The sequence below is a fragment of the Bacillus sp. MT94 genome (assembly GCF_058792475.1).
Genome location: NZ_JBXAEZ010000007.1, coordinates 1 through 115,343 on the forward strand (window position 1 = coordinate 1; position 115,343 = coordinate 115,343).

The following is a 115,343-nucleotide window of genomic DNA, read 5'->3' on the forward strand; positions in this document are numbered from 1 at the left end:
GGATCAAACTCTCCAATAAAGTTAGTTTGTCTAGCATCTAAAAATAAAAATTGACGTTTCACGTTGTTTGTTTCGTTCAGTTTTCAAAGAACTTGTCCGCCGCTTCAGAAGCGACTTCATCATATTAACATCTTCATTTTTCGATGTCAACTAAGTTTATAAATTTCTTTTTTGTCGTTTTCTGCGTTTCCGCATCAGCGACGTTTATTAATATACCATCATGATTTTTAAATAACAAGTGTTTTTTATAAAAAACACAAAAAAATTATCTATCCTACTTTCTTCTATAGAAAGAATTATTATCCTTCCTACTAAAAATAGTTATTCTGATTGTATACTACTACACTTCATTCAACCAAATTGCATTTCACAATACCTTCCCAGGTTTTCATTCTCTTCTATATTAAAGTTTATAATAATTATCCTTCTATAGAATAACGATATAACTTAGCCGTAAGAAAAAATCCCATCCACATTAAACAATTCCAATGCAAATATAAACTTAAGAATATTATTAGAATTTTTTTACATTTAATTAATGAAAAATATCCATTTTTTGTTATATAGTAAGAAAGGATGTACTCAACTATAAATAAACCAATGGAGGAATTATTTTATGGATAGGTTAACAAAGTTTTCATTAAAAAACCGAGCTGCCATTATCATCATGATTTTTCTCATTTCCATACTCGGTGTTTATTCCGGCTCTAAATTACCTATGGAATTTTTACCAAGTATCGACAATCCAGCAATTACCGTCACAACCTTATCTCAAGGACTCGACGCTGAAACGATGACAAAGGATGTAACTGATCCTCTCGAAAAACAATTTCGCAATTTAGAACACATCGACACCATTACTTCTTCTACATACGAGGGATTATCACGTATCGACATTGCGTATACATCAAAAGCAAACATGAAAGATGCAGCACGCGAAGTCGAAAAAGCCGTCAATACAATTAAATTACCTAAAGATGTAACCAAGCCCGTAGTTAGTCAACTAAACACTTCTATGATTCCACTCGCCCAAATTACTATCCAGAAACAAAACGGGTTTTCAAAAGCAGATGAAAAACAAATTGAAAAAGAAATCGTACCACAACTCGAAAACATTGATGGTGTTGCTAATGTTATGTTTTTCGGAAAATCCACCTCTGAATTATCTATCGTACTTGATCCGAACCAATTAAAAAACAAAAACGTAACATCACAGCAGGTACTCACTGTTTTACAAGGAAAAGAAACTTCTACTCCAGCTGGGGCAATTACTGTTAATCAGGAAGAATACAACCTCCGCGTCATTGGGGACATAAAAAATGTAAATGACATTAAAAACATCACTGTGGCACCCCAAGTGAAATTGCAAGACATTGCTCAAATTGAAATTAAACAACACTACGATACAATCTCACATATAAACGGAGAAGAAGGCACAGGATTAATCATCATGAAAGAACCAAGTAAAAATGCAGTTGCCATTGGAAAAGAGATTGATAAAAAAGTTAAAGAGATAGATAAGGAATATAAAGATCAATTTTCTATTAAACTTTTGGCTTCAACCCATGAACAAGTTGAAAATGCTGTTACTAGCATGGGAAAAGAAGTAATACTTGGAGCAATCGCTGCAACTCTAATTATCTTAATCTTTTTACGTAACTTCCGAACAACACTCATCGCTGTTGTCAGTATTCCATTATCTATTTTATTAACACTCTTTTTACTACATCAATCTAACATCACACTTAACATTTTAACCCTTGGTGGTTTAGCTGTTGCGGTTGGACGTCTCGTCGATGATAGTATCGTTGTCATCGAGAATATTTTCCGCCGTTTACAAAAAGATTCTTTCTCTAAAAATATTATTCTTGATGCAACGAAAGAAGTCGCCGTCGCAATTACTTCTTCTACTTTAACAACGGTCGCTGTTTTTTTACCTATCGGCCTCGTATCAGGAGCAATCGGAAAATTAATGTTACCTATGGTATTAGCAGTTGTATATTCTATTCTATCATCCTTAATCGTTGCACTCACAGTCGTTCCACTTATGGCTTTTTTACTACTCAAAAAAACAAAGCATCGAAAGTCAAGTTCTTCATCACGATATGTCGCTACGTTAAAGTGGTCTCTTTCTCATAAATTCATTATTCTACTTACTGCATTTTTATTATTTGCAGGATCGATTGCAGTCTATATATTACTACCGAAAGCAAACATAAAATCTGAGGATGACACAATGTTATCTATTAACATGACATTTCCAGCCGATTATAATGCTGAAGCTCAAAAACAAAAAGCATTCGATTTCGAAAAGAAATTACTTTCTAATTCATATGTAACAGACGTTATTTTACGAATGGGATCTAGCGCAGAAGATGCACAATGGGGGCAAACAACTAAAAATAACCTTGCTAGTATATTTGTAGTCTTTAAAAAAGGTTCTGATATTGATCAATATATTAAAGAGCTAAAAAAGGAAAATAAAACTTTTGAGCCTGCTGAACTTGATTATATAAAAACAAGTTATTCAAGCTCTGGCGGCGGCAACAACTTACAATTTAACGTAACAGCTACTAACGAAGCGGATTTAAAAGAGGCGGCTACTATCGTCGAAACAAAACTAAAAAGCATGGATGATCTTTCTAAAGTAAAAACGAATTTAGAAGACTCTAAGAAAGAATGGCAAATTCATATTGATCAAACAAAGGCTGAACAACTAGGTTTAACACCAGAAATAGCTGCGCAACAAGTAGCATTCCTTATGAAGAAGTCACCTATTGGCGAAATTACAATTAATAATGAAAAAACTACTATTATGATAGAACATAAAAAGGAAAACATTACTAAACAAGAAGATATTTTAAATACAAACATACTATCACCTACTAATGGACCAATTCCTTTAAAAGACATCGCAGCTATTTCAGAAAAACAAACGCAAACAGAAATTTTCCATAAAGACGGAAAAGAAACAATTCAAATTACCGCCGAAGCTTCAAATGAAGATTTGAGTAAAGTAAACACAGCAGTAAATAAAGCGATAACTGACTTAGATTTACCTAGCGGTTCAAAAGTAAATATCGCAGGAGCTACTGAATCTATGCAAGAGAATTTTACAGATTTATTCAAAATTATGGGGATTGCAATCGGGATTGTATATTTAATTATGGTTATCACCTTCGGGCAAGCACGCGCTCCTTTTGCAATCCTATTCTCCTTACCGTTAGCTGCTGTCGGTGGTATTTTAGGATTAATCATTTCACGAACACCTGTTGATGTAAATTCCTTGATTGGCGCATTAATGTTAATCGGGATTGTCGTTACAAACGCTATTGTATTAATAGAAAGAGTCCAACAAAATCGGGAACACGGAATGGAAACTAGAGAAGCCTTACTTGAAGCAGGTTCTACTAGACTACGCCCAATTATTATGACAGCTATTACAACAATCGTTGCTATGCTCCCGCTCCTATTTGGCCAATCCCAAGCAGGAAGTATGGTATCAAAAAGTTTAGCCGTCGTTGTCATCGGCGGTTTGGCAGTCTCGACTGTTCTTACATTAGTAGTCGTTCCAGTTATGTATGAACTATTAGATAAAATCGGGAGAAAAAGACGCTCCCGTAGGAAAATAAGCACTTCTACAGAAACACCTGATATTTAAAAACAAAAGACGTTATCTTCACAAATGAAGATAACGTCTTTTCTCTACTTAGTCATATAATCCATCATTTTTTCCACATATTGCTCTATAGGCTTACTAGAATCCACAATAAGGTATTCATTATTTAAAGGTCTTTGACTACCATTTAACCACTTTTCAAAACCTACTTCCGACTCCACCTTTTCAATTTGACTGATCATACGCTTACGTGTTTGCAGTCTCCTATTAATCTCTTCCATATCATTAAGATAACACTCAATATATTTATATTTCACACCATGTTTAGTTGATAATTTAATTCCTTTTTCAACCATTCCCTCATATAAACACGGACTATCCAATATAACACTATGCCCTTGTTCTAAATAAGAATCAATCAATACCCATTCGGCATCATACGCAAGCCCACCAACAATCGTTGATTCAATTCCTTTTACTTTTAATGATTTTAACAACGCGGATTTCAAAACATCATGATCTATAATTACAGCACCTGTTAATTTCGCTATATACTTAGAAACTGTCGATTTTCCTGACCCAGGAAAACCTGACATTTGCAGAAAAAACAAATTAAAACTCCTCTCTAAATTACATCTGTTCTTCTTTATAATTAATCACAAATTCAACAATCATTACATCCATTCCTTCTATATTAAAATACAAAAGAACCCCCTACTTATAAAATAGCGAGTTCTTCTTTATAATTTATGCCGCTTTTACCTTTTTCGTTGCTTTACTTTTTCTTTTCGTTCCTGTAAAGCGCTTGTGTAATATAGATGCTATCAAGCGTGAAATAACATTGAATAGTAATACCATAATAATTAATACAGCTGCAGATTTTGTCGCAATCAACTTCGCATCTGGAATAACTCCTTCAGAATTTAATTTCCAAATGTGAACCGCTAATGTTTCAGCTGGTCTAAACGGATTTAAAGGATGCGCAGGACTTGAGAAATCCGCTGCTGAATTTAAAATCGGGGATGTTAAACCCGCTGTGTAAATTAATGCTGCCGCTTCTCCAAATATACGACCCGCCGCTAAAATAATCCCTGTAATAATTTGTGGTAATGACGATGGGATAATAATACGAGCGATTGTTTGCCACTTCGTTGCACCTAATCCAAGACTTGCCTCTTTTACATTATGAGGAACTTCTGAAATCGCATTTTCACAAACACGCGTTAAACCTGGTAAATTTAAAATAGTTAAAGCAAGAGCACCACCCATTACTGTGTATCCCCAACCTGTCATTGTAACGAACACTAACAAACCAAATAAACCAACAACAATAGAAGGTAAAGACGCCATCGTCTCTATACATAGACGAACAAAATTTAAAAAACGTCCTTGTTTTGCGTACTCTGCTAAATATATTCCAGCACCTAATCCAAGAGGAATAGATATAATAAGCGTTATAACAAGCATGTAGAAGGAATTGAATAACTGCGGACCAATCCCACCACCAGCTCTTGTATTGCTTGGTTCTCCAAACAAGAAATTAGGATCCCAAAATCCCCATCCCTTTTGTAAAATCTCAAATACTAAGAACACTAGCAAAGCTACAACTAAAGCCGCAACCGCATAAAAGATACCTGTCCAAACTTTATTTACCGTTCTTGCATTCATTATTATCGCTCACCTCTTTGCCCAATCGCTCGAATTACTAAAATAAACAGGAATGAAATAACAAGTAAAATCATCGCTAAAGTCCATAGCGCATTGTTCCAAGCAGTTCCGTTCAATGTATTCGTCATATCCATTGTTAAAATACCAGTTAACGTCGCTGTCGGACTATATATTCCTTCTGGTAATTTAATCGTATTCCCGATTACCATTTGAACCGCTAACGCTTCACCGAAAGCACGCGCTAAGCCTAAAACAACACCTGTTAAAATCCCTTTTTTCGCAGCAGGAACAATCACTCGGCTAATCGCTTGCCATTTCGTTGATCCTAGACCATAAGAAGCTTCTAAATAATCAAATGGAACAGAACGTATTGCATCAGAAGCGATACTAGCAATAGTAGGTAAAATCATAATACTTAATACAACAATACCTGCAATTAAACTAAAGCCTACTCCCCCAAACGAATCACGTAATAGTGGTACTAAAATCGTAACACCTAATAATCCGTATACAACCGAAGGAATACCAACTAACAATTCTAGAACAGGCTTCAACACTTTATTTCCAAACTTTGGCGAAATTAAATTCATGAATATAGCAAGAGCTATAGCAATTGGTGCACTAATAATAACCGCACCTAACGAAACCACCGTTGAACCTACAATGAAAATTAAAGCCCCGAAGGATCCTTGATCAGCATTTGGATTCCATTTTGTCGATGTTAACATCTCAGTAAATGAGATACCACTTTGTGTAAAAGATTGAATACCTTTACCACAAATAAACGCAATAATAGCTAATGTAATTAAAACAATAAAAATACCACAAAACGTAACAAGTGATCTTCCTATATATTCACTTTTCACGTAATTAATTTGTTTTTTCCCCTTCATCACAGGACAGACCCCACTTCACAGATTGAAATGAACAGGACTGGCCTTGCAGCCAGCCCCATAAAACTTTATTACTTATTTAATTTAGACATTGGAATGTAGCCCATATCTTCTACTTGCTTTTCAAAGTCTTTACCTTTTACATAATCGATGTAAGCTTTTGTTGCTTCTTTCGCTTCACCTTTTGTTACCATATACTCGTAAGACCAGAATGGATATTTACCAGACGCAATGTTTTCAACTTTCGGTTCAGCACCATCAATTTTCACTGTTTGTAGTGCACCTTTTTTATCTCCAACCATGTAAGACATCGCTAAATAGCTTACTGAACCTGGAGTAGAATTGATAGCTTGCTCTACTGCACCGTTAGAATCTTGTGTTGTACCAGTTCCATCATTAATTTTCGCGTCTTTCATAATCGTTTTTTCAAATGTAGCACGTGTACCAGATGAAGCCGGACGATTAATTACGTTGATTTTTTCATCTTTTCCGCCTACTTCTTTCCAGTTTGTTACTTTTCCAGTGAAGATATCTTGTACTTGTTGCACTGTTAAGTTATCAACTTTTACATCTTTATTTACGACAAGAGCGAATGCAATCCCCGCTACCTTGTTATCTACTAATTCTTTCGCCTTTTCAGCATCTTTTATTTTATCTCCAGACGGAACATCTGAATTACCAATTTGTACTGCACCAGATGCTACTTGGTTAATCCCAGTTCCACTACCGCCACCTTGAACTTGAATAGAAACTTTTGAATTTTTCTCCATGAATTTCTTTCCAGCTTCCTCCGCAAGAGGTAGAAGAGCTGTAGAACCAGCTGCTGCAATCGTACCTGATAATTCTTGTTTTGTATTATCGCTTCCTTTAGCAGTTTCTTTACTAGTTGTATCTTCTGCTTTCCCACACCCAACTAATGCTCCTGCTACCACTAAAGCTGCTAAAGAAAATTTAATACCTTTTTTCATAACCATGTCTTGTACCCCCATTTGGATTATCACTTTTCGAATTCATTTTCTTTCGAACACAAATTCATTGTAGGACAACAATATTATGTGAGTGTTAAGCAATTTTTAATTTTAAGTAAATGACGATAATCATCCTCAAAAGCTAGGAATCCCAACATTTGTAGTTAAAGAAGCAAACAAAAACCACACTAACTATGCTGTAATGTAAATTTATTCTTAACAATGTAAATTCAATGTAAATGTTTTTCTCTCTTTTTCCCTTTTAGTTAAAGTTACATTTACAATTCCGCTGTATTTTGTAACTTTTTCACGCCTAATTTATGCACATTAAAAAGAATTTCAGTAATATTTTTTAGTACAACTAAATAAATTGGAACAATTCTAAAATTAAATGAATATTTTTAAAGTACTAATTGACAGCATCATCCAATGTAGTCTACTATATTACTAACAAAAAGTTTACCTAAGGAAACTTTTTAAACTAACACTAAAAATATAGAGAAGAGGTAACTTTTATGGTATCGGCTAATACTAAACCCCTTTCCGAGTTTAAAACAGGGGAGTTTGTACAAATTGAGAAGATACAATTAGAAGGAACTATGAAACGACGTTTATTAGATTTGGGATTTATCCCAGGGGCAACGATTAAAGTATTGCAACGCAGTCCACTTGGAGATCCGGTCGCTTATCAAGTGAGCAACACAACTATTGCACTGCGCAAAGAAGAAAGCTCCCTTATTTTCGGGGTATTAATAGGAGATGATTTCAGATGAGCAAACATCGTATTGCTTTAGCTGGTAACCCGAATACCGGGAAAAGTACATTATTTAATACTTTAACAGGTTTAAAACAACATACTGGAAACTGGACGGGAAAAACTGTTTTAAAAGCTGAAGGAGAATATGAACATAACGGAAGTAATTATACATTAATAGATTTACCTGGAACTTACTCACTATACTCAAATTCCGCAGACGAAGAAGTAGCGAGGGATTATATTATATTCGAAAAACCAGAAGTAACTGTAGTTGTCATAGACGCAACTGCTATGGAAAGAAATTTAAATTTAGCACTCCAGGTGATGGAGATGACAAATAATGTAGTCATTTGCATTAACTTAATTGATGAAGCTGAGAAAAAAGGGATTGTTATCGATGAAAAGAAATTAGCAAAATCACTTGGTGTACCTGTCGTTAAAATTTCAGCACGTAACCGAGTAGGTATTGGTCATTTGCTAAATGTTATTGCAAAAGTAGCAAATAAAAAACTAATTCCAACACCAATTAAAATTACTTACAGCGAAAAAATCGAAAATATGATTCAGGAATTAGAACCACAAATTTATAAAGTGTTCGGTGATACGTATCCAGCACGTTGGATTGCGTTACGTATATTAGATGGAGATAAAAATTTCTTAACTACACTTCAAAAACACCATAATGAACCACTTGTAAGGGAGGTCGTAATTAATGGAATCTCACTCAGCCAGTAAAGCTCTTCCATTAGACTATATTATTCAACATGCACAAACACTTTCAAAAGAAGATATACGAGATGATATAGTCGGAGATATTTACCGAACATCTGCAAGCATATGTAAAGAATCTGTCCAATATACAAATACTGATAAATTATATCGTTCCGAAAAACTAGATAAAATTTTCACCTCTCCAATCTGGGGATTCCCAATTATGCTCGGTATTTTATCTATTATTTTTTATCTTACAATTGCAGGCGCTAACGTACCATCTGATATGATTGCCGAATTCTTCGGATGGGCCGAAGGATATTTAACATCTTGGTTCCAAGCAGCGCATGCACCTGAATGGTTACATGGCATTTTAATACTTGGTTTGTTCCGTGGTATCGGTGCTGTTATTAGCGTTATGTTACCACCTATGGCAATCTTTTTCCCTATGTTCGCGCTATTAGAAAACTACGGATACTTACCACGTGTCGCGTTTAATATGGACCGCTTATTCAAACGATCCGGCGCACACGGGAAACAATCTTTAACAATGGCAATGGGATTTGGTTGTAATGCAGCAGCCATTATGTCAACACGTATCATTGAATCACCACGTGAACGTATGCTAGCAATTTTAACGAACAACTTCGTTCCTTGTAACGGTCGCTGGCCTATGTTAATTTTAATGGCTTCACTATTTATGGCTGCTGGTTATACAGGCAGTATGCAAACATTGGTTACTGCTGGCGTTGTAGTTGGAATGGTTGTAATTGGTGTTATTATGACATTAACTGTTTCTTGGGTACTATCAAAAACAGCCTTAAAAGGAGTTCCAACTCACTACACACTGGAGTTACCTCCGTACCGCAAGCCAAAAGTTTGGAATACAATTGTTCGCGCAACACTCGATAAATCAATCTACGTTTTAAAACGAGCTATAGTTGTTGCTGCCCCTGCAGCTGCATTAACTTGGTTACTTGCTAATATTTTTATCGGTGACACAAGCTTACTTATGTATTTTGTAAATTTCCTAGATCCATTTGCTAAAATGTTAGGACTTGACGGGTTTATTCTAGCTGCATTCATTCTTGGACTACCCGCTAATGAAATTGTAATCCCAATTTTATTAATGTCTTACTTATCAACTGGGGCTTTAACTGAAATAGATGATTTTAATCAAATTAAAAATCTATTCCTAGAAAATGGTTGGACTTGGTTAACAGCGTTAAACACAATGTTGTTCTCACTTCTTCATTTCCCGTGTGGAACAACACTGGTTAACATATACAAAGAAACAAAAAGTGCAAAATGGACATTCTTATCGTTTGCAATCCCTACCGTTATCGCCATTGTTGTTACATTCCTCTCTACACAATTGGTACATTGGTTAGGGCTTGTATAAAACAAAGCATACATAGAAGGCATCCCCCTTCACATATGCTTTGCCCGAAAGAAACCTGAAAATCATTCAGGTTTCTTTTTTTGTACATCAGTATTCCACGGCTGCGCTCCATACGTTGTGAGTTTTTTATGAATGAAATAAATAGCCCCCGGCAGCACCGCCATTAATATCGTGCAACTAATTCCTAATCCAGTAAACAACTTTCATCACCTTATTTCACTCTTTTCGGTAAAGCTGAACCTGAATGTTCAATTGTTGGATGAACGTGAACAGTAATTTCAGCATTACTAAAGTAATTTTCGCCTTGATCCCAATTCTTACTTATTTTTGTCCATTCTTTATAATTATGTCTCTTATACACTTCCCCTAACTCTAATACATCTACCTTATATTTTTTTTGAACAAGCTTAATCGATTTTTGAATACGCTCCTCCATTTCTTCCGATATATCCTTCTCTAAACGCTTTTCATTCAAAACCTTTTTATGATCACTAAAGTGCAACTCAGCTATTGTACCTTCCAGAAATAAATGAATATTAAATTTCGGTTTTGTAGCATTCGTTGTGGATACTTTAATTTTTCGACGTAACTTATGAATTTCATATGTAATAAGTTGATTCTTTTTACGGATGGTAAAAAAACCTCCAATTTTTTTACCTATTATATAATTCATCCCTAATGTTTCTTCCCCACTCAAATTGCCTACACACTTATTATCCTTTCCACGAAACAATGCTGCACCGTTCATTTGTACTCCTTGCTTTGTTAGTTCCAGAATAGGCAATACAAAACTTCGGTTAGAGATCATCTTTTCCTGCACCTCACCAATTCTTGCAGCCTCAATCATTTGGGCATTTTTCGGAGGGTGTTCAGCTAACATATCAATATACTGCGCCGGTAAATTTTCAGGCTTGGCACTTTGTTTTAAAATAGCTTCGGCATTTTTATTAGAAACGAACAAACGAATATTTCTTCTCATCTCATGATCGCGAATATATACATCTAACGTATTTTGTAAAATGTATGGATGTGAAAGTAATTCTTCAGAGAAAATAATCACCTGTATATGAGGGAAAAATAATGTACGACTAATTTTTTTGGCGATTATTCTTATTTGTTCAAATACACTATCTGCTTTTGCACTAACATTAATATAATTTTCGCTATCCCCACCCCCTTGTCCGCCCTGTTGAGACAATTTACTAGGGAGTACCATCTGATAGGTCCCTTTCATAATTGGATTCGCTTTCTTCTCCTTCACGATATCGTAAGCCGCTCCTACTACAAATCCTCTTTCTTCTATCTCTTCTAACTCAGAACACCCACTCATAAATCCAGTTAAAGCCATAACCATTATAATTTTAAGAAGGTGTTTCATTTCCACCATTCCTTCTTTTTATTTTATATATAATTAAAACGAGCAAAGGAGCTAACACAACAAACCCCATATCTATCCAAGCTAAATAAGTCCCATAACTTGATAAAGTATTCAAACTACTAGGTATCATATTCACCATAAAAATAATAGGGGCACTTACGAAAATAAAAATATGTTTCTTCACTTTCGGAAACATAGCACAAAACAATAAAGATGCGACGTCATAATACATTGCTGTAGTGTTATAAATTGTAATAATCCAAGTCGTAAAAAAAATCGCATCAAACCTTTCTAAAAATCCTCCCCCAATTTCAATTTCTTTCCCTAATTCAATTGTTGGATATGTCAATCCACGTGTTGTCATATAAGTAAAAACGCTAATACAAGTTACATAAATTAAAATGTATGACAGTACGTTTACCATCACCGCTTTCGCGACTGCCATTGGCGCTTTTTTCGCTGTCTTATCATTTAGCAACACCGCATAAAATAAAGCTACTTCAAATCCAATAAACGTAAAAATAGAATTTTTAACTCCAACAGCATATTGACTTACTTTCGTTTGAAAAGCTGGTAGTAAATTATTTATTTCCATTAAATTTATATTCAATAAAGAAAGAAGTACTATTGCAATTAAAACAATAGGTAAGAATAAAACATTTAACCTTAATAAGGCTGCTCGTGATCCTGCTATTCCATAAATAACAACTAATAAGAAGAAGAAAGACAGTAGTTGTATCGGTGTATCACTAAATAAATACGTTTGAGAAATAACTGAAATCATTCGCGATTCATATGCTGTCAAAGCAGCAAACGTTAATACTAAAATACTACTAATTGTGTATGCAACAGGCTTCGTCAAATGCGCACTCGTATATTGAACAAAATTTTGTTTCGGAAATAAGATAGCTACTCTCGTCACAAACCAACCTAAAACTGCGCAGATCAATCCACCCAAAAGTAAGATAATCCAACCGTCCGAAAATAAAGTTTGGTTAGCGATATCTCTTGGCATAGACAATGCCCCTATACCAATAATGGTCGATGATACCGCAAACCCAATTTCCCGAGATCCAATCTCTTCATCGCCATACTCAAATGGTTTCACTTATTTTCGCTCCTTTGGACGTATTGTAGAATCTTTTGTTTGTAAGTACTCTGGTCTATCTTTCAACATCGATTTTGGCATGCGAATAAATTCTTCTTTCCAATCTTTATAAAATGCAGGAGCAATTGGGGTTGTATACGGTATACCAACACTTGTTAAATTTGTAATATGAATAGCAAGTGCAATCAGAGCTAGAATGATCCCATACAACCCAAAAGCCGTTGCAGCTAATACAAAGACGAAAAGTAAAATTCGGAACGTAATCGTAATACTATATACAGGAAGCGAAAACGTAGCAATCGCAGTAACCGCAATAATAATAACTAAAAACGGATTTACAATCCCTGCATTTACCGCAGCTTCTCCAATTACAAGACCTCCTACAATCCCTATCGTTTGTCCCATTGGTTTGGGCAATCGGATTCCAGCTTCTCGTATTAATTCCATAGTCAAGGCCATCATTAACGTTTCAATATATGCTGGAAACGGAACACCTTCCCTCGCACCCGCAATTGAATAAGCCAGTTTAGAAGGAATAAGTCCTTGATGGTAAGATACAAGCGCTACATACATAGCTGGTAACAAAACCGCAATTATACCTGATCCCATACGTAAAAATCTTAATAACGTTCCAATCACCCAGCGCTCGTAATGATCTTCTACAGATTGAAAAATATCAACAAATACGAGTGGCGCGATAAGAGCAAACGGGGATCCATCTACTAAAATGGCCGCCTTCCCTTTCGCTAATGAGGCTATAATATTATCAGGCCTCTCCGTATTCAAAAATTGTGGAAATGGAGATAAATTATTATCCTGAATTAATTGTTCAATCGTACCTGTTTCCAAAACGACATCTGTCACTATTGATTGAAGACGGCGATCTAACTCTTTTACAATGTGAGGATTTATAATATCTTCTATATATACTAGGGTTACTTCTTTCTGCGATCGCTTCCCCATAATATAAGATTGGAACCTCAACTTTGGATCGCGTAAACTGCGTCGGATTAACATTTTATTCACATTAATATCTTCATTTAATCCAACTCTCGGTCCGCGTATTAAATCTTCTGTCACTGGTGGCTCTAAACTTCTCTTCTCCCAAGCCCTACTATTAATAACGATAGCAGTTTGAATATTATCAATTAATATAACTGTATCTCCCGCTAAAATCGCATTCATAATATCTGGAAACTTCGTCTTTACACCCACTTCTGCGATAGAAATAAAACGATCCAATAACGTTTGAACAACAGCTTCCTCATTTTGAATTTCTTCGTATTGCAGTGTGCGAATGACATATTTATAAACATTATCCTTATCTGTTAATCCACATAAAAACACAACCGCACAACGTGTAAAACTCCCAGCAAGAGCAACTTCTCTAATTGTTAAATCATTAGGTGAACCTAACTCATCCCTAATTTCTTTCATAACTTCAAATAAGTTACCTTCAAGCTCTAACAATTTCCCCACCTAACTTCCTTTTCAACAAGTTTTTAGTTAGATTCCGCTAATAGAAGAAAATATATACAAAAAAGAGCTATCTCTTTGCAAAGATAGCTCCAATAAACGAATTACTTTTCTACTATTGTAGTGTTTTTCTTTATAAATACACCTTTTGTAAATCCACTAACTACAAACATCACAATCATATTAATTAACAATGCGACTATGCCCACATTCAAATCTTTTATATACTGCGGAAAACTCGGAAACATCGTAGCTATAGTTGAGCCAGATAAGGTAATATATGCGACCACTAACAGCCCAACTCCCATTCCTGCAATCGCTCCTTGCTTCGTAACAATTTGGCGTGGAAACACGCTACATACAAGTGCAGGGAAAAGTTGCGTAACGATACTGTACCCCATTAAGAGAAGCGCTCCTATTGTTTCCCCTCCTTTAAATGTAAATAAAACTGCCACGAGCGTTACTACAGGCACAAATAATTTTGCCATCTTAGCAACTTGTCTATCTGAAGCAGATGGAACAATCGTTCGATAAATATTTTTTGCTAACAGTGTAGAAGCCGCCATAACAAGCATCGAACCTGGAACCAATGCCGTTAATACTCCCGCACTACCAATAATTCCAATAAACCAAGGGTCAAACGTTTGAAGAGCAAGTCTGAACAATGAAAGGTCTACATCCGCTCCTTTTAATCCCGGAACCTGTAATATAGCAGCAAATCCTGCAAAAAATACGAAAAGTAAAACTAAAGAATACAATGGCATAATTGCTGCATTTTTACGAAATACTTTTTCATTTTTTGCAGAAAAAGCAGAAGCAAATGTATGAGGCCACATATAGAAACCGAGGGCCGTTAATATAATAGTAGAAACAAACCAAGAAATACTCATTCCTTCTTCAGGTAAAGATAAAAATCCTGGTTTCGCTGCTTCTACAGCTTCAAACATCGGCTGAAATCCTCCATAATAATGATACGGTAAATATATACCTAAAAACATAACGATAAACAGTATCATAATATCCTTCAAAGCAGCCGTCCAAGCTGAACCGTGTATACCAGAAACCATTACATATATAGTTATAACAATAGCACCAATCCAAACTGCAACAACAGGTGATACCCTTCCGTAAGACGCTTCTGAAACGATAATTCCCAGTCCCTTTAACTGTAAAACAAGATATGGGATGATGGAAACAACACCAACAATGGAAACAATAAGTCCAAGCGCCTTACTTCTGTATTTCTTCGCAAAAAAATCCGACTGCGAAACAAGGTTATGCTCTTTTGCATACTTCCAAATCGGTGGCAATAAAAAATACGATAAAAGATAAGCTAAAGCACCATAGCCTAAAATATAAAAGGTAGGTGCGCCTTTACTATATGCCCAGCCGCTTCCTCCTAAAAATGTAAACGTCGTATAAATTTCACCTGCCATAAGGAGAAAAACAAAAATAGTGCCAAACCCTCTTCCTCCAACTGACCATTGTTCTAAATTCATATCTTTTCCATGTTGTGCCCGAATCCCTAAAAATAGTGCGAGAAACAAAAATAAAATAATGATAAGTAATGCAGTCATTTTACATCCTCCTTATTAGCAGGATCAAACACGTACACAAGCCCCATACAAAGAGAAGTAATAAACACTGATAATAATACCCAAAATAATAAAAAGGGCATCCCTAATACGTAAGGAGTAACTGAATTCGCAAATATTGGCCCAACTACTAAACAAAGAACTGGAATAAGCGCTAGGATGTGTATTTTCTTCATCTCATTCTCCTTTACTTATAAAGTTCATAATGGCTGATACAAAGACTTCCACTCCAATCGGTAATGCATCTTCGTCAATCGTAAAACGAGGGTGATGGTGAGGATATATAATACCTTTCTCTTTATTTCCTGCTCCGATAAAAAAGAATGTCCCCGGTGCCTTTTGTAAAAACGCTGAAAAATCTTCTCCAGCCATCGTTGGCTGTAAACGAACAACTCTATCCCTTCCATAAAGTTGTAATGCCGTTTGTTCAATAAGCTCTGTAGCTTCATAGTCATTTACAACTGGTCGATATCCATATTCATATGAAAATGTATATTTCGCTCCGTAAGATTCCGTAATATACTTCACAATCCGCTCAATCTTCTTCTCTGTTTCACCTCGTAATTCATGTCTTAAACTTCTCACTGTCCCTTCAATCTCGGCTTGCTCTGGTATTACATTATGAGTTGTCCCCGCATGAAATTGCGTAACAGATATTACGAGCGAATCTAATGGATTCGTGAGGCGAGATACAATTTGCTGAAGTTGCGAAACGACTTGTGTTCCGATTGCGATACTATCCACCGTTTCATGAGGGATTCCAGCATGTCCACCTTTTCCCTCTATCTTAATTTTAAAAACATCCGGTGCAGCCATTGCAGGACCATAAATAACACCTATTTTCCCAACCTCTAACGACGCCCAAAGGTGAGCACCAATAATATAATCCACACCTTCCATTACACCTGCAGCAACCATCTCCTCTGCACCACCAGGAAAATTTTCTTCAGCATGTTGGAATAGAAAACGAATCTCCCCTTTAATCTTCTCTCTTTCTTCTACTAACTTATGTACAACCCCAAGTAATATCGCTATATGTCCATCATGACCACATGCATGCATTACACCTTTGTATGTAGAAATAAAATCAAACTCATTTTCTTCATGAATAGGAAGAGCATCCATATCAGCTCGAACCGCAACTGTTTTGCCCGGATGTTTACCTACTAACTTTGCCATCACACTATATTTAGTCGGCCGTGACACTTCTAAATATGGGAATTTCCGAAGTATATCGAACACAAACTGCGATGTTTTTTCTTCTTGAAAAGATAACTCTGGATACTTATGAAAATGCCTTCTCCACTCAACTAACTGATTTTTTGACAAAACAAATTCTTTTGCAACATCCATACCCCTTCACTCCTTCTTCACCAAGTTAAATGTTATTATAACGTGAATTGTTAACTTTTAAAAGAATCTTCTGAATTTTCCGTAATAATAACTCAAAAAGAAAAAGCCACCCAAAAGATGACTTTTTCATTATTATAAAATAGTAATTGCTTGTTTTCCCATTTGCTCCCAAGCTTTCTCAAATTCTGCTCGCGGAACAGCCAAACGCGGATTATTTTTAAGAGGATCATTTACATATACAAAGTTTTGATCATATCCAATTACTACTGCACTATGCTCATAATATGTAATTTTCACTTCACCTGAACTCGTATTCCATGTTTCAAAACTACTTTCAGCTAGCGGCTTAAACGTCGTATTAATAATGACCCATACTGGAGAACCAGAACTAATTACTTTATATATATCTTGCATGTCTCTACCTGTTAAATTAATTACTTTTTCAGGAACATATTTTTCTGCCAAATTAAAAATCGGTTGATTATATACACCATATCCAGGCTCTGCCTTTGTATAAATATTTCCAACAAACCCTTCGTAAGGATTTCCCCGTACGCCATTTTGTTCAAATGGAACGCGATGAATTTCGCTAGCAAGTTGCATCTTATCTACTTGTACACCTTTATATTGCAACAACATAGCTAAACTTGTCACTTCACATCCTCGGGGTAATTCTGGTAATTGTTTAATAAACGGAACATCCTCAATCATAGCTGCTTCTTTCATTTCAGATAGAAACTCTAAGCGTAGAACTTGCGCCTTTTGCATGATTTTATCTTTCCCTATAAAAAATGCAGCAGCAAGTATAATCCCAAAAACAAAAAGATATTTTAACTTTTTCATTATAAACAAAACTCCATTAATTATTATTTTACAGACACAACTCTTATCATTGTACCCTTCTTCTTACTAGTTTGCTAGAAAGATCATGTGAATTATCGCTCATAGAATTAATTATAAAAATTCTAATTATTTTTAATAAAAAGAAAAATAAATATACATTTCCAGAATATTTTGCTAAAATCAAAATTGTTAACATAGTGAAGATATCACCATGTTAACAAACATTCTTAGAGTATTTAGTCATAGTTCGTTTATTTACATACTCCATTCATTTCATAGTAAATAAACCGAGTGTGTTGCATCCCCCACTAATGATTAAAAACTCAGAATAAAACGAAGTTCACACATTCAAGAAAATACGGGGTGAGGGGCATATGAATCAACAAATTGAACAAACAGATTTAAAACGAACAATGAAAAGTAGACACCTATTTATGATTGCACTCGGCGGTGTTATCGGAACCGGGCTATTTATGGGATCTGGTCAAATTGTCCATAATGCCGGACCTGGTGGTGCTATTCTTGCATTTTTAGTCGGTGGATTTGTTATGTATTTAACGATGTTATGTCTTGGTGAATTATCCGTTGCTATGCCAGAAGCAGGTTCATTCCAAAGCTATGCAAGCAAATTCATTTCACCTGGTTTTGGATTTGTTGTCGGTTGGATGTATTGGCTAAATTGGGCTGTTACAGTTGGCGTAGAGTTAACAACTGTAAGTATTTTAATGAAACGCTGGTTTCCAGACGTTTCTTCATGGATTTGGTGCGTTACATTTGCAGCAGCGCTCTTTCTCGTAAACGCTTTATCAGCAAAAGCATATGCAGAAGCAGAGTTTTGGTTCGCAAGTGTAAAAGTCGCAACAATTGTTATTTTCATCGTACTTGGTGGCGCTGTTATGTTCGGTCTACTAGACTTTAATGGAAAGCCAGCTCCAATGCTTCATAATTTCACTGAAAATGGCGGGCTATTTCCAAACGGTGCATTAGCTGTTCTTCTTACGATGATTACGGTAAATTACTCCTTCCAAGGAACAGAATTAATCGGAATCGCTTCAGGAGAAAGTGAAAATCCTGAAAAAACAATTCCAAAAGCAATCAAAAATACAATTTGGCGAACTCTCTTCTTCTTCGTCTTAGCGATATCAGTTGTTGTAGGTTTACTCCCGTGGCAAGAGGCTAATCTAGTCGAAAGTCCCTTTGTACTTGTATTTGATGTAGCCGGTGTCCCATATGCAGCAGACATTATGAACTTTGTTATTATTACAGCTGTATTATCCGTTGCTAACTCTGGTCTATACGCAAATTCTCGTATGCTGTGGGCGATGGCAAAACAAGGAATGGCAAGTCCAGCATTTACGAAATTAACTAAAAAAGGTGTACCGCTAAATGCATTAATTTTCAGCCTAATTTTCGCTAGCCTTTCCTTATTAACAAGTGTATTTGCGGCAGATACTGTCTTTCTAGTTTTAACATCTATTGCAGCAATGGCTGCTGTTGTCGTGTGGATGTCAATCGCCGCTTCACAGTTTTTCTTCCGTAGAAATTTCGTGAAAAATGGTGGCGACATAAATGATTTAAAATATCGTACACCGCTCTATCCACTAGTTCCAATCGTAGCGTTCTCGCTCAATTTCATTACATTTGTTAGTTTGGCTTTCATTCCAGATCAAAGAATTGCTCTTTATTGTGGCATTCCATTCATGATTATTTGTTACATTTTATACCAAGTTAAATATAAAAAAATTGTCAAACTTGAACAGCCACGAACTGTCACACAAGAAATAAACTAAATATACAAAATATTCAGCTATCTTTCTTATCATAAGATAGCTTTTTTCTATTTCTTGGATATCCTGGTATAACTTTATTTATCTTAAAATTTTCACAATCACGTTTTTCTCTGGAAAATAGTTTACAATGTAATCAAGTTACAAATGATATTCACCTTAAAAAGTGTGCATTTGTGTCTATTTTTTAACAATATATCAAAAACTATTGCCTTCTATAAATTAATAGGTTTATATTGTTTTATTGGCATAGTTTCAATCCAAGGAGAAAGGAGATTTTCAATCGTGCAACTAAAGAAAGCGTTTTGGAAGTTGGCTTCGCTTCTTCCGTTATCATTACTTCTGTTCCTCGGTGGCTGTGATAAAAAACTCGCAGTATTAAATCCGCAAGGACCTGTTGCAAAAGCACAGTATGATTTAATTGTTTGGTCATTCTTGCTTATGTCATTAATTATCGCAATTGTATTCATTCTGTTTACAGTCATCTTGATTCGTTATCGTGAAAAACCAGAGAATATGGACTATGAGCCACCTGAACAACACGGTAACACATTACTAGAAATTATTTGGACGCTTGTTCCTGTTATTATCGTTATCGCATTATCGATTCCAACAGTAAAAGCAACTTATGCTTCGGAAGAGGTTCCGAAAGAGTCCAAACATATTAAACCAGTTGAAATTTATGTTACATCTGCAAACTGGAAATGGTTATTCAGTTACCCAGAGGAAAAAATTGAAACCGTTAACTATTTAAACATCCCAGCTGGTGTACCAATTCAATTCAAACTGACTTCTGTCGGCCCAATGAATGCTTTCTGGGTACCAGAACTTGGTGGTATGAAGTACACAATGGATGGCATGATTATGGATCTTTATTTACAAGCTGATAAACCAGGTTCTTACCTAGGCCGTAGTGCGAACTTCTCTGGTGAAGGATTCACTCACATGGAGTTCGAAGTTGAAGCGAAAACTAAAGAGAAATATGACAAGTGGGTTAAAGAAGTACAACAAACTGCTGATAAGTTAACAGAACAGAAATACAACGAAATTATTAAACCTGGTGTAGTTGGACGCATGACGTTCTCTAGTCACCACTTAAGTTATGTAGATCCAAAATCACTTGAATATTGTGATTACAACTACTACAAAAACAAAAAATAATAGCTATTATTCCAACAGATTGGAGTGAACACAGTGAAGCTTGATGAATTCTTTGTCACAGGTGACCCGATTATTTACGGTGCAGACGCTTCTATCGTTCTTGTGACATTAGCAATCATTTTCGTACTAACAAAGTATAAAAAATGGAAATGGCTTTGGGACGAATGGTTGACAACTGTTGACCATAAAAAAATCGGAGCCATGTATATTATTTCTGCGGTTATCATGTTATTCCGTGGTGGTATGGATGGTTTAATGATCCGTGCACAGTTAACATTCCCAGAAACAACTTATTTAAACGCTGAACACTATAACGGAATCTTTACAACGCATGGTACAGTAATGATTCTTTTCATGGCAATGCCATTCGTTATGGGATTAATGAACCTTGTAGTACCATTACAAATTGGTGCTCGTGATGTTGCATATCCGTTCTTAAATGCTTTAAGTTTCTGGTTATTCTTTGTCGGAGCAATGTTATTCAACATCGCTTTCGTAATCGGTGGTTCTCCAGACGCTGGGTGGACTTCTTACTTCCCAATGGCAGGTACAGAGTTTACTTCAGGCGTAGGAAATAACTACTACGCAATTGCATTACAGATTTCAGGTCTCGGTACGCTAATGACCGGTATTAACTTCCTTGTTACTATCTTAAAAATGCGTACACCTGGTATGACTTTAATGAGAATGCCAATGTTTACTTGGTCAATCTTAATTACAACAATTATCATTATTTTCGCTTTCCCAGTATTAACAGTTGCTCTTGCATTAATGACATTTGACCGTCTATTCGATGCTCACTTCTTTACGATGGCGAGCGGCGGTATGCCGATGTTATGGGCCAACCTGTTCTGGGTATGGGGTCACCCTGAAGTATATATCGTTATTTTACCGGCATTCGGTATTTTCTCTGAAATCATTAGTACATTCTCACGTAAGCGTCTATTCGGTTACAGTGCGATGGTATACTCAATGGTTGCAATTTCTTTACTAAGTTTCGTCGTATGGCTTCACCACTTCTTCACGATGGGTGCAGGTCCAGCGGTTAACTCATTCTTCTCGATTTCGACAATGGCGATTTCGATTCCAACCGGTGTTAAGATCTTTAACTGGTTGTTTACACTGTATAAAGGACGTATCCGTTTTACAGTTCCAATGCTTTGGTCATTGGCATTTATTCCAAACTTCGTAGTCGGTGGGGTTACAGGGGTTATGCTTGGAATGGCAGCAGCTGATTATCAATACCATAACAGCTACTTCCTAATCGCTCACTTCCACTACGTATTAATTGCAGGTACAGTATTCGCTATGCTTGCTGGATTCACATTCTGGTATCCAAAAATGACTGGTCATATGTTAAATGAACGCCTAGGTAAATGGACATTCTGGATCTTTATGAGCGGATTCAACATCTGTTTCTTCCCAATGTACTTCTTAGGTTTAGACGGTATGACTCGTCGTATGTACACTTACTCTGAAAGTCTTGGATGGGGATGGCTAAACCAAATCGCATCTGTTGGTGCGGTAATGATGGGTATTGGCTTCCTACTTCTTTGCTACAACGTAATTTGGAGTGCACGTCACGGTGAACGTGACACAACTGGAGATCCATGGGATGGCCGTACACTTGAATGGGCAACTCAATCTCCTGTACAACATTACAACTTCGCGAAACTTCCAGAAATCAAAGAAGCTGATGCTTTCTGGTACATGAAAAAACGCGGAGAAACAGTTACACCAGCAGCAGAAGATATCAAACCAATTCACATGCCAAGTAACTCTGGTGTGCCTATTATTGCGTCTTTATTCTTCGGTCTTGCAGGTTTCGCATTAGTATTTAGCTGGTTCTGGCTTGCAGCAATCGGCGGCGTTGGTATTTTAGCTTGCTTAATCTATCGTTCATTCGATTATGATGATGGCTACTACGTAAGTGTTGATGAAATTAAAGAAACAGAACATATAGCATGAGAGGTGAAATGACATGGCGGCTTTAGATAAAAGCTTACCTTTGGAATATCAATCCGAACAAAGCAGATTGAATATCCTAGGATTCTGGATTTTTCTTGGGGCTGAAATTATGCTGTTCGCAACACTTTTCGCCTCTTATCTAGTCCTTGCTGGTCGTACGGCAGATGGCCCAACTCCAGCGCAACTGTTTGAACTTAAAACGCTTTTAATTCAAACATTACTACTTTTAACAAGTAGTTTCACATGTGGTATCGTAATTCACGAAATGCGTAAGCACAACCAAAAAGCAATGCTTGGATGGTTCATCCTTACATTACTTTTAGGTGCAGGTTTCCTATTCTTTGAAATCGAAGAGTTCATTATGTACATCGGTGAAGGCGCAACAATTCAAACAAGTGCTTTCCTATCTGCATTCTTCGTTCTTCTTGGAACGCATGGAGCCCACGTAACAGGCGGTATCATTTGGGCAATTTGTGTTATTATCCAAATTTTAAAACGAGGTTTAACACCAGTTACAGCTCGTAAAGTATTCATTATCAGCTTATACTGGCATTTCCTTGATCTTGTTTGGGTCTTTATTTACACACTAGTTTACTTGAACGGGATGGTGGCGTAGATGGCTCAAAACAACAATCAAGCAAACGGGCATGCGCATAGCGGATTCCCTTGGTCACACGTTTTCGGATTTATTTTATCGCTTGCATTAACGTTTCTAGCGTTATACGTGGCACTTTACACAACATTGCCACTTTCAACAGTCTTAACAACTATTATCATAATGGCTGTTGCGCAAGCATTGTTACAATTAATTATGTTCATGCATTTAAAAGAAGGAGAAGGAAGAGTTCAAATTCTTACAATGATATACAGTTTCTTCGTTGCAACTGCAACAGTTGGTTTAACTGTATGGATTTTCTTCTCAATGTAATGTACATGAAAAAGACTGCTGAGGAATCTCAGCAGTCTTTTTTTATTCTCCTCCCCCATTACATCCACATTACGGAATTAACAACAGAATCATGAAAAATATACTTATTATGACAAATGTTAAGAAAAGTCTTTCTTTATGAAATCGAATCCATATGCGTTGCTTTTCTACCTATTATATGGCTAAATAGGTACTATATTTATTTGAAGGGAGAGAACGCAATGGAACATCATACTTCTGTTCTATCACTTATGGTTGTCGTTGCAATCGCGTTTTTCGTTCCCCTTTTGTTACAACGCTTTAAATTAAAAGCACTTCCTGTTGTCGTTGCAGAAATTATTGCAGGAATCTTTGTAGGTAAAAGTGGGTTTAATATTATTGAGCCAGATATATGGCTTCAAGTTTTATCAACATTAGGATTTATCTTCCTCATGTTCTTAAGCGGTTTAGAAATTGATTTTTCTATCTTTAAACAAAAAGGGAAAAAAAATACGACAAACGAGCCAAATACATTTCAAGCAGCAAGCATTATCTTCTTATTTATTTTCATCTTATCTTATGCCCTATCATTACTATTCGTATGGCTAGGATTTGTAGATAATGCAATGTTCATGACTTTAATTATTTCAACTATTTCTTTAGGTGTTGTTGTACCAACATTAAAAGAGAACAACCTAGGAAAAACTGCGATCGGACAAATCATTTTATTAGTTGCTGTTATTGCAGACTTAGTTACAATGATTTTACTCGCCGTTTTCGTCGGATTAAATTCCGAAAGCGGCCAAAGTATGTGGCTCTTACTTCTTCTATTCGGTGCCGGTATTGTCATTTACTTTATTGCAAAACGCTTTAAAAACATTCCATACTTAGATAGTTTAAAAGCTGGTAGTGTACAAATTGATACACGGGCTGTTTTTGCACTCATTTTAATCTTAGTTGGGTTATCGGAATCTGTTGGAGCAGAAAATATTTTAGGTGCCTTCTTAGCAGGTGTACTTGTATCGTTATTATCACCCAATGAAGATATGGTGGAAAAACTTGATTCTATCGGCTATGGTTTCTTCATCCCTATTTTCTTCGTAATGGTTGGTGTAAATCTAGAGGTATGGTCTATTTTTAAAGAACCTTCTAGCATGCTAATGATCCCAATCTTAATTGTAGGACTCTTTATTTCAAAACTCTTACCATCACTCGTCTTACGAAAATGGTATCCACGTAATATCGTACTTGGAAGTGCAATCTTATTAACATCGACACTTTCTTTAGTTATTGCGGCTGCACAAATTGGTGAAAAACTAGGGATCATCAGTCCAAGTTTATCTGCCTCTCTTATTTTAAGCGCAGTTATTACTTGTATTTTTGCACCTATATTGTTTAAAAAAATGTTCCCAAAAGTAGAAACACCAAAACCAAAAGTAGCTATTATTGGCGCGAGCAGAATTACCCTTCCGTTATCACTAGATTTAAAACGAGAAGATTATGACGTAACGCTATATATGATGCGTCAAAACAAAATAAATGATGAGGAAGCGAAATCGCATGACTTCCCTATCGTGAAATTAGATGACATCACAATCGCATCATTAACTGAACAAACAGCATTTGATGCAGATCGCGTCGTTATTGCAACAAGCGATGATGAACAAAACTTATTATTAGCAGAACATGCAAAAGAGCTAGGTGTTGAACATGTTATTGCAAGTGTAGAAGATCCACTTCTACAAGAAAAAGCAACGCAAGAACATATCGCTGTATTCTCAACAATTAACTCTACACGTATTTTATTACGTGCACTTATTGATAAACCTAGTCTCGTTCGCTTAATTACAACAGCAAACGAAACAGTACGCGAAGTTGAACTACGCAGCAATAAATATAACGGCATTGCGCTTCGCCGCCTTCCGTTTTTAGGTGATGTACTTGTCATTCAAATCTACCGCGGTAATAAAGCATTAATACCACATGGTGATACAAGACTACAACACGGCGATACATTACTTGTAACAGGCTCAAAAGAGCATATCGATACACTAAAAAACATATTAGAGTAAAAAGATGCCCCTCACATAATTAAGGGGCATCTTTTTAATTTCATATGGTAAAATGTTACTATCACATATTATGAGGATGGATTACATTATGTCTATTGTAACTTTAGCTCTCTTATTATTAGCGGAAGTACTCGTCGCCATTATTCTCATCGGTGTTAGCATTGAAATTTGCAGCTATGGTTGGAAAAAATCAAATGGAGTTAAATACTCATGCCTTTTACTTTCACTCCTTCTCGGAGTCGCTAGTATACTCGGCCTTCTCGCTGCACCTGCATACTTCTTTATACAACTTATAGAAAAGGGTTTATAAGAAAGGATGATAATATGATTACTGTGCAGTATATTGAAGCATCCGAGACACACTTATTACGCCAAGCGGTGTTGCGTCCCAATCAGTCCCTAGCAGACTGTAAATACTCTTCTGACTACGAAAAAGACACATTCCACTTAGGTGCCTTTATAAATGATGAGTTGATTAGCATCGCTTCCTTCTCAAAAGAAATATATCCTGGTTTACAAAATGGCATCCATTATAGACTACGAGGAATGGCAACATTACCTAACTTTAGAAACAAAAGAGCTGGAAGCTCCTTAATTCAGAAGGCAGAACAAATTTTAAAAGAACGGAAAGCAAACATCCTATGGTGTAATGGCCGTATTACTGTAACTGACTATTACAAGCGATTAGACTTTCAGGAGCATGGTGAAATCTTTGAAATTGAACCGATTGGCCTTCATAAAGTACTGTATAAAAAGATATAAGAAAGGCTTTCCTCAATACGGGAAAGCCTTTCTTATATTTCAATCTTCACTTTTTATCTTTTTCATATATATGTAGATAAATAAACTAGGAACTAAAAAACAAGCAAACATAATAAATGCTGTTATACTGATTGCTTTTATCGAAATATCCGGTGTTACAATAATACAAATAGCTAACAGTCCAATAACAATACCTACCGGAATGAATAATAGTTTCATGAAATAGCTACGTGATACCCCACCTGTATGCTCATATGCCTCTACAGAATGTTTTAAATTTAAGAAGTTAATGGCTACGATCCCGCCCATAAATACCATTAATAGATCCGAAACACTTTCATATCCTGCTCCTTGCAAAACATAACGGTAAAAAACAATGCCTAGTATGATGATATTTTGTAAGATGAAAACTAACCTAATGTGTTTTAACCCCTCAATCATTAAACGTTCATCTTTCACGATTTTCACCCTATCACTCCTTTTCCTCCCAAAACAACTCATTCAACGTTTTATCTACTGCATAACAAATTTTCAAACATAAATCTAAAGATGGATTGTATTTCCCCTTCTCAATTAAACTAATCGTTTGCCTTGTAACGCCTACTTTTTCTGCTAATTGTTGCTGTGTTAAATCTAACTGAACACGCGCGACTTTTATTTTACTTACAGCCATTCATGTTCCTCCTCTACCTTTATTGTAACATATATATTCCATTAGGTAATTTATATTTTACGAAATTAATTTAATTTCGACATTATCCCGATTGATGCGGGCTAATACACAGTGGGGATAAATCCCCACTACTGCCTATAGTTTCACTTTATTATACACAAAAAAGGAGCCTCTCATAAGAAGCTCCCTCTCCTATATCTATATTATAAGAATAAATGACATCCAAATAAAATTGTAAATAAGTATAGTAATGGATGTACTTCCTTTCCTTTACCCTTCACAATTTTCAAAACTGGATATACTAAAAATCCAATTGCAATTCCATTTGCAATACTAGACGTTAACGGAATACCTATAAAAATCAAAAATGCTGGTAACGCATCTTCAAATTCATTCCAATTAATATCTCGAATGCTTTGTGCCATTAAACTACCTACTATAATTAATGAAGGAGCTGTAATAGCGGCTACACTTGATAAAGAAGCAATAACAGGACTGAAAAATGCCGTTATAATTGTTAGACCAACAACTACAATCCCTGTTAATCCAGTTTTCCCACCTGCAGCAATACCTGCTGACGATTCAATCGTCGCTGCTGTTGGGCTTGTTCCAAAGATAGAACCTGTAGTCCCGCCAATTGCATCTGCAATAAACGCTTTACCAAAACGCTTCTCTGTATTGTCTGTAATTAAACCTGCTTGTTTAATTAAACCAAGTAATGCACCTGTTGTATCGAATAAAAGTACAAGTAAAAATGAAAATACAACACCATATAATCCGTATTCAATTACATCTGAAAATGCATTGATTGGGTTTGAAACGATAATACCCTCTGGCAAATGAGGCATCTCCACAATTTTATCAGCAAACTTCAATTGCCCTGTAAAGAAGGCGATAACTCCTGTCACAATCATACTAATAAATAATGCACCACTCACACGTAATGCCATTAATACCGCCGCTAATATTAAACCAATTAAAGTTAAAATAACAGCTGGAGAATGAAAATCACCAATCGTAACTAAATTAGAAGGATGATCCACGATAATTCCAGAAAGGCGCAATCCAATAAAAGCAATAAATAGTCCAATTCCACCTGCAATTGCATGCTTTAAACTATCAGGAATTGCTAAAATTAACTTTTGCCTAAACGAAGTAAAAGATAATAAAAGAAAAATAATCCCCGTTACAAATACAGCTGAAAAGGCAACTACATATGTAATCCCTTCTGCCTTCTGTACAACAGAATAAGCAAAATATGCATTCATTCCCATAGCTGGAGCAATAACAATCGGGTAATTCGCGAAAATCGCCATACCTACTGTTCCAACAACGGTTGCAATAATTGTTGCTGTAAACGCTTGGTCAAATGGTACACCTGCATCAGATAATATTTTTGGATTGATGACAAGAATATACGCAAATGTAAAAAAAGTTGTGATGCCAGCTAAAAACTCTTGCTTCACAGAAGTGTTATATTTTTGTAATTGAAACATGCTTATGTACCCTTCCTACACCTGAATTATTATCACACATTCTTTTCTTACTAGTATGTGAGAAAATATAATACTTAATCTTAACAATCAATAAAAAGAAGAGTCAATATATTCCCTAATAGTTCGAATTTTAAGTTTAAGTCTGACAAGTACAGATGTAGTACAGTTCATTATGATTATTTTTGTAGCATAACAGATAGAAATGTTTTATAATTTGAAATAGTTAAATATTTAGTAAACGCATTCAAATATTGTTCACTCTACAAGGGGGATTCTTCTTATGCAGCACACAAACAAATCTGGAACTTTAAATCGTGGTTTAAAAGAACGACATATTACTTTAATGTCACTTGGCTCAGCTATTGGCGTTGGGCTATTTTTAGGATCTGCTTCCGCTATTAAACTAGCCGGTCCTTCTATTTTACTAGGCTATATGATTGCCGGACTCGTTATTTTTTTCATCATGCGAGCTCTCGGGGAAATGGCAATTGAACAACCTGTTGCCGGTTCTTTTAGTAAATATGCATATGATTATATCGGCCCACTCGCTGGTTATATTACTGGCTGGAATTACTGGTTCTTATGGGTTGTTACTTGTATGGCTGAAATTACAGCAGCTGGCATTTACATGCAGTACTGGTTTCCAGATATCCCGCGCTGGACTTGGGCGTTACTTGCTCTATTGTTAATGAGCGCTTTTAACTTCTTATCGGTAAAAGTATTTGGAGAACTTGAGTTTTGGTTTGCTCTCATTAAAATTGTCACAATTATCTGTATGATAGTTGTCGGCGCTGGTATTATTTTATTCGGATTCGGAAACGGTGGTATCGCTACTGGTATTTCAAATCTTTGGTCACATGGTGGCTGGTTCCCAAATGGTTTTTCTGGATTACTACTCTCCATGCAGATGGTACTATTCGCTTATTTAGGCGTTGAATTAATCGGTGTTACAGCTGGTGAAGCTCAAAATCCGAAGAAAACACTCGCAAAAGCAATTGATAACGTGTTTTGGAGAATATTACTGTTCTACGTAGGAGCTCTATTCGTTATGATGGCAATTTATCCATGGAACGAACTTGGTGAGAAAGGAAGCCCATTCGTATTAACATTCCAGCAAATTGGTATCGCAAAAGCAGCAGGTATTATTAACTTTGTCGTATTAACAGCAGCTCTTTCTTCTTGTAATGGCGGTTTATTTAGTACAGGCCGTATGCTATTTACATTAGCTCAGCAGAAAAAAGCTCCTGAAAGATTTGGTCGTTTAAATAAAAATGGCATTCCAAGCCAAGGAATTGTAGCAACTGCTATCGTTTTACTCATTGGTGTTATATTAAACTATCTCGTACCTGCAAAGGTATTTACATGGCTTACTAGCATTTCAACTTTCGGCGCAATTTGGACTTGGGGCATTATATTAGTTGCTCAAATTAAATTCCGTAAAAGCTTACCTACTCAAAATAAACAAAAGTTATCGTATAAAATGCCTTTATACCCATTAAGCTCATATTTCTCACTCGTTTTCCTTGTATTAGTACTAGGTATAATGGCGTATTCAGAAGATACACGAATTGCATTGATTGTCGGCCCAATTTGGCTTATCGGCTTAGCAATCGTATATTACATGAAAGGGTTTCATAAGATTGATGAAACACCTAACTCAAAAATTAGTTAAGCAAAGCATCCCTTCCTTATTACTTGGAAGGGGTGCTTTTATATCTATATAAATATTTCTCAACAAAATTCACGGTATTTTTACAATCTTTTAATATTTTTTATGTTTTCCGTCTTTATTTTTACAGAAAAATAAATTACATTATTAAAGCACATATATTTATTATTAGGGGGATTCTTCTATGAAGAATAAAAAATGGATTACATTTTCTTTAGCAACAGCAATTACACTAAGTATAGGGACCTCGTTCATACCGTCTACTTATGCCGAAAGCTCTGTAGACCCAGCTCCTGAAATTGCTGCAAAAGTTGTAAATCAAAACAATGGGAAGAAAGTATTATTCGATAATACACACGGTCAAACTGCTGGGACAGCTGACTGGGTTATTGACGGCGGCTTTTCTGACTTCGGAAACGGCATTGCAAAAAACGGTTATCACGTAAAAGAACTTCGTAAATCAACACCTATTACGTACGAAGACTTAAAAGGTTACAATGTATTTATCGTTCCAGAAGCTAATATTCCTTACAAAAAATCTGAGCAGGACGCTATGTTACAATATGTAAAAAATGGCGGTAGTATCTTCTTTATTGCCGATCATTACAATGCAGATCGTAATAAAAATCGCTGGGACTCTTCTGAAGTATTTAATGGATATAGACGCGGTGCTTGGGATAATCCAGCAAAAGGAATGTCTAATGAAGAAGCAAATTCACAAGCTATGCAAGGAGTAGAAAGCACTGATTGGCTATCTGACAACTTCGGTATTCGCTTCCGCTACAATGCACTTGGTGATGTTTCAGCGAAAACAATTGTATCGCCTGAACAATCTTTCGGAATTACAAAAGGTGTTTCTTCTGTAGCAATGCATGCTGGTTCTACTCTAGCAATTACAAACCCAAAACTAGCAAAAGGACTTGTTTACCTTCCAGAAAATCCATCAAAATGGAATAACGCTGTTGATAGTGGCGTTTATAATGGCGGTGGTCTTGCAGAAGGCCCATATGCTGCAATTGCAAAAGTAGGACTTGGAAAAGCTGCCTTTATTGGTGACTCTTCTCCTGTTGAAGATGCTACGCCAAAGTACGTTCGTGAAGATTCTGGCCAAACAAAGAAAACTTACGATGGTTATAAAGAAGAAAACGATGCGATTTTATTAGAAAACATCGTAAATTGGTTATCGAATAAAGAGACATTTACAAGTTTAGATCAAGTAAATGGTTTACAACTTGATTCACCTACAGCTCTACAAACATTTGAACAGCCAAGCTTATCAACAGAACCACAACCTGAACCTTGGAGTGCACCAAATGCGGGTTATCAATGGTTTAATACAAATACTTTTAAACCAGGTTCATACGGTTATAACGGTGCGGTAACAACAAGCGACTACGTCGTTACACACCCTAGCATTCTACCAAACAATGAAATTTTCCAAATGAAGATTCAAGTAAACAACTTACTACCTAATACAACTTATAACAACTATTCTTTAGGTATATTCACTACTGGTGGAACACAAGTAGCAAAAATTCAAAATACAAACGGCACTTGGCCATCTGCTTTTGGATATAGTAGTGCCTTCTCTTTCACAACAAACAGCTTAGGCTCTGCTGAGAAAGTTGTAAATGTACAGATTGATTCAAATACAACTGGACAAGCAACTCTTCGTCTACGCCAAAATACAACAACGAAATATAATGAAACTGTAACGATTAATAAGAAATAATGAAAAAGGCAATCCATACATGGATTGCCTTCTTCTCACTTCTCTTCCTTCGAGAAAAACATTCTTGAAATAACGATACCTATACTACCGACGATTAGGAATAACACTGCCCTAATCATCATCGATACCTCTGGTAAGTCAAGTAGGAATAACTTCCCTACCGTTACTACTAATACGATTAATCCAGCATATAATATTTCATTCATCTGTCTATAACGGCCAAACCAAACTGCAAATAACGCATATATCATCCATAATAACGATACAGATACGCTAATTATACTTCCATCTGTAGAAAGAACTTCACCAATTCTAGTGATTGTAATAAATACAATGACCATTAACCAGTAGAGCGCTATAGAGTACACATACTTACCCATACTCGCTAACACTTCTTTCGCTTGTCTCATGCAATAATAGAACGTTCCTATTAAAATAAGATGAGCAACAAAACCTGCCGAAATAAATTCATCAAACGGGCTAAAAATCGTCTGTATCATTCCAATTGCGTAAACCGTCGCACTAACATACAATTTTATCTGTTGTTTTGCTTTAATAGAAGTGACCATGCCGAGGAAACCTTGTAATAATAGTACAATCGCTGCATTCACTAAACTATACTCGTATAAAATCGCTAAACTAAATGCTCCCATTGCGAAACCAAATAAGAGATTTGTAAATGTAGAATGTCTATTCTTCCTATACTCAAGCACAAACATAGCAGCGTGCACAATTGCACTAATAATCAATCCCCATGTTGTAAAATCAGGTATTTTGGCAATAGCTAGTATAAAGAAAACTGCATTCGCACTAAATATCGCCAAACGTGGTTCTGGTATAAAACTTCTCTCCGTAAACATATGCCAAAATAATAGTAAATGAATCAAACCATATACAATCGTTAACTGTATTTGCAAGTTCTCTACTAATATTGACATAACAGCAAAGAAGACAAAAAGAACAATGGCCGCGACAGCGTAAGAAATCATATATAAGTATTTATAACGATTTTTCAATCCATACCATAATAAACTAAGTGTTAATATCGTCTCGTATCCAAAGAAAATATAAGGATTAGGAGTCGTACTATTTAACAAGAATGGCACGAAGAACGCTCCTACCGCTACGAAGATAGTAAGGTATTCCGAGTTATATCTTTTCGCTAAATAAATCCCTAAAATAACCCATGCAATATTAAAGAGAAACGCGATACTTGCCGGAATAAATGCATACAAATAATGTGCCGCAAACGTCGTTAAAACAATCCCCGAAATATTTCCTCCAACCAATACTAATCCTAACGCCTGCCGCTCTCTTTTAATTTGAATATCTCCTATATAATACAAACCGATAGATAATGCGATACCAAACACAATTCGTATTGCTGGTGTTAATAAACCAGCATCTACTCCTGCTTTAAATAACCAGATCACTCCAAGCAACATAATACCGACAAATACACGCGGTAACCACGTTTGACAAAACTTAATAATATTAAATGGCTCTGGTTTAAAAACAGATATATCTACTTGTTTTACCTCATATTCTTGCACAGGCTCTTTTATCGTAACTATTTCTTCTTTTGGCTTTTCCTCCATTACCGTTTCAATATATTCTTTCTTTTCCTTACTAACATGTTGCTGAGCGTTTTCTACTTCTATTTCCCTTTGCTTCACTTTTAATTCAGCAAGTGCCTCTTGAATTGTTTCAATTGCCGTTTCGAGTGCTTCTATTTTCTTATCCAAATCCTTCTTCATACGCTACCCCCTTATTCGTAACTCTCATTAAACCTATATATTACCAATTATCTTTATCATACTCTTAGTCTATTCATTTTCAATAGTATTTTTTCCAAAAAAAGAAAGATGCCTTCCCAAAATAGGAAAACACCTTTTTACTCATTTATTCTTATTTAGAACAATGCTAACGATGACACCAACACACACGCCTATAATAGCTGGAACTATCCACCCAACACCTTCTGTATAAAATGGAATGTATTTTAATACTGACGTCCACTGATTCATCATTACATTTTTATTTAAAATATCAATTGCACTAAATATTGCTACAATCCAAACAGTTACTGCATATACGTATGCATACTTCCCAATATACTTATGGAATAACCCTAGAATAATAAGCGTTAATGCAATTGGATAAATAAATCCAAGAATTGGTACTGATACTTTTAAAATTTGCGTTAATCCTAAATTAGCTAAGATCATACTAACAACGCTTACTATAAATGCCCACACTTTATAAGATACTTTCGGAAATGCACTCGCAAAAAATTGACTACAAGACGTAACAAGTCCAATTGAAACACATAAACAAGCGATAGTAAAAATAAGACCTAATAAAACGACTCCGCCCTGTCCAAATAATGTAATCATAACTTGTACTAACACTTTCGCACCGTTATCAAATGTTCCTAATGAGCCACTAATTGCCCCCACATATCCAAGGATGACATAAATAATAGATAATAATAGTCCTGCCCCAATTCCAGCAATACTCATATATTTCGCTAAACCTTTATCATCTTCAATACCCTTTGCACGTAATGCATTTGCAATAACAATTCCAAAGATTAAAGCAGCTAACGCATCCATTGTTAAATATCCATCTAAAAACCCTTGAAACATAGGAGCTTGGCCATAGTTCCCTATTGGTTCTTTCATATCTCCTACTGTTGTAAACATACTCTTTATAAAAATAAGTGCAATCATACATAATAATAACGGCGTCAAGACTTTTCCAAACAACCCCATTAGTTTAGATGGTGATAAACTTAACCAGTAAACAATACTAAAGAAAATAACTGTGTAAAACAATAATACTCCGCTTCCTGCTTCAGGGAATAACTGACCTGGCCCCATTTCAAAGGCTAAACTTCCCGCACGTGGTATACCAAGCCCAGGTCCAATAAATACATACACGATACATGGAAAAATAATTGCAAATGAAGAATGAACTCTACCCGCTAACGTTTGAAAACTTCCTGCTTTTGCAATAGAGATAACACCTAATATAGGAAGACCTGTTGCTGATATAATAAATCCTACTAATGAAATCCACACATGTTCTCCTGCTTCATATCCAAGAAAAGGTGGGAATATAAGATTCCCTGCTCCAAAGAACATCGAAAATAACATAAGACTAATAAGTAAAATTTCTTTTTTCTGTAACAATTTCATTTCTTTCTCCTTCTTTAATTTCATCTCTTATGAAATCAATTCCACATATAAAAAAAGTACAATAACCCGCTTCCTTACAAAGAAAACATAGTCCATAGTCTATCACAAAAGAAACACCCCTTCTATAGCTATTCCCTTTTTCCAATTTCTTCTGAAAAATCAACCTTTATTGACTTATAATAGTTAATAAGGTAAAATATTAAATGTACAAAATTATTAACTTTGTTTTTGTTTGTGTCAGGAGGAAAATAACATGGAATCAGCGATACAACTAGAAAGAGAACAACAAAGAAAAAAGAAACATCCTCCAGGTTTATACTTACTCTTCTTTACAGAAATGTGGGAAAGATTTAGTTACTATGGATTACGAGGATTATTAACATTATATTTAACGACAGCTTTAGTAAGCGGTGGTCTTGGGTTTAGTCCCGCATGGGCACTCTCTATTTACGGATTTTATACTGGAGCCTGTTATTTCACACCAATGATTGGTGGTTACTTAACAGACCGTTTTCTAGGTAGACGAAAAGCAATCACAATTGGTGGTATAACAATGGCAATCGGTAACCTTACACTATTTGCCTTGCAAAACCAATTAGGCCTATACCTCGGATTAGCGCTTATTATTATCGGTAACGGATTCTTCAAACCGAACATCTCTACACTGGTTGGAGAATTATACGAAGAGAACGACCCAAAACGTGATAGTGCATTTACCATTTTCTATATGGGTATTAACGTCGGGTCATTTTTAGCTCCACTCGTTTGCGGATTTTTATCAGAAAATTTATTCAAAACAACAGTTGATGGCGTTGTACATTACGGATTCCGTTACGGTTTCTTAGCCGCTTCAATCGGAATGATCATTGGACAAATTTTATTTACAACACTCTCAAATCGCTTCCTTGGTAATATCGGTAAAAAACCAACTCGCGATTTACAAACAGCTGCTGGACAACCATCAGTAGGAGATACACCGTTAACAAAAAAAGAAAAACAACGTACCGCAGTTATCGTCATTTTAACATGCTTCGTTGTCTTCTTCTGGGCTGGCTTTGAACAAGCTGGTAGCTCATTAACATTATATACAAACAAATTTGTAGACCGCTCTGTGTTCGGATGGGAAGTTCCAACATCTTGGTTCCAATCGGTCAATCCATTATTTATTATTTTACTTGCTCCAGTCATTTCTGCATTATGGGCAAAACTTGCAACTCGCAAGCAGGGTGATTTAAAAATCCCAACTAAAATGGGACTTGGGATGATCTTGCTCGGTATCGGTTATATCATTCTCGTTATCGCTACATTAAAAACAGGTAGTGATGAACATAACATTACAGAAAAAGCAAACTTACTATTTATCGTCTTTACGTATCTTTTCCATACGTTAGGTGAGCTATTCTTATCACCTGTCGGACTATCAATGGTTAGTGCGCTTGCTCCGGTAAAATTAGCATCTTTACTAATGGGTGTATGGCTAGCAAGTTCAGGTATCGCCAACATTTTAGGCGGACAACTTGCAAGCTTCACAACTTCACTTGGATACGCTGAAGTATTCACAGTTATTGGCGCTGTGGCAATTGTATTAGGTTGTGTTTTATTATTAATTTCTAAGAAATTAGTAAAATGGATGGATTAAAAAAGATGAGGAATTTCTCCTCATCTTTTTTATGCCGTTTTACCTTTTTCTATTGCTTGTTCGTACAGCTCTTTATGTTCTTTATATTCACTTGGTACGAAACTCTTATAGAAAAATGAGAACCAGCTGTCTCCCTTTTTATACCCTTCTTCTCGAATTTCCGCTGCTTTTTTATTCGATTTAAATCCTTCAGTAAACCATTTCTTTAACAATTCATTTCTTTCATACTTAGCAGGAACTTTTAAATCATAGTTTTCAAATGCATACTTATAGCCAGCTTTTTCTACTGCCTTTTTTGTAGATTTATAGCCTTTTTCATACGCTGTTTCATATGCCTTCACGTATACTTCTTTCTCTCTATTTCCAGGATTCTTTTCAGCTAATTCTTTCCCTGTCTTTTCCCCTAATTCAGCTTGCTCTTTTTCAATTTTTTCTACTCTTTCTTTATTCCCTACTTTGAACCCGTCTGCAAAGTTTACCTTAAACTCTGGAGCAACTTGACTATCGTCCATCGTCTCTTGTGCTAAACCTTGTTCTTTTCCTTTTTCAAAATGCGTTTTCTTCTGCTCTTCTAAAGACCATGCGGCTGCATAAGTCGCTTTAAACGCTTGTTTATATGCATCAGATTTTCCAGCTATATGCACTTCTGCATCATTTTTTCCTGCTTTAAAATCAGTTTCTCCATTCTTTTGACCTTCAAGTTGACCTTTTTCCATATCAGCTTGGCGCTGCGCTTCCTCTTGTTTACGTGCCTCTTCAGCTTTTCTTTGTTCCTCGGCTACACGTTGTCTCTCTTCTTCATCTTTACGCTGTGCTTCTGCATTACGTTGTTTTTCAGCCTCAGTATTGCGCTGTGCTTCTACTTGTCTCTCAGCTTCTACAGCACTATTATTATTCTGGCTAGGAGCTGGGCTCGTTGCACCACTACTAGAAGCTGGTTTATTGTGATAATGATATTCCCCGTACTGTAATCCCCATTTCTCACAATTTGTACGACACGTATGTCCGCCATTAGCATCTGTACGCCCTGGATGCGCATAAGCTGAAATTGGAGCTACCAATAACGCTATACTCGTTGTTAAAAGAAGTTTCTTCACCTGTTGTCTCACTCTTGTTCCTCCCAAAATATAGAATTCTAAATTTATTATACATAAATAGAAGAATACTTAAATACCAACCAAAATATTCTATTATTTCTCAACATTAGTAAAAAAGAAGGTGAACTCTTTAAAGAGTTCACCTTCTTTTTTACTTCTTCGCCTTCGTTCCTACTAAATCACCAGCAACAACATAACGCTTAGAATTATCCTTTACAGATACACATGTAATAAGCGTTATCTCATCTTTCCCATGATCCTCTACAACTTCCCACTTATCAGGAGTTACTTCAGATACACCAGTAACCGCATACTCATATTCATTTTCATTGTCATACAAATAAATTTTATCGCCTCTTTTCAAAGAAGCTATATCACTAAATAAAACACCTTTTTTAGACATGTTATGTCCTGCTAGTGCGTAATTTCCTTTTCCCATAACTTGATTCTCTTTTACTGTCGCTGCACCTGATAATAAGTTTTTTTCAGTAGAAGCTTTCAAAACAGGCAGTTCTACTGAAACACTTGGAATCGAAATACGACCGATTACTTGTTTCTTATCTAATGATGCATTCGCTACTTCCGCCAAGTCTGGTTGATTAATTTTGGAAGCATCTACAAATTCCGTCTCATGCTTTTCATAATCCATCTTTTGAACAGCCTGCACATTTTCAGTCTGTTTCTTTTCAGCCTGATATCCATCATAAAATGGCTTTCCAATTAACACGCCACCTACAACAAATAGAAGGATTGCTACTATACTATAAATTCTTTGCTTATTCATATACAATTCCTTTCCCTTACAAAATCTTACTCTATATAAAATGATAAAATAATATCGCCATATGTACAAGTATTAGCTTAAAAAGAAACCTTCTTGCCGGTGCAAGAAGGTTTCTTTTTAAGCTAATTTATTTCTGTATAGTGATACGTGAAATACTGTCATTTGAATAAAGAAAATCGAAAATATAATATATAATGGGTATCCAGGAAGATATTCATTAATAATAGGCGAAAAAGTTAAAAATCCAACTGCACAAGGTAACACAAACCATAACGATACAAATGTTGTTCGGCAAGCTTTATCCGTAATCGCTTTTTCACGTTCATCTTCTAGTGGAAATAATAATGGATACATCCAAAAAGATAAATTCTTATATTTTTTCTTTTGAATTCTATAAAAAATTGTAACTATAATTGCTCCAATAAATAATAAAATGAATGGTACTCCATTAAACCATACTTCAAATGGGAATTTCTCGTTTTTAATTATATCTGCTAACTCTGTAATGACACTATAAAATTCAACAAATGTCCAGCATGCTAAAGCAGTATAAAGCACGTTTATGATATAAGAAAAAACAATTCTATTCATCCTCTTCCCCCTCCTTATTTAAAACAAACACATCTTCCATCTTTAACTGAAACACATCACAAATCGTAAGTGCTAATAACAACGAAGGAACGTAATCCCCTTTTTCAATTGCTGCAATTGTTTGTCTCGTTACTCCAACCTTTTCTGCTAATACGCTTTGTGTAAAGTTAAAACGAGCTCTTAATTCTTTTACTCTGTTTAAAATGGTCAAATTTACCACCTCTCACCATTATTGTATGCTATCCTTAACAAAATGTAAACTCAACTTAACATTATTCTTACAAAAAAAATCCAACTTTACGTATTGTAAAGTTGGATTACGTTTTAGTTTAAAATTGTAAGCTTAACATTTTTTCTGCCCCACTTACTAGACGAAGCTTTATCTGGCATTAAAACATCAATTTTGTGACCTTTAATCGCGCCACCAGTATCTGCTGCAATTGCTTCTCCGTATCCTTCAACATATACACGAGAACCTAATGGGATAACAGATGGATCCACCGCAATCAATTTCATTCCTGGGTTTGCAGTTAGATTATAGCCTCCCCATGCAGAATATACTTGTTGACCTGGTGCATAGCCATTTTCACCTGGATCTGCTGTATAAGCTGTTGCATGTACATAAAGTTCTTTCCCGCCAGCAGTTGGCTTAGAAGACGGTTCAGGTTGTGCAGGTTTTGCAGGTTCTACCTTCGAATTATTATTAGCAACTGGTTCAGCCGGTTTACTAGCTTTTTCTTGCTTTTGCTTTTCAGCAATTTCTGCTTGTGCTTTCGCTAAAGCTTCTTGCTCTGCTTTTGCAGCCGCTTCTGCTTTTGCACGCTCTTCCGCCGCAATTCTTGCTGCTTCTTGTTCACGAGCAATTGTTTCTTGTACTGCCTTCATATTTGATTCAATTTTAGCTTTTTCTTCCGCTGCTAAATTAAGTTGACTTGCAACCTCATTATATTTAGCTTGAACTGTTTGTAAGTTATCTTGACGTTTTTTCAAGTTATCTTGCAGTTCAGCTTGCGCTTTTGCTAATTTTTGTTTATCTACTACTAAAGATGCTTCTTTTTCGTCAATTGTTTTCTTATCTTCTTCAATTTGACGAAGATCTTGTTCTTGTAGACGTAAAATTTCTTTATCAGCTTCTAGAATAGTAGAAACTGCGTTCATACGTTGTAAGAAGTCTGCAAAGTTTTTTGACTCTACTACAACTTCTACTACTAAACTTGTATTTGAGCTGTTTTGAACAGAAACCATACGTTTTCTCATAATATCTTTACGAGCAAGGACTTTATCCTCTAAAACGACAATTTCTTCCTTTTTTTGTTCAATCTGCTTATGTGTTTCATCGATTTTACGTTGAATAGCAGCTTGATCCTCTTTATTTTTTGCAATTGTATTATTTAAATTATGTAGTTCGTTTTCGATACCTTTAATTTCTTTACTAACAGCTTGCTTCTCTTGCTCTTTCTTTTGCATTTCTGCATCGTTTTGTTGCAATTGCTGTTGCATGTTGTTAAGTTTCTCGTCGTTTGACTCTGCTTTTACAGCGACTGTACTAGAAAGACCGATAATTCCTGCTAATACTAGACTACTGATTCGCTTAAAATAGTTCATAATCCGACTCCCTTCTTATACAGTTATACATGATTTATTTTACAGTTTGTTTACAAAACGATTAAATACAGTTTATTTTTCGTGACAAAAAAAAGAGAATTATGAATAAAATGTAATAGATTCTTAAATATTTAACAATTCCTATATTTAAAAAATACAAAAGATGCTAAAATCCAAATATAGAGAAAATATAACTTTCGAAGGCGGTTGAAATAAATACATGTTTACTCAAAAGAAATCACTCCAACATACAATTGCTCAATTAGAAGAGCGTATACAAGAATTAGAAGCAGAATTAAAACAAAAAGATATTGAAAAACAAGAGACTATTTCTACTATCCACGATCGTGTACAAAGCGTTGTCCAAGAGCACCAACTTGTAAATAACCAACACAATACACTCCAAAATTTAGTTCAACAATTAAGTTCATGTTTCGAAAATGTTTCAACACGTACGACACATTCCAATGAGTTAAATAATGAAATGTTACAAAAGGAACAAAGCTTAATTCAGTCTATTGCAGAAATTATTGACTGCTCTAATGAAGGAAAAGAATCCGTTCACCGCTTACTTATTGTAATTAATAAATTAGGTGAACAATCCCAACGCACGTCTAATAGTATGAATCATCTAAGCGAACGCTCAAAGGAAATCGAGCAAATTGTAGAAGTCATTCAAAACATTGCAGCACAAACAAATTTACTTGCTTTAAATGCGAGTATTGAAGCCGCACGTGCTGGAGAACACGGTAAAGGATTCGCTGTCGTTGCCAATGAAGTAAGAAAACTAGCAGAAAGTACAGCAGAAAGTACAAAAAACATAGGCAACTTAACGAAAAAAATTCAAGAAGAAATTGAAAAAGCATACGATAACACAAAAGATAATTTACATTTAGTCGATGAAGGTGTAGAAATGAGCGCCGATACAAACGCTAGAATTGAAAATATTTTAGTTATGATTCAAACGTTACAAAATGGTGCTACAAATGTTATTAAAGCTATTGAAAACCAAAAATCTTGTAATGATGACATATTACGAGAATTCGCTAACACACAACAAATGTTCCAAAAATTAAATACTACTATTATGAATCATATTCATGATGCTGAAAAAGTCGATGTTCAATTGTCTAAAAGTCTTCAAGGAACAGTAAATTCTTAATTAAAAATAAAAATCCCTTATACTGCTATAAGGGATTTTTATTTTATTTCGAATATTTATTTCTTTTCAATATTCATCCATATCTTTGTTATAATGGAAAAGTTGTTTCTTTCAACTAATAAACAAGGAGGTTATTATGGAACAATTTTACTACGTTTTAAAATATTTAATTCTCGGTCTGTTCCAAGGACTAACAGAACCAATTCCAATTTCTTCAAGTGGTCATCTCGTTTTAGCACAACATTTGCTAGGACTAAAAATAGAAGGGTTTAGCTTCGAACTACTTGTTAATTCAGCTTCATTATTAGCTGTATTACTTATTTATAGAAATGATTTAATTCGTCTAACGAAGAATGGTCTCTCTTATATATTTACAAGAGCAGAAGACGCAAAATCAGATTTCTTCTTTATTATTTATCTTGTTATTGCAACCATTCCAGCAGGTGTTATTGGTGTTTTATTTAAAGATTACATCGATCAGTACTTAAAAGGTGTGAAGATGGTTGGGATTTCCCTTCTTATTACTGCTGTCGGCCTTTGGATTATTAGAAATTTACGCGGTCGTAAAAATGATGGCGACCTTTCTATGAAAGATGCAATCATCGTCGGATTAGCACAAGCTTGCGCACTGATTCCCGGAATAAGCCGATCTGGTGCCACAATCGTAGCAGCAATGTTACTTGGTATGAAGCAAGAAACAGCTCTTCGCTTTTCATTCTTACTATACATTCCTGTTAGCTTAGGTGGCTTATTGTTAAGCATTACAGACATTGCAAATGATCCAAATCTAGACACATTATTCGTGCCATATGTTGTTGCATTCATCGCAACATTTATCATGACGTATATTTCACTAAAATGGTTTATGAACATTATGGCAAAAGGAAATTTAAAATATTTCTCTTTCTATTGTATTATCGTAGGTGTACTTACTCTTATTTTCTTATAAAATGAAACTTACAAATTGAAAGCGAGTCATTCTATTACACTAGATGACTCGCTTTTTTATACCTGTATTAAGTTAAAATCTATCATTTACTTTGAATTTTCTGAATATTATGATATCATTTAAGTTCACTATTATAGTAAAGCTATCTTTCCTACTATTATCGTAAAAGAGGTGTTTATATGTTTATTGTTACTAAACTCATTCATATTAAGTACGGATATGAAAGTGAGCTTCTTTATGGGCTTAAACAATATTATCCTTCTCCCGGAACGAACGGTTGTATTAACATAGAGTTTTCACATGTTCATCCTACAAATGATAAGGCAGAATATATGATTCGTATGTTATGGAAAACACAACAAGATTACCATACATGGCTTTCTCAAAGAGAAAGAAATGTAACTTTGAAGCACAAAATACAAGGCTATATCCTTTCTTCCAAATCAAATGCTAGCTATGTACATTAACCCTTCTCTTTTTATTCCTTACGAGGGGAAAAATGATAAAGTGGAACTTTAATCAGCTCTCATCAATCGGGCTGTTCACAAATAACGAGATAAGGCCCCTCTTACTTTTCATACTGTAAGAGGGCTTCTCTTATGCATACACTTTCTTCTCTTGACAATACAAACGAATAACATGTTTATTTTGTTGAAATACATCATGCGTCAGACGAATAATAATAAAGTTTCTTTTTGTTTGATCATCATGAACAAAAATCTGTTCTCCCTCCTGAAAACGCCATGCACTTTCAAAAGTCGTAATATGATCCCCACTTACAGAAAAAAGTTCATATCGCATCTCTTGTACCCTCTCTCAACTTCTATAATCATAATATCCTCATATTAAATTTATTATAACTTAATTCCTATAAAATTAGTAATTTTTTCTATTTCGAAAGATTTGAACTTTGTATTTAAATATTTTTGGCGCTATAATGATAAACGAATTTTCATTGAAAGGAGTTTTACTTTGACTGCATATTTATTTCCAGTAAAAACAGCATTTATTTTATTTCCCTTTTTAGCAATGTTTCTTTTAATCCCTTTTTTAATATTTAATTATCGAAAATACGGTTATTTAAATAAATGGCGCTCATTTATTTTATACTCATTATTACTTTACTTATTAAATGCCTATTTTCTTGTTATTTTGCCGTTACCACAAACGTTTGATACTTGTAGCCTACAACCAGCTAATACACAACACATGCAACTCTCACCATTTTATTTCATACAAGAGATTAGTAGTCATACATCGGCAGTTTTAACGAAACCAGCTACTTATTTCTACTTATTAAAAGAGTCTGCGTTTTTACAAGTTGCATTTAATGTTCTATTAACTATTCCATTCGGTATTTACTTACGTTATTATTTCCGACGTAGTTTCTTACAAACAATTTGCATTTCCTTTTTCCTTTCACTATTTTTCGAGCTAACACAAGTGACTGGATTATACGGTATATACAATTGTGCATACCGATTATTTGATATCGATGATTTGTTTTTAAATACATTAGGTGGCGTAATTGGTTTTATCATTGCCCCAATATTTACGTACTTCCTTCCGAAGACAAATGAGTTAGATAGTCATATTGATTTAGAAACGAAACCAGTCGGATTCATTCGTCGCCTTATCGCGATGCAAATTGATTGGATTTTCTTATCTATCGTCGTACCTGTCGTTAAAAACAAAGGAAATTCTTTCTTCGTTTCTAATATGCAATCTTACACGAATATGTATGAACTCATTTTCATTACGTGTTCAATCCTTATTTATTTTATTCTTATTCCATACTTTACAAATGGAAAAACAATTGGGAAAGCATTGCTTCGCATTCATCTGAAAGGAAAATCAGATCGTATTACATTAAAAGAACTATTTATTCGCTACGGTATATTTTATTTTGCGTTAGGCGGAATCAATTATATTCTTTCTAGTAGCTCTATGTTAAATCATACAGAACCTTTAGTATTACTCGTTACATTGTTATTCCTATTTATCATTAACGGCCTATTCATTATTCATGTTTTACTGCATGTATTTAGCCGTGATAAACTACTATTTTATGAACATATTAGTCATACAAGAAATGCAATTACACTAAAAAAAGCTGACAAATAATTATTTGTCAGCTTTTTTATATACATAATGTGAAACTTTAATCAGTGGGGGTCTTACTGCCCGGCAAATAGCGGGATAAATAACTTTTCTGCATAAGGATTAAAAAACATTCCAAGTTCATCTAGAGACTTCCTCGCCTGTAAAAACGAATGAAACTCTGGATATATATCTTGTAATTGCTCATACGATAATGTATGCATTTTCCCCCAATGCGGACGCCCTTCATACTTCAGAAAAATTTTTTCCACTTCGCCAAAGTAAGCAGCATATTTCATACCTTTATACATATGAACAGCGATATACGCTGAATCTCTTCCATAGGCTGGACTAAGCCATATATCATCACCCTTCACATAGCGGCATTCGATCGGGAAGTGCACCTTATACTTTTTCTTTTCAATAAGATTTGAGATTTCTTCTACCACAGTCCTCATATACTTTGAAGGAATGCTATACTCCATTTCATAAAATGGTACCGTACGTGATGTAGCAAATACTTCATAGCTCGGGCCAATTATTTTTGTGTTTGGTACAGCCTTAGCTGATAATCGACTCACTCCTTTACTTATAGAAGGAAACCATTTACACCCTTTAGATAGCAAAGAGAACATCCTATTTTCAAGTAACTCCACCTTTAGTTTATGCCATTTCAAATCACTGCCTGTATTCGTTGTTTCGTTCGTAAGTTTTACTTGTACTTCATCAGAATAAGGAAAAACGAAAAATTCAAAGTGACGATGCTTCTTATACTCTTCTAGTTTGTTCATTACAGTAGATAATGACTGTTTTTCACTTTCATAAACGAGTGAATACGCTGGAATAACCTTCAATTTTATCTTTACAATGATACCTAACATTCCAAGTGACAACTGAAACGCTCTCCAATATTCTACGTTCTCAGCTTCCGAACAAACTATACTCTCACCATTAGATAAAACGGCCGTAATCTCTATAACTTGTGTTGATAAACTCCCAAAGGTAATACCCGTTCCATGAGTCCCCGTACTAATCGCTCCTGCAATAGATTGTGAATCAATATCCCCTAAATTTTCTTGCGCATAACCTTTTTCCTCAAGTAACTTCCCTAAATCATATAACTTTGTTCCTGCCCACACTTCAGCGACCATCTTCTCTTCATCAATATTCACAATGCCCTTCAATTCATCTAAAGAAACTAAAACTTCTTCGGTTTGCACAAGGGGTGTAAACGAGTGTCCTGAACCAACAACACGAATTTTCCGCCCCTTTTTTCGTGCAAGCCCCACTACTTCTACTACATCTTGTATACTTTCTGGATACATCGTATAATGCGGCGTTCCTTCTACATTCCCTGTCCAATTCCTCCACTTTTGTCCCTTTATAGAAAGCATTGGCCATCCCCCCGATATGTTGAATACTCCCCAACAATCTCTCCTTTTTTAACACGATACAAAAAAGGAAAGCGCTCACATAATTCACCAGCCTTACTATGACGAAACAAAATGGACTCTCCTATATCCACTCGTTCCTCGCCGCTATAAAAAATTGGCGTTTGTACCTCGCCAGCACCTTCTAAAGCTAATAGTTTTGCACCCTTCGGTCTCCAAACTTCAGGCTCTTTATCTTTTCCAACTGCTCCTGAAGCAATATATCCACCACCTAGGCAAGTGTAAATAAACGGGACTGGTTTACGCACAACTGGTAAAGCAAATCCGACCGCTGGATGAAATTTCACCTCTTTATAATAATCAAACAGCTTCGGAGAATAAAAAGCAGAACCTATTGTAATCTCTGAAACTGAATTATCTTTCTCAGTTGTTTTTATGCTTCCTGTTCCGCCTCCATTTACAAACCTTAGCTCAATACCAAGTTTTTGTATTGCTTTTACAATATATTCTCTTCTTTCTTTCACTTCTAGCACTGATTTCTGCTTTAAATACGAAATCACTTTACTCTTCAGCCATTGATTCGGTATATGGTCTCCCACCCCAGCAATTTGAGCTTCATAACCCATCACACCATCTAACATTAAATATGATGACCTTCTCACCTTTTCTACTACTTTCAACGCATCCTGCACATTTTTTACTGGGGATCTTTGTACACCAAAATGAAATTGAAAGAAACGACTACTCATATCAATATCCAAACAAACACGAAAACATCCTCTAGATTTCTCAGCAATTTTTTCTAAATACACAATATGCTCTTCACAATCCACCATACAAGTTATAATGAAACCTTTCTTTGTTAGCAAACTAATTTCACACAAAGCTCTTTCATCATAAGCAGGATATCCGAGCAATAAATCATTAAATCCTTGTTCTATTAAAAATAAAACCTCTCTAGGTGAAAAGCACATAATACCTTGAAATCGATCATTTGCAGCTAAAATCTTTTGCATAATCGGAACAGAACGTAACGATTTACTCGCTATACGAATCTTCTTATTTCCACTTAACTCTATAATCGATTGAATATTTCTATCTAAAGCCACTTCATCCAAAAATGCACAAGGTAATGGAACTTCTTTAAAAATTCCTCGATCCACATTTTTCTCTCCTCTTTTCAATATGTCTTATACATATTGGAAAGAAAGTATGATTTTCCTGTTTGCAAATAAAAAAAGTTTCTTCTTTACGAAGAAACTTTTTGAAACTACTTCATAGAAATAGTCGCCTCTACTGGATAATGATCAGAGTAATCATTATACGTATATTTTTGGAACCACGATGTAACAGTCCATTGTGGAGATTTCGGCTGTAACACCTTATTCTCTATATACGATGGGTTCGCATGGTCTTTGCTTGCAATAATATAATCTAAATATTCGGCAGGACTATCAGGGAAATTATATTTTGCAATACTGTTTGTCGTTGCATCCCAAGTCGCTGTATGTCCAGTATAAGATGGTACAGAAGCGTTCAATGTTTTAAACATAGATGCATACTCTGAATCATTATTGTTCTCTGCATTTATCTTATTTACGTTCATATCACCACCAATTAACACATACTCATTATTTGGTATATTTTTATTTTTAATAAAATCTTGAATTTCTTTTAATTGGTTCGTACGTACAGATGCTGGTGAAGTTTTTCCGCACATACTATCTTCAGCCTGCAAATGCGTCCCAATCACGTGAACGAAACGATCATTTTTCTTAATTTTCGTGTATACAAATCCTTTATTCGATAAATTATCTGGCCCGCATCCTTTTGCAAATACATATTGAATCTTTTCAGCGATTGGCCATTTGCTCACAATCGCAACGCCACCATCTTCAGGAGTTGAAGATGAATAGTTTCCTAACGTTTTATCCCATTCGCTTCCACTACTACGACCTAATACTGCTGTTTGATTTGGATATTCTTTCTTCAAATTGCCTAATAAACGATCTGAAGCACTATTATCAAACACTTCATTTAATATAACAACATCTTGATTCTTTATATAATCTGCCGCCCCGATTAAATCAGCACGCTCAGTTTGTCCCCAGTTTGGATATAAGTTTGTTGATAGCATATATACATTATGCGTCATCACTTTTAATGTATCATTTTGATTTGTAGATGCTTCTGCTTGAGCTGAAGTTCCGCTATATAAAGCTCCTAAACCAACCCCTAAGCTAAGTACACCTTTTAGCAATTTACCTTTCACGTTTCATACCTCCATGTATTGTATAGTAATAAAAAGGCCAAATACTCTATTCTGAGATTTGACCTTTTTCAAATACTTAACGATTTCCGTACGTATCAAACCAAAGCTGAATGTATCCAGCAGTAACACGTTGTGCATCCATTAAACGCTTACCTGTCATTGGTGTAACTTCAGCGCGCCATTTATCTGCATATTCTTGTGATACAGCTGCTCTTACGAACCAATCTTTCGTATTATCATTTACAATGCCAGCGTAATCTTGTTTCGCAACTACTGCCGCTCCATGAATCCAATCTTCTGGATTCGTACCTTTCCAGTTCCAATACCCATTTCCATCCGTTACTTTATAATTATCTTTTATCGTATCTACAAAGTTTTCATATTTAGAATGGAATCCTTGTGGATACGAAAGGTTCGTAAAGTTTGCCGCATGCATTGGTTGGTTTACATCCCCTAAATAATGAAGAGATAATCCTAAATAGAAGAATGCTTGTTTCATATCTTTATTTTTGTAAGACTCACCAGCTAATTTAAAATATTTAGCTCCAGTTTCCTTTGCCTGCTTTGCATACGGAATATAAGTTTTCCCATTGTCAGGGTCATAGAAATGTGAAGCAAATGTGCTATTATCATAATAAGGATTTTCATAGTCAGCAGCATAAATACCGTTCTCTAACTCAGTACGCCATTCATTTAATAGTGCAACTCGATCTTGTTTTACAAGTGTTGTATTACGAGACATAATATCAATTGCACGGTTTACAATCCATAAATGAGAATTCACGCCTTCTTTATGTTTATCTTCAGCAGACCAGCGCGGAATAACTCCAAATCTCTGTCCCCCATCATTTTCATGAGCAAATGCAACACTTTGTAATGGAGCAACTAATGTAATAGCTGCCGCTAAAGCAAGTACTTTCTTTTTCATATAAAATCCTCCATTTTATAATTGAATTATTGTAAACATTTTGTTAGGATCCTATGATGTCGTCCGGTTAACCTATGACTAGAATATCCCACCTTTCACGAAATTTCTATCACTAAATTAAAATATGCAAATGTTCATATCATTATAACTTTATACATAGTGAATATAATGAATGAATACACTTTCATTTTAATAAACTATTATTAAGGCTTGTCTAAACTAATGTAAAAAAAGAGTAAAGCACCCACATGCTTTACTCTTTTTTTCTATTCGATAATATACTTGGCAATTGTACATTAACTGCCAACTTATGTATAAATCCAAACACTAATCCGATCCCTATAAATATGTATAATATCGTAAATATCTTTCCGAAGTCAGTTTGGGGACTAAATTGCCCATCACCGACAGTAGTCAGCGTCACAACGCTAAAATATAAAGCATCCAGAGGACGTAACCCCTCCACTGTACTATAAAAGATTGTACCAGATATTAATGTCAAAATTGTTAATACGAATAACACTTGAAATTCTTTATCTTTCCATGCTCGCAAACAAGCTTTTAGCATCCGTTTCAATGTCAATATAAATGAAAGCATTAGACTTCCCCTTCCAAACAAAATACCTTTAGTTACAGGAAAGTCTATCACCTTTCTGTACAGAAAAAAAGTAGCCCTCTTCTATTTCTAGAAAAGGGCTACTTTTTTCGATTCTATCTTATTTAGGTGAAACAAGAATTTTCACTTGGGTTTTATCTTTTACAAGTGCTTCAAATCCTTCTTCAACAACTTGATCCACTGTAATTTTTTTCGTAATTAATTTCTCTGCTTGAATTTGTCCAGAGCTAATCAATTTAATAACAGCTGGGAAGATGTGACGGTATCCTAAAATACCAATAACTTCTTTTTCTTTTAATACTAAGTTATTTGGAGTAATTGTTGCGTCTTTTTCCCATACACTAACAATTACAGTTTGTCCTTCGAAGCTTGTACTTTCAATCGCTTGGCGTAGTACAACTTCAACACCTGTTACTTCAAAGCTAACATTTACACCTAAACCATTTGTTAAGTTACGAATTTCAGCTAACACATCTTGAGTTGCTGGGTTTAATACATAATCCGCACCTGCTAATTTCGCTAACTCTTGACGTTCTTTAGAAAGTTCAACTGCAATAACAGGAGTTGCTCCTGCTGCTTTAGCTGCTTGGATAACAAGAAGTCCAATTGGACCGCAACCAAATACCGCTACAGCTTCCCCTTCTTTTAATTTACTTTGACGTACTGCATGAACTGCTACTGCTGCTGGTTCTACAAGCGCACCTTGTTCATACGTCATTTCATCTGGAATGTGATGAACCATATCTTCTGGTACTACTGTATATTCAGAGAAACCGCCGCCTTCTCCGCCAAGACCGTGGAAAACAAGTTGTTCACAAACATTGTAATGTCCATGTTTACAAGCTTCACATTTACCACAAGAATAAATTGGCTCTACAACAACGCGGTCTCCCACTTTATGAGATGTAACTCCTTCACCAATCTCTATTACCTCACCACTAAACTCATGACCTAAAATAACAGGTGCTTTCACATGTGTTAATGGATGTTCTTCTGTTGGAATAAAAATAGGCCCTGCTAAATATTCATGCAAGTCTGTCCCACAAATACCACACCATTTAACTTTGATTTTCACTGTTCCTGGTTTTACTGTTGGTTCTGGTACTTCTTCTACTCGTACATCACGTTGATTATGCCAAAGTAGTGCTTTCATTTTATACATCCCTCTCTATGTATATACTTAACCTGGTGAAGTTTACAACTCTATTATAATACTTCTATCCATATATTTCAAAAAAACAATCACGTTCCCACTAATTTTTTACAAATAACGTTCAATATTTTGTCACTTTGTACTTTTTTCCACATCTGTTAATTCAATTTCATTGCAGGTGAAATTAGCATTGTGCCATAATAGCATAGGAGAGGTGAATATCGCTTGAAATATTTTATTTACTTTATCGTTATCGTGGCATTTTTAGATACATTTTCACAATTACCTATTATGAGTACTTTCGCTCAAAGCCTTGGAGGAACTCCTCTTATTATCGGTCTAGTTGTCGGTATGTACTCATTCGCTAATATGATCGGTAATATTATTGCTGGAGCCGCTGTCGATAAATTTGGTGCAAAAAAAATCCTTTATATAAGCATGGGAATTACGAGTTTCATAGTCTTGTTATACACCGTTGTTCAAAGTGGTGAACAACTATTAGTTGTGCGCTTTATGCATGGATTTAGTGATGGCTTTTTAATTCCTGCTGCCTTTACATTTTTATCAAAACAAACAAATGCAAAAAGACAAGGAAAAGCAATGGCTCTATCTGGTGCTGCTGTTGGAACAGCCGCAATCGTAGGACCTGCTTTCAGCGGTATTATGAAAGCAACAGCTGGCGTAGAGTGGGTCTTCATTACTATTTCTATTTTAATGGCTCTTGGTACGATCGTATCTCTATTCTTCTTACCAAATAACGTATCAAGAAAAGATACATCAAGAACGCAAATGATGAACAAAGAAGATATGGTTGAACTTTTAAAATCAGAACCGTTATTACAAGCATATATTGGTGCTTTCACATTAATGTTTTCACAAGGAATTGTCACTTATATGTTACCAGTAAAAGTTGAGGCATTAGCGCTTAAAGCATCCACAACAGGCATGATGTTAAGTGTATTCGGTATAACTGCTATCCTCTTCTTCTTGCTTCCAACAAATCGTATTTACGATCGATTTAATCGTTCGAAACTAATGCTAATCGGAATTGCAGTTATGGCATTCGCATTATCTTTACTCGGATTATTTGCTACAAAAGGTATGCTCTTTATCGTAATGATGATTTATGGAATTGGATTCGCAATCCTCTTTCCGTCTATTAACGCTTTACTCGTTGAAAATACTACAGACGATAATCGTGGAAAGGCATTCGGATTATTTTATGCCTTCTTCTCATTAGGAGTTGTTGCTGGCTCCTTTACAGTCGGCGCAATCGGAGCATCACCTAGCATCAGCTTCATTATCGGGACAGCATTTTTATTAACATTTGCTGGGATGATTTATGTAAGAAGCAAAGTAAAAAAGACAATGATGGGATAATCCATCGTTGTCTTTTTTAAAATGCATATTGATATAATCCGTAATATAATGGAAGCGTTGGAATAATGCCAATTAATTTAAATATAAAAGGTAATGGCTCATCTCGCTCTTCATATAAACGAAAAACAAAAACTGCAGTTAAAGTCCAAATGACGCTAAACAAGAAGATACATTTCCAAACAATTGAGGTTAATATTTGTATATCAAATACAAAACCAAAAAGCCCTATCCACGTAATAATAGATACTACAAAGTCAAACTTTTGAATTGGTGTTTGAAACATACCCCTTACTAACGAAATAATAGCTAACATTGCTACAATAACTAAATATATTTTCCAAAGCATAATGATAATCTCCTATTCAATTTAACTTTTAACTTTCAGCAAACCATATTTAATAAACAATATAGCATTATATTTTTCATAGAAATAATACAATGGATAACAAAATAAAAAGAAAATAAGTACAGTTGGTACATTGTCTACAATAGAAAAATATTTTACTAGTAATTCCTTAATACTCTCTCCAATAATAATAAACAATGGAATTATACAAATCACCGCTAATATTAAACATGGCGTTACCCTGATTTCTTTCAACTTCACCTTACAATGTGGACACCTTAATGAAAAAGGATGCGGGAGATCAATAATATGCTGTACAGTAATATCCCCTTCACACTGTGGACATTCAATAACTTCTTTCATTTATCGCTTACTCCTTTCTATCTATAAAAAGAGCCCTATTGAATAGAACTCTTTTTTGCCCAATATATTACTTTTGTGTATAACCAAATAACAATGTAAATAAATTGAGCCGTAAAGGCAATAATACATCGCTTCTTTTAAAAAGAAAGTTTATAAATACCGACGATACTTCGACAATTTCCTCGGAAATATTTCCTTTCCCCACATAATTTGATACACTACACATGAATAAACACTTGTATTACATAAACTAAAATAATAACTTACTGTACAAATTAAAAAGCACACTCTTCATATGAAGAGTGTGCTTTTATGTTATTAACGTTTAATCCAAACAGCGCCTGCCGATTTATCTTCTGCCTGTCCAACAACTTGGAATTTAAGTCCAAGGTTTGGAACTTTTCTTCCTGCATCTGCAATTTGCTTGTTACTATATACTTTTGAATCATCAAAAGTTGTAACACCTTGTAATCCAGAATAGTTAAACTGACCACGTGTTAATGAATTTACACTCCATGCTGGTGTTTTATCAAATGAAAATGCAGCATCTGCAATTTGCATGCCCGTATTACCGTATGCTGGTTTTCCGTTTAAATTACCAACTAGCGCTTCTGGATGAGAATCTACAACACCAAGGAATCCTTCACCTGGATGCACCCCAACCCAGTTATCTTTGAAACTATCATCTGCATACCAAACGACAAGACCTGTATTATACACTGGACCTTTTCCTGCTTTTAAACCATTATCTGATCCCGCATAGTTTCTCCACTCTAAGTAGTAATAATGAGCTTTCTTCTCTGTCCCATCAGAAACAACAAAACCATTTAAATTCATTTTAGACTGTCCTTCTGCATCATCAGAAAATACAACTTGTCCATCAACAGTTACATTTACATTGTCCATCGCAAAACCTTTATATGTTACAGCCGGATCTGTAATATAGTCTAATTGTAGTTTCACTTTTTTGCCTTTAAATTGACTTAAATCATATGATTTATCAATCCATTTCCCATCTGTTGTATCTTTATCTCCTTGGACTACTTTTTCTCCAAGTCTATCAATTAACGTCTTCGTTCCATCTTCTGTTACTGCATGTACTTCGACGAAATCGCACTCTGCTTCTAACTCATAATTTGCTTTATAATCGAATTTTGCATTTGTTCCTTTTGTTAAATCAAAGAAAGGTGTCTCTAACGTTGTATGCATATCATCGCCTCTTGTACTATAATATGCATGCTTTCCAAACTCCGGTTTAATCGTTTCAACACTTTTACCTGGTAAGTTAACACGTACAACGCCTGGACGATTTGATTTCGTAACACTTTGATCAATATAGGTAGGAACTCCCATACCACTCTTAATTTTATCGTAATCTACTTCTAATATTTTTGCCCAGTTGCCACCCATATTCTTTTGTAAGAAGTCTTTATTTTGTGGTGAAAAACTTGTCGGCTCCGTTCCTGCGATTTTTCCTGTCCAACTACCTCCACTCATTAACGACCAAGCTTCGACAGGTGAACCATTTCCAGTATATTTCGTGTCATATTCATCTGGTAATCCAAGATCATGTCCAAATTCATGCGCAAACACACCTACAGCTCCATCTTCTGGTTCAATTGTGTAATCATGTGCTGCTACTTTTCCACCAAAGTAATCTACTTTTGATTTTGTACCTTCAATCGCTACTGGATCTACTGCTAATTTTGAACGATGTGACCAGATCGCATCATCACCTAATTTACCACCACCTGCTTCTTGACCAACACCAGCATGGATTACCATTAAATGATCAATTACACCGTCAGGTTCATTTTGATTCCCATCCCCGTTTGTATCATATCTATCAAACTGATCAAACTGAGATAAATCTAGTCCTTTCTCAGCAGCTGCATGCAAAGCTTCTTTCACTAAATCACGTGCACCTTTCGGACCTTTATTATCGTGACCACTGCTACCATCAGCTCCATAATCAGATGCTTTTCCTGGAACTGTTAGCCACTCCGTTACATATCCGTCTGTCGTATAACTACCACCAGACTGCTCTTCATAGTATTGTTTAAACGTTTTTACTTTTGAACCATCAAATAATGTATAAGGCTCCTTACCGAACAACATCTTTTGATAATGTTCTCTACTAAAGTCTTTCGAATACATATAACCTGGTGTTTGATCAATATTATTATGTTTATAATCACTAAATTCAACGAGTAGCACTAATACTTTATCCGATCGAACAGATCCTTTATATGGAGCTTGCTTTGCTTTTGAAGTTGGAACTTGCCCATTTAATTGCTTTTTATTTGGTTCTGGCTTTTGCTCAAGATTAATATTTTTTTCAGTCTTTTTTACATTTTCCTTTTCTTCCATCTTTTTCTCTTTTACTTTTTTTGTGAAATCAGACGTTTCTTGTGAGTGAGCATCTGGAAGAATTTCTTTGTTCGCCTGATCTCCTTGTTTCTTTTCAATATATTGCTCGACAGCCTTTTTCGTCTCTTCTTTAGAAGATGCTGGATTAATTGTTCCTCTTTCTTTCAAAGCTTCCGCTAAACGATCTTCTTGAATTAAATTGTAATCAATTGGCGTTGTAGACACATTCTCTTTCTCTTTTGCTGGCGTTTCTGCATATGCTAACGGCGCACTCATTACAGATGTGCATCCGATAATTGCTGCAATTGCTAATGATGACAACACTTTAAATGGGGCTTTTCTTCTCATTCCATTTCTCTCCTTTTATAAAACTTAAAATTCAGATAAATCGGTGCGTTTTTGTCGAAATCTCTGTTTACTACCCTCCCTATATAAAAAGACATAATTCTATAAACATTAAACTTTCTGTTATAGAATCATGCCCTCCAGTTTTCTGGTCAGACCCTCTATCTGTTTATCCCTTGGTTCAACTAATAATCAGTGTGCTGATGAACAAAGCCCCCACTGATTAAAGTTTCACTTTATATCGAAATATGAAAAATAAAGAGTTATGTGATATATATTAAATATCTTATATAACAAATTTAAAAGACAATATGCAAAATTGCATGAAAATTCTTTTAAATAAAAAAGAATCCTAGTCAATTAAACTAGGATTCTTGATTTTCTATTATTTCTCTTGTGTTTTTTCCCAATCAGCTAAGAATTTCTCAATTCCTTGATCTGTTAATGGGTGCTTCACTAATGAAGCAATTACGTTTGCTGGGATTGTTGCAATATGTGCACCGTTTAATGCTGCGTCAGTTACGTGAACGCTGTGACGTACAGATGCTGCAATGATTTCTGTTTCGATGCCATGAATTGCAAAGATTTCTGCGATTTGACGAATTAAATCCATACCGTTATGACCGATATCATCTAAACGACCTAAGAATGGTGAAACATATGTTGCACCAGCGCGAGCTGCAAGTAATGCTTGAACTGCTGAGAATACTAATGTAACGTTTGTACGAATTCCTAAATCTGAGAATGCTTTTACTGCTTTTAAACCTTCTGTTGTCATTGGAACTTTTACAACAACGTTTGGAGCAATCTTCGCTAATTCTTTTCCTTCTTCAATCATTTTATCAGCTTCTAAGCTAATTACTTCTGCACTTACAGGTCCTTCTATAAAGCTGCAAATTTCACGAATACGCTCATGGAAATCTACGCCTTCTTTTGCTACAAGTGATGGGTTTGTCGTTACTCCAGCTACTACGCCTAATGCATTTGCCTCTTTAATTTCGTTAATGTTTGCTGTATCAATAAAAAATTTCATTTGTTATTCTTCCTTCCTAATTTTCATTTTATATTTATTTATTTTTCTTAATAAGCTCTAATTCAATCGGAATAGATTTGTCCACTTTTTTACCTTGTGTTATCTCTTTTGCTGTTTGCATCGCCTTCTCTCCGATTAATTCCGGTTTTTGAGCGACTGTTGCAGCCATACGCCCATCGTTAACCGCTTTCACAGCATCTTCTGTTGCATCAAATCCAACAACTACTACATCTGTTTTTCCAGCAGACTTCAATGCTTCAAGTGCACCTAATGCCATCTCGTCGTTATGCGCAAACACGGCTTTAATATCACCATTTGCTTGCAAAATGTTTTCCATAACAGATAATCCTTTCGCTCTATCAAAATCAGCCGCTTGTTTGGCAACTACTTTTAAAGACTTATCGGCTACGTTATGGAATCCTTTCCCACGTTCACGAGCAGCAGACGATCCAGGGATTCCTTCTAACTCAGCAACGTTTGCTCCTTCGCCGACTAATTCACGAATGTAATCACTAGCCATTTGACCACCTTCGATATTATTAGATGCAATGTGAGAAACAACCTTACCTGAATTCGCAACGCGGTCTACTGTAATAACAGGAACATTTGCTGCATTTGCCGCACTTACCGCTGAAGCAACAGCATCTGAATCGGTCGGATTAATAACAACTACATCGACACCCTTTTGAATTAAATCTTCAACATCGTTCGTTTGCTTCGCTGCATCATTTTGCGCATCAACAGCAATCAATTCGATGCCGCTATCTTTCGCTTTCTTTTCTGCACCCTTTTTCAAAGTTACAAAGAAGGGATTATTTAAAGTTGAAACAGAGAATCCAACTTTAATAGTTTTATTTCGACCTTTATCGCTAGAATCCTTTGCCCATTCTGGTGGTTCCATTGAACAACCAGCAGTAATGACCATAATACATGCAACGAGTATAAGTAACCATTTCTTCATGAACTGTCCCTCCATTACGCTTCTTTTCGGCGATCAATTAATACAGCTAGTAAGATTACAAGTCCTTTTACAACTTGTTGGAAGAAAGAAGATACACCTAATAAATTTAAACCATTATTTAGTACACCGATAATTAGTACACCGATGAATGTACCAACAATCCATCCTCTTCCCCCAGAAAGACTTGTTCCACCTAATACAACTGCTGCAATTGCATCTAATTCGTAAGAAGTACCTGCAGTCGGCTGTGCAGAATCTAGTCGTGATGTTAAGACAATACCTGCAAGCGCTGCCAAAATTCCGGAAAGACCGTAAATCATTACTTTAATTCTCGTAACATTAATACCTGATAGTGCTGCTGCTTCTTCATTTCCACCAATTGCAAATGTACGACGGCCAAATGTCGTTTTCTTCAAAATGAAGTACAGTACTGCGAAAGCGATCATCATTGTAACAGCTGGTACCGGAATACCAAGAAAATAACCGCGGCCAAACATTTGGAACATTAAATGATCACCAAGACCAGTGATCGGACGTCCGTCCATATAAACAAGCGTCAACCCACGAAAAATAGTCATTGTTGCTAAAGTTGCAATAAATGGAGCTACTTTTCCTTTCGCAATGATGATACCGTTTACAATCCCCATTACAAGACCTGCTAATAGTCCAACTGCCATTGCAAGGAACGGATCCATGCCACTTGCCATCATTCCAGCAACAAGTGCACTTGATAATGCTAAAATAGAACCTACCGATAAGTCAATACCCCCTGTTAAAATTACGAAGGTCATTCCGAATGCAATAAGCGCATTAATCGATACTTGACGCAGTATATTAAATAAATTTGGAATTTCAATGAACGCTGGATTTAAAACTGTAATTACGACGATAATTAATACTAAACCGATTAAAGAACCGAGTTGTTGTAATACATTCCCCTTCTTAGCCATCCTTACTCTCCCCCTGTAGCTAGTGCCATAATAGACTCTTGTGATGCCTCATCTTTCCCTAAAATGCCGCCGACTTTTCCTTCATGAATAACAAGAACTCGATCACTCATTCCTAAAACTTCCGGAAGCTCAGATGATACCATAATAACGGCATCGCCTTGCTCTGTAAGCTTATTCATAATAGAGTAAATTTCTTTTTTCGCTCCAACATCGACACCTCTTGTTGGCTCATCTAAAATGAGTAATTGCGGATGAATGCCTAGCCATTTTGCGATTACAATCTTTTGCTGATTTCCACCAGAAAGAGATTTCACTGCCTGCTCTCCGCTAGATGCTTTCACATTAAGAAGCTTCATCATATCTTCTGTAAACTGTTGTTCTAGCTCATTGCTTAGAACACTTCCCTTTGAAAGACTTTCTAAATTCGGTAAAGCTAAATTTTCTCTAATTGAAAAATCTAACACTAATCCTTCAGACTTTCTATCTTCTGTAATGAAAGCAATTCTTTGTCTAATTGCATCTATCGGACTATCAATCTTTACTTCTTGTCCATTTATAAAAATTTGTCCAGAATCTAAAGGTTCATAACCAAATATCGCTTTCATAATATCAGTACGACCAGCCCCCATCAAACCAGCTACACCAAGGATTTCACCTTTCCTCACTTGAAACGAAACATTTTCAAATTTCCCTTTCTTCGTTCCGTTACGCATTTCAAAAATGACATCACCAATTTGACTATTTCGCTCTGGGTAACGTTCACCAATGCTGCGCCCCACCATCATACTCACTACTTCATCAAATGATGTTTCTGGAATTAATCTCTTTCCAACGTATTCTCCATCACGCAAAATCGTAATGGCATCACATATTGAGAAAATCTCTTCCATACGATGCGAAATGTACACGAATGAAACACCTTCTTTACGTAACTTATTGATTACTGTAAAGAGCGTTTCGATTTCACGATCCGTCAGTGCCGCAGTAGGTTCATCCATAATAATAACGCTCGCGTTTGTCATTAACGCTTTCGCAATTTCGATAATTTGCTGTTGTCCAACCGATAGTTCCTCTGCTAACATAGCACCTCTTACATGCAATCCTAGCTCTGCTAGTTGCTGCTGCGCAATCGCGTTCATTTGTCGAGTGCGTAAAATACCTGTTTTCCCATACATTAACTCTTTACCAAGAAACATATTTTCAGCTACTGTTAAATTCGGCAATATGTTTAGTTCTTGATGTATAAATGCGATGCCGTACTCTTCAGCTTCTTTCGCATTTTTAAAGGTGCGCTCTTGCCCATCAATCGTGATTGTCCCATCATCTTTTTTGTATACACCTGTTAAAATCTTCATGAGCGTTGATTTACCCGCTCCATTTTCCCCCATCAATGCATGGACTTCTCCTGTTTCAATCATAAACTGTGCATTCTTCAAAACAGGATTGCCATTGAACGCCTTTGAAATGTTTTTCATTTCAATATGCATTCCCATCACTTCCCTTTATTAAAAAATCACGCCTGCATGTAAAATTACATTTGCATAAGGCGTAGCCTCGCCTGTACGAATAATCGCCTTCGCTTTCTTTGTATGCTCTTTAAATTGTTCATGAGATACATACTCAAATGCTGGCTCTATTAATTTTTGCTCGATCTCTTTATTTACTTCCGCATTATTTATAATGACTTCTTCTGCTAACGTCACTTTTTCAATTGCCATATCATCAGCTACAACTTGTAACACCTCTAAAAAACTCGGTTTTCCAATCTCAACAGCTAAATCAATTCGTTTTACTCCATCCGGAATCGGTAACCCGCAATCAGCAATTACAACCGTATCTGTATGCCCAAGTGAAGCAAGGACTGCCGCGATTTCACTGTTTAATACACCATGCTTTTTCATCCAACAATCACCTGCACTTCACGTACTCGATCTCTCGTTGGCATACCGCCCTGTGCTCCAAGTTTCGTTACAGAAAGACCACCGGCAATATTCGCGAAACGAATTGCTTTTTGAAGTGTCTCTCCTTCAGAAAGTGCAACTGCTAACGCACCATTAAATGTATCACCAGCTCCAGTTGTATCCACTACATCAACAGCAATGCTAGGAACATGTACAATCTCCGTGCCATTATGGAAACGAACACCGTTAGAACCTTCTGTCATCAATAATTTATTTGGATACTTCGCCAATAAATCTTCAATTGGTGATGTAAAATCATCTAATACGATGCGGCACTCATGTTCATTTGGCGTAATATAAGTTGCTTTTTCTAAAATTTCTTCTGATAAAACTTGTGCTGGCGCTGGATTCAACATAACAGGAATATTATGTTCCTCACAAATAGCCAATACATATTTTACTGTTTCAAGTGGAATTTCTAGTTGAAGAACAACCATATCCGCTTTTACAAGAAGGTCTTTGGAGCGATCTACAACTGACTTATTTACAAGAGCATTTGCCCCTTGTACGACAACAATACTGTTATCTTCTTCTGCTAAAACGATATGAGCAATTCCTGTCGTTCTATCTGTAACCGGTACCACATAATCGATAAAAATGCGTTCGTTCTCTAAATTTTTTCTAACTACTGTTCCATAATCATCATTTCCTACCGCTCCAACCATTGCTACATTTGCTCCTAACCTAGCTGCAGCAACTGCTTGGTTTGCCCCTTTCCCTCCTGGGATTGTATGAAACGCTTCACCAATTACTGTTTCTCCTGCTTTCGGCCGTTTTTTTGAAACAGCCACTAAGTCCATTGAAATGCTTCCTACTACTGCAATATTTGGCATCTGTTTCATCTCCTTACTTCGTTGTATTTCGTTCTATAATTTCAATCGGCAAACGATAGTGTTTCTCTTCTAATGTATTTCCTTCCATTTGCTCTAACAACAACTCTGTTGCAATTTTCCCCATTTCATATATCGGTTGTGCAACTGTTGTAATAGATGGATACATCATTTCTGTTAAAGAAATTCCATCAAATCCGATAATTTGTAAATCATCTGGAATGGCAATCCCCTTTTGAAGTGCAGCCTTTACAATACCAATCGCAATTAAATCATTCCCAGCAACAATACCATCAATATGCGGGTATTCTTCTAATAATTCCATCGCTACACGCTCACTATTTGCTGGCTCAAACGTACTCTCCGCAATCATATACGAAAGATTATTTTGCGTAATAACGTCTACAAAACCTTCAAAACGTTCATTTGCAGTACTCACATCACGTGGTCCGCGAATATGTGCAATATGTTTACATCCTTTATCTAGTAACAACTTTGTCGCAGCCTGACTTCCTGCATAGTTATCTGCATATACAGTAGGAATACGCTCATTAAACATACGGTCAATCGCAACAACCGGAACAGATAAATTCATGTAATTAACACTATTTTGTGGATTCGTTGCTACAATAAATCCATCTACATTATTTTGTCTAAGTACATCAATGTATTGTTTCTCTTTTTCTAAACTTTCATCAGAGTTACAAAGGACAACTGTGTAACCTTGTTTATGTGCTACATCTTCTACGGCACGTGCAACTTCTGGAAAGAACGGATTCACGATATTCGGAACAACTAAGCCAATTAAACGAGACTTTTTATTATACAGTGAACGCGCTACTGTACTAGGCTTATAATCTAACATCTCTATTGCACGCTCTACCTTTTTTAATGTATCTTCATGAACATATCCATTTTTATTTAGAACTCTGGAAACGGTCGCAACAGATACTCCCGCTAATTTCGCAACGTCTTTAATCGTACTCATTCTCTTTTCTCCTCATTTCATGTAACCGTTTACAGAAAATAATATAACGTATTTCTAAAAATACGTCAATCATTTCTCACTAAAAAGCTTTTAAGGTTATACTCAAAAAAGCACCGCCATAAGGCGATGCTTCTTCATTACGAGTATGATACAGTTTTTTCTTTTTCTTCAACAGCAGGCTCTTCAGCATCTTTTTTACGATCTGATAGTTTAATTTTTTGTAAGAAAATCGTAAAGATGGCACCTACTACGATAAATACTAATCCTGTTAAGAATACAGTATGAAGCGAGTCTACTAAAGAGTTTTTCAAAATAGGTACAATGCTGTTAGCAAACGCTTCTGGCATTTGTTTTAATGCCTCTGGGCTAAATAGCATCGAATATAAACCTTGTGGATCTGTGTGAATCATATCTTTAAATTTCGTTACCATTTGTCCCGCTTCTTTCGGGAATGTATCTAATACAGGTACTAATTTATTTGTTAACGTTGTACCTGAAGTGTTATTCATAATTGATCCTAAAATTGTAATACCAAATGTTCCACCAATTTGACGGAAGAACTGACTTGATGACGTTACGACACCAAGGTCTTTTTTCGGGAAGCTTTCTTGTAACGCTAATGTTAATGTCGGCATTACAAGACCCATTCCTAAACCGATAACCATCATATAAGAAGTAGCTGTAAGCTTCGTTGTGTGCATATCCATCGTTGTTAATAACCAAAAACCACCGGCCATAATAAGCATACCTGCGATAATTTGTGGTTTTACACCAACTTTTAATACAAGTTGCCCACCGATAATACTCATTACAATCATTGTAATCATCATTGGAGTCATAATTGTTCCTGATTCAGCAGCACTTACTCCTACAATACCTTGCATGAAGAATGGTACGAACATAATCGCGCCGAACATTCCAATACTCATAAAGAATCCAATCGCATTCAGTATTGTAAATGTGCGATTTTTAAAGAAATGCATTGGTAAAATCGGCTCTTCAGCTTTCGTTTCAACAATAACAAAGCTAACGATACCAATTACAGCTAGTGCGAATAAACCGATAATTTGCCAAGAATCCCATGCATAATCTTTTCCGCCAAACGTTAGCGCAAGTAATAAACTTACAACACCTAGAATCATCGTAAAGATTCCAGCGATATCAATTTTAATTGGTCCTGTTTGTTTATGTGATTTTAATCCCATTGCAATAAAGATTGTTGCTAAAATACCAACCGGTAAGTTAATGTAGAATACCCATCTCCAGTTCACTGCATCTACAATCCAACCACCAACTTGCGGTCCAATTACAGAAGCAAGACCGTATAACGCACCAAAAATACCTTGCCATTTCGCACGTTCTTTTCCCGTGAACATATCTCCAATAATAATCATAGCCATTGGCATCATAATACCGCCACCAAGACCTTGAATACCACGGAAAATAATTAATTCTGTCATACCATTCGCCATACCACATAACGCCGAACCAATCATGAAAATAACTAGCCCTGTTATATATACGTTACGACGACCAAGTAAATCCGCTAATTTACCTGCAATTGGTACAACTGTCGTTGATGTTAACATATAAGCTGTCGTTAACCATGTCATTAAACTTAATCCGCCTAGGTCACCGACGATACGTGGCATTGCTGTACCAACAATTGTTCCATCTAATGCAGCAAATAGCATCGCGATTACTAAACCGATTAACAACAACTTTCTATTTTGATTTTCTTGTTGCTCCATGTAATCTCCTCAATTCCTCTTAGTTATTCTCTTTTTTCTCTTGTGTCCCGCAAATAATGGTTTCTAACTTCTCAAAGAGACGTAATAAATCTTCTCTTTCTTGCAACTCTAAATGTGAAAAGTATTTTGCAATATGCTCGTTGCGAGCTGTCATTGCCTCTTCTACTCTAGCTTTCCCCTTTTTCGTTAACTCGATGATGACAACACGACGGTCATCTTTGTCGTGATAGCGTTCTACAAGTTCTTGATCGATTAGACGATCAATCATCACTGTAATCGCGCTAGGCTTCACATACATCTTTTTTGCTAATGTTGTCGCTCTTGAAGCCCCATAATGATCTAAAATCTTTAAAATATAAAACTGCGGTGGTGTAAGTCCTGTTGCTTGCATTTGTTCTAATAACTCCGTCTGCATTTTCTTTCCAATCGAAAAGGCAAGAGCTTGAATTTTATCGATATGCGTCATATCATTTGGCATGTTATCCACCTCTTATTTAAACAATAAAATATTTAACGTATTTAAATATTAATCCCACGAACAAAATCCGTCAATACTTTTATTCATAAAAACGTTTACATTTTTGTCACAAAGTTGTATAATTTTCGACGAAGTTAATATTGACAGTCACGGAGAAACGGAGTACACGGCTATGAATCATAAAAAAGGAAACTTTTTTATATTTCATGGCCTTTTTATATTCTCTGTCTTAAAACGCTTCGAATTAATTAGGGGAGGATTTTCATTTTATGTTTTTCACACAATTATTTAAACCTGCGCCCCACGCGGAACGCTTACCAGCTGATCGCGTTGATAGCGAATACCGTAAATTACGTTTACAAGTATTCTTAGGTATCTTCATCGGTTATGCAGGTTACTACTTTGTTCGAAAAAACTTTTCACTAGCAATGCCATACTTAATCGAACAAGGCTTTAGTAAAGGGGAACTTGGGGTTATCCTTTCAGCAGTATCTATCGCTTACGGATTAAGTAAATTCTTGATGGGTATCGTATCCGATCGTTGTAATCCTCGCTACTTTTTAGCAGCTGGGCTATTTTTATCAGGTATCATTAATATTATTTTCGGCTCATTTTCTTTCATTACAACGAGCATTATACTTATGTTTGTACTTCAGTTTTTAAATGGATGGGTACAAGGTATGGGATGGCCTCCTTGTGGTCGTACGATGGTTCACTGGTTCTCTATTAGCGAGCGTGGTACAAAAATGTCTATTTGGAACGTCGCTCATAATGTCGGCGGCGCGCTTATGCCTTCTCTTGTAACATTAGGCTTATACTTCTTTGCAAATGACTGGAAAAGTATTTTTTACTTCCCAGGTATTCTTTCAATTTTAGTTGGTATTTATGTATTAATTACGATGAAAGATACGCCTCAATCTTGTGGACTACCTTCTATTGAAGAGCATACTGGAGAATATCCACCAGATGAGAAAATAAAAGATCGCGAACGCGAACTTTCGGCAAAAGAAATTTTATTTAAATACGTACTAAACAATAAGTTTTTATGGTACATCGCTATTGCGAACGTTTTCGTATATTTCGTACGTTACGGCGTTGTAGACTGGGCTCCTACTTATTTAGTAGAAGAAAAAAGCTTTACTCATAGTAGCTCACGTACTGCTTACGCTCTATATGAATGGGCTGGTATTCCAGGTACACTTCTTTGCGGATGGATGAGTGATAAACTATTTAAAGGACGTCGTGCACCTGCTGGTATTTTATTTATGGTTGGTGTATTTATCGCAGTTCTTGTTTACTGGTTAAACCCTCCTGGTAATCCAATGGTTGATAGTATCGCACTTGTCGCAATCGGATTTTTAATTTACGGACCGGTTATGCTAATTGGTCTACACGCTCTAGATTTAGCACCAAAGAAAGCTGCTGGAACTGCAGCAGGCTTAACTGGATTCTTCGGTTACTTAGGCGGAGCTGCTTTCGCTAGTGCCGCTATGGGCTTTATCGTAGATGCATTTGGATGGGATGGCGGATTTATCTTATTACTTGCATCTTGCATACTTGCAATGTTCTTCCTTGCCCTTACTTTAAATACAGGATCAACAAAACAAAAGCAAGCTTAAGTACAAATATTATACTTATCAAAAAAAGAGAGACCATTCTTTCCAGAATGCCTCTCTTTTTTCTACATATAAATCTTTTTTCTTACAAAAGATTTATTTTCCTCTCATATATATGTTAGCGCTTCCAAATTACTTCAACACCTAATACAACTGCATTCCACTTTTATATAAAAAGATTTTTGAATATTTTTTCAACTTATCCTTGTCAAACATTGTCAATTTATATTAAAATAACAACATACAAAATATTTAGTTTTTTCAGAAAAGATGGAGGGATAGCCATGAAGAATCCACTTCTTCGTATTGAAAACTTGCAAACTTCCTTTCGTATACAAGATCAGTATCATGCAGCAGTTGATGATGTATCCTTAACTGTTCATGAAAATGAAATTGTTGCTATCGTTGGTGAGTCAGGATGCGGAAAAAGTGCACTTGCCCTTTCCATTATGCGATTGCATAATGAAGCAAATACAAAATTACAAGGGCAGCTTAACTATAGAGATAAGGATCTACTAACCATGTCCGCCGCAGAGATGAATAAAGTACGCGGATCAAACATCGGTATGATTTTCCAAGAACCTCTTACAGCACTCGATCCTCTTATGACAGTTGGAAAACAAATCGAAGAAAACTTAGACTACCACACAAGCCTTTCAAAAGTTGAAAAGAAAGAACGCACCTTAGAACTACTCCATCAAGTTGGTATTCCAAAACCAGAACTTACATATAAACAATACCCACACGAATTATCTGGCGGAATGAGACAAAGAATTGTTATCGCAATTGCAATTGCTTGTAAGCCTGGACTCATCATTGCAGATGAGCCAACAACCGCTCTAGATGTAACAATTCAAGCTCAAATATTAGACTTACTAAAATCCATTCAAGAACAAACAAAAATGGGCATCATCTTAATTACACACGATTTAAGCGTCGTTGCCGAAACCGCCGATCGTATTGTCGTTATGTATGCAGGACAAGTTGTAGAAACAGGAACAGTAGAAGAGATTTTTAATAATCCTCTTCATCCATACACTCGTTCCTTATTAAACTCAATCCCGTCTGCATATGCAGAAAAAGAAAAGTTACACGTGATTCAAGGGGTTGTTCCTTCGTTGGCGAAGATGCCTCGCACGGGTTGCCGTTTCCAAGCTCGAATTCCATGGATTAGACCTGATCACCACGAGGAAAATCCAATTTTGCATGAAGTAAAGCCAGACCATTGGGTACGTTGTACTTGCTACAAGCATTTCAACTTCCAAGATAAGAAAGGAGATGACGTAACTCATGGCACTGCTTAAAGTAGACGATTTAAAAGTACATTTCCCAATTAAAGGTGGTTTCTTCGGACGTACATTAGATTTCGTGCGCGCTGTCGATGGCGTAAGTTTTGAATTACAACCGGGTGAAACATACGGAATCGTTGGTGAATCTGGTAGTGGTAAATCAACAACAGGTAAAGCAATTATGCATTTAACGAAAGCGACAAATGGTAGCATTCATTTTAACAATAAAGACTTAACAAAGTTAAGTCGCTCTGAGCTACGTGAACAACGAAAAGATATTCAAATGATTTTCCAAGATCCCTATTCATCATTAAATCCGAAAAAACGTGTTCTCGATATTATTGCTGAACCTCTTCGAAATTTTGAGAAGCTCTCACCTGATGAAGAACGTAGAACCGTTCAAGAGTATCTTAGTATAGTTGGATTAAACCCAGAATCTGTTTATAAATATCCACATGAGTTTTCTGGTGGACAAAGACAGCGAATTGGTATTGCACGGGCACTTACATTAAAACCGAAGCTTATTATCGCGGACGAACCTGTATCTGCACTTGACGTGTCGGTACAAGCTCAAGTTTTAAACTTCTTGCAAGATTTACAAGCTGAACTCGGACTAACATACTTATTTATTAGTCATGATTTAGGCGTAATTCGCCATATGTGTGACCGTATCGGTGTTATGTATCGCGGACGCATCGTTGAAGAAGCAACAAGTGCAGAAATTTATAATAATCCACAACATATCTATACGAAGCGCTTAATATCAGCTATTCCTGATATTCGTCCTGAAAACCGCGAACAACAACGTAAATTACGTCGTGAAGTAAGCGCTGAATACGAAAAATCATACGAAAACTATTTCAACGAAAATGGTCGTGCTTACGATTTAAAAACAATCTCGCCAACACACCGGGTGGCATTACCTTAAGGGAGTGATAAAACATGTGGAAGTTTATATTACGGAGATTTTTAGTGATGATCCCGCAATTATTCGTGTTAAGTATACTTGTCTTTCTACTAGCTAAAGCAATGCCAGGCGATGCCTTAACCGGCAGAGCAATGAATCCAAAAGCGGATCCAAAAGTAATTGAAGAACAACGTGAAAAGCTTGGATTAAATGACCCAGTTACAACACAATATGTTCGCTGGATTAAAAATGCAGTCCAAGGTGACTTCGGTATTTCCTATGCACACAAAATGAAAGTAACCGAGTTAATTGGAGAACGCCTTGGAAATACAGTATCTTTAGCACTTGTTATTCTTATTCTTACTTATTTAATTGCCATACCACTAGGAGTTATAAGTGGGCGGTGGAATGATACATGGGCTGATCGACTCATTACCATTTACAACTATCTAGGTTTTGCTACACCACTATTTATATTTGCACTCGTTATGCTCTTCCTATTCGGATTTAAGTTTGCAATATTCCCAACCGGCGGTAGCGTAGATCCTCAAGTTGCAACAGGAACATTTGCTTACTATTTAAGCAAATTAAATCACATGCTACTACCAGCTTTATCAGGGGCATTAATTGCAACAGTTGGTACTGTTCAATATTTACGAAGCGAAATTATTGATACGAAACATAAAGACTTTGTGCGTACAGTAAGAGCAAAAGGTGTTCCAGAATCAAAAATCTATTCTAGACATATTTTACGAAATTCATTCTTACCAATTGCAGCCTTCTTAGGCTATGAAATTACAGGATTAGTTGGCGGTGCCATCTTCTTAGAAAGTATTTTTAGCTATCCAGGAATTGGACAACTATTTATACAATCTATTTCTCAACGTGATTTTAGTGTAATAACTGCACTCGTTATGTTTACTGGATTTGCAACGTTACTTGGAACTCTCCTTTCAGATATTATTCTAAGCATCGTCGATCCACGTATTCGTATTGATTAATGGAGGTGAAGAAACATTATGTTAGCAAAACCCGAAAAACAAACTGAAGTTATTCATTACGAAAAAAGCCCTTCCGGTTTCTCTATTATGTGGCGAGAACTTCGTAAAGATAAATTAGCAATGTTTTCACTTTTTTTCCTAGCAATTTTATTACTAGCAGTCTACGCAACATCTTTTATTATGAAACAAGAAGATATTGTACGAGTTGATTTATTCGCTATTTATGCTCCTCCCTCTGCTGAACATTGGTTAGGAACAGATTACGGAGGACGCGATATTTTCGGTCAACTTATTATTGGTACACGTAACTCATTTACAATTGGATTAGCAATTACTATTCTTTCTTGTTTAATTGGTCTTTCAATTGGATTAATTGCCGGTTATTTCGGAGGAACTATTGATAATATCATTATGCGCGTTATCGACTTTGTTATGGTTTTACCATTTTTAATGCTTGTAATTGTATTTATTACACTTGTTCCTACGTTCAATATTTTCACTTTCATTTTAATTATGAGCGTGTTCTTATGGACAGGAAAAGCCAGATTAATTCGCTCAAAAGTATTAACTGAAAAAGAACTCGATTATGTCTCTGCATCTAAAACTTTAGGAACACCAAACTGGAAAATCATTCTTTTCCAAGTACTACCTAACTTAAGTTCAATTATCATTGTTAGCATTACATTAAATCTTGCTGGAAACATCGGTATTGAATCTGGTCTAACTTTCTTAGGATTTGGTCTACCAGAAAGTACACCAAGCCTTGGTACACTTGTTAGTTATGCTAGAAATCCAGATGTATTACAAGAGAAATGGTGGATTTGGTTACCCGCATCAATCATGATTTTAACATTGATGCTGTGTATAAATTTTATTGGTCAAGCGCTACGCCGTTCGGCCGACGCAAGACAAAGAAAGGGATAAGGGGTGGAAGAAATGACAAATAAGCCAAAGTTTTTCAAAGTATTAAGTACACTTGCAGTTTCAACATTACTACTTTCAGCATGTGGGGGCAGTGGTGGTAGTGAAAAAACGAGCAGCACAAAAAAAGTAGATACAAATAAATTTAGTGCATCTGTTAAAAATGATAAAAAGGAAATTAAAGATGGTTCATTAACATATGGTCTTGTTTCTAACACACCATTTGAAGGACTTTTAAATTTCGCTGTATATGAAGGAGATCCTGATAACCAAGTCATTACAATTTTCGATGAATCTTTATTATCAAATGACGAAAACTGGGAATACACAAATGATGGCGCTGCTACATATGAAATTTCTGCAGATAAAAAGACAATTACACTAAAAATCAAAGATAATGTAAAATGGCATGATGGAAACCCTGTTACTGCTGAGGATTTAGAATACTCTTATCTAGTGATTGGTAGTAAAAAATATGCCGGTTCTCGCTATGACACTCAAATGCAAATGATTGAAGGTATGGAAGATTACCACAATGGAAAATCCGAAAAAATTTCAGGTATAAAGGTAACGGATCCAAAAACAATTTCGATTACATTTAAAGAGCCGAATCCTTCAGTGAAAACTGGGCTTTGGGCATACCCTCTTCATAAGAAATATTTAGGAGATGTACCAATCGATAAATTAGCAGAATCTGACAAAATCCGTAAAAACCCAATTGGTTTCGGACCTTTTAAAGTGAAGAAAATTACTCCAGGAGAATCTGTTGAATTTGAACGTTTTGATGATTATTATGGTGGAAAACCAAAACTGAAAAGTATGGTTTTAAAAGTTGTTAACCCTTCCGTTGTTAACGCGTCCTTAAAAAATGGTGATATTGACATTGCTGAAGTAAGTGCAGATCAGTATCCAAATGTAAGTAAATTAAAAAATGCACAATTAGTCGGTAAAACCGATTTATACTATAGTTATATCGGCTTTAAATTAGGCCATATGGATAAAGAAAAAGAAGAAGTAGTGATGGATAAGGAGAAATTTAAAGATGTTCGTGTACGTCAAGCGATGGCGTATGCTATTGATCGAAAAGAAATTGGCGAAAAATTATATCACGGCCTACGTTATCCGGCTAACTCACCAATCCCACCATCTCTACCAAAATATCATAACAATAAAATTGGTGCCTATGATAAAGATGTAGAGAAAGCTAAAAAGTTATTAGATGAAGCTGGCTATAAAGATACGAACGGGGATGGATTCCGCGAAGACCCGAATGGTAAAGAATTTAAAGCTAATTTCTTATCAATGAGTGGTAGCGATGTAAGTGAACCACTTGCAAAATTCTTTATTCAATCTTGGAAAGACATCGGTCTAAAAGTAGAGCTTCTTGATGGTCGCTTACATGAATTCAACTCATTCTACGATATGATTAAAAAAGATGATCCAAAAGTTGATCTTTTTGCGGCAGCTTGGGGAACTGCATCTGATCCAGATCCTTCTGGTATTTGGGCTAAAAATGCAGCGTTCAATTACACACGTTGGGCTACTGACAAAAACACAGAATTATTAAAACAAGGTATTTCTCCAAAAGCTGCTGATGAAAAGTACCGTAAAGATGTCTACGATAAATGGCAAAAATTAGTTCATGATGAAGTACCATTAATTCCACTTCATTATAAATTTGACCTAAAAGGTGTAAATAATCGCGTAAAAGATTACAAATATACACCAGAAGATCAATATAAGTGGGGTAAAGTTAGCGTAACGAGCGATAAAGCAGAAACAGAGAAATAATAAAATAGCTCCTGGCACTGAGATACATGCCAGGAGCTATTTTTTATTTACAATCCTTTTCTTACTATTTATAACAACCAATTCCTTCCCTACTCTAATATTAAAAGATTTGATGAAATACCTTTATTAAAACAGCTAACGTAACAGATCCAGCAAATCCCCCTAAACAAATTAAGCTTACCCCTTGACTATATGACAAATTTTGAAATGATTTCATTGCTTCCATCCTCCCTATCTCCCCTTTGATACTTTTATTTTACCAATGGGAAAAATTTCATAACATCGATTTCTCTAACAACTAACTTACAAATTTGTAAGTTAACATCTTTTCAACTTATATATCTAGTATTTCCACAAATGAGAGTTCTTTATACATAAAAAAGACCTCAGCTATACTAAGGTCTTTAGTTACATTTTATTTTATAATCATCACCGGACATTTCACTCGTTTTGCTATTTTATGACTTACACTACCAAGTACCATTTCTTGCAGTGTATTTAGCCCTCTGCTTCCGGCGATAACAAGATCTATATCTCCTGTATTTACATATTGAACAATTGTATCTCCAGGATCACCATGTAATATCGTAATTGTATAAGATATGTTCTCTTTCTTTAATAAAACTTCAATCTCTTTTAATTTATCTTTTCGACTAGCCGATATTGTTTCTAAATCTGTTTGACCTTGTATAATATCTGATTTTGCCGTTCTATTATCTACTACGTACACAACTTCAACATTTGTTTCTGCGCTACATTTCGCAATATATGTTGCATGTTCCGCTGCTCGAAGTGCATGTTCAGAACCGTCACATGCTAATATAATTTGTTTGTACATATGCTGAATCCCCTTTTCGTTATCCTACTCGTATTATATAATAAAGCCTCCTAAAAAGGAGGCTTTTAACTAGCAATTCTTTTATTATAAGTAGCTAAATTTGCAACAAGTTTTGAGCTACGTTCATTTAATCCTGTTATACTTACTTTCACACCACTTTGCTCATACTTTATGATAACTTTATCAATTGATGCCACCGCTGAATCATCCCATACGTGCGCATGAGTAAAATTCATTTCAATTTCTTTTACATCTTCATTAAATGAAAAATTATTTATGAAATCGGCTGTGGATGCAAAGAAAAGTTGACCGTGAATTTCGTATATTTTCTTATTTTCAATATATAAATGTTTCACGTGAATCTTTGCCATATTGAATGCAAATAACACCGCACTAATTACTGTTCCGATAATTACACCTAATGCTAAGTTATGTGTAATTAGGACAATCACAACTGTTACGATCATAACAAATGCGTTTCCTTTTGGTACTTTATGAATCGTTGTTACAGAGTTCCAATCAAACGTTCCAATTGAAACCATAATCATAACCGCAACTAAAGCTGCCATCGGAATATGAACGACATAATCTCCTAAAACGAATAATAATACGATTAAAAATCCGCCCGCTACAAATGTTGATAGGCGACCTCGTCCACCTGATTTAATATTAATAACAGATTGGCCGATCATTGCACATCCTGCCATTCCTCCGAAAAATCCAGCAACGATGTTTGCGATCCCTTGTCCGCGTGCCTCTTTATGCTTATTACTTTCTGTATGCGTCATATCATCTAAAACTGAAGCTGTTAATAAAGACTCTAGTAAACCAATGATTGCAAGCATAACTGCATAAGGTAAAATAATCCCTAATGTTTCTAATGTAAATGGCACATCAGGAATACTAAAGAACGGTAATTCTTTCGGCAGGCTTCCCATATCCCCTACTGTTTTCAACTGTAATCCGCTCATAAGTGCAATACTCGTCACAATAATAATTGAAATAAGCGTAGAAGGTACAACCGTTGTAATACGTGGAAATAAATATATAATTGCAAGTCCTAATACAACGAGTGCATACATTTGCCAAGTTGCATTTTTAAAATGCGGTAATTGCGCTGTAAAAACTAAAATTCCAAGTGAATTTAAAAAACCACTCATAACAGATTTCGGAACAAACTTCATAAATGAGCTCAGTTTGAACACGCCAAAAATAATTTGGACGATACCTGTTAATATTGTTGTAGCAAATAAATATTGCAAACCATGATCTTTAACGAGCGTTACCATTAATAATGCCATTGCACCTGTTGCAGCTGAAATCATTCCAGTTCTTCCGCCAACAAATGAAATGGTAACCGCAATACAAAAGGCTGCGTATAGTCCAACTGTCGGATCTACGCCTGCAATAACAGAGAAGGCTATCGCTTCAGGGATTAATGCTAAAGCAACGACAATTCCTGATAACACGTCCCCTCTCACATTAGAAAACCAGTCATTTTTTATCGTTTGAAACAAAATACCACTCCTCTACTCCTTTATAATTTGATTTTCTCCATAAGAAAATCTAGCCGACTGCACGAAAGCTATTATATAACGAGTAGAAGATTTTTTACTATGTAAAAGTTTCCTAAAGAAAAAGACGCTACCTTAGTAGCGTCTTTTCTCATTTCGTTAATGTCCACCGTGTCCTTGACCACTTTCCTGAACAATTTCTAACCTCTCATCTAGTATTCCTTGTGTTTCAAATGAAATATCACTCGTACTTCCTAATAAGAAGCCATGATTATATGGTCCAAGTGTTGGATCATCTTTAAACTTCGGCTGAATGCTTGCAAGGAAGTCATACACTGGTTGTGAAGCTTTACCTTCTTCTAATAATACAACAGGTGCGTGTTTACCCATATGTGAAAAAGGTGCCCCAGCAACTGCTAAATCTGGTGTTTTGCTTGAAACAAATGATAAACCGTGACCAGATTTTGTGAATCCCCAGCCAAATTTTGTTTTTTCATCTTTAAATTTAGCGAACGCAATCGAGTTTTCTGTAGGGGTCTCTCCACTAATACGCGTTACTTTCCCGTATTTGCTTAACTCCTTTTCTACTTCTTTTGAAACAATTTTTTCTGGCCCTAATATATATATATTTGCTTTATCTTTTCTCATCTTTAATGCCTCTATTGTCGCTTCTGGCACTTTATTCTTTTCTGTATAGAGTAGTGGTTCCGGCATATGAGAAATCCAATTTACAGCGGGTGTTGTATATAAACGTCCTTCTTCTGCAGATGAACCGATAATAACACTATTTGGGTAGCTTCCTGTTATATCGGCATACTCCTTATCAACATCTTTCGCAAATATAGCTGGGTCCGTTTCTTTTATTTGTTTTACTTTATAACCTTTTAATTGTTCAAGCGCGCTAGTACCTACATCCCCCATCACCATAATTTGTGTTCCATCTTTCGTTCCGATTGGATTTAATCGTTTTATTTCTTTTAACGTCATTTCCGGTATCTTTTCTTTTTCTATAAATAAAATCGGCCCGTTATTCGGATGATGAATAAGGTCTGCACTCGCAATACCTAATTGCCACTCGCTTGCTGGTACTAAAATAACAGCACCCGGCTGGTTCTCTTTATGGGTTGCTGGCCATATCGTTTGCGAAGTTAACACTGCCATTTGCAGGGGATCATTTGTATTTAACCTTGTTACATTTTTTAAACTTGTCGTTAATAAATCATTCGATGCCCCTTCGTTCATTTCTTTTGGCGCCGTTACCTCCTGATTCATTTTCATTTCCTTTTGCTCTGTTTTCTTCTCTTTTGTAGATTCATGGTTTTTATGGTCTGTATTCGTTTGTCCACATGCAGCAAGACCAACTGCTGTAATTATTGTTATCCCAAAAATTCGGGTCATTTTTTTCATTATACCGCCTCCGTATTAATCATTTTTGAGCCAATATGATTACCTAAAATGTAATTTCAACTCCACAATAACAAGCAATTCTGAAGAAATTATGCAGACACATCATAATCTGCACCATTTCTTCATGATTTTGCATTACACTTTAAGTAACGATTATAAATATGGAGGGCTCTCTATGATTGATATACTGCTCGTAGACGATGAACCGAGAATGCTTGAATTATTAACGCTTTATCTTACCCCAATTGGATATAACTGCGTATGTGCGACTTCAGGAGAAGAGGCTATTTTACATATAGAAAATCGAAACTTTAAATTTGTTTTACTCGATATTATGATGCCAAAGATGGACGGATGGGAAACGTGCAAAAAAATCCGATCTTTTAGTAACATTCCCATTATTATGGTTACAGCTCGTGATCAAACAGTAGATGTCGTTCAAGGATTAAAACTTGGAGCCGATGATTACGTAACGAAACCTTTCCATGAAGAAGAACTTTTCGCAAGAATTGAAGCCGTTTTAAGACGTACAAATGAACATAAACAAATCCAATATCACGGTATTGTATGGGATGAAACAAAACACTTCGTTTCTGTCCATAATGAAGAACTCCTTCTCACACCAATTGAATTTTCTTTACTCGGATTATTTTTACGCCATGTGAACTACGTATTAAACCGTGATCAGCTCATCGAACGAATTTGGGGGTTAAACACAAATACAGAAGATCGCACAGTCGATTCACATATTCGTAATTTACGTGATAAATTGCGAAAAGCAAATTTCCCTATTGATCACCATTTAAAAACTGTTTACGGAGTCGGATATCGATGGGTTGATACTCTAGATTAAGGAGCAAAGCAATGAAGCGAATTTCTATTCAGCTCGGATTTTATTTTTTGATTGTTACACTTTTAATCGAAAGTGTTCTATTTGTCTCGCTTTATTATAGCCTTGTCAACAATAGAGTAAATGAAGAAATGACAGCTTTATTAAAGCGCGGAAATAGTCACAGAGATGTCCTTGAAAAGTATTTTGATAAGCAAACAATCTCCCATGTTGCACTAATGGAATCCGAAGCCGAAACTACTGTTGTTATTACAAATGCAAATAAGGAGGTACTAGCTAAATCCAATGAAATAAATACTACTATAAAAAAGCATATTGAAAAGATGCAAACACGGACAGATCATGACGGAGCAATTATAGAGAATCATTGGAAAACATCTAATTATATATGTACAGTTAGCCCCATTGTAGTGGCTGGAAAAACGGAAGGCTACGTATATATGTTTCTCGGGACGGAATCAATCGAGGAAATGGTTAACGGGCTAACAAGACAATTCATTATTGCCGGAGTCATTACGTTTCTACTAACAGCCATCACCATCTTTCTATTATCACGTTTGTTAACAAAACCATTGTTACACATGAAACATGCAACTGAAAAAATGAGTAAAGGCGATTTGTCCGTTTCGTTAACAACTACTCGAAATGATGAAATTGGTGAACTAGCATCATCTATTCAAACGCTCGCAAATGATTTACATTATATGAAAACAGAGCGAAGTGAATTTCTAGCAAGTGTTGCTCACGAATTACGAACACCATTAACATACGTAAGAGGTTATGCTGACATTGCTTTAAAAGAAAGCACCCCTCCTGAGCAACGTTTGCGATATTTATCAATTATAAAAGATGAGTCTGATTACATTACAAACTTAGTTCAAGATTTATTTTCACTTGCACAAATGGAACAACATAACTTTTCTATTCAAGTAAAGGAAGTGCATTTACACACCTTCCTTACTCGCATAGCTGAAAAAGTAAACGCCATGTATAAAGAAAGATACATTAAAGTTTCTTTCTCTTGTCCTCCTACACTGCTAGGAAACTTAGATGAGCAGCGATTTGAACAAGTTATAGTAAACATGTTAAATAACGCTTATAGACACTCAAAGGAGCATTCTTATATCAATATTTCTGTAATAGAGGAACATAAACGTGTTTCCATTAAAATTGAGGACGAAGGCGAAGGTATCCCGCCTGAAGACCTCCCTCACATTTTTGACCGCTTTTACCGTGTCGATAAAGCAAGAACACGATCTACAGGCGGAACTGGTTTAGGACTCTCTATCGTGAAGGAAATTGTAGAGCTACACGGCGGGAATATTACAGTAACGAGTGAAATCAATCACGGGTCTTGCTTTATAATTTCATTACCATCTATAAATAAACACGACTATCATCAGTAGTCGTGTTTATTTATCCCGCATTAACGGGCAGTACGACCCCTACATCAAAATTCAGCGGAAGCAAAGAAGTTAGGTGGGGGATCAACTGCCCGTAAAAGCCCGATTGGTTCAACTAATAATCAGTGGGAGATGAACAAAACCCCCACTGATTAAAGTTTCACTTTATCATTTTACTTTATAATATAAATTTACAAATTGCCCAAAACGTTTCGTATCCGTTAAAGTTAAATTAATTTCTGGATTCTTTTCTTTAAATAATGGGACACCTGAGCCTAATATATGCGGTGTAATCGTAACAATATATTCATCAATTAGATTATTTTTAAAGAATTCTCTCAGTAGCTCTCCTCCACCAACCATCCATATTTTAGATCCTTCTTGTGCTTTTAACCTTTTTGTAAACTCCACTACATCTTCATTTACAAATTCCACGTTTCCGTCTGAACCTTTTTCTGAACGAGAAAAAACATAACATGCTTTATCTAAGTACGGGAATGTTTCCGTATGCTCTACTACATAATCGTACGTTTTCTTTCCCATAATTATTGTATCAATCGTTTCGTACATTTCTGTATAACCGTTATCTCCCTCTCCTTCCGTTTCCATTAACCACTCTAAATCATCATTTTCTTTCGCAATATATCCATCTAAGCTCGCCGCTATAAATAAAACTATTTCACGTGACATATCTTTTCCTCCTTGCATCTCATCTTGATAACATATGATGTAAACAATATACTAACAATAAAATACGACAATTTATGTCATGTTAAAAAGAAAAAAGGTGATACATTTGTCAAAAGCTAAACGCTTATTAGATATTCTTATATTTGCTTCTACAAAAAAAGCATTTACAGCGCAAGAAATAGCTGATGAATTTAATATTTCCGTTCGTACGGTTCATAGATACATTTTAGATTTAAGTGATATGGGATTACCCATTTATGCTGAACAAGGTCGTAATGGAGGATATAAAGTATTAACAACTAGGGTCATTCCACCTATCTTATTTACGGAAGAAGAAGCAGTCTCCATCTTTTTTGCCTTTCAATCTTTAAGCTACTACAGAGACTTGCCTTTTAATACAGAAATCAATTCTGTCACTCATAAACTATATAGCTCTCTACAACATGATGCGAAAGCGAAAGTTGATAAAATACGCTCTTATATTGCCTTTTGGAATCCGAAGAGAGCAATTGATACACCCCTTTTAAACGAAGTGCTAACCGCGGCTATTGAAAATAAAGATTTACACTTTCAATACGAATCTAAGTCGGGAATAAAAACAAAACATGTTCATCCTATCGGTGTATATTCTCATGACGGGCTATGGTACTTACCGTCCTATGACTATGGCAGGAAAAAAGTATTACTGTATCGCATCGATCGTATTCTTTCTATATTATCAACGGAAGAAAATGAGGATACATTCATGAATTTAGAAGAGTGGTTTGCCTCTGACTCTAACTTAGTACATAGTCCTACTCAGTTACATGTTTTACTGACAACAGAAGGCGTACGCCAATGTAAAAGCGTTCCTTACCTTGAGGAATTCGTTATAGTAAACGAGGATGGGACAGGATATATACATTCAACAATTGATAAAGGTGAGATTAACTTTATTACTCCTTTATTTTATAGACTTGGAAAAGATGCAAAAGTTTTAGAACCGAAAGAATTGATAGATGGTTTACGTATACGTGCGAAAGAAGTTTTACATATGTATGAAGACGAAAAAAGCTGCTAAATATAAGCAGCTTTTTGTGTATTTGTTCCTATTGTTTTGACTGTTGACGAATATCAAACCACCAACGATGTTTCGCATTCATATTTTCAGTGTCGCCAGTCCCTCTGTAATTGAAAGCATCCAAAAAGATTGAATCTAGTTTATCCTCATCTACAAAATAACCTAGATTAACCTTTACAGTTTGTCCTGGTGTGATACTGCCAATATTGTAAAAGCTTTTTCCATCTCCGTGAGGTTCTAAATAATCCACTTCACCCGTCATAATACGCGTTGCGTCCATTCCCTCTTCTTTAGCGTAGTTCCATGCATTCCCTTCAAATTTAAGCTGTTTTATGGATGGATGCATATAGATTTCTTCTGTCGACTTTTTACCAATATTTTTCACTGTTGTTGTTAAATAGACAAATTTAACATTAACTAATTTCGAATCTACTAATGTATCAATTGAATCTTTACCATTCCCTAATTTATATTCATCTCGTCTGTACGATAGTAATTTTCCCATCTGATCTAAAGCCTTATTCTTGCTTAATATCTCTAGGCCAAGTTCATTAAAATTCTCTTGTTTAAAATCTTTAATTGAATCAAAGACTTCAACTTTTTCTATCACATATTCAATTTGGCTGTTATCCATAGATATCGTTACTGGAACCTTTTGTCCTATATGAAATAGTCGTTTACTATCTTTTTTCAATGGAATCACCTTATTTTCTTTCGGTTCAGCTGCTTTGGTAAAGCGATTTTCATCATAATCTGCTATATATGATGCCTTTTCTTTTGACGTAGGCTCAAGTGAAATACTCCCTAACACATCTATCATTTGTTCTTCGTTTACATCGGATCCAATATAACTTTCTAACATAATCCCTTCTTTCTCAAAAAAGAGAAAGACCTTTCTGTCAAACATTACGTTGTTGTTTCCAGTTTCTTTATGGACAATTACTGCTTTCCTGCCATTTATCTCTTTTTCTTCATAACTTTTTGAATATAAAGTTTGAAAATCCGCATTTTCTCCCACTCTCGAAAGAACGAATGAAAACCCGCCCATTGCGTCGTTATCTTTAAATGAATATTTCATAGCACTATCATCGATTGCTTCCATATTTTCTGGCAATTTACCTATTTTCAGCTTATACCACTTATCACTCTTTTTTGAGTCCTTATTTTTTACCGACACATTTACTTCGTAATTTTGTTTTTGAACAATCATATTATAGACTTTCACTGCACCAAAAACAGTTGTTGGCATACCAATTAATAAACAGGCAGCAGCGATTAACATACGATGTCTTTTACGCTTTTTCTGTGGTCGCTCGCCTCTCAGCTTCATTTCTTCCATAAACAATTTCTTTTTGCGCGTATATGTATGTGAAAATTCATGTTGTTCTTCGAGTTTATCAAAATCATCTAAAGCAATTTTTTCAGCAAGTTCATATATTTCTTTGGAGTTCTTTGAATTCGTCATGTTGTATACCTCCTATCATATTTTGGACTCGTTTTCGAGCACGCTCAAACTGCTTGCGGACATTGGCCTCCGTTATCCCCATGACAATTGAAATTTCTTGATACGTTAAGTTATAGAAGACTTTATACTTAAACACCTGTCTATTAGACTCATTTAACTCTTTTAACAATGCATCAATTTGAAACTCGGACATTACACGTTTTTCCCACTCTTCAATATTTTCATCTACTGTTTCTGTTGATTCTCTTTCATATTCTTCTAAAAATGTTTCATGTCGTCTATTTTTCCGATAGCTATCAATCGCCTTGTTTTTCGCAACCCTCAAAATGTAGCGTTTAAGCTCTTCAGTACTCAAGCTATGGAGCTTTTCCAAGTTCTTATAAAGAGTAATAAACGTCTCTTGAACCGCATCTTCAGCCTGTTGAATATTATTTAAAATAGAATAAGCTACATAATAAATTTTTTGTTCATACAACTCATATAGCTCTTCCATCTTTTCATAATCGTTGTTTGTAACTTTCATATAATTCCTCCTCTCACTCTATATAACGAATGAGCACTGTAACTTTGTGACACTGCAAAATCTTTTTATAGATAAAATTTAATAATAGAATAAGCAAAAGCCCAATTTCTCTATTGTAACTAAGAAATTGGGCTTTTTAATATTAGAATTTTCCTGACTGTATCTCTAAGAAAAATTCTTTTACACCTTTTCAATATGCAGTATTTGCTCTATCGCTTCTTTTAACAAATTCTTTGTCTCTTCAAAGTTATGATTCTTCTTTTCCTCCGTTTGCACCGTATAAAACTCAGCAAACGAACGCTCTTTATATTTTGGTACGACATGCATATGGTAATGTGTTAACTCGTTAAATACTCCACCATTTTGACAAACTGTAATTCCATCTGGTTTATATAATGCCTTAATCGCTTTTGCAATCAGCTTAGAAGCATCCATAATTGATCTTGCTACAACGTCATCTAATTCGTCTACTTCTACAACATGCTGCTTTGGCACAATTAAAGTATGTCCTGGGTAGAAAGGTGCATGATCTAAAAAGCAAGTTACATAATCATCTTCATATACTTTATATATTTTTTCCTCTTCGTTTGCTAATTTACAACCTAAACAGTCCACTACACTTTCCCCTCTTTCTAAAAACATAAAAACGTGAGAATACGGCTCTCACGTTTTTATGTTTCATTTTATTAGTTCAATTGTTTCCGTAACTTTTATACTGTCTTTTACAGATTGAACAATCGTGCAATTTTTCACTGCAAGCTGCAATGCTTTGTCCAACTGCTCTTCTGTAATGTTTTCCGCTTTAATTTTATAGTGCAAATGAACACTTTCAACTGGTTTGGATAAAGCTTCACTTCTACCAATTTCAGTTTCGATCGTAAACGTATCGTATGTAATACGTTTCTTTTCTAAAATTGTTCGAAAGACAATTGCACTACATCCTGCGATAGAAGAAACGAGTAATTGTAACGGTGAATACCCGTTTTCTTTTCCAATCGCTAATTGAGCGTACGATAAATCTGCCTTTATATCATCGTGTTTGATTGTTAGTTTCATTTGTTTTGTCCATCTCCACTTTCATCGGTTTCTGCTGTTTCTTACTCATATAATAATAATATATATAGCAGAAAATGATAAATGGAATACCGCAGTATAACGCCATTCTTTGTTCAGGAATAAACGCTAAACTAATAACAACGATGCTATTTGTAATTAAAGCTAAAATTGGAACAATCGGATATAGTGGTGTTCTATACTTTAAGTCCTCTAACTTTCCTCCGCCTTTTATATACTGACTTCTAAAGCGAAGTTGCGATAAAGCAATAATGATCCAACTTGAAACAGCCGATAAACCAGCTATCGATAATAAGTACATGTATACTGTATCTTCTGCAAGGAAACTTGTGAATAGAGATAATCCAGCTACCGCAATCGTTACGACTAGCGCTGTAATTGGAATACCACGCTTATTTACTTTCTGGAAGGAAGTTGGTGCCATTCCTTCATTTGCAAGTGACCATAATATACGTGTCGCTGCATATAATCCAGAGTTCGCTACAGATAATAACGCAGTAATAATAACGAAGTTCATAATATCAGCTGCATATGGAATACCGATTTTATCAAATACAACTACGAATGGACTTTCAATTACGCCTGCTTCTTTCCAAGAAATTAATCCTACTAAAATTGTCATTGTTAAAATGAAGAATAACATAATACGCCATACTGTATTACGGATCGCACGTGGAATTGTTTTTTCTGGATTTTCACTTTCTCCCGCTGCAATTCCGATTAACTCTGTTCCTTGGAACGAGAAGTTAACTGTAATCATTGTAAGTAATACGGCAGCTAGTCCATTTGGGAAAAGTCCACCATCGCTTACAAAGTTAGAGAAAAGAGGTGCTGCTTCTTTTCCGTCATATGATATAAATCCTAATAATGCACTACCACCAAGAACAACAAATGCAAGGATTGTAATTACTTTAATACTAGAAAACCAAAATTCTAATTCGGCATAACTTTTCGCCGAAATTGCGTTTGAAGCATATAAAATAACGCCGAATACAAGGCACCATACCCAAACATCAACATTTGGAAACCATCTTTTCATCATTAAACCGATTGAAGTTAATTCTAGTCCTACTGTTACTGCCCAGCCAAGCCAGTATAACCAGCCGATCATAAAGCCCGTTCCTGGTCCAATAAACTTCGTCGCATACTTTTGGAAAGAACCTGAAACTGGCATTGCTACCGTTAACTCTCCAAGACAAAGCATTGTTAAATACATAATAAATCCGCCTACTAAATATGAAAGGATGGCTCCCCCTGGTCCAGCCTGATTAATAGTGTAACCAGAACCTAAGAAAAAACCAGTTCCGATTACACCACCTAGTGCGATCATAAATAAATGTCTACTCTTCATCGTACGATGTAATTTCTCATTCGTTGGTTGCTGCATCTAAATCCTCCCCCTACCATACCCCTATGTCTTGTTAAAATTTTCTGATAATAAAAATATACACGAAAGCGATTACATTTTCTATATAAAATTAAAACTTTTCTGATAAAATAATATAAAAAATCTAATTATTGCAAGATTTAGATTCTATTTAGAGGAAAATAAGGATAAACAAGGAAAAAACCCTTACATATATTGTAAGAGTCAACGAAGTTCTAACCTTCTCGATAAAATTGATAAACTATAATTTACGATAAAATACATACAAGCAACTACTATAAACGTCGGAATCATATAATTTACATTTTGCCCGCTAATAATTTGAGCATTATGAATAAGCTCTGGTAGTGATATAACGACTGCTAGCGCTGTATCTTTCAGCAATGAAATAAACTGACTGACAAGTGGCGGGACCATTCTTCTTAATGCTTGTGGCAAAATAATATGCCACAGCGCTTGAACATACGTTAATCCGGAAGACCTCGCTGCTTCGATTTGCCCTTTTTCGATAGATAATAGACCACTTCGAACAATTTCAGATATCATTGCAGCTTCAAATATTGTTAAAGCAACAATTGTAGCTGTTATAATTTCTAATTTCAAGCCTGCTTCTGGAAGTGCAAAATACGTGAAAAATATAATTAACAGTAGTGGTAAGTTTCGAATCACTTCAACGATAATTCCTAATATTTGTGAGACGACAGGTATTTTCGTGTAGCGCAATATTCCTATTACACTACCGATAATAAAGCTAAGTACAATTGCTACGAGCGCTACCTCTAACGTTATAAGTAATCCTTTTAATAAAAATAGAATATGATCCCCTGTAATTGCCCCCTTAAAATCCATTTACACCGCCTCCTTTGCCAAGCGTTTTTCTAAATAACGCACTAGCATACTGAGCGGAATTGTTAATATTAAATAAAACATCCCGACAAATATATAAACATCAAACGTAACAAACGTCTTCGTTGAAATTAAATCTCCTTGATACATTAAATCAGTACCAGCGATAATTCCGAGTATGGAAGAGTTTTTTACTAAATTGAGAAATTGATTTCCTAGAGGAGGAATTACGATTTTCATCGCTTGAGGTAAGACAACATAATACATCGCCTGTACATACGTTAACCCTGAAGACCTTGCTGCTTCCATCTGACCTTTCGCGACTGATAGAATACCAGCGCGAATGACTTCCGCAATAAAAGCTGCCGTATATACCGTAAGCGTAACTGTTCCTGCTACAAAACCATTTAAAGTAATTCCTATTACAGGTAAAGCAAAATAAAATATAAATGCAATTAATACGAGTGGAATATTTCTTACAAACTCTACAAAAGCTGATCCTACCCAATTTAAAATACGAATCGGTGCAATACGCATTACCGCCAAAATTACTCCTAAAATAAAGCTTCCTATTAATGCAATTACACTAGACATAACTGTATACTTAAAGCCTTCTAAATACATATCAATGTTATTCGTTAGTATAGAAAAATCAGGCACATATTCTCCCCTCTTTCTTTACAAGAAGAGGATGAGCATCCCTCATCCTCTCACTCTTATTATTTATTCCAATTAAGTGTCACTTTATTTTTCTTGTTTTTGACCAATCCATTTCTCATACAATTTATCGTATTCTCCATTCGCTTTCATATCTTTTAGCAAGCTATTAATCTCTTTCGTTAAATCATCTGCACCTTTTTGCACTGCAATTCCGTACGGTTCATCCGTGAAAATTTTCCCTACAACTTCATAATTTGAATCTTGTTTTGCCATGCCGTAAAGAATTGCATTATCTGTCGTTAAAACATCACCTTTTCCTGCTTTTAATGCCGTAAATGCCTCACTGTAATTTTCAAATTCTAATACAGTCGCTTCTGGTGACTTTTGACGAATGTTATTTGTAGATGTTGAGCCTTTTACAGCTAATACTTTCACACCTTGTTTTATATCATCAATACTCTTAATATTGCTTCCTTTTTTCACAAGTAACGATTGCCCTGCTTTAAAATATACATCTGAAAAATCAACTTCTTTTTTACGTTCTTCCGTAATTGTCATTGTTGCGATAATTGCATCAATATCACCATTTTTCAGTAGTGGAATACGTGTTTTAGATGTTACTTCTTTCAACTCTAGTTTCTTTTCGTCCCCAAGAATTTTTTTCGCAAGTGCCTTCGCGATATCAACATCGAATCCTTCTACTTGCCCTGTTGAAGGATTTTTTAATCCAAATAAATTCGTATCATTCTTCACCCCAACTACTAATTTCCCTCGTTTCTTAATTTGCTCAACAGCCCCGCCTTGCTTCGTATTTGTTTCCTTTGCCTCATCTTTTTTACTTCCGCATCCAGCAACAACAAGCACGAATAAACATGAAAATACGATTAAAGTAAATAACTTTTTCATTTTAAGCATGAAATTCCTCCTCTAATGATTTAGCACCCGACTTAAAAATAAACGAGCTCTTTCTTGTTCAGGATTTGCAAAAAATTGTGCCGGTGTTGTATCTTCAATAATTTGACCATCATCCATAAATAAAATCCGATCTGCTACTTCTCGTGCAAATCCCATTTCATGCGTGACAACGACCATTGTCATCCCTTCTTTAGCTAGCGTTTTCATAACATCAAGTACTTCCCCGATCATCTCCGGATCAAGAGCAGACGTAGGCTCATCGAACAGCATAATTTCCGGTTGCATCGCAAGTCCTCTAGCAATTGCTACCCTTTGCTGTTGTCCTCCGGATAATTGATGTGGATATACGTTAGCCTTCTCTGGGATTCCTACTTTCTCTAAATAAAGCATTGCTGTTTTCTCTGCTTCTTCTTTGGAAACTTTATTTACTTTAATCGGTGCTAATGTAATATTTTGCAGAACTGTTTTATGTGGGTATAAATAAAAATGTTGAAAGACCATCCCAATATTTCGCCGCAATTCATTCATGTCCGTTTTTTTATTGTGTACCTCTGTATTTTGTACAATTAATTCTCCATCTGTAATTGCCTCTAATTGATTTATACATCGAAGCAATGTACTTTTTCCTGATCCTGAAGGCCCGACAACTACTACTACTTCGCCTTTTTTCACTTGCACATTAATATTTTTCAAAACTTGAAAGTTACCATAATATTTATTTACATTACGAAATTCTATCAACATACTCCCCCCTTCCCCTAACAACGCATGTACATTCTTTTTATATTCAAAAATAGTCCCAAAAATAACTTTTAGCTTCAATTTGTCCATAAAAAAAAGCAAAGGGTTTCCCCTTTGCTTCTTCATTTCTATTCTATTAAGATACTTCTTCTTTCTTATCTTTCCCGTATTCATGCTCCCAAAAATCAGCATTTTTAATTCCTAATGGCCCTGGATCGAATACTGGATCTTTTCCTTCTTTTTTCTGTTTTTCATAATCCTTTAATGCGACTAATGCAGGTTTTTGTAATAGTAAAATCGCAATGATATTTACCCATGCCATAATTCCTACCCCAATGTCGCCTAAAGCCCAAGCCGTTGCTGCTGTTTTTATACAGCCATAGAATACTGCTCCTAAAAATACAAACTTTAGTATCATGGACAGCCAAGGACGATCCTTATCACGATTTAAGTACGCTATATTCGTTTCTGCAATGTAGTAATACGCCATAATTGTTGTAAACGCGAAGAATAATAGCGAGATTGCAACGAAACCGTTTCCAAATCCAGGGAAAACAGATTCTACCGCTGCCTGTGTATATCCTGGTCCTGGCTGAGCACCATTTAATTTATTAACGATAAAGTTTTTTCCGCTTGCATCAAATACGTTATACATGCCTGTAATAATCATCATAAATGCTGTTGCTGAACAAACAAATAATGTATCAATGTAAACGGAAAATGCTTGCACTAAACCTTGTTTAGCTGGATGTGATACTTCAGCTGCTGCTGCTGCATGTGGCCCAGTTCCTTGCCCTGCTTCATTAGAATAAATACCACGTTTTACTCCCCAAGAAATTGCTAAACCGATAATACCACCAAATGCAGCTTCTAATGCAAATGCACTTCTTATAATTAACATAAATGCTTCTGGCAATTTTTCAATATTCATAGCAACAATGACGCAAGCTACTAAAATATAGCCTATTGCCATAAACGGTACGACAACTTGCGCTACGTTAACAATCCGCTTTACTCCACCGAAAATGATAAGAGCTAATACGACAACTAATATAGTCCCTGATACGGTAGTATTAATACCAAAAGCTGTTTCTAAACTTACAGCAATACTATTTGCTTGTACACCTGGTAATAAAAGTCCTGTTGCAAGAATTGTCGCTGCAACGAATACTAAAGCATACCATTTAACTCCTAGACCTTTTTCGATGTAATAAGCAGGCCCACCACGAAACTGCCCTTGATGTTTCGTCTTATATATTTGCGCGAGTGTTGATTCTACATAAGCTGATCCTGCCCCTAAAAAGGCTACTGCCCACATCCAAAATACAGCTCCTGGTCCACCGAATGCAACCGCTGTTGCTACTCCAGCAATATTTCCTGTTCCAACGCGTCCTGATAATGAAAGTGCTAACGCTTGGAATGAAGAAACACCAGCTTCTGATTTTTCTCCTTGAAATGTCAGCTTCACCATTTCTCCTACGTGCCTTACTTGTAAAAACTTCGTTCGAATGGAAAAATATAAACCTACTCCTAAACATAAATAAACAAGTGCTGGACTCCAAACAATATTATTTAACCAATTTACGAAAGCTTCCAACATTCCCCCTCCTTCTTTATAAAGAATATTCAGAATATATATAAAATTATAAGTGTATACCGAATCCAGGACAATATTATTTTAATAAAGTAAACATATTTTTGTATAAAAAAACAAAGTATATATTTGTTTTATATACTTTGTTTTGAACTAAATGTATTATATATTCACAATTGCTTCTCTTTTAATAATTCTTTCGTATAGCTCTTCTGATAATTTCAAGAAGTTATCAGGCATATCTTTCCCTTTAAACTTCTTTTGAAGCGTTCCATATAAACCTATATCACGTAAGCGTAAAAATAGTGGTAACGATTCATACCAACTACCCTCCAAACTATGCTCATATTCGTATCCTTTTCTTAACACTTGTAACTGTTTACGAGCAAAATCTGTCTTCTCTTCTGCTGTCCACGGTGTAAATAGAACAGAGTAGTATAGAACCATCGCTAAATCATGTATAAAGTAATTATAAGCTGCATCATCAAAATCAAAGATTGTTAGCTCTTTACCATCATAATGAAAATTACCTTGATGGATATCACCATGCATAAGACCGAACGTTTCTCTTTCAACTGGAAGAGCCTTAATTTCATCCATTAATACCGCTGCAATCTCTTTCACTTGACCATCTTCTAATTCATTAACAATTCCACTTTCGTCTTCTTCCCACGTATCACGGTAGTCTGTTTTAGGATATTCCATTGTAAGGCGATGCAGTTGCCCAATCGCTTTTCCCCACGCTTCAAAATAAGCATCTCCCCAATAAGGCGATTCTGCTCCTTTTACTGGCTCACCTTTTGCATATGTAAATAAAGAAGCGAAAAAGAATGTCCCATCCTCTGCTACGATTTCTTCTACGAGATTTCGAGACGTTGAATAAAGAGGTCCTGCTACCTTTGCCCCATTCTCCGCAACATATCGTAAAAAATCTAGTTCAGCCTCTACCTCTTGTTTAGAACGATGAGAAGAATGTGTTAAACGTAATACGTAATCTTCATCATTATCACCCTTCGCCTTAAAAATATAATTCTCAAAATCTCCAAGTGGCTTTTCTTCCACTGTTACATGAAACAAATTCGCTGCTCTTTTTAAAATCTCTTTCGTAAAAACACGTTCTACAGCTATTTCCATATATATCCCTCCTATATATCTTCTTAATTCGACACAAATGTTAGAAGTACTGCTATGAAATTGAATAATGCACAAAAGACAATGTAACGTAACCTTCAATCCTCTTTTTTTAAAATAATTCAAGCATAAATTTCTCACAAACGACAAAAATTAACAGAAACAATTGCACTTTAAGAGAGGTGGAAATTATGACAGAGCAAAAAGAACAACAAGAGAGTAAAAACCAAAAGCATATGTTTCCATCACTTCCGGAGAACATTAATTACATTGAAAATAAACTTTCTCATTCTGATGATATAAAAAAATTAGATCTCCCTTTTCAAAACGGAAAAGGAACAATCTTATATATCGAATCTTTAGCAGATCCAAATCTAATTCATCAGTTAGTCCTTGAGCCATTATTAACGCGATCAGATTTATCTTTAGATAAAGCTTTTTCTACGTTAAATATGAAAAAAGAAACGAATTTAAATTATGGGATACAACTTTTATTACAAGGTAAATCCTTATATTTTCATGAACACGTCGACAGTTTTTGTATTTTCGAAACAGCCTTATCTTTAAAGAGAGATATAGCAGAGCCTGATAATGAAGGTATTGTACGTGGACCGCATACTGGTTTTGTAGAAGATTTAGCAACGAATTTAGCCTCTATTCGTAAACTCATTAAGAGTCCAAATGTAGTTGTTAAATATTTTACACTCGGTGAAGAAATGCACACGAAAGTAGCTATTGCTTATATGCAAAACATAGCTAATGACGATCTCGTTACTGAAGTAAAAAGAAGGTTAGAAACTATAAAAACCGATTCCCTTATGGCACCAGGTTATATACAAGAATTTATAGAAGATAATTCTTTCTCACCATTTCCACAACAATTAAATACAGAGCGACCAGATAGAACTGTCGCTAATTTAATGGAAGGCCGAGTTGCTATTTTATCTGACGGAGATCCAACAGCACTTATTGTTCCTGTTACGTTATTCGCTTTTTATCAATCACCAGATGATTATAATAACCGCTGGATTGTTGGATCTTTCGTCCGAATGATTCGCTTAGTGAGTTTCTTAATTGCTTTTCTCTTACCAGCTATATATATCGCAACCGTAGCCTTTCATCCTGATGTATTGCCGCTTGAACTTGTGTATACAATTAAAGCTTCATTAGAGAAAGTACCACTTCCTCCTATTTTTGAAGCTCTCTTAATGGAATTAATCTTTGAATTATTACGGGAAGCTGGTATTCGCTTGCCAAGCCGAGTTGGACAAACAATCGGTATTGTAGGTGGTTTAGTAATTGGTGATGCGATTGTAAAAGCTGGACTCGTTTCTTACACAATGATTATCGTTGTAGCTTTAACTGCAATCTCATCTTTTCTCGTTCCATCAAACGATATGAGTTCAGCAGTTCGAATTCTTCGTTTTCCATTAATGCTCCTTGCTGCCATATTTGGATATGTAGGAATATCATTCGGTCTAATTATAACTTTCGTTCACCTATGTCAGCTTCATTCTTTCCATACACCATATCTTTCTCCTGTTGCACCAATGCGGATTAAAGATATGAAAGATTCTTTTGTAAGACTACCAATTTGGTCATTTTGGGAACGACCACATGATCCAAAACCGAAAAAAATGCAACGCCAACATGTAACGAGAGAGGATGAGGACGGTGACAAACACGCAAAGTAAAATTTCACTTGTTCAATTTACCTTTTTCGTTATTCAATGCCAAATTGGGGTCGGTATACTTTCTTTACCTAACCGTCTTCACCCAATAGCAAAAGGTGGCGGATGGATTTCTGCTCTCATCGCTGGGTTTGCGATTCAGCTTATTATTTTACTTATGTGGCTTTTCTTAAAACGATTTCCTGATGCAGATATGTATGAAAGTGTTTGTATGCTATTTGGTAATAAGTTTGGAAAACTATTAGGCTTTGCTTATGTTTTTTATTTTACACTTATCGGTATGACCGTTATGTTAAATGCTTGTAATGTCATTAAAGTATGGGTTTTGCAAGCAACCCCTTGGTCTGCAATTCTCATACTATTTACAATAGCTTGCTGCTATGTAGCCTATAATACATTTAAAGTAATTGTAAGATTTTATGTCATGGCTTCTATTCTCATTTTGCCCATGGCTCTTTTAATTGCACTAGGGTTTTCACGAGCTGATTTTTCTTATATTTTTCCAATTACAGAAGCCGGATGGTGGAATATTATTCAAGCTTCAAAGGAAACCATTACAGCTATGTATGGTTTTGAAATTATTCTGATCGCTTTTCCAAAAGTAAATGGGAATCCTGTTGCACGGCTAAAGGCCATTTCTATCGCTAATGGATTTGTAACTCTTTTTTACACTTTTACCGTTTGGATTTGCTTTATTGTATTTAGTCCAAAACAAGTTGAGCTTATTCCGGAACCAGTTGCTTACTTATTACGCTCTCTCCACATTGGGATTATAGACCGAACAGACCTAATTTTCATTCCAATTTGGATGATAACTGTTGTAGCCTCCATCGCTAGTTATTATTGTGCTGCTTCAATAGGAATTGGACATATATTCAATCTTGCTAATCATAAAAAAGCTGTTCCAATCGTTGGTATTATTGCTTTTAGTGTAGCCTTATTTATAGATACACCTGAGGAGCTTAAAGTACTTGCTACATTTACTGATAAATTCACCTATATTTTTATAGTAATTCTACCTTTTTTATTTCTTCTCTATTCCTTATTCAGAAATAAGAAAGGAGCTCCATATGCACAAAAAAACAATTAAATTATGTAGCATATTGTGCGCTAGCTCACTTCTTTCTGGTTGCTGGGATCAAGAACCTTTAAGAGATGCGAGATTAGCTTATAGTATTGGCTTTGATATTACAGAAGAAAATAAACTGCAGCAAACCATTGAGCTCGTAAAGAGTTCGAGTGGGGATCAATCTTCATTTAAAAATGAAGTACATTCAGCAACTGGCTATAACATACGTGATACAAGTGATTCTTTGAGAAAAAACGTTACTGGTAATATTCGTTATTTTAAATATGGAGTAGAACTATTGGGAACGAAAATCCAAAAGAAAGGCATACTCCCTTATTTAGACGTTGGATTTAGAGACCCAACAAATCCAACCGCATTAGTAAAACTTATATCAGTAGATGGGGAAACGGATAAAATACTTGCCCAAAAGAAGGTAGGAAATTTATTAATTGGAGACTTTTTAAAGAAAAAAGTACAGAGTTTAGAAGACATGAGTATATTTCCAGAGGAAACTTTAGAAACGGCCGCTACAAAAATGTTAGATCCCGGAAAAGATTTCACCCTCCCATCTATAAAGCTAAAAGGAAAAGAAGTTGTAACCAATGGGATAGCTTTATTTAACAAGGATAAATTAACTGGACTTTTACCTTTACGCCAATCGGTACTCTTCGTATTACTAACTGATAAAATGGGGAAAAGCGCTCGCATAACCCAAAAACTTACAAATAACGATTCATCTAGTACATCTGACTATCTTACAATTGAAGTAAGCAATCGAAAGTTAAAACGAGACTTAAAAATAACAACAGATAAAAAAGGAAATGTTTATGCTCACATTAAGCTCCAACTAAAAGTTATAGCGCTTGAAGCTCCGAGAGATAATCTTTACAAAATGGATGAAAGAAAAAAACTAAATAAAGAATTGTCTAAACAACTTACGAAAGAAGCTAAAAAGATAACGAAAAAGTTACAAAAAGCAAACTGTGATGCTTTCGGTATCGGCAGACACCTTATCGCCTATCACCCTGACTTATGGAAGAAGAAAAATTGGAATAAAGATTATGCAAAAGTAAAATTCAAACCTGAGGTAGAGGTAAACATTTTGTACAGTGGTGTCCTAAAATAAAAGGTTGTATGCCCATGCGGCATACAACCTTTTATTTCGTATATCGATACACAATTGATTCATATGGTCTTAAGTTAAGTTTTGCAATATCCTTGCTAGCATCTTTATAATTCGATAGTAGTACTTCTTGTTTCATTCCATCTAATTGAACGTGCGCTGGTACAGAGTACGTTATTTCTTCTCCATAGAAGTTATTTATAACAAGTAGTACTTCACTTCCTGTAGTACGAGTATATGCCCAAATTTTAGGATCATTTTTATCCAAAATAGCATATTCTCCTTCTGTAATTACATCATACGTTTTTCTAAGTTCTATTAACTTTTTATAATGATAAAATACGGACTCTTTATCTTCTAATGCCTTCTCTACGTTTATTTCTTTAAAGTTTTCAGCCGCTGAAATCCAAGGTGTACTTGTTGTAAAACCACTGTTCATCTCTTCATTCCACTGCATTGGAGTGCGCGAGTTGTCACGAGATTTTTGCTTTAAAATCCCTATAATCTCTTCTTTTGATAGCCCTTCTTTTAGCTTTATATCGTATATATTTAACGATTCCACATCACGATATTGCTCGATGGACTCAAATTTAGGATTCGTCATACCGATTTCTTCCCCTTGATAAATATAAGGCGTTCCTTGCAGCATGTGCATGGCTGTCGCTAACATTTTTGCAGATTCGTTTCGGTACTTTCCATCATCACCAAAGCGTGACACGATGCGAGGCTGGTCATGGTTACACCAAAATAACGCATTCCATCCTCCGCCTTTTTGCATTTCAATTTGCCAGTTAGACATAATCTCTTTTAATTTAATAAAATCAAACTCTGCTTTCGTCCATTTATCACCATTCGGATAATCTACTTTTAAATGATGGAAACTAAACGTCATGCTTAATTCATTACGCTCAGGATTAGAATATTTAATACAATTATCAATTGTCGTAGATGACATTTCTCCAACTGTAATTACATCTTTTCCTGCAAAAACATTTCGGTTCATCTCTTGTAAATATTCATGAACACGCGGACCATCTGTATAATACTTGCGTCCATCACTTGTCGCAGTACTACCTTCATCGTTTAAGAAGCATTGGTCTTTTGAAATTAAGTTAATGACATCTAATCGGAATCCTGTTACTCCTTTATCCAGCCAAAAACGCATCATATCATATACTTCTTCACGAAGTTTTTCATTTTCCCAATTTAAATCAGCTTGTGTTTCATCAAATAAATGTAAATAATATTGCTCCGTCTTCTCATCATATTTCCAAGCAGATCCACCAAACTTAGACTGCCAATTATTTTTTTCATCACGCCAAATATAGTAATTACGATATGGACTATTTTTATCTTCCTTCGCTTCTTTAAACCACTTATGTTCAGTCGAACTATGATTTACAACAATATCAAGCATAATCTCAATGTTACGTACTTTCGCTTCTGCTAAAAGTTCTTCAAACTCTTCCATCGTTCCGTAAGATGGATCAATGCTGTAGTAATCACTTACATCATATCCATTATCATTTTGTGGTGATTGGTATATCGGTGTTAACCATATATAATCCACTCCGAGTTCTTTTAAATAATCTATTTTCTCTGTAACACCTTTTATATCCCCGGTTTCTCTATTGTAATAACTATTAAAGCTCTTCGGATAAATTTGATAGACTACACTTTTATGCCAATCCTTCATGTTTAACTTCCTCCTACTTCTGTTTGACTCTTTTTGCAAATAACCATGTTAAAGTAAATGGGATTACAACTGCAATAATCATTCCTACAATAAACATTGGAATCGATTTCGGAATGATAGAAATAAATGCTGGCAATCCGCCAATTCCGATAGCAGGTGCTAATACACCATTTAATGTAATGAATATCGCTGCAACAGCAGACCCTATAATCGCTGCATAGAACGGGAACTTATTTCGTAAATTCACACCAAACATCGCTGGTTCTGTAATACCGAAGTATGCTGAAATGGCTGATGTTGATGCCATACTTTTATCATTTTGATTTTTAGAAATCCAGAACATCGCAAGTGCCGCACTACCTTGCGCAATGTTAGAAAGAGCGATCATCGGCCAAATAAATGTACCGCCATGTTGTGCAATCAATTGTAAATCAATTGCAATAAACATATGATGCATACCTGTAATTACGAGCGGTGCATATAACGCTCCAAATAATACTGCTCCAACTACTGGTACTGTTTCATATACACCTACTAATCCTACTGTTAATAAATCTCCAATATGACGTGTAACCGGACCGATAATTCCTAATGCTAACACACCTGTCACAACGATTGTTGTAATTGGTACAACTAATAATTGAATTGCATTTGGTACATGTTTCTTTAAGAAAATTTCCACTTTACTTAATACAAATGCTGCTACTAAAACAGGTAAAATTTGTCCTTGATATCCTACCTTCTCAATTTGGAACAGTCCTAAAATGTTGAAGTACTCAATCTTTTGACCCTCTAAACCAGTCGCTGCTTTTCCATAGTCCCAAGCGTTTAATAAGGCCGGGTGCACAAGCATTAATCCCATAACAATCCCTAGTATTGGACTACCACCAAAACGCTTCGTTGCTGACCACCCGACAAGTGCTGGTAAGAATACGAATGCTGTATTGGCCATCATATTAATTAAATCCCAAAGCCCGCCTAAGTTCGGATAAACATCTAATAAATTTTTCCCATCAAAAAATAAGTCCTTTGCCCCTAATAAATTGTTAATACCCATTAGTAAACCAGCCGTTACGATCGCTGGTAATATCGGCATAAATACATCCGAAAATATTTTTACAAACTTTTGAGCTGGATTTAACTTCTGATTTCCAGAGTCTTTTACGTCAGCTACAGTCGATTCTTTCATACCTGCAAGCGTTATCAATTCAGCGTAAACACGATCTACATCCCCTGGACCAATTACAACTTGAAATATACCAGCGTTATGAAACGCTCCTTTCACTAATGAAACAGACTGTAATTTATCATTATCTATTTTACTTTCATCTTTTAAAGCGATACGGAGCCTCGTCACACAATGTGCAGCTTGTTCAATATTGTCTTTCCCACCAATATACTGCAACACTTCCTCTGCTGTTTTACGATAGTCTTTCCCCATATTCCCGTCCCTCTTTTCTTTTTTTGATACCGTTTACAATTACATATTAACTCGTATATATAAGTTAGTCAACACTCGTATATACGAGTTTGTGTTTTTTTTATAAAAAAAGAGATGAAACAATATTTTGTTCCACCTCTTTACTTCCTGCGTGCCACATCCGAAAAGTGAAAAATATCTAAACGGTGGCGTGATTCTGTATATTCAAACTGACTTCCATCATACAAATGTGTAAAGTTTTTCACAACGACAACATAGTCTGTTCCATTTAAATCTAAATACTTTCTGTCATCCTCTGTACATGGCTGTACTTCAATTACCCTCTGCGAATAACTAATGTGTAGCCCAAGCTCTTTCTCGATGTATTTATAAATCGATGCTGTTGCAATTTCTTTCGTTAATCCTGGAATAAACTCAGATACAAAATGATTTATATCTAAAATTACTTTTTCTCCATCAATATTTCGTACACGTTTAATATGGTCAATCTCTGTTTTTTCTTTTACATTTAATAATTTCGCAATTTCTTTTGTGGCTTTTTCTTTGCCCATTTCCACAACTTCTGTAATACAATGACGTCCTAAACGTTCATTTTCTTCTTGGAAACTTACAATACCGCCAAAATTAAATTCAATATTCTTTCGCTTTAAAACAAAAACACCTTTTCCATGAATTTTTTGCACATATCCACGCTCTTGCAGTAAATCTACCGCTTTTCTTACCGTTCCTCGGCTTGCCTCATACTGCTTCATTAATTCTGTTTCTGATGGGATTTTGCATCCCTCTTTTAATTGTTTATTATCAATAGATTTACTGATTTCTGTATAAATTTGTTCATACTTACTCATCATCTACAATAGCCCCTTGTCACCTTCTAATTCTATATGTATTATAACATGCTTCACTCTTCTGCCAATCTCTCACTTATTTTCCAGTACAAGAAAAATATAGGTAAATATTTAATCTTTAAAACGTATTTTTATAAAAATTTTTATATTTTTCTTTTCATTCAAAAAAACATGTAGTATACTAACTTCAAAATCAGAGGAGAAAGGGAGCAAAGAACTATGCTTACTTATACAACAACTGTAGTTACATTTGCACAAAAACATCATCATCATACGTAACCCTTGAAACCTAGCGGAAAAATTACGCGTAGGTACAAGGGTTATTCCCGTTGTACCTACGTTAGGCAAAGAGCCATGTAGGTATTTTTTATCTACATGGCTCTTTTTTTATTGTCAAAAAGCTAGTAAAAAATGATGTTTAAGCAAAACTTACTACAAAGGAGTTAACAAAAATGGAAACGAAAAAATGGGGATTATGGGTTTTAACAGCATTTGTTATCGGGAATATGGTTGGCGGTGGCGTATTTATGCTTCCAGCAAATTTAGCACAAGTATCAGGGCCAATGGGTTCTACACTCGCATGGAGTATTACAGGCCTTGGCGTATTTATGATTGCACTTGTATTTGGAAATTTAGCGATTCGGAAACCAGAATTAAAAGCTGGACCACAAAGCTATGCTCAAGCGATGTTTCCTTCAAAAAAAGCTGGTAAAGTTGCAGGATATAGTATGGCATGGGGATATTGGGCTGCTAACTGGGCTGCAACAGCATCTGTTATTATTTCCTTTGCTGGATATTTATCAACATTCTTTCCAGTTTTACAAAGTAAGCAAATTCTTTTTTCAATAAATGGATTTTCACTGGAACTCGGAAAAGGGTTAACTTTCCTCGTATGTAGCCTTATGCTGTGGGGAATTCAATATATTCTTTCTCAAAATATTGATCGAGCTGGAAACATGAATCTACTTGCTACCATTGCAAAAATTATCGGATTTACAATGTTTATTGTAATTACATTATTCATTTTCAACGCCTCTAATTTCGGAGATGGTCAAACCTTTATGAATGAAGCTGGACAATCAATCTCATTAGGTGGACAAATCAATTCAGCTGCTATTGCAACACTCTGGGCATTTATCGGTATTGAATCAGCAGTTATGCTTTCTAATCGTGCAAAATCACAGCGCGATGTAAAAAAAGCTACGATTTTCGGATTAATTATCGCTCTTCTTATTTACATGTCAATTACTTTACTTACAATGGGAGCTCTTCCGCAAGATGCTTTAAAAGAGTCTCAAAAACCTTTAGTAGACGCATTAAATTTAGCAATTGGAAATAAAGGTGCATATATAATGGCTTTACTCGCTCTTATATCTTTATTTGGATCTACAGTTGGCTGGATTGTTGTTAGTTCAGAAGTACCTTACCAGGCAGCAAAGAATGGACTTTTCCCTAAGTTTTTCGGGAAAACAAATAAAAAAGGTAGTCCTTCAAAATCATTATTGATTACAAATGTAATGACGCAAATCTTCTTATTTTCAACGATTTCTGGTACTGTTTCAGAAGCGTATAGTTTCGCTATCGTCGTAGCAACATTAGCCTATTTAATTCCATACCTTGTTTCTACTCTGTACCAATTCAAACTGGTTATTACAGGAGAAACGTATGATATAATGCCTGGTTCTCGAATAAAGGACGGGATCATCACTACATTAGCATTTGTATACTCAATTTGGGTTATCAAAACAGGAACTGCTGACTTAAAAACGTTCTTCTTAGGAATTGGATTGTTCGTATTAGGTCTTATTCTTTATCCTGTACTAATGAAAGACTCACAAAAAACGGATTAAATAAAGAGAAGCTGCTGGCTTCTCTTTTTTATTAAAAATCTGTAATTAACTTTTCTTTTAGCTCTCCTACAGATAAAGGTTTCGCATAATAAAATCCCTGCACATAATCACAGCTCATTGATTGTAACAAACTCTCTTGCTCTACTGTTTCTACCCCTTCAGCAACTACTGCTAAATTTAAACTATGAGCAATTTCAATAACGGATTTTACAATCGTTCGTTCTGGTTGTGCGTGATCATAATGAAATTCACGAATAAAATTACGATCAATTTTTACAATATCCAGTGGTAGTTGTTTTAAATAATATAAGGAAGAATAGCCAGTTCCGAAATCATCCAAAGCAATTAAAACACCCATATTTCTTAATTCTTGTAATGTAGCAATAATATAATCAAAATGGCGAACTGCAATACTTTCCGTTATTTCTAATATTAAACGGTTCGGAGGAAAACCAGTCCTCTTTAAAATGCTACGTACAGACAAAATAAAACGTTTCTGCATTAATTGTTGTATAGATAAATTCACAGATAACTTTAGTCCTTCTTGGTAATTTGGCAATGTTTTAAACAATCGGCATGACTTTTCTAATACCCAGTCTCCTAGCTTTATAATAAGTCCAGACTCTTCAGCAACAGGGATAAATTCGCTTGGTGAAATAGGTCCGTCTTCTGTCATACAACGTACTAGAGCTTCTATACCAGAATATCTCTTCGTTTTCAAATCAATAATAGGCTGCAATGCTACATCTAACTCTTCATCACGAATTGCCTTTTGCAAAGCAAACTCAACTTTCATTCTACGATTTATTTTCGCGCGTAGCTCATCTGTAAAGAAACATGCAGCGTTTCTCCCCTGTTCTTTTGCACTATACATAGCTAAGTCAGAGTTTTTCAATAAAGTTTCCACATCTTGTCCGTCTTGTGGATAAGAACAAAGTCCTAGACTAGCTGAAATGTATACTTCATGGCCTTCAAGTATAAATGGTGCCTGGAAACATGACAACACAGATGTCGCTAACTGACTCATATCATCTTGTCTATGATTTTTTGTTAACAGCACAAATTCGTCGCCACCTAGCCTAGCCAGAACATCTTTCTCTCCTAGTACATAATGCAACCTTGAAGCAACTTCGCTTAAAAGTAAATCTCCTATCATATGACCTAACGTATCATTTACTAATTTAAAACGGTCCAAATCAAAGTAAATCATACCAAATTCTTTTTTATCTGCAATCAATTTATTAACGGTCGTTATTAATTGTAAACGGTTAGGCAAACTCGTTAAAGCATCGTGATAGGCAAGTTCCCTATAACGACTTTCACTTAGCCGTAATCTATGTTCCGCTTCTTTTCTACTACTAATATCATTTCGAATTGCGATAAACTGGTATGGCTCTCCTTTTTCATTTAAAAATGGAACAATTGTTGTTTTGACCCAATAATATGTACCATCTTTTGCTCGATTCCGAATCTCACCTGTCCATACTTTCCCATTCAAAATACGTTTCCATAAGTCTTGAAAAAAGGTTTTTGGATGATGTCCTGAATTTAAAATACGGTGATCTTTTCCAATTAATTCTTCTCTTTTGTATTTAGAGATTTCACAAAATTTATCATTTACATATGTAATAAGACCTTTTCGATCTGTAATTGCAACAATTGAAGACTCATCTAATGCTAACTTTAAATCTCGCAATGAAGAGTCATATAATGCATGACCTCTCTGTTCTAGCATGCGCATCTCTCCTTGCTTCTATCTGACTAAAACACAACCTGTTTCTCTTCATAGAAATAGAGATATTTCATTTTCTAATACTAGCCCATTACATAAATTATCTTTTTAAATAGACCGATTAAAATAACATAATATTATTTGTAATAAAAAGCAATATTATACCGTTCCAATTATAACTAGTAGCTTCTCATCTCCCTAATTATTTCGCGCCTTATTATACTGCAATCCCTTTAAGTGGCTCTATGCAAGCCTTGTTTCCAACTAATACCACTCACATCTAATCTCTTTGTTTTTAATAACGAAATAGAAATTAGAACATACTACATAACTATTCACGAATAATAATATAAAACTCTACATCAATGTATATGTTTTTGAATTACAATAACAAAATATTAACATATTTTCACCTTAATTTTGGAAGTATTTTATAAATAAATACCGTATTAAACTAAAAAAGAGGATAGCCTCTTTTTTAGTTTAATACGAATATGGTATTTGCTGATAACCTGGGTATGGCATTGGATACGTTACAGGGTATGGTGATGGATAAGCTACTGGATATGGAGCCGGATAATATCCTCCACTTGTTGCACCTGTTAATGCACCCGCTGTCAGTCCGCCTAACACTCCTCCTGCAAAGCTTCCAGGGAAAAATCCGCCTCCCCATGAACTACCACCACCCCAGCCCCATCCGCCTCCGTGATGATGATGGTGATCATAGTGATTGTGTCCTCCATGGTGATGATGTCCGCCGTTATGATTGTGCCCACCATGATTGTGTCCTCCATGATGATTCCGATAGTACAATCCATTATTTTCTATATAATTCATGTTTCTCCGCTCCTTTTCGATTTTTTCATTTTCATATGCGTTAAGAGTGAGATAAAAAATGGGATAGTACACTGTATGTAGGACAAATGCGGAAAGTATAGGTGAAATGTCTATATTTTGTAAAAAAAGCAAAACACCTTATAATAAAGATGTCATATTACATCTTCTATTTAAGAAGTCTATATTGAAAAAAGATTAGGGGAATTATATAGAAATGAAGAAGCCTATCGTTCAATTACTATTAATATTTACAATTGTATCTATCGTTCTGTTCCTATTAAATACATCGTATATCTCGTTATATACATTTGTCGGTGCTCTATGGTCCATCACAATCGTAGGAATTTCATTCGTTATTTTTATAGAAAATAGATCTCCACAAAGTACATTAGCATGGTTTTTAGTATTAGCACTTCTTCCTATTATAGGTGTGCTTTTATACGCTATTTTCGGACGCAGCCGCTGGAGAAGAAAAAAACATCTCCATCGTTCAGAAGAACAAAGAAAATTATTCCGTGAAATATTAGAAGGAAGAAGACTAGAGTTATTACTCACAGTCCCACTAAATGAACGTTCCTTACATTTAACAGAAGTCATACAAAAATTTGGGGGCGGTCCTGCCGCAGATAAAACAAATACAAAACTTTTAACAAACGGAGATCAAACATTTTCAGAAATTTTGCGAGCTATAGAGCAAGCAAAACATCATATACATATTCAATACTACATTTATAAATCTGATGAAATTGGTACAAAAGTTCGAGATGCTTTAATACAAAAAGCAAAAGATGGTGTTATTGTACGCTTCCTTTATGATGGCCTTGGAAGTAACACGCTAAGAAGACGATTTTTACAACCTATGAAAGAAGCTGGGATTGAAATTGTAGAATTTGACCCTATTTTTTCAGCTTGGTTACTTGAAACTGTCAATTATCGTAACCATCGAAAAATTGTTATTGTAGATGGGAAAATTGGTTTTACCGGAGGACTCAATGTCGGCGATGAATATCTTGGCCGTTCAAAGAAATTTCCTGTTTGGCGTGATAGTCATTTAAAAATAGAAGGAAAAGCATTATATAAATTACAAGCAATCTTTCTAGAAGACTGGCTCTATGCCTCTAGTGGTTTAAATACTTATTCCTGGGATCAATTCATGAATAGACAATACTTCCCAGGTAAAGAGATTTCAAATGCAGAAGGTGCTGTTCAAATCGTAGCAAGCGGACCAAGCTCCGATGATAAAAGTATTCGTAATACATTATTAGCTGTTATGGGCTCTGCAAAAAAATCAATTTGGATTGCTACACCCTACTTTATTCCAGATCAAGAAACTTTAACATTATTACGCTTAAGTGCAATTGCCGGAATAGATGTACGGATTTTATATCCAGGTAAAAGTGATAGCATCATTAGTGATCAAGCATCTCAATCCTATTTCACTCCGCTTTTAAAAGCTGGTGCTTCTATTTACAGTTATAAAGATGGTTTTATGCATGCAAAAATTGTACTCGTTGATGATACAATTGCAACGATTGGAACAGCAAACATGGATGTACGTAGCTTTGAATTGAATTACGAAATTATTAGCGTACTTTATGAATCAAAAACAGTTCACGATATTAAACGTGATTTTGAAGAAGACTTTAAACATTCAACTGAAATTAAATGGAACTCTTTCCAAAAAAGAAGTATAAAAAAACGCATATTGGAGTCTTTCATGAGGCTCATTTCTCCTTTACTGTAAGCAATCAACTTCATCTTGATTGCTTTTTCTTTTCCCTTTATCCTCCTTCCTTTTCTTTGCATACCATATTAAAACAAGTTATCATAAGATGTATTACTTTATGAAAATAATGTTAGGTGGGAAATACATGTTAGAACAATTTCATATACATTCTGATTTAAAACAACAGCTTTCTACGATTCATGAAAAGAATAAACAAGAAGCTGGTGAAAATGCACATTTAATCGGAACGAAAATATATAAAGCGTCTGATAATAGCATTATTGAAGATGCGATTACAGCACTTCTTCTTGGCAAGAACATTCTATTAAAAGGACCGACTGGTAGTGGTAAAACAGTACTAGCGGAAACTCTTTCTTCTTTATTCCAAAAACCAATGCATAGCATTAACTGCTCTGTCGACTTAGATGTAGAAGGTATTTTAGGATACAACACACTACAAACGAAAGATGGTGCATCTGAAGTTTCATTCGTTAACGGTCCTCTTATGAAAGCAATGAAGAACGGTCACTTCCTATATATTGACGAAATCAATATGGCAAAACCTGAAACTTTACCGCTACTTCACGGCGCATTAGATTACCGTAAAATGATCACAAACCCATTTACACAAGAGGTTGTATACGGTGATGACGAATACCGTGTAATTGCTGCGATTAACGAAGGTTACGTTGGAACAAGTGAACTAAATGAAGCATTAAAAAACCGTTTCGTTATTATTGAAGTTCCTTACATTCAAGGTGACACATTAAAAGAACTATTATTAGCAGAATCAAAATTAAATGATGTTGCAACAATTGAAAAGTTTGTTGCATTTGCAAGCGACCTTATGCCTTTAGCTCGCGATGGACGTGTAAGTGAAGAAGCAGCAAGTATTCGTGGTATTATCGACGCATGTGATTTAGGTGTATATATTCCTGTTATGCGCGCTATTGAACGAAGCATAATTGCAAAACTTAATGATGAAACAGAACAAATGACTGTCCGTGAATTAGCAGAAAGTTATTTCTTTGAGGGATAATTTATGAGACAAATTTTTAGTGACAAAAAAATTGATGCGTCGCTGTTTCTACAAATGGAAAATTTAATGTATGCCCTTCTAAAAGAAGACGATGCCTATCTTGAATATGGCTATAAAGCATACTACGACGAAATTGAAAAGAAAGTTGTCATTAGTCACTTTTGGGATGATCGAAAAGAAGAAGATACAGTAATCGGATTAAAAAGCGAAGTGTTCTTAAAAGCACTTGGTAATAAACATTACTCGGACATGACTTTAATTCGTTCGTATGCGATTGAATTGCAAGAATCGCCCCTAAAAAAGTTTTTAACACAATTATTTGTTCTATTAGAAGATTTACGCGTTGAGGAAATCGTAAAGAACTTACGTCCTGGCACGAAACATATTTTTAAACGCCGAAAAGAAATGTACCGCAATTATTTCGGCTCTCAAAATGAAATAAACCGCGTTCGTAATTATCACGGTGATCGTCTATTTTGCCTATGCTATCTTTCATTAACGAGCGATAAATATGAAATGTTTAATAATGAATATTTTGAGCAAATTGAAGCGATTTTACATGAAACATTCCAAGCACGTAATACAGAAGATATTATGTATATCGTTGAGAAAATTCGCTATCGCTTAGAGGCGCTTCTTGAAAGTGATATGCTTAACAACTATTTCGGACATGCTCCACTTTACTTATCTGTTCTTGCAGACGAAAAGAACTGTCGCGTCGAAGGTTTAGCAAATGATGATACGCAGCTTATAGATGACGATGAAAATAAAAACAAAATGGATGAGAGTTTCTCCACATGGCATCGTGAAAATAAAAATAACGAAAACGAGAACTTTTTACGCTTTGAATTAGAAAGCGGAACAAAAACAAACATGATGGGCGATACTGCTCGTGAATCAGAAGATGGCGACCAAGCACTTGGTTCTGTACAAGGTACTTCTCAAAAAAGTACACAATCCAACTTTGATGGCGCTGATACAGAAGAAGCAAGGGCTTCACACGCTTCTAGCCAGCACGACGGTGCATATGGGAAGTATAATGTAGGTGCTTCTCATACATTTAAAGAAGCTCGCAAAGTAAATATTGATGAGAAAAAAGATTACCAAGCTATCAAATCAGTCGTCAATAAAGATGTAAAAGAATTAAAGAAAATTATCGAAAAAACGATTGAAAATAAAACGAATGCGAATAGTGATAAATATTACGGAAGACTTCGTAAGAAATTCCTTCGTATTTATACCGAAAAACAACCACGGATGTTTTATAAAAAAGGACAAGAGTCACAAGAACTCGATGTTGCATTCCAACTGTTAGTTGACTGTTCTGGTTCTATGTATAACAAAATGGAAGAAACGAAGAAGAGTGTTGTACTATTCCATGAAGCTTTAAAATCTTTAAAAATCCCGCACGCTATTAGCGGATTTTGGGAAGATGCCTCTAGCGCTAAACCTGAAGATAAGCCGAACGTTATCCATGAAGTTGTAAATTATAAAAACTCAACGTTACCAAACGTTGGTCCAGAAATTATGCAACTTCGTGAAGAAGAAGATAACCGCGACGGATATATTATTCGTATCGTTTCTGAAAAGCTTGCCAAAAGACCTGAGAAACATAAATTCTTACTAGTCTTCACAGACGGTGAGCCTTCTGCGCTAGACTATCAACAAGACGGAATTTTAGATACGCATGAAGCTGTTAAACTCGCGCGTAAAAGTGGTATGGAAGTAATCGGTATCTTCATCGAAGAAGGCGAAGCGAAAGAAGCAACTTATCAATTGATGAAAAACATTTATAACCATCACTTCTTAGTTGCAAATCATGCTGAAGATTTACGATTGAAGATTAAACCATTGCTGAAAAAACTATTACTGAAGACGATTGAATAGAAAATAGGAGCCTTGTGGCTCCTGTTTTTTCGTTCAATTACTTTGTTTCTGGTTGAAACTTGTATGGAATGGCTACTTCTAACAAAGATTCAAATCCTCCGTCATAGTATGGGAAGCGCTCATTCGCAATTGTTCGATCCACCCACTCTATTGCAGAAATTTCACCTTCATCTTCCGCAATAAGTTCACCTTTTACTACATTCGCTCGGAATGTAAAAAATAGCGCATGATTCCCTGATTCTTCAAAGAATTTTTCATTAATCGCAACAAGTCCAGCTAACGCAGCAGTTAAACCTGTCTCTTCTTTCACTTCTCTTATTAGTGCTTCCTCTAATATTTCACCTTTTTCCACAGCCCCGCCTGGCAATGACCAAACGTTTTGTTCTACATTATGTACCATTAATATTTTATCTGTTTCTTCGTCATGTATTAGTGCATATACGACATCAACTCTCTGCATAAGGCTTCTCTCCCTCCAAAAATGATGAAGAGCCGATTCCTAAGAATCGACTCTTCCTATTAATTCATCACTAACTCAGCTGCAAGCTTTTTTTTTAACTTAGCCAGCATGTCAGTTGTCATTTTATCTAAATCGTATTCTGCTTTGAAGCCCCACTCTTTCATTGCTGCTGTTGCGTCAATAGAGTTTGGCCAGCTATCAGCGATTGTTTGACGAGCTGGATCTACTGCATAATCCATTGTAAACGTCGGAATGTGTTTACGAATTGACGCTGCAATTTGCTCTGGCTCGAAGCTCATTGCTGTAATGTTAAATGCATTTCTATGCACTAGCTTACTTGGATCAGCTTCCATTAATGAAATGATCGCTTGTAAAGCATCAGGCATATACATCATGTCCATGTACGTTCCTTCAGCAATGTATGAGGTGTATGCACCTTTTTTAATCGCCTCATAATAAATTTCAACTGCATAATCAGTTGTTCCGCCTCCTGGAGGAGCTACGTAAGAAATTAAACCTGGGAAACGGACACCGCGCGTATCTACACCAAACTTTTGATAATAATAATCACATAGTAATTCTCCTGCTACTTTGTTTACCCCATACATCGTAGTAGGACGCTGAATTGTATCTTGCGGTGTATTATCTTTTGGCGTCGATGGACCGAATGCACCGATAGAACTTGGCGTGAAGAACTTACAGTTTAATTCACGAGCTGCTTCTAGAGCATTTACAAGTCCACCCATATTTAAATTCCATGCAAATAACGGATTTTTTTCTGCTGTTGCTGAAAGTAAAGCTGCTAAATGAATAATTGTATCTACTTCATTACGCTTTGCGATATCATGTAGTTTTTGTCCATCTGTTACATCTAACGTTTCAAATGGACCAGACGTTACTACTTCACTGTCTGTTTCACGAATATCTGTTGCAATAACATTTGATGCGCCGTATACATCACGAAGTTTCATTACTAGTTCAGAACCAATTTGCCCTAAAGAACCGGTTACTAGAATTTTTTTCATTTTCCCCACTCCTCATTTGCAAGCTATTCAAAAGATGTCGTTACTTAAATGATGCCCATTTCTTTCCCTACTTTTTCATACTTACGAATTGCTTCATCTAACATTTCTTTCGTATGAGCTGCTGTAGGCATATTACGAACACGACCTGTTCCTTTTGCTACAGTTGGGAACACGATAGATTTTGCGTATACGCCTTCTTCATTTAGACGTTTACTAAATTCTTGTGTTAATACTTCGTCCCCAATAATACAAGGTGTAATTGGCGTTTCACTTTCCCCAATGTTAAAGCCAAGTTCTTTTAACCCTTGTTTTAAATAGCGACCGTTTTCCCATAGACGATCATGTAACTCTGTGCTTTCCATTAAGATTTCAATTGATCTCATGCAAGCTGCCGCATCAGCTGGTGTTAATGCTGTAGAGAATAAGAATGGACGTGAACGAACTTTTAACCAGTCAATTAAGTTTTGTTTCCCTGCTACATATCCACCAATTACCCCAATTGCTTTTGATAATGTACCAATTTGGAAATCAACTTTATCAGAAAGACCGAAGTGCTTTACAGTTCCTGCACCTTTTCCAAGTACACCTGAACCGTGTGCATCATCTACGTATGTCATTAAATCTAACTCTTCTGCAATCTCAACAATTTCTGGTAGTTTTGCAACATCTCCATCCATTGAGAAAACACCGTCTGTAATTACCATTAATTTATTATAAAGACCTGATTCTTTCGCCGCGATTGCTTTTTGGCGTAAATCTTCCATATCAGAATGTTTATAAACAATAATTTTTGCTTTTGATAGACGACTACCGTCAATAATAGATGCATGATTTAATTCGTCTGAAAGAATCGCATCATTTTTATCCATAACAGCTGAAATCGCTGCCATATTACAGTTAAATCCTGATTGATAAGCAATTGCTGCTTCTGTATGTTTAAACTTTGCAATTGTTTCTTCTAACTTAATATGCAAATCTAAAGTACCGTTAATTGTACGAACAGCCCCTGCTCCAACACCGTACTTATGAATAGCACCAATTGCTGCTTCTTGCAAACGGCTATCTGTTGCTAATCCAAGATAGTTGTTTGAAGATAAGTTAATATATTCTTTTCCGCCAATTGTAATGATTGGTCCATTCGAACTCTCCAGCGGATCAATTACGTTATAAAGCCCCTTTGATTTTAAATCCTCTAAATTTTCTTCTAAAAATTTCGCAAGTGTTTTACTAGACATTGTGAAGCCTCCCATCGTTCATGTAAGCGAATTATTGTCTTAATAGTTCTAATAATCCCTCTACTAGCTTAACACGTTTTCAGAATTTATTATAGAAAAATAGTTTAAAGTAACCGCTTACAATTCTAGATTATATATGATTCATTACAATAAATCTATCATTTACTTTTCATATTTGATAGAATTAAAAAATATTTAGGGAGGCTTCAAACATGGCATTTACAGAATCTGATGTATACAATAACACAGCATTTTTCGAACAATATATGAAACGAAGATACCGAGAAAATAGCCCAAATGAATCCATTGAAAAACCAGTATTCTTTCAGTTCATTGGTCATGTGCAAGGAAAACAAATTCTCGATTTAGGCTGTGGTGATGCTAAGTTTGGTGCGGAATTATTAGAGAAGGGATGCTACTCTTACACCGGCATTGAAGGCTCCGAGCTTATGTATGGAAAAGCTAAAAAACAACTAGAAAATAAAAATGGATCTGTTCATTTTTTAAACCTCAAAGATTATACCTATCCCTCTTCCACTTTTGATTTAGTAACCTCTAGACTCGCCTTACATTATATTGAACATCTTGATATCATTTTTCAAAATGTGTTTCAAACTTTAAAAACAAATGGCACCTTTACCTTTAGTGTTCAACATCTCGTTATTACTTCTTCATTTGAAAGCTTACAAACAAGTGCTAAAAGAACGAGTTGGCTCGTCGATGATTATTTTAAACTAGGCAAACGGGTTGAACCATGGATTGACCAAGAAGTTATTAAATATCATCGTACAACGGAAGAGTATTTCACATTATTACAGCAAGCCGGATTTACCATTACATCATTAAAAGAAGCTACACCAAATCCAACCTATTTTCAAGATGAAGAAGAGTATAAACGTCGCTTACGTATTCCTCTCTTCCTGTTATTTTCTTGTACCAAATAAAAAAAACGATGACTCACTCATCGTTTTTTTATCTCATTGCCTGAGCAACTTCTTTAACTACACGTCTTCCTCTTCCGTGAGGGATACAAAGCGGTGTTCCAAACAACGGATCCGTACTAATTTGACACTCCATTCGGAATACATCACGTACTAGTTTCTCATCTACCACTTCTTCAGGTTTACCTTGTGCATATATTTGTTTATCTTGAATTGCTACAATGTTATCTGCATAGCGGCATGCTAAATTCAGATCATGTAATACCATAACAATTGTTCTTTGTTCTGTTTCATTTAATTCGAATAATAAATCTAACACTTCAATTTGGTGAGTCATATCTAAGTATGTAGTTGGCTCATCCAGTAAAATGATATCTGTATCTTGTGCAAGTGTCATTGCGATCCAAGCACGTTGACGCTGCCCACCTGAAAGAGCATGCACATCACGCTCAGCAAATTCTGTCATACCTGTTGCTGCAAGTGCCTTCTGTACCATTTCCTCGTCTTTTTCTGACCATTGCTTCAGCCATGTTTGATATGGATAGCGTCCTTGCTTTACAAGTTGTAATACTGTAAGTCCTTCTGGTGCTTGTGGTCCTTGCGGTAAAATCGCCATTTGACGAGCAATTTGCTTCGTTTGCATACTTTGAATTGCTTGATTATCTAACAAAATATCACCATTTGTTGGCTTTAATAATCTGGCTAGTGAACGTAATAAAGTTGATTTCCCGCAACCGTTAGAACCGATAAAAATTGTAATTTCACCTTTTGGAATTTCTAAGTTCAGCTCATCAATAATAATTGTTTCACCATAAGACAACGTCAAGCGTTTCGTCTCCAATGCTTTTTGCATATTCATCTCCCTTTATGAATTCCGACTTTTATAAAGTAAATAAATGAAATAAGGTGCACCAATTGCTGATGTAAATACCCCTGCTGGAATTTCAAGTGGTGTGAAAATTGTACGCCCTATTAAATCTGCAGCAAGTACTAGAATTGCACCGACAATAGCTGCAACTGGGAGTAATGCACCGTATAAAGAACCAACTAATCTTCGTGAAATATGAGGTGCCATTAAACCGACAAATCCAATCCCTCCGGCAAAAGCTACCGCACCACCAATTAAAGCTGTACTAAGTAATAACATAAATACACGCGACTTCGTTAAAGGAACCCCAAGTCCTACCGCTATATCATCCCCTAGCTCTTGTGCATTTAAATGCCTAGCTGCGATAAATGATATTACTGTTAAAATGAGAACCCAAGGCGCAAGTACCATAACATTTTGCCAAGAAGAGCCGTAAACGGTACCCGTAATCCATACATTCGCTTGGCTCGCTTGATAAATTGGTGCTAGTAACATAAATAATGTTGTCGCCGCCTTCGTTAATGCCCAAAATCCAACACCAATTAAAACGAGACTAATTGGTGATAATCCATCATTTTTCCATGCAAATAAGTATACAAAAACCGCTACAATCGTTGCTCCTGCAAAAGCTGCGAGCGGCATATAATGAATACTTACCGTTAGTGCATTATTTTTATCACTAAATAGCGCTAAAAATAATACAACTGCGACACTTGCCCCGCCCGTAATCCCGATGATATCAGGAGAAGCAAGCGGATTTCGAACGAGCCCTTGTAAAATACAGCCCGCTACCGCAAGCGCAATTCCTACGAGGATAGCAATTAAAATACGTGGCATACGAAACTTATTTACAACCATATTTGACATTGCATCGCCATTTCCGGTAATTGCTTGCCATACGTCATAAGGAGCAATTTTCATGTCTCCCATACCTGCGCTCGCAAAGAATAATCCTATTAAAACAACTAGTAAACTTAACAAGACGAGACAAGCTCGTTTATACATTAAAAACGAGAGCTCGCCTTTTCCTATACGAAACGGAATATATTTCTTCATTTGCTAAGCCCTCTCTTACGTGCAATATAAATAAAGAACGGTGCTCCAATAAATGCTGTCATAACTCCTACTGGTACTTCTTGTGGCATAATGACATATCTTGCTGCTATATCAGCCAATATTAGTAGTATTGCACCTAACAATCCGCTATAAGGCACTCTCCATCTGTGGTCAACTCCAACAAGAAATCTAGCAAAATGCGGAGTAATAATTCCAATAAATCCAATTGGGCCAGCAACCGCAACTGAACCACCAGACAATAGTACAATAATAAGTAACACGAATGATTTCATTAAAATTGTTCGTTGTCCAAGTCCTTTCGCGACGTCTTCTCCCATCATCAATGTATTTACTTTCCCTGCCATCATAAGAGACGCAATCCATCCTATTAATAAATATGGGAATACAGATTGTAAAATTTCTAACTTTCTCCCTTGCACAGATCCGGCAAGCCAAAATAATACCTCTTCAAGCGCTTTTTCATTTAACACAAGTAATCCTTGTGTTAATGATGAAAATAACGCACTAATTGCGACCCCTGCTAACGTTAACTTAAGAGGAGTAGTCCCTTCTTTTCCTAAAGAACTAGAAGCAAATACAAGTACAGCGGCAACCGCCGCTCCTAAAAAGGCAATCCATGTGAAAGCTGATAATGATGTTACTGAAAAGATTACAATTGCTACAACTATGAAGAACGCAGCACCTGAATTTAATCCAATAAAATCTGGAGAAGCAAGTGGATTCTTAGTTAAAGTTTGCATAAGACAACCCGCGATGGCTAAACTAGCACCAACACTTGCTGCTATAAGTGCCCTTGGAAGGCGCACATTTTGAATAATAATATGTTCATTAGAACCATTAAAATGGAAAAAAGCATCTAGCGCTAATTTCCAGCTCGTATTTGTATATCCGAAAATAATACTTCCCCAAATACAAATAACGACTGCAATGATTCCAACAAATAATCCAATCCATTTTGCTTGATTTGTTTTTAATAACATGCAGCGTTTCCCCTTCAATGTATAATGATACGTTGTAAGTGTATTTCAACTTAATTCTTATTGTCAACGGAAATGAGAATTATTTTCAACCATATGTATTGACAATCAAAAGATAAAGGCTTAATATCATGCTTGCTATTGAAAAATATTCTCAACATGTAGGGGGTACATAATGAATTTCATGCGGAAAAAATCGTTTACAGTATTTGTATTTTTACTAGCATTTTCAATGCTTTTAAGCGCTTGTGGAAAATCAAATAACAAAGAAGAATCTACAAAAGAAGATAATAAAAAAGAAGTGGTTACTGTAGAACATGCAATGGGTAAAACAGAAGTTCCTGCTAATCCAAAACGTGTAGTTATCTTAACAAATGAAGGAACTGAAGCTTTACTTGAATTAGGTGTGAAACCAGTTGGTGCTGTAAAGTCTTGGACTGGTGATCCATGGTATCCACATATTAAGGATAAAATGAAAGATGTAAAAGTTGTTGGTGATGAAGGACAAGTTAACGTTGAAACAATTGCTTCTTTAAAACCAGACTTAATTATCGGTAACAAAATGCGTCACGAAAAAGTGTACGAACAACTAAAAGCAATTGCACCTACTGTGTTCTCAGAAACATTACGTGGGGAATGGAAAGATAACTTCAAATTTTATGCAAAAGCATTAAATAAAGAAAAAGAAGGTCAAAAAGTTGTAGCTGATTACGAATCACGTATGAAAGATTTAAAAGGCAAACTTGGCGATAAAGTAAATCAAGAAATCTCTATGGTTCGTTTCATGCCTGGTGATGTTCGTATTTATCATGGCGATACATTCTCTGGTGTTATTTTAAAAGAACTTGGATTTAAACGTCCTGGAGATCAAAATAAAGACGACTTTGCAGAGCGTAACGTATCTAAAGAACGTATTTCTGCAATGGATGGCGACGTATTATTCTACTTCACATTCGA

Annotated in this window: 105 protein-coding genes and 1 pseudogene (1 of these 106 running past the window's edge); 38 read left to right on the forward strand and 68 right to left on the reverse strand. The window is 35.6% G+C overall.

Translation table 11 applies throughout. The features are described 5' to 3' along the window. Positions 1-616 precede the first annotated feature (616 nt). Positions 617-3,661, forward strand: a complete 3,045-nt coding sequence (locus AC1Q51_RS22435; RefSeq protein ID WP_098251438.1) for an efflux RND transporter permease subunit — start codon at positions 617-619, stop codon at positions 3,659-3,661. A 44-nt stretch (positions 3,662-3,705) separates the two neighbouring features. On the opposite strand, the gene AC1Q51_RS22440 is transcribed toward AC1Q51_RS22435, so the two are convergent. The 4 genes from AC1Q51_RS22440 to AC1Q51_RS22455 all read right to left on the reverse strand — a co-directional run bounded on the left by AC1Q51_RS22440 (position 3,706) and on the right by AC1Q51_RS22455 (position 7,154). Further along, the gene (locus tag AC1Q51_RS22440) at positions 3,706-4,230 is read right to left on the reverse strand and encodes a P-loop nucleotide/nucleoside kinase family protein (protein ID WP_063546482.1); all 525 of its coding nucleotides are present in this window, start codon (positions 4,228-4,230) and stop codon (positions 3,706-3,708) included. 136 nt (positions 4,231-4,366) lie between these two features. After that, complete coding sequence (gene pstA, locus AC1Q51_RS22445; protein WP_000994139.1) at positions 4,367-5,287, reverse strand: phosphate ABC transporter permease PstA; 921 nt, start codon at positions 5,285-5,287, stop codon at positions 4,367-4,369. Positions 5,288-5,289: 2 nt separating this feature from the next. After that, a complete protein-coding gene (pstC, locus tag AC1Q51_RS22450) occupies positions 5,290-6,180 on the reverse strand; it encodes a phosphate ABC transporter permease subunit PstC (RefSeq protein ID WP_000676676.1) in 891 nt (296 codons plus the stop codon). Positions 6,181-6,251: 71 nt separating this feature from the next. After that, positions 6,252-7,154 carry a phosphate ABC transporter substrate-binding protein PstS family protein gene (locus AC1Q51_RS22455; RefSeq protein ID WP_000245112.1) on the reverse strand — a complete coding sequence of 301 codons (903 nt, stop codon included), beginning with the start codon at positions 7,152-7,154 and terminating at the stop codon, positions 6,252-6,254. A 509-nt stretch (positions 7,155-7,663) separates the two neighbouring features. Here AC1Q51_RS22455 and AC1Q51_RS22460 point away from each other — a divergent pair. From AC1Q51_RS22460 to AC1Q51_RS22470, 3 genes are read left to right on the forward strand one after another with little or no spacing between them, the layout of a single operon-like run. Beyond that, complete coding sequence (locus tag AC1Q51_RS22460; RefSeq protein WP_000252989.1) at positions 7,664-7,921, forward strand: FeoA family protein; 258 nt, start codon at positions 7,664-7,666, stop codon at positions 7,919-7,921. After that, a complete protein-coding gene (locus AC1Q51_RS22465; RefSeq protein WP_000033865.1) occupies positions 7,918-8,640 on the forward strand; it encodes a FeoB small GTPase domain-containing protein in 723 nt (240 codons plus the stop codon). Before AC1Q51_RS22460 ends, AC1Q51_RS22465 begins: the two co-directional genes overlap by 4 nt. Beyond that, positions 8,618-10,018 carry a nucleoside recognition domain-containing protein gene (locus AC1Q51_RS22470; RefSeq protein WP_000443602.1) on the forward strand — a complete coding sequence of 467 codons (1,401 nt, stop codon included), beginning with the start codon at positions 8,618-8,620 and terminating at the stop codon, positions 10,016-10,018. The genes AC1Q51_RS22465 and AC1Q51_RS22470 overlap by 23 nt, the downstream gene beginning before the upstream one ends. Positions 10,019-10,080: 62 nt before the next feature. Here the strand turns inward: AC1Q51_RS22470 and AC1Q51_RS22475 are convergent, their stop codons facing one another. The 8 genes from AC1Q51_RS22475 to AC1Q51_RS22510 all read right to left on the reverse strand — a co-directional run bounded on the left by AC1Q51_RS22475 (position 10,081) and on the right by AC1Q51_RS22510 (position 17,771). Then, on the reverse strand, positions 10,081-10,218 hold the full coding sequence (locus AC1Q51_RS22475; RefSeq protein ID WP_000493991.1) for a hypothetical protein: 138 nt from the start codon (positions 10,216-10,218) through the stop codon (positions 10,081-10,083). Between the two features lie 11 nt (positions 10,219-10,229). After that, positions 10,230-11,396: a spore germination protein GerLC gene (gene gerLC, locus AC1Q51_RS22480; protein WP_023521200.1), complete on the reverse strand. Its 1,167-nt coding sequence runs from the start codon at positions 11,394-11,396 to the stop codon at positions 10,230-10,232. Next, entirely contained in the window at positions 11,380-12,504 is a 1,125-nt protein-coding gene (gene gerLB / locus AC1Q51_RS22485) for a spore germination protein GerLB (RefSeq protein WP_000802006.1), read from the reverse strand. The genes gerLC and gerLB overlap by 17 nt, the downstream gene beginning before the upstream one ends. Beyond that, positions 12,505-13,983, reverse strand: a complete 1,479-nt coding sequence (gerLA, locus tag AC1Q51_RS22490) for a spore germination protein GerLA (protein ID WP_103574563.1) — start codon at positions 13,981-13,983, stop codon at positions 12,505-12,507. Between the two features lie 101 nt (positions 13,984-14,084). Next, a complete protein-coding gene (locus tag AC1Q51_RS22495) occupies positions 14,085-15,557 on the reverse strand; it encodes a sodium:solute symporter family protein (RefSeq protein WP_492331726.1) in 1,473 nt (490 codons plus the stop codon). Further along, positions 15,554-15,751, reverse strand: a complete 198-nt coding sequence (locus tag AC1Q51_RS22500; protein WP_000719836.1) for a DUF3311 domain-containing protein — start codon at positions 15,749-15,751, stop codon at positions 15,554-15,556. The genes AC1Q51_RS22495 and AC1Q51_RS22500 overlap by 4 nt, the downstream gene beginning before the upstream one ends. A gap of 1 nt (position 15,752) precedes the next feature. Then, the gene (locus AC1Q51_RS22505; protein WP_053565221.1) at positions 15,753-16,928 is read right to left on the reverse strand and encodes an amidohydrolase; all 1,176 of its coding nucleotides are present in this window, start codon (positions 16,926-16,928) and stop codon (positions 15,753-15,755) included. A 132-nt stretch (positions 16,929-17,060) separates the two neighbouring features. Then, positions 17,061-17,771 (reverse strand): C39 family peptidase, encoded by a 711-nt coding sequence (locus tag AC1Q51_RS22510; protein ID WP_000734491.1) that lies wholly within the window; start codon positions 17,769-17,771, stop codon positions 17,061-17,063. 374 nt (positions 17,772-18,145) lie between these two features. On the opposite strand from AC1Q51_RS22510, the gene AC1Q51_RS22515 reads away from it, so the two are divergent. The 8 genes from AC1Q51_RS22515 (at position 18,146) to AC1Q51_RS22550 (ending at position 26,428) form a co-directional block, all read left to right on the forward strand. Next, positions 18,146-19,561 (forward strand): amino acid permease, encoded by a 1,416-nt coding sequence (locus tag AC1Q51_RS22515; RefSeq protein WP_098361497.1) that lies wholly within the window; start codon positions 18,146-18,148, stop codon positions 19,559-19,561. 282 nt (positions 19,562-19,843) lie between these two features. Next, positions 19,844-20,719, forward strand: a complete 876-nt coding sequence (locus AC1Q51_RS22520) for a cytochrome aa3 quinol oxidase subunit II (protein WP_001176166.1) — start codon at positions 19,844-19,846, stop codon at positions 20,717-20,719. Positions 20,720-20,752: 33 nt separating this feature from the next. Continuing rightward, on the forward strand, positions 20,753-22,687 hold the full coding sequence (gene qoxB / locus AC1Q51_RS22525) for a cytochrome aa3 quinol oxidase subunit I (RefSeq protein WP_000762374.1): 1,935 nt from the start codon (positions 20,753-20,755) through the stop codon (positions 22,685-22,687). Between the two features lie 13 nt (positions 22,688-22,700). Beyond that, entirely contained in the window at positions 22,701-23,303 is a 603-nt protein-coding gene (gene qoxC / locus AC1Q51_RS22530; protein WP_000729313.1) for a cytochrome aa3 quinol oxidase subunit III, read from the forward strand. Beyond that, positions 23,304-23,615, forward strand: coding sequence for a cytochrome aa3 quinol oxidase subunit IV (gene qoxD / locus AC1Q51_RS22535; RefSeq protein WP_000068425.1), 312 nt, complete (start codon positions 23,304-23,306; stop codon positions 23,613-23,615). A gap of 221 nt (positions 23,616-23,836) precedes the next feature. Further along, positions 23,837-25,666 carry a monovalent cation:proton antiporter family protein gene (locus AC1Q51_RS22540; protein ID WP_492331727.1) on the forward strand — a complete coding sequence of 610 codons (1,830 nt, stop codon included), beginning with the start codon at positions 23,837-23,839 and terminating at the stop codon, positions 25,664-25,666. Positions 25,667-25,718: 52 nt separating this feature from the next. Next, complete coding sequence (locus tag AC1Q51_RS22545; protein WP_141532441.1) at positions 25,719-25,976, forward strand: DUF4022 family protein; 258 nt, start codon at positions 25,719-25,721, stop codon at positions 25,974-25,976. Positions 25,977-25,990: 14 nt separating this feature from the next. After that, a complete protein-coding gene (locus tag AC1Q51_RS22550) occupies positions 25,991-26,428 on the forward strand; it encodes a GNAT family N-acetyltransferase (protein ID WP_098284480.1) in 438 nt (145 codons plus the stop codon). A 39-nt stretch (positions 26,429-26,467) separates the two neighbouring features. On the opposite strand, the gene AC1Q51_RS22555 is transcribed toward AC1Q51_RS22550, so the two are convergent. The 3 genes from AC1Q51_RS22555 to AC1Q51_RS22565 all read right to left on the reverse strand — a co-directional run bounded on the left by AC1Q51_RS22555 (position 26,468) and on the right by AC1Q51_RS22565 (position 28,597). Next, positions 26,468-26,896 (reverse strand): hypothetical protein, encoded by a 429-nt coding sequence (locus AC1Q51_RS22555; RefSeq protein WP_098361498.1) that lies wholly within the window; start codon positions 26,894-26,896, stop codon positions 26,468-26,470. 4 nt (positions 26,897-26,900) lie between these two features. Continuing rightward, a complete protein-coding gene (locus tag AC1Q51_RS22560) occupies positions 26,901-27,101 on the reverse strand; it encodes a helix-turn-helix transcriptional regulator (RefSeq protein WP_000301184.1) in 201 nt (66 codons plus the stop codon). A gap of 203 nt (positions 27,102-27,304) precedes the next feature. After that, positions 27,305-28,597 (reverse strand): NCS2 family permease, encoded by a 1,293-nt coding sequence (locus AC1Q51_RS22565; RefSeq protein ID WP_492331728.1) that lies wholly within the window; start codon positions 28,595-28,597, stop codon positions 27,305-27,307. Between the two features lie 280 nt (positions 28,598-28,877). Between AC1Q51_RS22565 and AC1Q51_RS22570 the strand changes: the two genes are divergently transcribed. Both AC1Q51_RS22570 and AC1Q51_RS22575 read left to right on the forward strand, forming a co-directional pair. After that, positions 28,878-30,269: an amino acid permease gene (locus AC1Q51_RS22570; protein ID WP_001164892.1), complete on the forward strand. Its 1,392-nt coding sequence runs from the start codon at positions 28,878-28,880 to the stop codon at positions 30,267-30,269. A gap of 181 nt (positions 30,270-30,450) precedes the next feature. Next, entirely contained in the window at positions 30,451-31,998 is a 1,548-nt protein-coding gene (locus AC1Q51_RS22575; RefSeq protein WP_090978421.1) for a DNA-binding protein, read from the forward strand. A gap of 35 nt (positions 31,999-32,033) precedes the next feature. Here AC1Q51_RS22575 and AC1Q51_RS22580 read toward each other — a convergent pair whose 3' ends face one another. Beyond that, positions 32,034-33,755: a DUF2339 domain-containing protein gene (locus AC1Q51_RS22580; protein WP_090978419.1), complete on the reverse strand. Its 1,722-nt coding sequence runs from the start codon at positions 33,753-33,755 to the stop codon at positions 32,034-32,036. Between the two features lie 141 nt (positions 33,756-33,896). Continuing rightward, a complete protein-coding gene (brnQ1, locus tag AC1Q51_RS22585; protein ID WP_090978417.1) occupies positions 33,897-35,198 on the reverse strand; it encodes a branched-chain amino acid transport system II carrier protein BrnQ1 in 1,302 nt (433 codons plus the stop codon). A 253-nt stretch (positions 35,199-35,451) separates the two neighbouring features. Between brnQ1 and AC1Q51_RS22590 the strand changes: the two genes are divergently transcribed. Further along, positions 35,452-36,837 carry a peptide MFS transporter gene (locus AC1Q51_RS22590; RefSeq protein WP_000443143.1) on the forward strand — a complete coding sequence of 462 codons (1,386 nt, stop codon included), beginning with the start codon at positions 35,452-35,454 and terminating at the stop codon, positions 36,835-36,837. A 29-nt stretch (positions 36,838-36,866) separates the two neighbouring features. Here AC1Q51_RS22590 and AC1Q51_RS22595 read toward each other — a convergent pair whose 3' ends face one another. From AC1Q51_RS22595 to AC1Q51_RS22615, 5 genes are all read right to left on the reverse strand, one after another. Beyond that, on the reverse strand, positions 36,867-37,946 hold the full coding sequence (locus AC1Q51_RS22595; RefSeq protein WP_090978415.1) for a YHYH domain-containing protein: 1,080 nt from the start codon (positions 37,944-37,946) through the stop codon (positions 36,867-36,869). 139 nt (positions 37,947-38,085) lie between these two features. Then, positions 38,086-38,718 (reverse strand): class A sortase, encoded by a 633-nt coding sequence (locus tag AC1Q51_RS22600; RefSeq protein ID WP_001041728.1) that lies wholly within the window; start codon positions 38,716-38,718, stop codon positions 38,086-38,088. A 117-nt stretch (positions 38,719-38,835) separates the two neighbouring features. After that, positions 38,836-39,309, reverse strand: a complete 474-nt coding sequence (locus AC1Q51_RS22605; RefSeq protein ID WP_001080041.1) for a DUF2178 domain-containing protein — start codon at positions 39,307-39,309, stop codon at positions 38,836-38,838. Further along, the gene (locus AC1Q51_RS22610) at positions 39,302-39,520 is read right to left on the reverse strand and encodes a helix-turn-helix transcriptional regulator (protein WP_000154019.1); all 219 of its coding nucleotides are present in this window, start codon (positions 39,518-39,520) and stop codon (positions 39,302-39,304) included. Before AC1Q51_RS22610 ends, AC1Q51_RS22605 begins: the two co-directional genes overlap by 8 nt. Positions 39,521-39,633: 113 nt before the next feature. Further along, a complete protein-coding gene (locus AC1Q51_RS22615) occupies positions 39,634-40,914 on the reverse strand; it encodes a 3D domain-containing protein (RefSeq protein WP_001105810.1) in 1,281 nt (426 codons plus the stop codon). A 631-nt stretch (positions 40,915-41,545) separates the two neighbouring features. Here AC1Q51_RS22615 and AC1Q51_RS22620 point away from each other — a divergent pair. From AC1Q51_RS22620 to AC1Q51_RS22630, 3 genes and pseudogenes are all read left to right on the forward strand, one after another. Continuing rightward, positions 41,546-42,076, forward strand: a pseudogene (locus tag AC1Q51_RS22620) (methyl-accepting chemotaxis protein); the annotation flags it as partial. 136 nt (positions 42,077-42,212) lie between these two features. Further along, positions 42,213-43,025 (forward strand): undecaprenyl-diphosphate phosphatase, encoded by an 813-nt coding sequence (locus tag AC1Q51_RS22625; protein WP_000434794.1) that lies wholly within the window; start codon positions 42,213-42,215, stop codon positions 43,023-43,025. Between the two features lie 179 nt (positions 43,026-43,204). After that, positions 43,205-43,492, forward strand: a complete 288-nt coding sequence (locus tag AC1Q51_RS22630; RefSeq protein WP_000471253.1) for an antibiotic biosynthesis monooxygenase — start codon at positions 43,205-43,207, stop codon at positions 43,490-43,492. 130 nt (positions 43,493-43,622) lie between these two features. On the opposite strand, the gene AC1Q51_RS22635 is transcribed toward AC1Q51_RS22630, so the two are convergent. Continuing rightward, positions 43,623-43,826, reverse strand: a complete 204-nt coding sequence (locus AC1Q51_RS22635; protein ID WP_001268332.1) for a hypothetical protein — start codon at positions 43,824-43,826, stop codon at positions 43,623-43,625. A 171-nt stretch (positions 43,827-43,997) separates the two neighbouring features. On the opposite strand from AC1Q51_RS22635, the gene AC1Q51_RS22640 reads away from it, so the two are divergent. Further along, on the forward strand, positions 43,998-45,149 hold the full coding sequence (locus AC1Q51_RS22640) for a VanZ family protein (RefSeq protein WP_000128016.1): 1,152 nt from the start codon (positions 43,998-44,000) through the stop codon (positions 45,147-45,149). Between the two features lie 53 nt (positions 45,150-45,202). Here the strand turns inward: AC1Q51_RS22640 and AC1Q51_RS22645 are convergent, their stop codons facing one another. The 6 genes from AC1Q51_RS22645 to bdhA form a co-directional block, all read right to left on the reverse strand. Further along, entirely contained in the window at positions 45,203-46,519 is a 1,317-nt protein-coding gene (locus AC1Q51_RS22645) for a D-arabinono-1,4-lactone oxidase (RefSeq protein WP_065229759.1), read from the reverse strand. Continuing rightward, on the reverse strand, positions 46,507-47,679 hold the full coding sequence (locus tag AC1Q51_RS22650) for an amino acid deaminase/aldolase (RefSeq protein ID WP_000373758.1): 1,173 nt from the start codon (positions 47,677-47,679) through the stop codon (positions 46,507-46,509). Before AC1Q51_RS22650 ends, AC1Q51_RS22645 begins: the two co-directional genes overlap by 13 nt. A 107-nt stretch (positions 47,680-47,786) precedes the next feature. After that, positions 47,787-48,788, reverse strand: a complete 1,002-nt coding sequence (gene sph, locus AC1Q51_RS22655) for a sphingomyelinase C (RefSeq protein ID WP_000676799.1) — start codon at positions 48,786-48,788, stop codon at positions 47,787-47,789. A 76-nt stretch (positions 48,789-48,864) separates the two neighbouring features. Beyond that, entirely contained in the window at positions 48,865-49,716 is an 852-nt protein-coding gene (gene cerA / locus AC1Q51_RS22660) for a phospholipase CerA (protein WP_000730997.1), read from the reverse strand. A 253-nt stretch (positions 49,717-49,969) separates the two neighbouring features. Next, the gene (locus AC1Q51_RS22665; protein ID WP_000948035.1) at positions 49,970-50,314 is read right to left on the reverse strand and encodes a potassium channel family protein; all 345 of its coding nucleotides are present in this window, start codon (positions 50,312-50,314) and stop codon (positions 49,970-49,972) included. Between the two features lie 118 nt (positions 50,315-50,432). Further along, positions 50,433-51,485, reverse strand: coding sequence for a (R,R)-butanediol dehydrogenase (gene bdhA, locus AC1Q51_RS22670; protein WP_000645827.1), 1,053 nt, complete (start codon positions 51,483-51,485; stop codon positions 50,433-50,435). Between the two features lie 225 nt (positions 51,486-51,710). On the opposite strand from bdhA, the gene AC1Q51_RS22675 reads away from it, so the two are divergent. Further along, complete coding sequence (locus AC1Q51_RS22675) at positions 51,711-52,865, forward strand: MFS transporter (protein ID WP_000873271.1); 1,155 nt, start codon at positions 51,711-51,713, stop codon at positions 52,863-52,865. Positions 52,866-52,881: 16 nt separating this feature from the next. Here AC1Q51_RS22675 and AC1Q51_RS22680 read toward each other — a convergent pair whose 3' ends face one another. The 12 genes from AC1Q51_RS22680 to AC1Q51_RS22735 form a co-directional block, all read right to left on the reverse strand. After that, entirely contained in the window at positions 52,882-53,211 is a 330-nt protein-coding gene (locus AC1Q51_RS22680; protein ID WP_000964465.1) for a hypothetical protein, read from the reverse strand. A gap of 21 nt (positions 53,212-53,232) precedes the next feature. Continuing rightward, entirely contained in the window at positions 53,233-53,574 is a 342-nt protein-coding gene (locus AC1Q51_RS22685) for a hypothetical protein (RefSeq protein WP_090978413.1), read from the reverse strand. A 318-nt stretch (positions 53,575-53,892) separates the two neighbouring features. Further along, complete coding sequence (gene inhA2 / locus AC1Q51_RS22690; RefSeq protein ID WP_492331729.1) at positions 53,893-56,292, reverse strand: M6 family metalloprotease immune inhibitor InhA2; 2,400 nt, start codon at positions 56,290-56,292, stop codon at positions 53,893-53,895. Positions 56,293-56,674: 382 nt separating this feature from the next. Next, the gene (gene fsa / locus AC1Q51_RS22695) at positions 56,675-57,322 is read right to left on the reverse strand and encodes a fructose-6-phosphate aldolase (RefSeq protein WP_000667666.1); all 648 of its coding nucleotides are present in this window, start codon (positions 57,320-57,322) and stop codon (positions 56,675-56,677) included. Between the two features lie 34 nt (positions 57,323-57,356). Continuing rightward, positions 57,357-58,283 (reverse strand): ribose ABC transporter substrate-binding protein RbsB, encoded by a 927-nt coding sequence (rbsB, locus tag AC1Q51_RS22700; RefSeq protein ID WP_000758975.1) that lies wholly within the window; start codon positions 58,281-58,283, stop codon positions 57,357-57,359. A gap of 14 nt (positions 58,284-58,297) precedes the next feature. Continuing rightward, positions 58,298-59,233 carry an ABC transporter permease subunit gene (locus tag AC1Q51_RS22705; RefSeq protein WP_001074649.1) on the reverse strand — a complete coding sequence of 312 codons (936 nt, stop codon included), beginning with the start codon at positions 59,231-59,233 and terminating at the stop codon, positions 58,298-58,300. Positions 59,234-59,235: 2 nt separating this feature from the next. After that, positions 59,236-60,720 (reverse strand): ribose ABC transporter ATP-binding protein RbsA, encoded by a 1,485-nt coding sequence (gene rbsA / locus AC1Q51_RS22710; RefSeq protein ID WP_002094284.1) that lies wholly within the window; start codon positions 60,718-60,720, stop codon positions 59,236-59,238. 18 nt (positions 60,721-60,738) lie between these two features. Continuing rightward, positions 60,739-61,134 (reverse strand): D-ribose pyranase, encoded by a 396-nt coding sequence (gene rbsD, locus AC1Q51_RS22715; RefSeq protein ID WP_000716151.1) that lies wholly within the window; start codon positions 61,132-61,134, stop codon positions 60,739-60,741. Next, positions 61,131-62,027, reverse strand: coding sequence for a ribokinase (gene rbsK, locus AC1Q51_RS22720; RefSeq protein ID WP_001132865.1), 897 nt, complete (start codon positions 62,025-62,027; stop codon positions 61,131-61,133). The genes rbsD and rbsK overlap by 4 nt, the downstream gene beginning before the upstream one ends. 13 nt (positions 62,028-62,040) lie before the next feature. After that, entirely contained in the window at positions 62,041-63,012 is a 972-nt protein-coding gene (gene rbsR, locus AC1Q51_RS22725; RefSeq protein ID WP_000104051.1) for a ribose operon transcriptional repressor RbsR, read from the reverse strand. Between the two features lie 137 nt (positions 63,013-63,149). Further along, complete coding sequence (locus AC1Q51_RS22730) at positions 63,150-64,763, reverse strand: MDR family MFS transporter (RefSeq protein WP_000437647.1); 1,614 nt, start codon at positions 64,761-64,763, stop codon at positions 63,150-63,152. A 19-nt stretch (positions 64,764-64,782) separates the two neighbouring features. Continuing rightward, entirely contained in the window at positions 64,783-65,241 is a 459-nt protein-coding gene (locus AC1Q51_RS22735) for a MarR family winged helix-turn-helix transcriptional regulator (protein ID WP_001132365.1), read from the reverse strand. A gap of 269 nt (positions 65,242-65,510) precedes the next feature. Between AC1Q51_RS22735 and glpT the strand changes: the two genes are divergently transcribed. The 6 genes from glpT to opp4A all read left to right on the forward strand — a co-directional run bounded on the left by glpT (position 65,511) and on the right by opp4A (position 72,766). Further along, on the forward strand, positions 65,511-66,860 hold the full coding sequence (glpT, locus tag AC1Q51_RS22740) for a glycerol-3-phosphate transporter (RefSeq protein ID WP_000466388.1): 1,350 nt from the start codon (positions 65,511-65,513) through the stop codon (positions 66,858-66,860). Positions 66,861-67,141: 281 nt separating this feature from the next. Further along, positions 67,142-68,161, forward strand: coding sequence for an ABC transporter ATP-binding protein (locus AC1Q51_RS22745; protein WP_090978411.1), 1,020 nt, complete (start codon positions 67,142-67,144; stop codon positions 68,159-68,161). After that, complete coding sequence (locus AC1Q51_RS22750) at positions 68,148-69,074, forward strand: ABC transporter ATP-binding protein (protein WP_064532047.1); 927 nt, start codon at positions 68,148-68,150, stop codon at positions 69,072-69,074. Before AC1Q51_RS22745 ends, AC1Q51_RS22750 begins: the two co-directional genes overlap by 14 nt. Positions 69,075-69,088: 14 nt before the next feature. Then, on the forward strand, positions 69,089-70,054 hold the full coding sequence (opp4B, locus tag AC1Q51_RS22755) for an oligopeptide ABC transporter permease (protein ID WP_064532045.1): 966 nt from the start codon (positions 69,089-69,091) through the stop codon (positions 70,052-70,054). Positions 70,055-70,072: 18 nt separating this feature from the next. Then, positions 70,073-70,978 carry an ABC transporter permease gene (locus AC1Q51_RS22760; RefSeq protein ID WP_064532043.1) on the forward strand — a complete coding sequence of 302 codons (906 nt, stop codon included), beginning with the start codon at positions 70,073-70,075 and terminating at the stop codon, positions 70,976-70,978. Positions 70,979-70,990: 12 nt separating this feature from the next. After that, a complete protein-coding gene (gene opp4A, locus AC1Q51_RS22765; protein WP_098235138.1) occupies positions 70,991-72,766 on the forward strand; it encodes an oligopeptide ABC transporter substrate-binding protein in 1,776 nt (591 codons plus the stop codon). 100 nt (positions 72,767-72,866) lie between these two features. On the opposite strand, the gene AC1Q51_RS22770 is transcribed toward opp4A, so the two are convergent. The 4 genes from AC1Q51_RS22770 to AC1Q51_RS22785 form a co-directional block, all read right to left on the reverse strand. After that, positions 72,867-72,983, reverse strand: coding sequence for a DUF4027 family protein (locus AC1Q51_RS22770; RefSeq protein ID WP_002094283.1), 117 nt, complete (start codon positions 72,981-72,983; stop codon positions 72,867-72,869). A gap of 198 nt (positions 72,984-73,181) precedes the next feature. Beyond that, the gene (locus AC1Q51_RS22775) at positions 73,182-73,604 is read right to left on the reverse strand and encodes a universal stress protein (protein ID WP_000277991.1); all 423 of its coding nucleotides are present in this window, start codon (positions 73,602-73,604) and stop codon (positions 73,182-73,184) included. A gap of 65 nt (positions 73,605-73,669) precedes the next feature. Further along, on the reverse strand, positions 73,670-75,121 hold the full coding sequence (locus AC1Q51_RS22780) for a SulP family inorganic anion transporter (protein WP_000487918.1): 1,452 nt from the start codon (positions 75,119-75,121) through the stop codon (positions 73,670-73,672). Positions 75,122-75,277: 156 nt separating this feature from the next. Further along, positions 75,278-76,525 (reverse strand): cell wall-binding repeat-containing protein, encoded by a 1,248-nt coding sequence (locus AC1Q51_RS22785; protein ID WP_492331730.1) that lies wholly within the window; start codon positions 76,523-76,525, stop codon positions 75,278-75,280. Between the two features lie 175 nt (positions 76,526-76,700). Here AC1Q51_RS22785 and AC1Q51_RS22790 point away from each other — a divergent pair, with 175 nt between their 5' ends. Then, entirely contained in the window at positions 76,701-77,378 is a 678-nt protein-coding gene (locus tag AC1Q51_RS22790; protein ID WP_053565245.1) for a response regulator transcription factor, read from the forward strand. Positions 77,379-77,389: 11 nt separating this feature from the next. Continuing rightward, positions 77,390-78,781, forward strand: a complete 1,392-nt coding sequence (locus AC1Q51_RS22795) for a sensor histidine kinase (RefSeq protein WP_492331731.1) — start codon at positions 77,390-77,392, stop codon at positions 78,779-78,781. 165 nt (positions 78,782-78,946) lie between these two features. Here AC1Q51_RS22795 and AC1Q51_RS22800 read toward each other — a convergent pair whose 3' ends face one another. Next, positions 78,947-79,468 carry a dihydrofolate reductase family protein gene (locus AC1Q51_RS22800; protein ID WP_000085779.1) on the reverse strand — a complete coding sequence of 174 codons (522 nt, stop codon included), beginning with the start codon at positions 79,466-79,468 and terminating at the stop codon, positions 78,947-78,949. Between the two features lie 79 nt (positions 79,469-79,547). On the opposite strand from AC1Q51_RS22800, the gene AC1Q51_RS22805 reads away from it, so the two are divergent. After that, a complete protein-coding gene (locus AC1Q51_RS22805) occupies positions 79,548-80,528 on the forward strand; it encodes a helix-turn-helix transcriptional regulator (RefSeq protein ID WP_141541659.1) in 981 nt (326 codons plus the stop codon). 28 nt (positions 80,529-80,556) lie between these two features. Here the strand turns inward: AC1Q51_RS22805 and AC1Q51_RS22810 are convergent, their stop codons facing one another. The 11 genes from AC1Q51_RS22810 to AC1Q51_RS22860 form a co-directional block, all read right to left on the reverse strand. Then, the gene (locus tag AC1Q51_RS22810) at positions 80,557-81,993 is read right to left on the reverse strand and encodes a DUF4367 domain-containing protein (protein WP_326341663.1); all 1,437 of its coding nucleotides are present in this window, start codon (positions 81,991-81,993) and stop codon (positions 80,557-80,559) included. Then, positions 81,959-82,516: an RNA polymerase sigma factor gene (locus AC1Q51_RS22815; RefSeq protein WP_492331732.1), complete on the reverse strand. Its 558-nt coding sequence runs from the start codon at positions 82,514-82,516 to the stop codon at positions 81,959-81,961. Before AC1Q51_RS22815 ends, AC1Q51_RS22810 begins: the two co-directional genes overlap by 35 nt. Positions 82,517-82,696: 180 nt before the next feature. After that, on the reverse strand, positions 82,697-83,131 hold the full coding sequence (locus AC1Q51_RS22820) for an HIT family protein (RefSeq protein WP_492331733.1): 435 nt from the start codon (positions 83,129-83,131) through the stop codon (positions 82,697-82,699). A 63-nt stretch (positions 83,132-83,194) separates the two neighbouring features. Then, positions 83,195-83,572, reverse strand: coding sequence for an OsmC family protein (locus tag AC1Q51_RS22825; RefSeq protein WP_000778853.1), 378 nt, complete (start codon positions 83,570-83,572; stop codon positions 83,195-83,197). Continuing rightward, a complete protein-coding gene (locus tag AC1Q51_RS22830; protein ID WP_001187099.1) occupies positions 83,547-84,977 on the reverse strand; it encodes an amino acid permease in 1,431 nt (476 codons plus the stop codon). The genes AC1Q51_RS22825 and AC1Q51_RS22830 overlap by 26 nt, the downstream gene beginning before the upstream one ends. A 204-nt stretch (positions 84,978-85,181) precedes the next feature. Then, positions 85,182-85,826, reverse strand: a complete 645-nt coding sequence (locus tag AC1Q51_RS22835; protein ID WP_000345978.1) for an amino acid ABC transporter permease — start codon at positions 85,824-85,826, stop codon at positions 85,182-85,184. Beyond that, positions 85,827-86,483 carry an amino acid ABC transporter permease gene (locus tag AC1Q51_RS22840; protein WP_001112682.1) on the reverse strand — a complete coding sequence of 219 codons (657 nt, stop codon included), beginning with the start codon at positions 86,481-86,483 and terminating at the stop codon, positions 85,827-85,829. Between the two features lie 84 nt (positions 86,484-86,567). Next, positions 86,568-87,398: a glutamine ABC transporter substrate-binding protein GlnH gene (gene glnH / locus AC1Q51_RS22845; protein WP_000916477.1), complete on the reverse strand. Its 831-nt coding sequence runs from the start codon at positions 87,396-87,398 to the stop codon at positions 86,568-86,570. Positions 87,399-87,410: 12 nt separating this feature from the next. Beyond that, positions 87,411-88,139, reverse strand: a complete 729-nt coding sequence (locus AC1Q51_RS22850; protein WP_176543035.1) for an amino acid ABC transporter ATP-binding protein — start codon at positions 88,137-88,139, stop codon at positions 87,411-87,413. A gap of 136 nt (positions 88,140-88,275) precedes the next feature. Beyond that, positions 88,276-89,736, reverse strand: coding sequence for an alanine/glycine:cation symporter family protein (locus AC1Q51_RS22855; protein WP_097996909.1), 1,461 nt, complete (start codon positions 89,734-89,736; stop codon positions 88,276-88,278). 159 nt (positions 89,737-89,895) lie between these two features. Further along, entirely contained in the window at positions 89,896-90,867 is a 972-nt protein-coding gene (locus AC1Q51_RS22860; RefSeq protein WP_098329626.1) for a phosphotransferase enzyme family protein, read from the reverse strand. Between the two features lie 188 nt (positions 90,868-91,055). Here AC1Q51_RS22860 and gerKA point away from each other — a divergent pair, with 188 nt between their 5' ends. The 3 genes from gerKA to AC1Q51_RS22875 are packed head-to-tail and all read left to right on the forward strand — an operon-like array spanning position 91,056 to position 94,750. Further along, a complete protein-coding gene (gene gerKA / locus AC1Q51_RS22865; protein WP_492331734.1) occupies positions 91,056-92,558 on the forward strand; it encodes a spore germination protein GerKA in 1,503 nt (500 codons plus the stop codon). Beyond that, positions 92,539-93,645: a GerAB/ArcD/ProY family transporter gene (locus tag AC1Q51_RS22870; RefSeq protein WP_088022957.1), complete on the forward strand. Its 1,107-nt coding sequence runs from the start codon at positions 92,539-92,541 to the stop codon at positions 93,643-93,645. Before gerKA ends, AC1Q51_RS22870 begins: the two co-directional genes overlap by 20 nt. Then, the gene (locus AC1Q51_RS22875; protein WP_095691421.1) at positions 93,626-94,750 is read left to right on the forward strand and encodes a Ger(x)C family spore germination protein; all 1,125 of its coding nucleotides are present in this window, start codon (positions 93,626-93,628) and stop codon (positions 94,748-94,750) included. The genes AC1Q51_RS22870 and AC1Q51_RS22875 overlap by 20 nt, the downstream gene beginning before the upstream one ends. Positions 94,751-94,781: 31 nt before the next feature. Here the strand turns inward: AC1Q51_RS22875 and treC are convergent, their stop codons facing one another. From treC to treR, 3 genes are all read right to left on the reverse strand, one after another. After that, positions 94,782-96,443, reverse strand: coding sequence for an alpha,alpha-phosphotrehalase (treC, locus tag AC1Q51_RS22880; RefSeq protein ID WP_492331735.1), 1,662 nt, complete (start codon positions 96,441-96,443; stop codon positions 94,782-94,784). Between the two features lie 13 nt (positions 96,444-96,456). Continuing rightward, positions 96,457-97,884 (reverse strand): PTS system trehalose-specific EIIBC component, encoded by a 1,428-nt coding sequence (gene treP / locus AC1Q51_RS22885; protein WP_000513942.1) that lies wholly within the window; start codon positions 97,882-97,884, stop codon positions 96,457-96,459. A 140-nt stretch (positions 97,885-98,024) separates the two neighbouring features. Further along, entirely contained in the window at positions 98,025-98,735 is a 711-nt protein-coding gene (treR, locus tag AC1Q51_RS22890) for a trehalose operon repressor (RefSeq protein ID WP_053565260.1), read from the reverse strand. 449 nt (positions 98,736-99,184) lie between these two features. Here treR and AC1Q51_RS22895 point away from each other — a divergent pair, with 449 nt between their 5' ends. Continuing rightward, positions 99,185-100,582, forward strand: a complete 1,398-nt coding sequence (locus tag AC1Q51_RS22895) for an amino acid permease (protein ID WP_000448446.1) — start codon at positions 99,185-99,187, stop codon at positions 100,580-100,582. A 31-nt stretch (positions 100,583-100,613) separates the two neighbouring features. Here AC1Q51_RS22895 and AC1Q51_RS22900 read toward each other — a convergent pair whose 3' ends face one another. Next, positions 100,614-102,317 (reverse strand): putative bifunctional diguanylate cyclase/phosphodiesterase, encoded by a 1,704-nt coding sequence (locus AC1Q51_RS22900; RefSeq protein ID WP_064532017.1) that lies wholly within the window; start codon positions 102,315-102,317, stop codon positions 100,614-100,616. A 480-nt stretch (positions 102,318-102,797) separates the two neighbouring features. Further along, positions 102,798-103,151: a hypothetical protein gene (locus tag AC1Q51_RS22905; RefSeq protein WP_001106379.1), complete on the reverse strand. Its 354-nt coding sequence runs from the start codon at positions 103,149-103,151 to the stop codon at positions 102,798-102,800. A 214-nt stretch (positions 103,152-103,365) separates the two neighbouring features. On the opposite strand from AC1Q51_RS22905, the gene AC1Q51_RS22910 reads away from it, so the two are divergent. The 3 genes from AC1Q51_RS22910 to AC1Q51_RS22920 all read left to right on the forward strand — a co-directional run bounded on the left by AC1Q51_RS22910 (position 103,366) and on the right by AC1Q51_RS22920 (position 107,803). Further along, positions 103,366-104,895, forward strand: coding sequence for a cardiolipin synthase (locus AC1Q51_RS22910; protein WP_098235149.1), 1,530 nt, complete (start codon positions 103,366-103,368; stop codon positions 104,893-104,895). Positions 104,896-105,022: 127 nt separating this feature from the next. After that, complete coding sequence (locus AC1Q51_RS22915; RefSeq protein WP_000892988.1) at positions 105,023-105,916, forward strand: ATP-binding protein; 894 nt, start codon at positions 105,023-105,025, stop codon at positions 105,914-105,916. A gap of 3 nt (positions 105,917-105,919) precedes the next feature. Continuing rightward, on the forward strand, positions 105,920-107,803 hold the full coding sequence (locus AC1Q51_RS22920; protein WP_492331736.1) for a vWA domain-containing protein: 1,884 nt from the start codon (positions 105,920-105,922) through the stop codon (positions 107,801-107,803). Positions 107,804-107,840: 37 nt separating this feature from the next. Here the strand turns inward: AC1Q51_RS22920 and AC1Q51_RS22925 are convergent, their stop codons facing one another. The 3 genes from AC1Q51_RS22925 to AC1Q51_RS22935 are packed head-to-tail and all read right to left on the reverse strand — an operon-like array spanning position 107,841 to position 110,523. Continuing rightward, positions 107,841-108,263, reverse strand: a complete 423-nt coding sequence (locus AC1Q51_RS22925; protein WP_069354954.1) for an NUDIX hydrolase — start codon at positions 108,261-108,263, stop codon at positions 107,841-107,843. A 59-nt stretch (positions 108,264-108,322) separates the two neighbouring features. Then, a complete protein-coding gene (locus AC1Q51_RS22930) occupies positions 108,323-109,288 on the reverse strand; it encodes an L-threonine 3-dehydrogenase (RefSeq protein WP_016083557.1) in 966 nt (321 codons plus the stop codon). A gap of 44 nt (positions 109,289-109,332) precedes the next feature. Continuing rightward, positions 109,333-110,523 carry a glycine C-acetyltransferase gene (locus AC1Q51_RS22935; RefSeq protein ID WP_000095906.1) on the reverse strand — a complete coding sequence of 397 codons (1,191 nt, stop codon included), beginning with the start codon at positions 110,521-110,523 and terminating at the stop codon, positions 109,333-109,335. 212 nt (positions 110,524-110,735) lie between these two features. On the opposite strand from AC1Q51_RS22935, the gene AC1Q51_RS22940 reads away from it, so the two are divergent. After that, entirely contained in the window at positions 110,736-111,467 is a 732-nt protein-coding gene (locus tag AC1Q51_RS22940; protein WP_492331737.1) for a class I SAM-dependent DNA methyltransferase, read from the forward strand. A gap of 28 nt (positions 111,468-111,495) precedes the next feature. Here AC1Q51_RS22940 and AC1Q51_RS22945 read toward each other — a convergent pair whose 3' ends face one another. The 3 genes from AC1Q51_RS22945 to AC1Q51_RS22955 are packed head-to-tail and all read right to left on the reverse strand — an operon-like array spanning position 111,496 to position 114,389. Then, positions 111,496-112,317, reverse strand: a complete 822-nt coding sequence (locus tag AC1Q51_RS22945) for an ABC transporter ATP-binding protein (RefSeq protein WP_001167953.1) — start codon at positions 112,315-112,317, stop codon at positions 111,496-111,498. Between the two features lie 12 nt (positions 112,318-112,329). Beyond that, positions 112,330-113,388 carry a FecCD family ABC transporter permease gene (locus AC1Q51_RS22950; RefSeq protein ID WP_000760057.1) on the reverse strand — a complete coding sequence of 353 codons (1,059 nt, stop codon included), beginning with the start codon at positions 113,386-113,388 and terminating at the stop codon, positions 112,330-112,332. Next, the gene (locus AC1Q51_RS22955) at positions 113,385-114,389 is read right to left on the reverse strand and encodes a FecCD family ABC transporter permease (protein WP_000925211.1); all 1,005 of its coding nucleotides are present in this window, start codon (positions 114,387-114,389) and stop codon (positions 113,385-113,387) included. Before AC1Q51_RS22955 ends, AC1Q51_RS22950 begins: the two co-directional genes overlap by 4 nt. 172 nt (positions 114,390-114,561) lie before the next feature. On the opposite strand from AC1Q51_RS22955, the gene AC1Q51_RS22960 reads away from it, so the two are divergent. Further along, a protein-coding gene (locus AC1Q51_RS22960) for an ABC transporter substrate-binding protein (RefSeq protein WP_001010277.1) crosses the window boundary here: on the forward strand, positions 114,562-115,343 show its 5' portion. Its footprint extends 187 nt past the window's final position; 782 of the gene's 969 nt are visible here — the first part of the coding sequence; the start codon lies at positions 114,562-114,564; its stop codon lies off the right edge, out of view.

Bases quoted from the DNA above. Each gene is read 5' to 3' on its own strand.
- gerKA (WP_492331734.1), top strand. From the start codon at position 91,056: ATGACAGAGCAAAAAGAACAACAAGAGAGTAAAAACCAAAAGCATATG.
- treR (WP_053565260.1), bottom strand. From the start codon at position 98,735: ATGATGAGTAAGTATGAACAAATTTATACAGAAATCAGTAAATCTATT.
- AC1Q51_RS22630 (WP_000471253.1), top strand. From the start codon at position 43,205: ATGTTTATTGTTACTAAACTCATTCATATTAAGTACGGATATGAAAGT.
- AC1Q51_RS22500 (WP_000719836.1), bottom strand. From the start codon at position 15,751: ATGAAGAAAATACACATCCTAGCGCTTATTCCAGTTCTTTGTTTAGTA.
- rbsR (WP_000104051.1), bottom strand. From the start codon at position 63,012: ATGAGTACGATTAAAGACGTTGCGAAATTAGCGGGAGTATCTGTTGCG.
- AC1Q51_RS22575 (WP_090978421.1), top strand. From the start codon at position 30,451: ATGAAGAATAAAAAATGGATTACATTTTCTTTAGCAACAGCAATTACA.
- AC1Q51_RS22770 (WP_002094283.1), bottom strand. From the start codon at position 72,983: ATGAAATCATTTCAAAATTTGTCATATAGTCAAGGGGTAAGCTTAATT.
- AC1Q51_RS22435 (WP_098251438.1), top strand. From the start codon at position 617: ATGGATAGGTTAACAAAGTTTTCATTAAAAAACCGAGCTGCCATTATC.
- AC1Q51_RS22785 (WP_492331730.1), bottom strand. From the start codon at position 76,525: ATGAAAAAAATGACCCGAATTTTTGGGATAACAATAATTACAGCAGTT.
- gerLC (WP_023521200.1), bottom strand. From the start codon at position 11,396: ATGAAACACCTTCTTAAAATTATAATGGTTATGGCTTTAACTGGATTT.
- AC1Q51_RS22745 (WP_090978411.1), top strand. From the start codon at position 67,142: ATGAAGAATCCACTTCTTCGTATTGAAAACTTGCAAACTTCCTTTCGT.
- AC1Q51_RS22930 (WP_016083557.1), bottom strand. From the start codon at position 109,288: ATGAAAAAAATTCTAGTAACCGGTTCTTTAGGGCAAATTGGTTCTGAA.
- AC1Q51_RS22775 (WP_000277991.1), bottom strand. From the start codon at position 73,604: ATGTACAAACAAATTATATTAGCATGTGACGGTTCTGAACATGCACTT.
- AC1Q51_RS22590 (WP_000443143.1), top strand. From the start codon at position 35,452: ATGGAATCAGCGATACAACTAGAAAGAGAACAACAAAGAAAAAAGAAA.
- AC1Q51_RS22895 (WP_000448446.1), top strand. From the start codon at position 99,185: ATGGAAACGAAAAAATGGGGATTATGGGTTTTAACAGCATTTGTTATC.
- qoxC (WP_000729313.1), top strand. From the start codon at position 22,701: ATGGCGGCTTTAGATAAAAGCTTACCTTTGGAATATCAATCCGAACAA.
- opp4A (WP_098235138.1), top strand. From the start codon at position 70,991: ATGACAAATAAGCCAAAGTTTTTCAAAGTATTAAGTACACTTGCAGTT.
- AC1Q51_RS22625 (WP_000434794.1), top strand. From the start codon at position 42,213: ATGGAACAATTTTACTACGTTTTAAAATATTTAATTCTCGGTCTGTTC.
- rbsA (WP_002094284.1), bottom strand. From the start codon at position 60,720: ATGCATATTGAAATGAAAAACATTTCAAAGGCGTTCAATGGCAATCCT.
- AC1Q51_RS22905 (WP_001106379.1), bottom strand. From the start codon at position 103,151: ATGAATTATATAGAAAATAATGGATTGTACTATCGGAATCATCATGGA.
- AC1Q51_RS22460 (WP_000252989.1), top strand. From the start codon at position 7,664: ATGGTATCGGCTAATACTAAACCCCTTTCCGAGTTTAAAACAGGGGAG.
- AC1Q51_RS22645 (WP_065229759.1), bottom strand. From the start codon at position 46,519: ATGCTTTCTATAAAGGGACAAAAGTGGAGGAATTGGACAGGGAATGTA.
- AC1Q51_RS22925 (WP_069354954.1), bottom strand. From the start codon at position 108,263: ATGCAGAGAGTTGATGTCGTATATGCACTAATACATGACGAAGAAACA.
- rbsB (WP_000758975.1), bottom strand. From the start codon at position 58,283: ATGAAGAAATGGTTACTTATACTCGTTGCATGTATTATGGTCATTACT.
- AC1Q51_RS22470 (WP_000443602.1), top strand. From the start codon at position 8,618: ATGGAATCTCACTCAGCCAGTAAAGCTCTTCCATTAGACTATATTATT.
- AC1Q51_RS22705 (WP_001074649.1), bottom strand. From the start codon at position 59,233: ATGGCTAAGAAGGGGAATGTATTACAACAACTCGGTTCTTTAATCGGT.
- AC1Q51_RS22730 (WP_000437647.1), bottom strand. From the start codon at position 64,763: ATGGAGCAACAAGAAAATCAAAATAGAAAGTTGTTGTTAATCGGTTTA.
- inhA2 (WP_492331729.1), bottom strand. From the start codon at position 56,292: ATGAGAAGAAAAGCCCCATTTAAAGTGTTGTCATCATTAGCAATTGCA.
- AC1Q51_RS22665 (WP_000948035.1), bottom strand. From the start codon at position 50,314: ATGCTTTCATTTATATTGACATTGAAACGGATGCTAAAAGCTTGTTTG.
- AC1Q51_RS22940 (WP_492331737.1), top strand. From the start codon at position 110,736: ATGGCATTTACAGAATCTGATGTATACAATAACACAGCATTTTTCGAA.
- AC1Q51_RS22860 (WP_098329626.1), bottom strand. From the start codon at position 90,867: ATGGAAATAGCTGTAGAACGTGTTTTTACGAAAGAGATTTTAAAAAGA.
- bdhA (WP_000645827.1), bottom strand. From the start codon at position 51,485: ATGAAAGCACTACTTTGGCATAATCAACGTGATGTACGAGTAGAAGAA.
- AC1Q51_RS22465 (WP_000033865.1), top strand. From the start codon at position 7,918: ATGAGCAAACATCGTATTGCTTTAGCTGGTAACCCGAATACCGGGAAA.
- treC (WP_492331735.1), bottom strand. From the start codon at position 96,443: ATGAAGGATTGGCATAAAAGTGTAGTCTATCAAATTTATCCGAAGAGC.
- AC1Q51_RS22750 (WP_064532047.1), top strand. From the start codon at position 68,148: ATGGCACTGCTTAAAGTAGACGATTTAAAAGTACATTTCCCAATTAAA.
- AC1Q51_RS22900 (WP_064532017.1), bottom strand. From the start codon at position 102,317: ATGCTAGAACAGAGAGGTCATGCATTATATGACTCTTCATTGCGAGAT.
- AC1Q51_RS22615 (WP_001105810.1), bottom strand. From the start codon at position 40,914: ATGAACTATTTTAAGCGAATCAGTAGTCTAGTATTAGCAGGAATTATC.
- AC1Q51_RS22945 (WP_001167953.1), bottom strand. From the start codon at position 112,317: ATGCAAAAAGCATTGGAGACGAAACGCTTGACGTTGTCTTATGGTGAA.
- AC1Q51_RS22545 (WP_141532441.1), top strand. From the start codon at position 25,719: ATGTTACTATCACATATTATGAGGATGGATTACATTATGTCTATTGTA.
- AC1Q51_RS22935 (WP_000095906.1), bottom strand. From the start codon at position 110,523: ATGTCTAGTAAAACACTTGCGAAATTTTTAGAAGAAAATTTAGAGGAT.
- AC1Q51_RS22760 (WP_064532043.1), top strand. From the start codon at position 70,073: ATGTTAGCAAAACCCGAAAAACAAACTGAAGTTATTCATTACGAAAAA.
- AC1Q51_RS22805 (WP_141541659.1), top strand. From the start codon at position 79,548: ATGTTAAAAAGAAAAAAGGTGATACATTTGTCAAAAGCTAAACGCTTA.
- AC1Q51_RS22510 (WP_000734491.1), bottom strand. From the start codon at position 17,771: ATGAAAAAGTTAAAATATCTTTTTGTTTTTGGGATTATACTTGCTGCT.
- AC1Q51_RS22830 (WP_001187099.1), bottom strand. From the start codon at position 84,977: ATGCAGCAACCAACGAATGAGAAATTACATCGTACGATGAAGAGTAGA.
- AC1Q51_RS22600 (WP_001041728.1), bottom strand. From the start codon at position 38,718: ATGAATAAGCAAAGAATTTATAGTATAGTAGCAATCCTTCTATTTGTT.
- AC1Q51_RS22505 (WP_053565221.1), bottom strand. From the start codon at position 16,928: ATGGATGTTGCAAAAGAATTTGTTTTGTCAAAAAATCAGTTAGTTGAG.
- AC1Q51_RS22580 (WP_090978419.1), bottom strand. From the start codon at position 33,755: ATGAAGAAGGATTTGGATAAGAAAATAGAAGCACTCGAAACGGCAATT.
- AC1Q51_RS22955 (WP_000925211.1), bottom strand. From the start codon at position 114,389: ATGTTATTAAAAACAAATCAAGCAAAATGGATTGGATTATTTGTTGGA.
- qoxD (WP_000068425.1), top strand. From the start codon at position 23,304: ATGGCTCAAAACAACAATCAAGCAAACGGGCATGCGCATAGCGGATTC.
- AC1Q51_RS22455 (WP_000245112.1), bottom strand. From the start codon at position 7,154: ATGGTTATGAAAAAAGGTATTAAATTTTCTTTAGCAGCTTTAGTGGTA.
- opp4B (WP_064532045.1), top strand. From the start codon at position 69,089: ATGTGGAAGTTTATATTACGGAGATTTTTAGTGATGATCCCGCAATTA.
- cerA (WP_000730997.1), bottom strand. From the start codon at position 49,716: ATGAAAAAGAAAGTACTTGCTTTAGCGGCAGCTATTACATTAGTTGCT.
- AC1Q51_RS22795 (WP_492331731.1), top strand. From the start codon at position 77,390: ATGAAGCGAATTTCTATTCAGCTCGGATTTTATTTTTTGATTGTTACA.
- AC1Q51_RS22495 (WP_492331726.1), bottom strand. From the start codon at position 15,557: ATGACTGCATTACTTATCATTATTTTATTTTTGTTTCTCGCACTATTT.
- pstA (WP_000994139.1), bottom strand. From the start codon at position 5,287: ATGAATGCAAGAACGGTAAATAAAGTTTGGACAGGTATCTTTTATGCG.
- AC1Q51_RS22920 (WP_492331736.1), top strand. From the start codon at position 105,920: ATGAGACAAATTTTTAGTGACAAAAAAATTGATGCGTCGCTGTTTCTA.
- brnQ1 (WP_090978417.1), bottom strand. From the start codon at position 35,198: ATGAAATTGTTACAGAAAAAAGAAATTTTACTTATTAGTCTTATGTTA.
- AC1Q51_RS22915 (WP_000892988.1), top strand. From the start codon at position 105,023: ATGTTAGAACAATTTCATATACATTCTGATTTAAAACAACAGCTTTCT.
- AC1Q51_RS22565 (WP_492331728.1), bottom strand. From the start codon at position 28,597: ATGTTTCAATTACAAAAATATAACACTTCTGTGAAGCAAGAGTTTTTA.
- rbsK (WP_001132865.1), bottom strand. From the start codon at position 62,027: ATGCCAAATATTGCAGTAGTAGGAAGCATTTCAATGGACTTAGTGGCT.
- AC1Q51_RS22680 (WP_000964465.1), bottom strand. From the start codon at position 53,211: ATGCTTTGGAAAATATATTTAGTTATTGTAGCAATGTTAGCTATTATT.
- AC1Q51_RS22685 (WP_090978413.1), bottom strand. From the start codon at position 53,574: ATGAAAGAAGTTATTGAATGTCCACAGTGTGAAGGGGATATTACTGTA.
- glnH (WP_000916477.1), bottom strand. From the start codon at position 87,398: ATGCTTAAAATGAAAAAGTTATTTACTTTAATCGTATTTTCATGTTTA.
- AC1Q51_RS22800 (WP_000085779.1), bottom strand. From the start codon at position 79,468: ATGTCACGTGAAATAGTTTTATTTATAGCGGCGAGCTTAGATGGATAT.
- fsa (WP_000667666.1), bottom strand. From the start codon at position 57,322: ATGAAATTTTTTATTGATACAGCAAACATTAACGAAATTAAAGAGGCA.
- AC1Q51_RS22550 (WP_098284480.1), top strand. From the start codon at position 25,991: ATGATTACTGTGCAGTATATTGAAGCATCCGAGACACACTTATTACGC.
- AC1Q51_RS22540 (WP_492331727.1), top strand. From the start codon at position 23,837: ATGGAACATCATACTTCTGTTCTATCACTTATGGTTGTCGTTGCAATC.
- AC1Q51_RS22790 (WP_053565245.1), top strand. From the start codon at position 76,701: ATGATTGATATACTGCTCGTAGACGATGAACCGAGAATGCTTGAATTA.
- rbsD (WP_000716151.1), bottom strand. From the start codon at position 61,134: ATGAAAAAGCATGGTGTATTAAACAGTGAAATCGCGGCAGTCCTTGCT.
- AC1Q51_RS22560 (WP_000301184.1), bottom strand. From the start codon at position 27,101: ATGGCTGTAAGTAAAATAAAAGTCGCGCGTGTTCAGTTAGATTTAACA.
- AC1Q51_RS22515 (WP_098361497.1), top strand. From the start codon at position 18,146: ATGAATCAACAAATTGAACAAACAGATTTAAAACGAACAATGAAAAGT.
- AC1Q51_RS22635 (WP_001268332.1), bottom strand. From the start codon at position 43,826: ATGCGATATGAACTTTTTTCTGTAAGTGGGGATCATATTACGACTTTT.
- AC1Q51_RS22910 (WP_098235149.1), top strand. From the start codon at position 103,366: ATGAAGAAGCCTATCGTTCAATTACTATTAATATTTACAATTGTATCT.
- treP (WP_000513942.1), bottom strand. From the start codon at position 97,884: ATGGGGAAAGACTATCGTAAAACAGCAGAGGAAGTGTTGCAGTATATT.
- AC1Q51_RS22735 (WP_001132365.1), bottom strand. From the start codon at position 65,241: ATGCCAAATGATATGACGCATATCGATAAAATTCAAGCTCTTGCCTTT.
- pstC (WP_000676676.1), bottom strand. From the start codon at position 6,180: ATGAAGGGGAAAAAACAAATTAATTACGTGAAAAGTGAATATATAGGA.
- glpT (WP_000466388.1), top strand. From the start codon at position 65,511: ATGTTTTTCACACAATTATTTAAACCTGCGCCCCACGCGGAACGCTTA.
- AC1Q51_RS22605 (WP_001080041.1), bottom strand. From the start codon at position 39,309: ATGAATAGAATTGTTTTTTCTTATATCATAAACGTGCTTTATACTGCT.
- AC1Q51_RS22950 (WP_000760057.1), bottom strand. From the start codon at position 113,388: ATGAAGAAATATATTCCGTTTCGTATAGGAAAAGGCGAGCTCTCGTTT.
- AC1Q51_RS22810 (WP_326341663.1), bottom strand. From the start codon at position 81,993: ATGACGAATTCAAAGAACTCCAAAGAAATATATGAACTTGCTGAAAAA.
- AC1Q51_RS22835 (WP_000345978.1), bottom strand. From the start codon at position 85,826: ATGGATTTTAAGGGGGCAATTACAGGGGATCATATTCTATTTTTATTA.
- AC1Q51_RS22875 (WP_095691421.1), top strand. From the start codon at position 93,626: ATGCACAAAAAAACAATTAAATTATGTAGCATATTGTGCGCTAGCTCA.
- AC1Q51_RS22825 (WP_000778853.1), bottom strand. From the start codon at position 83,572: ATGAAACTAACAATCAAACACGATGATATAAAGGCAGATTTATCGTAC.
- AC1Q51_RS22570 (WP_001164892.1), top strand. From the start codon at position 28,878: ATGCAGCACACAAACAAATCTGGAACTTTAAATCGTGGTTTAAAAGAA.
- AC1Q51_RS22815 (WP_492331732.1), bottom strand. From the start codon at position 82,516: ATGAAAGTTACAAACAACGATTATGAAAAGATGGAAGAGCTATATGAG.